The organism is Mesorhizobium sp. YC-39, assembly GCF_025753795.1.
In the GTDB taxonomy this organism is placed as follows: domain Bacteria; phylum Pseudomonadota; class Alphaproteobacteria; order Rhizobiales; family Rhizobiaceae; genus Mesorhizobium.
The window spans coordinates 1-115,343 of record NZ_JAOWPS010000007.1 but is presented as its reverse complement, the minus strand read 5'-3'; the positions used below and the strand labels follow the sequence as shown (position 1 = coordinate 115,343).

Below are 115,343 nucleotides of genomic sequence, written 5' to 3'. Positions count from 1 at the left end.
CATGAAGCGATGGCCGCAGACGGACACTCGGCGGCAGACGAGGCTTATATGGCCAGTGCAAGAGGTGTCCCCGTCATCAAGGACAAGACATGGTCGAAGCTGATTTCGGGACCGCCAATCGCTTCCGGCAGAATGCAGAGAACGTCGGCGCCCGGAACGATTCAGTTCGTGGCGGGACCCGAACTGCTGGCCGCCAAATCGCGCCCCTGGAGCAAATTCGGCTTATCGAAATCGCTGTCGCAGGCGGCTCCTTGCCCCCGGGTGGACGGCGGCGGCCTACGAACTTGGCCATGTCGACGGCAACCAAGTCTACGTCAAACTGTGGGACGCCTGAGCCGGTTGCCAGTTTGGGCCCATCACCATCAACGGCATGCGCCAGAGGCTCAATGAGGCGACCGGCCTCGCGCTTGGCGTCATTGCGGGTCAACTGAGGATCGCACCTATGAGGCCTATTTATCTCGACAACAACGCAACGACCCGGGTCGATCCTGAGGTCCTGCAAGCGATGCTGCCGTTTTTTACGGATCAATTCGGCAACCCTTCGTCGGCGCACGCTTTTGGCGCCTCAGTCGGCGCGGCGGTGAAAAAGGCGCGGCGGCAGTTGCAGGCGCTGATCGGCGCGGCGTTCGACGATGAGATCACCTTCACCTCGGGTGGGACAGAAAGCGACAATACCGCGATTCTTTCGGCGCTTGAGGCGATGCCCAACTCAACCGAGATCGTGACTTCCGCGGTCGAGCATCCCGCCGTGCTGACGCTGTGCGCGCATCTTGAGAAGACCCGCCGCGTCAAGGTGCACAGGATCCCGGTGGATCGCCTTGGCCGGCTCGACCTCGACGCCTATATAGCCGCCCTCACCCCCCACGTGGCGATCGTCTCGATAATGTGGGCGAACAACGAGACTGGTGTGACCTTCCCCGTGGCCAAGCTTGCTGAGTTGGCCAAGGAAGTCGGCGCCCTTTTCCATACCGACGCCGTGCAGGCGGTCGGCAAGCTCCCGATGGATATCAAGTCGACCGCAATCGACATGCTGTCGTTCTCCGGCCACAAGCTGCACGGCCCGAAAGGGATCGGCGCACTTTACGTAAAACGTGGTGTGCCCTTCCGCTCGCTGATCAAGGGTGGTCACCAAGAGCACGGCCGGCGTGCTGGCACCGAGAACACGCCCGGCATAGTCGGGCTCGGCAAGGCGACCGAACTCGCCATGAAATTCATGGACGACATGACCACACGGGTCAAGTCGCTCCGCGACCGCCTGGAAGGCGGGATTCTCCAGCGCATCCCAGATACCTGTGTCACTGGCGACCCGCTGGAGCGGCTGCCAAACACCGCAAACATCTCCTTCGAACATGTCGAAGGTGATGGAATCCCACTTCTTCTCAGCCGCGTGGGCATCGCCTGTTCCTCCGGATCCGCCTGCAGCTCCGGCTCGCTGGAACCGAGCCATGTGCTAAGTGCAATGAAAACGCCACACCAGGCGGTCCGCTTCTCCTTCGCACGCGACAACGGTGAAGCGGACGTCGACCGGGTGCTCGAGGTCATGCCGGCAATCTTGGCGAAACTGCGTAGCGCTCCCGGTAGCGCGCCCGGCAGGCGAAGTGCTGAAGACGTTCAATCCGATTCATGCCTGAGCCGCAGCAGAACAGGCTGCCATTCATGAACCGTCATGTCTTTCTCAACGATACCACCTTGCGCGACGGCGAGCAGGCGCCCGGCGTCGCCTTTACGAAGGCGGAAAAGCTGGAGCTCGCCGAGGCTCTTGCGGCAGCCGGCGTCCCAGAGATCGAGATCGGCACGCCGGTCATGGGCGCCGACGAGATCGAAACAATTCGCGCCGCGGTCGCGCGGCGTCTCCCGGTTCGGCTCACGGCCTGGTGCCGGATGACGTCGCAGGATCTCGACGCAGCGATCGAGAGCGGTATCGGCGCCGTCAATCTGTCGCTACCTGCATCGGACATCCAACTTGCCGCCAGGCTCGGCCTCGACCAAGCAAGAGCGCTGCAGATCATCGATCATATGGTTAAGCGTGCCGCCGCGGCCGGCTTCTTCGTCGCGGTGGGATGCGAGGATGCCTCGCGGGCCGATCGGGATCATCTGGCCCGCGTCATCGAGGCGGCTGCGCACGCCGGCGCAAGCCGTGTCAGACTGGCCGACACGGTCGGCGTTCTCGACCCTTTTTCGACCTTCGAACTTGTCGCCCAGCTCGTGGCGCAATCTCCAATCGACCTCGAGTTTCATGCGCACAACGATCTCGGTCTCGCTGCCGCCAACACGCTGGCCGCGATCCGCGCAGGCGCACGCCACGCCTCCGTCACCGTCCTCGGGCTCGGCGAGCGTGCGGGCAATGCCGCGCTGGAAGAAGTGGCCGCTGCGATGGCCGTCCTCGACGGCGCGGATACCGGCATTGAGCTGACCGCATTGCCCGACCTCGCCGCCCAGGTGGCCTGGGCCGCCGGCCGGCAGACCGCAGCCATTAAGCCAGTCGTCGGCGCCGATGTTTTCTCTCACGAATCCGGCATTCATGTCGCAGGGCTGCTGAAGGACTCGCGTACCTATCAAGGGCTCGATCCGGCTCTCGTCGGCCGCTGCCGTCGTATCGTCATCGGCAAGCATTCCGGCGCCACCGCGATTGCCCATGTGCTGAGCGAAAGCGGTCGTGATCTCGACCCGGATCTGGCAGCCGCGATGGTGGCCCGCGTCCGCCGCAAGGCGGCCGAGACCAAATCGACCGTCAGTGCAACTCAACTGGTCGAGCTCTACGATGCAATGTGCAACGGGCCATGCTTCGCCGATCTCGCGGGTCCAGGTCAGCCGTGCGGCGAACGCACCGACACCACAGTTTTCCGACCGGGGGAAATGCAATGAATTGTTCCGCTGACAGCTCTCCCATCGATGTCACCGACATCCTCGCGCGACTGAGAGGCCTGTCGGCTGCGGAGGAATTCTTCGCCATCCTTGGCGTCTCCTATGACCCGAAGGTGCTGGATGTCTCTCGCCTCCATATCATGAAGCGCGTGGGCCAATATCTTGCCGAAGAAGATCTGTCCGGCTTGCCCGATCAGGTGATCGCCGCGCGGGTGCGCGCCACACTCGAACGTGCCTACGAAGACTTCGCGATTTCCTCGCCGCTCTCACACCGGGTCTTCAAGGTGCTCAAAGACCACGACCCGAACAAACCTGCCACGCCGGGCCGAACCTTCGTCCCGTTCGACGCCGTGCTGAAGCGGTTCGAAGAAGAATGAACGCGACATGTTTGCGACGCGACAATGTCGAGAAGCCGACAAATCACGAATGCGCCCCTCGACAGGCCATCCGAATTTCCAGGGTTGGGAGCGTGCAAAGCAGTTGGCACGGATGATGCTTTCAAGGAGGTGAACTGCCAGGCCCGCATCGGGACAGAAGCCCAGAGAGACCGCCAATGCACATCGTGATCTGCATCAAGCAGGTGCCGGACTCGGCACAGATACGGGTCCATCCGGTGACGAACACGATTATGCGCCAGGGTGTCCCGACCATCATTAACCCTTACGACCTGTTCGCGCTCGAAGAGGCACTGCGACTGCGCGACGCTTATGATGGCGAGGTCACTGTGCTCACCATGGGCCCGCCCATGGCAGAGGACGCGCTGCGCAAGGCGCTCGGCTACGGCGCCGACCGCGCGGTACTCTTGACCGACCGCTATTTTGCAGGCTCCGACACGCTGGCGACGTCCTACGCGCTCTCCCAGGCAATCGCGAAGGTTGGCGAGACGTTCGGCACGCCAGACATCGTCTTCACTGGCAAGCAGACGATCGATGGCGATACCGCCCAGGTCGGGCCCGGCATCGCCAAGCGCCTCGATCTCCTGCAACTTACCTATGTCGCGAAGATCGCCTCCCTTGATCTTGATCAGCGCGAGATCAAGGTCGAGCGCCGCTCTGAAGGCGGCACGCAGATGCTGAAGAGCAGGCTACCTTGCCTCATCACCATGCTGGAAGGCACCAACGAGATCCGCCGGGGTTCGCTCGTGGACGCCCTGTGCGCCGCGCGCAGCCAGGTCTTGAAATGGAGCGCGGCCGACGCCGGCATTGATGACCTCACCAGATGCGGCCTGCGCGGCTCGCCCACGGTCGTCAAGCGCGTTTTCGCCCCTGCTACACGAGCGGAAAAGGCGGCGCAAATCGACACCACCGAAAAGGCGCTACGCGATATCGCTGACGAACTCATTGCCGCAATCTTCACCCGCCAGCCGGCGCTGGAACATGAGCTCGCCTTCAACGGCGGCGCGTGACGGCAAGGAGCAGACGATGTCGACCGTAAACCGAGAAACCCCTCGCCCTGCCGCCGGCCGTGCCGGCATAAAGAAGGAGCTGCCTGCTCATTTCAAGGACTACCGCCACGTTTGGGTCTTCATCGAACTCGAACGTGGCCAGGTCCATCCCGTATCATTCGAATTGCTCGGCGAAGGCCGAAAGCTCGCCGACAAGCTTGGCGTCGAGCTTGCCGGAGTCGTGATAGGACCGCCGGGAGAAGCCACCCGGCCTGCCGTAGCGGATGCCTTCGCTTATGGCGCCGACCTTGTCTACATCGTCGAGGCGCCGCTGCTTGCCGACTATCGCAACGAGCCGTTCACCAAGGCGATGACGGATCTGGTCGTTACCCACAAACCCGAGATCCTTCTTCTCGGCGCGACCACACTCGGCAGGGATCTCGCCGGCTCCGTGGCCACGACCTTGCTCACAGGGCTCACGGCCGATTGCACCGAACTCGATGTGGATACCGATGGATCGCTCGCCGCGACCCGTCCGACTTTCGGCGGCTCCTTGTTGTGCACGATCTATACGCTCAACTACCGGCCGCAGATGGCGACTGTGCGACCGAGGGTCATGCCCATGCCGCAGCGGACGGACAGGCCGGCCGGGCGTGTCATCCGGCACAAGCTGTCGGTCCCCGAGGACGAGATCGTGACCAAAGTCCTCGGCTTCCTGCCGGATAGCCAGTCGGCAAACGCAAACCTTGCCTATGCCGACGTCGTGGTTGCGGGAGGTCTCGGTCTAGGCTCGGCGGAGAACCTGCAGCTTGTGAAGAACCTCGCGCGAGCAATCGGGGCCGAGCACGGCTGTTCGCGCCCGTTGGTCCAGAAGGGCTGGATGTCGGCGGATCGGCAGATCGGCCAAACTGGCAAGACCATCCGGCCGAAACTTTATATAGCGGCCGGGATTTCCGGCGCCATCCAGCACCGGGTTGGCGTCGAGGGGGCGGATCTCATCGTGGCCATCAACACCGACCCCAGCGCGCCGATTTTCGATTTCGCCCACCTCGGGATCGTCACCGACGCGATCCGCTTCCTGCCCGCACTAACTGAAGCCTTCACCCGGCGGCTGTCGCCCCACAATCGCGATAAGCTTGCGAGCTAGCGAGATGGACATGATCGCGGAAAAATTCGACGCCATTGTTATTGGAGCCGGCATGTCCGGAAATGCTGCTGCGTACACCATGGCAAGCCACGGCCTGAAGGTGCTGCAGTTTGAGCGGGGTGAATATCCGGGCTCCAAGAATGTCCAGGGTGCCATCATGTACGCGAACATGCTGGAGAAGATCATCCCGGATTTCCGGGACGATGCGCCTCTCGAGCGGCATTTGGTTGAACAGCGGCTTTGGGTGATGGACGACACGTCCCACACCGGGATGCACTATCGGTCGGAGGACTTCAACGAGGCAAAGCCCAACCGCTATACGATCATTCGTGCCCAGTTCGACAAATGGTTTTCGCGTAAGGTGCGCGCGGCCGGCGCGACAGTCCTGTGCGAGACGACTGTGACGGAACTCGTCCGTGATGCCAAGGACAAGGTGGTCGGCGTCCGCACGGACCGGGCCGGCGGCGCGATCTTCGCGGACGTTGTCATTCTCGCAGAAGGTGTCTCGGGGCTGCTTGGCACGCGGGCCGGGCTTCGCGAGATGCCGAAGCCACAAAGCGTGGCGCTCGCCGTCAAGGAAATGCATTTCCTGCCCGAAGATGTCATTGAGCAGCGGTTTGGCCTCAAGGGCGGAGAAGGTTGCGTAATCGAGGCTGTCGGCACGATCTCCCGCGGCATGGCCGGGCTTGGCTTCCTTTACACCAACAAGGAGTCGATCTCACTGGGCATCGGCTGCCTCGTTTCGGATTTCGCCGCGACGATGCAGAGCCCATACGCCCTCCTCGATGCGCTGAAAGACCATCCTTCGATCCGGCCGCTGATCGCCGGCTCGGAGGTAAAAGAATATGCCGCGCATCTCATTCCCGAAGGTGGCTACAAGGCGATTCCGCAGCTCTTTGGCGACGGTTGGGTCGTGGTCGGCGATGCCGCGCAATTGAATAACGCCGTTCACCGCGAGGGTTCAAACCTCGCCATGACCTCCGGCCGCATCGCGGCTGAAGCAATCGTCCAGGTCAAGCGCCGCAATGGTCCAATGACCAAGCAGAACCTTGTCCTTTACAAGACCATGCTGAACAAGTCCTTCGTGGTCAAGGACCTGAAGAAATACAAGGATATGCCGGCCCTGCTCCACACCAATTCCCGAAATTTCTTCACGACCTACCCGCAGTTGATGTCGCAGGCGGCCCAGAACTTCATGCGGGTCGACGGCACCCCGAAAATCGAGAAGGAAAAGGCGACCGCTGCTGCCATGATCAAGGCGCGTTCGCGCTGGGGGTTGGTGAGCGACGCGGTCCGCCTGGCGCTCGCCTGGCGTTAAAGGAGGGACGAGAGATGACGGTCGCGGTGACGTTGCGCGTCGAGGAGAAGCTCTACCAGAACCGCTACCTGGTCGATTCGGGGCGCCCGCATATCAAAGTGCGACCGCACGAGCGGCCAAGCGCTAACCTGCTCGGGTTGACCCGCGTCTGCCCGGCCCAATGTTATGAGCTGAACGACCAGGGCCAAGTGGAGATCACCGCCGACGGCTGCATGGAGTGCGGCACCTGCCGGGTCCTGTGCGAGGCCAGTGGTGAGATCGAGTGGAATTATCCGCGCGGTGGCTTCGGTATCCTCTTCAAGTTCGGATGACCCACGCACGCACGCGCCATTTCGGGCGCGTGCCGATAGCCACCTGCGATTGCCGCGGCTCCAGCCTAACAAGCTTCTCGCAACCAGTTTGCAATTGCAATTCAACTGGGGGTCGTCAATACTGAATCGAAACACAAAAAGCCGCTTCGGGGAGAAGCACGCTGCACAACCCCTGAGGTGTCTCCATGACTCAAGTATTGCGCGATCGGGTGGATGAAATAGGCCTTCGGACGAGCCGGTCGCCTGGCAAAACCATGCACGAGGCGGATATTTCGCTCAAGGGAATCTACGCGATATCCAAGAGCCTGACCGCCCCTACCCGGCTGGAGATCACGCTCGCCAATGTGGTGAATATTCTCTCCTCGTTTGTGCACATGCGTCATGGTGCAATAGTCGTCCTGGGCGCTGAAGGAGAGGCGGAGATTACCGCAACTGCCAGCAACGACCACACACCTCAATCAGGCCTGTGCCGCGCCATACCTCAGGGCGTCGTAGACCAAATCGTCGCTGCGGGGACGCCGCTTGTCATACAGGATGTCAGCAAGTCCGAACTCTTTCAGGCTGACCTTAAAACATTTTCGAGCGGCGGCACCGTCCTGGTTAGCTTTATCGGAGTCCCGATTAAGGCTGAGGATAAAATCCTTGGGACATTGTCGATCGACCGTGTCGGGGACGGCACCACCAGCGTGCGCTGCGACGAAGACTTACGCTTCCTGATCATGGTCGCCAACCTTGTCGGCCGGACCATCCGCCTGCACCGCATCCTGAACCCAGATGGTCAGCGGCTTAAAGAGGAGCAACGCAGACCGGAAAAATCGCTCGGCGAGGAAAGGACCAACCCCGCCCGGCATTCGCATGTCAAAATCGGCGGGATCATCGGGGAAAGTCCAGCACTCAAGCAGGTGCTCGAAACCGTCTCGGTCGTCGCGACGACTAATTCCACCGTGCTTCTTCGAGGTGAAAGTGGCACCGGCAAGGAATTCTTTGCACAGGCCATCCATGAGCTTTCACCTCGCAGCAAGAAGGCTTTCGTCAAACTGAACTGCGCCGCACTGCCTGAAAGCGTTCTGGAATCGGAGTTGTTTGGGCATGAAAAGGGCGCCTTCACCGGGGCTATCTCGCAGCGCGCCGGCCGTTTCGAATTGGCGAATGGCGGAACCCTGCTGCTTGACGAAATCGGCGAGATTTCGCCTGCCTTTCAAGCCAAGCTGTTGCGCGTCTTGCAGGAAGGCGAACTGGAGCGAGTCGGCGGCACCAGGACGCTAACGGTCGATGTCCGGCTCATATGCGCCACCAATAAGGACCTCGAGGCGGCAGTCGTGAAGGGAGAGTTCAGGGCCGACCTTTACTACCGCATCAATGTGGTGCCAATCATGCTGCCTCCGCTGCGAGAGCGACCCGGCGATATTCGACGCCTTGCGAAAGCCTTCCTCCACCGCTTCAACAGGGAGAACCACCGCGACCTCGACTTCGCACCCTCGGCGCTCGACCTGATCTCGCAATGCTACTTCCCTGGTAACGTGCGTGAGTTGGAAAACTGTGTGCGAAGGACGGCCACGCTTGCGCGTTCAACGACGGTCGCCACGTCGGATTTCGCCTGCCAGAATAGCCAGTGCCTTTCTTCACGCCTCTGGAAAGGGGCAGACCTTCCGCCCGGCAGCAATGCCCGCGAAGAGCTCGCTCGGGGCAACCGCATGCCGGTCGCATTGCCGCCGTTGCCGTCCACGCGCATCGGCGGCGCCGAAGGCGAGGTACTGCCCGTCCAGGCCTGCGATCCGAACGATCCTGCTTACCCCGCAGCCGGCCCGCGTCTGGCGGACCGCGACCGGCTGATCGATGCGATGGAGAAGTCCGGCTGGGTTCAGGCCAAGGCGGCTCGTATCCTTGGCCTCACGCCGCGGCAGGTTGGCTATGCTCTGCGCCGGTACCGTATCGAGGTGAAGAAGTTCTAACGTGCCGATGACGTCAAACGTCAAGCTGGCGTTGTTGCCCCCTCTTCCGTGCGTGGGATGCGGTGCCGCGATCCAATTTGCCTGTCCATGTCGGAAGCCTGACAAAAATGTGTCGGAACAAACGGCCAGAATCGGAAACGAATACCTAACACATTGAACGAATCGCGCTTTTCAAGTTGGCGCAGCTCTTGCAGTTGAATGGGGACGTTCGCCCTGGCATGGAGCCGTTTGATGTCCGCACCGACGATTTCGCTTGAGGGCGTGGTCAGCACGAAATCCTTCGACCGTTTGCTGGCGACTGCGAAATCCGGTGGCTGCGCATCTTCATCTTGCGGCTTGTCCGCAAAGACGGACGACATAGACCCGGCTATCTGGGAGAAGATCAAGGACCATCCGTGCTATTCAGAAGAAGCCCACCATTATTTCGCGCGCATGCATGTGGCGGTCGCGCCGGCCTGCAATATCCAGTGCAACTACTGCAATCGCAAATATGACTGCGCCAATGAAAGCCGGCCTGGGGTCGTCTCGGAAAGGCTGACCCCAGACCAGGCGCTACGCAAGGTGATCGCGGTCGCCAACGAAGTGCCGCAGCTTTCCGTGCTCGGCATCGCCGGACCGGGCGATGCCTGCTACGACTGGAAGAAAACAAAGGCAACGTTCGAGCGAGTTGCCAGGGAAATCCCCGACATCAAACTATGTATCTCCACCAATGGGCTCGCGCTGCCGGACCATGTTGGCGAGCTTGCCGACATGAATGTCGATCATGTGACAATCACCATCAACATGATCGACCCAGAGGTCGGCGCAAAGATCTATCCCTGGATCTTTTACGACCACCGCCGGTACACCGGCGTCGAAGCTGCCCGGATCCTGCACCAGCGGCAGATGTTAGGCCTGGAGATGCTGACCGCGCGCGGCATCCTTACCAAGATCAATTCGGTGATGATTCCCACCGTCAACGACGAGCACCTGATCGAGGTCAATAGATGGGTCAAGGAGCGCGGCGCGTTCCTGCACAACGTCATGCCGCTGATTTCCGACCCGGCGCATGGCACGCACTTCGGTCTGACCGGGCAGCGCGGTCCAAAGGCGGTGGAATTGAAAGCGCTTCAGGATAGTCTAGGAGGTGGCGCCAAGCTGATGCGCCATTGCCGGCAGTGCCGGGCCGATGCGGTCGGCCTACTTGGCGAGGATCGTGGCCAGGAGTTCACGCTCGACAAGCTTCCCGGCGAAGTTATCTACGACGCCGGCAAGCGCGAGGCCTATCGAGAGGTGGTCGCGTGCGAGCGCGGCGATCATGTGGCAGCCAAGAGTCAAGCGGTCGCGATCGTCAAGGCAGCGGACACCGGCAAATCGCTCCTTGTCGCCGTGGCGACCAAGGGCGGCGGGCGCGTCAACGAACACTTCGGCCACTCGAAGGAATTCCAGGTTTATGAGGCCTCGCCGAGAGGGATCAGTTTCATCGGGCATCGCAAGGTCGAGCAATATTGCCTCGGCGGCCGGGGCGCGGACGCCACCCTCGATGGCGTTATCGCTGCGCTGGAACGCATCGACATCGTGCTGTGCGCCAAGATCGGAGATTGCCCCAAGGATCGGCTCGCGGAAGCTGGAATCCGGGCAACGGACGTTTATGGCTATGACTACATCGAGACCGCGATCAGCGCGCTTTACGCTGCCGAATTTGGGGTCGAACCAATGGCGGCGACGGCCTGAGCCGTCTCGTTCCAACCGAACCAGGAGTTGAGAAATGGCCTTCAAGATCCTCGCATCACAATGCACGCAATGCGGTGCCTGCGAGTTCGAATGTCCCTCGGGCGCGATCAAGTTCAAGGGCGAGGCCTACGTGATCGATCCTAAGGAATGCACCGAATGCAAGGAGGCCTTCGATACCCAGCAATGCGCCTCGGTATGCCCGGTACCGAAGACCTGCGTTCCCGCCTGACCTCCAATCGGGCTAGCGACACGGGTCGCGGTCACCTCCCGAGGAGGCCTCTACCTCTTTATTGACAACCTGCAGCCGCGACGAAGGAAAGGAACAGGCATGGGCCTTGGACGCGAACAGGAGGTCGAGATCCGCAAACCTCCGCGATTGATGCCGGGGGAGCGGGTCCGTGCCACACGCCACATAAGGAATGACGGCACCTATCCTGGTCGCCAGATCGGCGAAAACCTCGTGCGGAAGGGCGACGAAGGCTATGTGCGCGACATCGGCACCTTTCTCCAGCAGTTCTACATCTATGCGGTCGAATGGGTCGATCGCGGCACCGTCGTTGGCATGCGCGCCCACGAATTGATGAGCCTCGACCAATCCGGGAATCCTTGCGGTGCCGAATTCACTGCTGGCCCTAATAAAGGAACTGCCCGATGAAGGTAATGATCCGCAGGACCGGCGCCGGGCTGTCGGCGTATGTTCCCAAGAAGGATCTCGAAGAGCCCATCGTCAAGGTCGAGAATGAAGACTTGTGGGGCGGGTGCGTAACGCTCAGGAACGGCTGGCGGCTCGTCCTGCCCGAACTTCCGCGGGATACACGTCTGCCGATCACCGTCGAGGCAAGGAAGATCTCCGACAAGGACTGATGCTGCAGGCTGGCAACATGACAACGCCAACCGGAGACGAGCATGAACATGATCTCGGCCTTGAACCATCTCTTCATCATTCGCGACAGTCATGCCTCAAAGCAGCTTGATCTGCTGAAGAAGGCGCTATACGCCGATCAGATCATCCCCTATCTTGGTCCGGGTCTACTCCGGCTCAAGACCGTGGAACCATCCGTACCGCATACGCCGGAAACCGTCGCCGCAGCCCTCAACGCGCGAGCGCCAGCGCCTTCCAAGATCCGCACCAATATGTGGTCGGTCGCCCAATTCATCGAACAGCGCCGGCATCGCCGGACGCTTCAGGCTTGGATGGCTGAGATATTCGCAGGGCCGGTTGCGCCGACCGTTTTCCACGCCTGGCTTGCAACGCTGCCGCTCTCCCTCATCGTCGACAGCTGGTACGACGGCGCCATGCGCGCAGCCCTCGCAGAGACCGGCCGAACGGATGTCATCGAGATTCAAGGCGTCACGCGGGCGGACGCAATCACCGACATTTGGACAAGAACCTACGACTTGGCCGGGAGGGAACTCCAACCCGGATCAGCGGCAACGACGGTTCTCTATACGCCACACGGCAGCATCAGGCCCGCCGCGAATTTCCTCGTCGCAGATTCCGACTATGTCGAGACCCTAACCGAAATCGATATCCAGACGCCTATCCCACAAGTCATGAAGGAACGGCGCACCAACAGAGGTTTCCTCTTCTTCGGCTGTCGCTTCGACGATCAGATGCTGCGCACTTACGCCCGGCAAATCATGAAGCGCTCCCAAGGCCCGCACTTTGCGGTAATCGATTCGGCAACGCTGACCAAAAACGAACGCCGTTTCCTTGCAGCAAATGCAATCACGGTCATAGACATGCCGGCAGGCGAAGCCGCGGCTCGGCTTGCCGCAGCACGCGTCTAGAAGATGATGGCGGGCCATGTATCGCAACGGCCTTTGATCGTGGTCCGGCTCACCGCCCACCCCCGGCCGGACCTGAGTCCGAAATATACGCTTGAGCAGTGAGGCTAGTGGCGGCGTGATGAAGGGCCGGAATTCGCCCGGGCATGTAGAGGCGGCGGGTTGGGGCCGGGGCTTGAACACGATACTGCGCATTACGCGCATGAATTTGCGGCACCCGTGGCAGGTCGCCGTTGCAATTGGCTCGACACTCGTGGCGGTAACCCTCCAATTGCTCATCCCCCAGCTTATCGGCTGGGCCGTCGACCACACCCAGACAGCCATCGGTGGGGGTATTGCCGGCGCGGCAGCGGATGAGGCGCTCCGAACCTCAGCTCTCCTGCTGCTTGCCGTCAGTGTGCTGCGAGGCCTTTTCACACTGGCTCAGAACTATTTTGCCGAGGCGGTAGGACATCACATCGCGTACGAACTGCGGCTTGCCTACTACGAAAAGATCCAGCGCCTTAGCTTTTCCTTTCACGACCAGGCGCATTCAGGCGATCTGATTACCATCGGCATGCTCGATCTCGAAGGCGTGCGAATGTATTTTTCCACCGCTCTGGTTCGCGCCGTCCTGCTCATCATGCTGATCGGGATCGGCGCCTGCATGCTGATATCCACCGACCTGGCGCTTGGTCTCCTCACGCTGAGCTTCGTGCCGTTCGTCGGATGGCGCTCATCGGTCACTCAGCTCAAGCTGCGCCACACCTGGCTCGACCTGCAGGATCGGCTTTCGGTTCTGGGCCGCGTAATGGAAGAAAATCTTGGCGGCATTCGCGTCGTGCGCGCCTTTGCGGCGCAGCCTTACGAGATGCTGAAGTTCGACCACGCCTCGAAGAAAGCGCTTGGTCTCGCCCATGACCGTGTCGATATCCGCGTACGCAACACCTCGGCGATGACTTTCTCCTTCCTTTTTGCCATGGCTCTGGTCCTCTGGATTGGCGGCAACAAAGTTATCGCTGGCGAGACTAGCGTCGGGACGCTTACGATGTTCCTGACCTTCATGATGATCCTGCAAATGCCGGTCCGCCAGATCGGCTTCATGGTCAACGCCTTCGCCCACGCTTCGACTTGCGGTTCCCGCCTATTCGGGCTCCTCGACCTAGATATCGCGATCAAGGACGCACCGGGCGCGAGACCGCTTGAGGTCAGCCAAGGGACCTTACGCTTCGACAATGTTTCATTCGCGTATAACGGCATCGAGAACCGCCCAATTCTGAAGAATATAAGTTTCGAGGCCCGCAAGGGCCAGACGATCGCGATCGTTGGCCCCCCGGGCTCCGGCAAGTCGACGATGGCTCATTTGATCCCCCGTTTTTACGATGTCACTGGCGGCACCATCACGCTCGACAGCCAGGACGTCCGCGAGGTCACCCTTGCCACGCTTCGCAGGGCGGTCGCGGTCGTGCAGCAGGATGCCTTCCTGTTCAGCACGACGATCGAGAACAATGTTGCCTATGGCGATCCCTGGGCCGAGGAACAGCGGATCGAGCGCGCGAGCGAGTCTGCTCAGCTTCACAATTACATTCTCGGCCTGCCGACCAGCTACAAAACAGTCGTGGGCGAGCGCGGCGTCTCCCTTTCGGGCGGCCAGCGCCAGCGCCTGACGATCGCCCGCACGATGATGCTGCGCCCGTCCGTCATCGTTTTTGACGACTCGACGGCGGCAATCGATGCAGCCACCGAACAGCGCATTCGCAGCGCCATGCGACGCTTTGCCAAGGATCGCGTGACCATCATCATCGCCCACCGCCTGAGTTCGCTCATGCATGCCGACAACATCCTGTTTATCGAGAATGGAGAGATCGTCGAGCGTGGCACTCACCAAGAGCTTCTGGCGAAGGACGGACGCTACAAGGCCCTTTACGATCTTCAAGTGCCCCCGGGCGATGACATGCTGCCCAAACAAGAGGGAGGGAGTTGATGGCCCACGCCGGCGAAGTCGAGACGGAACGCAACGATATCCGCGACGACGGCCGGCGCCCTCCGCGTGCGGTCGTCGGGTCCCATCGCGTCGAAGAGGAGTTGTTCGGACGGGCCTTTGACAAAAACGTTGTCCGACGCATTTGGGCATTCGTCCGGCCCTACCGCACCAAGATGATGATCTCGCTAGCCGCAATGTTTGTCTTCACCGGGACGCAGCTTCTCATCCCGCTGATCATCCGCTATGCGATCGACAATGGGATGTCCCCGGGAAGTGGCGATCGCTCAGCCCTGCTTGCAGCCGCCTGCTTCTTCCTTCTTGCCATTTGGGTCAATTCCACGGCCAGCTACACGCAAGAGACGGTGATCGGCAAGATGGCCGAGAATGTTCTCTTCGATATACGCCGCGCCATGTTCGGCCATCTGCAGAAGGTCTCACTTTCCTTCATGGACAAGACGGAGGTCGGACGCCTGATGTCTCGTCTGCAGGGCGACATCAATTCCATGCAGGAATTCCTCGAAACGTCCTTGTTCTCGCTGGGCGACGTTGCCCTTCTCTTCGGCATCGTCTTGGTCATGCTGTGGCTCGACCTTCGGTTAGGCCTCCTTACGCTTTCGGTCCTGCCGGTTCTCTTCATAGTGCGCATCTTCTGGCTGCCGCGCGCCCGCGATGCCTTCATGGCCGCGCACGAGACCAACTCTGTCGCCAATGGCGCGCTGGCAGAGGCCATTCAGGGCGTGCGCGCAGTGCAGTCCATGGACCGCCAGCAGGTCAACTTCAGCCTCTACGATGATAAGGCCGATGCGAATCTCAAGACGCATCTGACGGCTGCCAAATATGCGCAGGTCATGGTGCCGATCGTCGATAGCCTGACGGGCGTTGCCATGGCCGTCGTCGTGATGGTCGGCGGTGCGATGGTCATGAGTGGCGGCATCGACGCGGGTGTGATGGTTGCCTTCCTCTTCTACATCCAGCGCTTCTTCGATCCGATCCGCTCGCTCACTCTGCAATATTCGATCATGCAGCGCGCGATGGCCTCCGGAAAGCGTCTGACCGACGTGCTCGACGTCAAGATTGACATCCAGGACAAGCGGAATGCCAAGGTGCTTTCGCCCGACATGGACGGCTCAGTGGAGTTCAGGAACGTTACTTTCGGCTACGACCGCAAGCATCCGGTATTGAAGAACGTGTCCTTTCGGGTCAATCCCGGCGAGACCGTCGCCCTCGTCGGCCCGACCGGTTCGGGCAAATCCAGCGCGATGGCGCTTGTCCACCGCTTCTATGAGGTCCAGCAGGGTCAAGTGCTGATCGGTGGACACGACGTGCGCGATCTCACCCAGGAATCGCTCGGCCGTCATATCGCCATGGTGCTTCAGGAGCCGTTCCTTTTCACCGGCACGGTCTTCGAGAACATCCGCTACCACAAGACCGACGCCAGGCGCGAAGAGGTGATCGAGGCCGCCAAAGCGGTCGGCGCGCACGACTTCATCGTGAACCTTCCTGGTGGATACGAGGCCGATGTAAGCGAACGCGGCGGCAATCTTTCGCTCGGCCAGCGCCAGCTTATCAGCTTTGCCCGCGCGCTCGTTGCAAACGCCAAGATCCTTATACTTGACGAGGCAACCGCTAATATCGACAGCTATACGGAGAAGCTCATCCAGAAGGCACTGATCAGGCTTCTCAAAGGCCGCACGGGCCTGGTCATCGCCCATCGGCTTGCCACAGTCCGAGGCGCCGACCGCCTCATCGTTCTCCAAAATGGCCAAGTCGTCGAGACCGGCAAGCACGACCGGTTGATCGCCATGGGCGGGCTCTATTCCAAACTCTACAACCTCAACCACGCCTCGTTCGACGACATCCCCGATGAGGAACTCGATACCTCAGCCCAAACCGGCGCAAAGACCTGATTTCTCACCAGCAATCGTCTGCGGCTTGCCGCTGCGAAATGGTTGGCTTGGCGGCTGGTTTGCGAGCTCAACGAGGTTTGTGCGATTGTTGGTAGCAAAATGGATCTTATTCGTGTTTTGGTTTGATGCAAATCAGCATCCGGCGCTGCCCTGGGACGGCATAGCATCTAACTGCCTGCTACCTGCAGACGAAAGCACACCTTTGTGCGGCCAATTTTCATTTCCAGGCCAATCAGCGATTTAACAGGCCGCGCTACTGCGACCTTCCCGGCGGGCGTCTGTATCGTTAGTTGGCCAGCTATGTCTCGGCAAGCTGATGGCCAGACAAGGCGGCTTCCAACTTTACGCGGTCCAATTCGCCCTCCCAGCGAGCGACGACGAGGGATGCCACCGCGTTGCCGACGATATTCGTGAGGGCCCGGCACTCGGACATGAAACGGTCGATGCCGAGGATCAGGGCCATACCGGCCACCGGCACGGAAGGTACGACGGAGAGCGTCGCGGCCAACGTGACGAAGCCGGCGCCTGTGACCCCTGCAGCGCCCTTCGAAGAGAGCATCGCCACAAGGAGCAGCAGGATCTGGTCGCCGATCGACAGATCCGTATTCGTCGCCTGCGCGATGAAGAGGGCTGCCAGCGTCATGTAGATGTTGGTGCCGTCCAGATTGAAGGAGTATCCGGTCGGAATGACGAGGCCCACGACCGAACGCGTGGCGCCGGCCTTCTCCATCTTCTCCATGAGCGAGGGTAGCGCGGCCTCCGAAGAGGACGTTGCGAGAACAAGCAGCAGCTCTTCCTTGATGTAGCCGATGAGAGCAACGATCGAGAACCCGTTGTAACGGCAGACCGCGCCGAGGATGACGAACACGAAGAGGAAGGCGGTGAAATAGAACGTCCCGACCAGCATCGCCAGGTTCACAACCGAGCCGATGCCATACTTGCCGATGGTGAAGGCCATCGCGCCGAAAGCGCCGATCGGGGCAGCCTTCATCAGAATGCCGACGAGCTTGAAGACGGGCGCGATGAGCGCCTGAAGGAAGGAAACGACAGGCTTGCCCGCCTCACCGGCCATCGCCAGCGCGATGCCGAAGAGAACCGAGAAGAACAGCACCTGCAGGATGTCGCCTTGCGCAAACGCGCCGACAATCGTCGACGGAATGATGTTCATCAGGAAGTCCGTCACGGACTGCTCGTGGGCCTTTGCGGCGTAACTGTTCACGGACTGGAGGTCGAGCGAGGCGGGATCGATATTGAGGCCGGCGCCGGGCTGAACGACATTGGCCACGATGAGGCCGACGATCAGCGCGAGCGTCGAGAAACTCAGGAAGTAGACCATGGTCTTGCCGGCGACACGGCCGACCTTGTGAAGATCGTTCATGCCGGCAATGCCGGTCGCAATTGTCAGGAAGATGACAGGCGCGATGATCATCTTGACGAGCTTGATGAAGGCATCGCCCAGCGGCTTCAGGCTCTCGCCGATCCCCGGACAGAAATAGCCAGTAGCGACGCCGAGGGCGATGGCGACAAGCACCTGCACGTAAAGCTGGGCGTAGAGAGGCTTGCGAGGCGCGCGATGCGCGCTGCGGACTGGTGGAGCTAGCATTTTTCTCTCCCTGACCGGATCTGGGCGGGTTTCGGACCGTCCCGGGCTTCTCCCAAGCAGCGCTCCGGCCGAACGCGGCTGCCACCTTGGCCGCAAGAGCCATGCCAGACCAAATGTTGCGGTTCTCAGGTGTCCAGTGCAGGCCGAACTAACGGCTTTCCTGGCGGAATCTCGCACCAGGCTTCGTCAACGGCCGGCCTGGAGAATACGGTGGCAGAAGATGGCATCGACGAGATCCAGCACGCCCCATGATGCTTCTCGCCAAATCGTCCGTCGGTCGATCTCTCTGGATTGCGATGCTCGGCCCTTTGGGCTTGTCTTCTTGCGACAAGGTTGCATGCGCGCGCCAGAAGCAAAGCAGGTCCTATGCGACCGTGTCGTTGCCGCGTCGCCGCCGATACTTTGAAAAGGTACGTCAAGAGACTGGTTCCGCCGGTCGCAGCAAGCGACGTGCGGTTCAACAGATATTTCGGAGTTCGGCCACTGCCAAGGAAGCCGCACTTGATGACACGCTTCGTGCCATCGGGAGCGACGCCCCGCTCTTCTGTTATCAAGCTAGAGAGCGCTGAGTGATCGAGATCGCGAAGCATCTCAACCTGACCCGGCGTCGCAACCCACCGCGGTTGGCTGCACGCCCAAAGGCCTCAGCCTCAGTCACGGCCCAGGGTGAAGCGCCGATTGGGTGCACGAAGCGGCCGCGCGTTCAGGGGGAAGAGCGAGGTAAATCGCTTGATGTCTACAGCGTCGACCTCGACCGGATCCATTGCCAACATCCACTCGACGTTCTCGGTGCAGGGCGTCGTCGTCAATGATCCCTCACAGGTCCAGTAGCCGAGCGAGGCCGGCAAAAGCCCATTGGGATCGACCTCGTCGAGCGCCATCTCATCGCCTGGCCGCGCAGTTCAAGTGAATAGATGCCAAGATCCCCTAGCTTGGTGTCGGCTGTAACATCGTGCCGGTGTCCGCGTAAGCTTTCAGCTTTGGGATGATCTCGGTTGCCGTCCGATCGCTCGCTGCCCTTGCCCGAAAGACGTCATCAACCTCAAAGAACCTCGCGTAAGGTCTGTTCGCGAAGTGAAGCCGCAGCTCATCAAAATTCTCTATCGTTTGATCCAGCGGTCGCGTCTCCTGACGCTGAAGGATGGCGCTGCCAGAAAGCTGAAGCGTTGGGACCCCCAGGAAATCCCAAATCGTTGCCAAGCATGCGGCAGGTTCGCGAAGACGGCTCTCATATTCGATCTCAAGCATGCTGGTCGGTGCAAAGGCGTGCGCCACCCGAGCGTGGAAACCGTCGGCAGTCTTGAAATAGGCCTGGCACTTGGCGATTGACAATCTGATGCGCGGCGGGGAAGCTGCTTGACTGTCCGAGCCGAACTTCAGCCACTGGCCGGATTGCCTCGCCTGCACCAGCGACCACAGCGATTCCAAGGTATTTGTGCGAACCACAAGGATGACCTTGAGGCCGGGCCAACGGACCAGTTCGGAAAAAAAGCCCGGGTGATCGTGAAACTGAGGTTCGTTGATCTTGCAACCAACATGCGTCACCTTCTTGTCGCTCCCTGCGGGAAAGCGCAGATAGGCGAGCTTGAGGAGTTCGCGATCGCTGCGTAGCATGCGAGCTTTGTCGAGCCAATTCGTATCACAAGTGTTGAGCAACTCACCGTTGCTCAACACGTTCGGATGCTCGTTCAGCAACGCTTCCAGATAGTGCGTGCCAGTCCTTGGCATCGCCATGCGTCATTGCGTGTTTCCAACTTGCGTGAATTGCAGGCGGTCCGGGTGGCGTCCCAGTACAAGATCCGCTGTCATCTGTGCGCCGGTCCGTTCAACAGTGTTAGGAACCGAAGCGCGGAAACAAACAAGACAGAACTATCAGCGTCTGATCACGCAGACCCGCGTGAGTACCTGTCTCTTCCCGCGTTGCTTTTGATTTTGGGTCTCGAATACGCGACACCAGATCGACGACACGATTTGACAAGAAAGCCAAAACCAATCATGGCACCGGCGTGCCATAGCGCTGGTAGATTGACTGAATGCCGTCGAGCATCTCGCGTGACAGGGTGACTTCCAAACTGGCGATGCTGTGCTGCAATTGCGGCACGGAGGTAGCGCCAACAAGAGTGCTTGCAACAAAAGGCCGGCTTCTAACGAATGACAACGCGCCGTGCACTGGATCGATGCCGTGTTCACGAAAGAGCGTTGTATATGCGAGTGCCGCATGCTGCGCCCATTCGCTGCTGTAGCGGAAGAACCGTCCGAACAAGTTCAGCCGCGAACCGGTTGGCCGCTGCCCCCCCAGGTACTTTCCAGTCAGCGTGCCCATCGCCAGCGGCGAATACGCGAGAAGCCCCACCTGTTCACGCAGAGCCATCTCCGCCAGGCCGTTCTCGAAGTCGAGGTTGAGTAGATTGTATGGATTCTGAATGCTTATCACACGGGCGAGCCCTAGTGTTTCCGCGTGATGCAGGAAGCGCGCCAAGCCCCAAGGTGTTTCATTGCAGAGCCCAATGTGGCGTACGCGACCGCTTTTAACGAGCGCGTCCAACGCCTCCAACGTTTCCAGGATTGGTACCGCATCGTCGTCGAGTTCATACTGGTAGTCGACCAATTCGAATATATTGGTGCTACGGTCGGGCCAGTGCAACTGGAATAGGTCGATATAGTCCGTCTGGAGCCTTTGGAGACTGGTTTCGACGGCCTCGAACAGGTTGGCGCGTGTGTAGCTGACACGGCCGTCGCGCGCATGCGGTAAGTTCGCGTTGCCTGGTCGAGCAGGACCGACGGCTTTGGTCGCAAGCACGATGTCTTGCCTGCGGCCGGTCTGCCGTAGCCAACTCCCGATATAACGCTCCGTAAGTCCATGTGTCTCGGCGCGGGGAGGCACAGGGTACATCTCCGCAGTATCGACGAAGTTTATGCCGGCATCCAGGGCTGCGTCTAACTGCGCATGCGCCTCGGCCTCCGTGTTCTGCTCTCCCCAACTCATAGTGCCCAGGCCGAGCACGCTCACCTTCAGGGCGCTGCGTCCCAGTTCATGATACTGCATTGTCTATCTCCTTCTCGAATTGTTCGTAAATAGCGTCATGGCATCAGGCGCCGACGGAACAGGGCCGTCGACACGAAAAAGGGCAATACTGCGTAGATGGAAAGCGCGCCGATATGCAGGCCAATGCTGTCGGCCGGACGGCCAAGCATCGCCGGGCGAATGAGGTCGATCGCTTGTGCCAGCGGCAAGAAGTGCGCGGCCTGTTGAAAACCCTCGGGCAATTGGGCGACTGGAAAGACCGCGCCGCACAGGAACAGCATGGGGGTGACAACAAGTGTCTGGTAAAACACGAAATAGTCGTAGCTGGGTGCAAGCGCCGTCACCACCATCGCCAGGCTTGCGAAGGCTAGCCCAGTGAGGGCGATGACTGGCAGCGCATAGAGGATGGAAGGCCACGCCGCATAGCCTAGCGTGCCGGCAACAATCGTAATCCCCGTACCGGCGAGAAAGGCCTTGGTGGCTGCCCACGCCAATTCACCGAGAACGATGTCACCGAGCGTAAGCTGGGTGTAGAGGATTGCTTCCCATGTGCGCTGAGCGTGCATGCGAGCGAAAGCCGCATAAATCGTCTCAAATGTCGCAGAGGTCATCGCGCTTGTCGCGACCATGCCGCCTGCCAGAAACGCGACATACGAAGTACCGTCAACGCGACCTACAACAATTCCCAGGCCGAAGCCAAGACCGAACAGGTAGATCAGAGGATCGGCCAGGTTCCCGAGAAGCGACGCAAGCGCGACCTTCTTCCATGCCATATAGTTGCGGCGCCATACCGCGATCCAGTTCCAAGCGTTGGTGGGCAGAGCCGTGGCACAACCTTCACCCATGTTCATTTCTCCATCTCGCGCCCGGTCAATCGCAAAAAGACATCCTCCATGTTCGGCGGACGCTCCAGAAGGCGTAAACCCGCACGGCCGCGCAACTGCAGGCGCACTTGCTCCGGATCGGGCGCGTAGCAAAAGAGTGTCTCGCCGCTCACCTCGATGCGCTGCGCATACGGCCTAATCAACGCATCCAGCTCATGCGGATTGCCGCCATAGATTTCGATCACCTGACATCCGATCTGTTCGTCAATCAGCGTGTGAGGACGGCCTTCGGCAATGTTGCGACCTCTTTCAAGCACGCACAGCCGATCGCACAACCGCTCAGCCTCTTCCATGAAGTGGGTTGTCAAAAGAATAGTCTTGCCCCGCGCGAGCAGCGACCGCAGGCGTTCCCATATCAGGTGTCGCGCGTGCGGATCTAAACCGGTGGTCGGCTCGTCCATTACAATCAGTTGCGGGTCGTTGATCAACGCACGCGCCAGCGTCAGGCGCCGCTTCATGCCGCCGGACAGTTCGGAAACGCGAGCATGCGCCTTGCTTTCGAGGCGGGCGAATTCCAGAAGCGACGGTATGACTGCTTCGATCTCGCGTGTGCTCATGCCGAAATAGCGCCCGAATACCAGCAGGTTCTCGCGCACCGTGAACTCAAGGTCCAGGTTGTCGAACTGCGGGACCACTCCGATGCGCCGGCGTGCCAAGCGAGCGCGTGCCGGAACTGGCACGCCGAGCACGGTGATCTTGCCCGCATCAGGCGAGGTCATGCCGAGGATCATACGCGCAATCGTGCTTTTGCCCGCGCCGTTCGGTCCCAAGAGCCCGAAGCATTCCCCCGCTGCTACGCGGAATGACAGCCTGTCGACAACGACCTTGTCATCATATGTCTTGCTTACGTCAGTAAGATCGATTGCTAGCATGGACATACGTTCATGTTACCGTGCAGGTCGTCTCAACTGGCGATTGCTCCGTTGCCTGCGTTTTCGTCAACAGCAGGCCGTCGCACCATACGCGTTCGATGCGTCCCCACTCGCAGGCTGCAGCAGCGTCCGGGAAGAAGCCACGTCCGTGGTGATTGGCACTCGTGTTGCAAAGCAGCGGAATGCCGGTGAGTTTTTCATATGCGACAAGTAGCTCGGCGACTTCGTGTTGCGATCTTCTCGAGATGGTTTGCAGTCGCGCAGATCCGTCGAGATGTACAACTGCGGGGATTTTGTCCCGCCACTCCGCCCGCGTCTGGTGATCGAACAACATGTAAGGGTCCGGCGTTCCAGGGCTGAAAATATCCGGCGCACGGTCCTCAAGGCATATCGGCGCAACTGGCCGAAAGTGCTCGCGAAGTTTAACGTCGTTGAGATAATCCTTCGTCCTCGGCGAAGTAGCGGCCGCGAGAATGCTTCTGCCTCCCAACGCTCGAGGTCCAAGTTCGGCACGCCCGGAAAGGAAAACCACGGGTTCGTTTCTGGCGAGAATAGTCGCAAGTTCCGGCATGCTGCACGGCGTGGCCTCCCATCCTGGCGGCACATCGCCACTTTGTAGGACCGGACCGCTGTAGACTGACCATTCCAGCGGGACGAATCCTTGCTGCGCCACCATTGCAGAGCAAGCGGCTCCGATTGCCGAGCCGCTGTCATTGGGAAAGGGCGGTACCCAGACATCGTCGAAAAGGCCGGTCTCGCGTAGTGCACTGTTCCATTTGATATTGAGCCCGCAGCCGCCGGCTATACACAAATATTGCGGTCCCGCAAACGAATGGCGCTGCAAGGCAATTGTCATTTCCTTGACGAGGAGACGCTCGAGGAACATATGAAAAGACGCAAGTACATCTTCGGGTGCCTCAGCTTCCAATCGGAGCGCGGCGGCGTCGAAGAACTCATGTACAGCCGCAAGCGTGGACTCTGCACTGACGATGTTCGCGCGGTAATGATGGGCGAGCTCCGCGTCGCCCGCAAAGCGCTCCTCGTATAGCTCCTGAAACACCGCCACGATGTCTTCATGCACCGACCCGAGCGCGATGTAGGCCATCAGCTTGCCGGCAACACCTAGATCCCAGCCGGCGCGGCCCGCTTGCTTATAAGGTCCGAAATGATGGCCCGCGGCAGCGTAGACATGACCTATCACCGGGAACAGACATTCCAGGAAGCGGGCACCTCGCTGTTCCACATGGTAGAGACGCGGAAAGATGCAGCCGTCCCACACCAAGCAGAACGCGGGTTGTCCGGCCCTGGCAAAGGGGCTGGTGCAGTAAGCGGAGGCCACATGGCCCGTCACGTGCGGGTAGCTTTTATACGGGAAAACCCGGCCGTCGAGCATCAGGCCGGAGCTGTTGAGCGAAGTTAGAAGGCCCTCGGCATCGCGTTCGATATAAGGCGCCCCTTTAAGGATGACAGGAGTTTCCCCACTGAGGACCTGAAACTGCGACTCCACCTCCCCGTCCCAGCCGTCGATAACAAACTGTTCAACGTCCCGCGCATCCATACCGTGCTCAGCCAATGCGGTTACAACAGTGTCGAGATTGTCGATGGCTTTGTATCGTCGGTTGTTGTCTCGCTTCTCCTGCTCAACGCAAAAGACGAGCCGTCCGTCTTCTATGAGGGCAACCGCCCCGTCATGCGTCAGATTGATGCCGCAGATGCGCATAGTATCTCCATATCTAAGGTCGGCAATTCGCTTAACTTGGAAGCCGAACCGGGTTCCTAAAGCGGGCGAGCAAGCAGTCTTCGTTGTCCGACTCACCGCGGCACTGCAGACGCTCGACCTCGACCAACGATTCATTCAGAATGGCCAAGACCGTCTCGGCCCCGGCAGCGTGACCCCAGCGCCGGCAAAGGGCATCGCGCGCCGATCCGAAAACCAGATGCCCGCCTGGCGCAAGCAGCCGCACCAGATTGCCGATGGCCGCGCGCATCTCGGCTATGCCCTCGACGTAGTAGAGAACTTCCGCCACGACGATCAGATCGAACAGCTCGTCAGTCGAAAACTGTTGAACGTCGGATACTATCCAGCTGATGTGCGGTAGCTTGTTCACCCGTTGGCGCGCTAGATCAATCGCTCGCGGCACGACATCGACCACGGTGAGCCGTTGGCAGTAGGGCGCGAGTTTTTCCGTGAATGCGCCTGCCGCGCACCCGACTTCGAGCGCATTCATGACAGGACCTTGGGAGAACGATAGCTGAAGCATTTGCATGTAACGCTCTTGCTCGAACGGATTGCCGTCGAGCCGCCACGGGTCGTCCGCGGCCAGCTCCTGCTTCAACAATTGATAGTTCTTGTCCTGCTTCAATTCATCCACCTCGATAACCATCATTCGTCACAGCAAACGCTGTCAGATGTCACCAACATCGCCGAATCCCGCGCTAACCTGCGAAGCGACGCCGCATTTCCCGTAAATTCTGTGGTGTTTGATCCAGTGATCGGGTTTCGGATGTGGACCTGTTTTTCGCCCATATCTGGTACGGCGGTAGCAGAACTGCGCGACAGCCAATCACTATTGCTCAATGTGCACAACGCATAGGCTTTCAAGGGAAGTAAGAGCAAGATGTTGATGAATGTATGCAGAGAAAAGCCAAGAAATCGAAGCTGACGAGTACGAATCGCTACAACGCTGCAGCGAATGATGGTCATGGATGCAATCATCAGGACTGTCCACCAAGGCACTGTGGCTGTCAGTGCGAACTGCGCGAGCCCGGTTAGCACCGATAGCGCGAGGAGTAGCGGACCGAGATTCTGTCCGATCACGTCCAATGTGAGAAAGCGATCGAGGCCGGGCAGCAGGCGCAACGCAAGCAACGTGTCCCGAAAAGTGCTACGTGCCCAGCGCAGTTGTTGGCGCAGATATGGCCCTAGCCTGTCAGGAACAACTGTCGACGCGATGGCGTCCGGGACGTACTCGGTTTGAAGGCCTGCTTTGAGCATGAGGATCGTGAGATGGCGATCCTCGCCGAAGTCGCTTGGCTTTCCCCGAAAAAATTGCGATTCGTACTTATCCAGCAGCAAAAGAAGCGCGGATCGGCGATACATGGCACATGGGCCGCAGCAGCACATCACGGCACCGAAGCGAGCCTGTGCCGCGCGCTCCTCGTTGCAAGCCAGCCAGTACTCCATATCGATCATCCGGGTCAGCCAGGTGTCGCTCCGGTTGCTAGCCGTCAACTGGCCCATGGCCGCGCCGATCGTTGGATTGCGCATCTTCAACGCAAGCTTTGCGATGACGTCGGACGCGAGTATCGTGTCAGAGTCAACGTTAAGCACCAAATCTCCAAATGAGCGGCGTATCGCCGCGATCTGCGCCTTGCGCTTCCCGACATTCTCGGGGAGCAGAATGATATTGAACATAGGGTTGCGGGCGTAGGCTTCGTGAACAGGTCCTACTGCAACGCGATTTCCAGAACCGTCATCAACCACATAGACCCGGAGTTTTCCGGCATATTCTTGGTTTGCAATGGAAGCCAGGCATTCCGAAAGCGTGCGCGGGTCCTCGTTAAAGCAGGGGACAATGACATCCACGCTCGGCATTTGGCCAGAGTCGGCCAGACCCTCCAACGCCGATGAAGTGTTATTCGGCCGAGCGTAAGCGATCTGCATGCTTCTATATGCAGTCGAAAGTATCGCATATGTCGAAATGGCGACGGTGCTGACTGTATCAAGAAGGTACATAGGGTATTGCCTTCAGCTTCATAGCAAATTTCTCTCAGTGATATTAAGGGAGCAAGCGGAGTACGAGCCCGCGACTATGCAAAGCAGGAATTATTTGGGATACTGCCATGATCGTCTGACGCCGGAGACTGACGTCTGCGCCCGCTGGCAACTCGTCGGGAGGACATCCGTCGTGCAAGAGTACAATTGCGCCCGGCTGGACAGAATCGAGCACTGCATCGACAATGGCGTCGACCCCAGGTTGCGACCAGTCTCGCGGGTCTATCGACCAGTGGACGGCGGCCAGTCCAGCGCTCACCGAAGCAGTGAGTACTTCTTCGGTCCAGTTTCCAAACGGCGCGCGCATGTGCCGCACAGCGGCCTGGGGGCAGGCCGTCATGATGGCCCGGTTCGCCTCAAACATTTCACGCTGAACTTCGCCGGGTCCGCATCTGGACAGATCCGGATGTGTCATTGTGTGGTTAGCGACCTGGTGCCCTTCTGCAACCATTCGTTGAATTAGTTCGGGCTGGTCTGCCGCGTACGCGCCGATGACGAAGAAAGTCGCCGGCACGCGGTGTTCTGCCAGGACATCGAGGATCTCCGGCGTGGCAAATGGATAAGGACCGTCGTCAAACGTCAAATAAACGCTCGGCTGGCCTGTGCCGTCAGCATCCTCACTGCGCACTTCGGACAAGCAATCGAAGTGGTTCATAGCTCTGGCCCATTCCGATCGATGAAATTACCGGTGGGCCAATCGCTCATCGACCGTGCAAGGGTTAAAACGATCACAAGTGCGTCCTCGATGCGAGTGGGCGGCTTGTCGAGACGCGCGTGTGGTAGGGTGGAGCGCACGCGAATCCCCGACAAAACGGTCAGTTGGCTGTGTCGGCCGAACCTTTCAATGTGTTTTTGCAGCGCGTGCCGAACGGTGCCAAAAGCGAATGGAACGCCTAGCTCCTGCAGCGTTGGAATCATGAAGCGGATCGAATGGGCGATCCCAAGGCCCTCAAGGTCCGGACGGACCCCGTACAGGCCTAGCTCGGCAACCAGAAGATCGACCCCGTCAACCTTGATGAAACGCCGCAGGCAGCCCATGTGAGCCGCCACACCGTTCGAGTCATAGGCGATTGCGCGGAGTTCGGGCCTGGCGCCAGCCCAGCTTCGACTACCTTCGAAGGGTTGTGCATTAAAGACTCCAGTCGGCCCGTAGGTCTTTCGAAAAAACTCCGTCAGTTCGACATGGTCGCCCAGTTGCAACTCATTTTCCCAGCACAGCTTCCACCGCACCTGCGAGCGCATGTAAAGACTTCCCTATTTTTGCTGTTTGTTTAAGACGCCTGATCACACGTTCGACGCAGCAGAGGCCGTCGTCAGCGATCGTGATGTCGGGCAATTGGGCGGATGGAACCCTTCAGGGCATTGCGTTCCAGATGTGGTGATGCTCTAATCAATGTCCGTCTTTGTTGTGCCGCCCAGGAAATGTACAGCTGGAGTACTTGGTTTCGCTCAGTTGACGATCTTCTAATGTATCACGCTCATGGATTTGTAAAATCGATTGTTTGGATAGACCGCATCCACGCTTTGGATGGATGCGGTCATGCGGCTGGAGGCCCTTACCCAGCTGTTCAGGATGGATGCCGCGAACTTCTCCCCCGTCCATCCAAGCCGTCATCCGATCCATAAGGTGCTGATTATCCCTTGAGATCGCGACGCCCTCCCAGCGCAAGTCCAAGCGATCCTTAAGGACGGCACCTCCACTTCCCGACCGCCTGCTCATGCACCGCAAACTCAGCCGCGACGATGGAAGGGCCGCCGGCATGGCCCGCGAAAGGATCGGCGATGGGCCAGGGCCTGGCGCCCGGAGCAGATTGCCGACGCTTGCTGATCGACTTCCCGGACGACAAGACGATGCGCATCAGCCACGAAGCCATCCATCAGGCCTTCTTCGTTCGGGGGGCTGCGGAGTGCTGCGCCGCTAGCTGACGGCCTGCTTGCGAACAGGACGTGTATTACGGGTCCGCAGGGCGCGCGTACGTAGGCGAGGCAAGGGCCTTATCTCGCCGGAAATCATGGTCAGTCAGCGTCCCCGCCGAAGCGGCCGATCGAGCGGTGCCGGGACATTGGGAGGGAGACCTCATCCTCGGTCTTGGCAGATCGCGACGGGCACGCTAGTCGAGCGACGCGCTTCACGATGCTAATGCATCTTCCCCGGCTTGCGGGGCATGACCCAGCACGATCGTCTGATGATCGATGCGGGTGTCTAGTTCTACTTCTGCGATCCGCAAGGCCATGGCAGCGCGGAACCAACGAGAACACCAATGGACTGCTGCGTCAGCACTTCCCGAAAGGCCCCGACCTGAGCATCCACCGCGCCGACGAGGATCGCCGCCGTGGCGGCCCTCAATGCCCGGCCGAGAAAGACCCTGAGTTGGAAAACGCCGGCAGAGGCGCTTGACGAGTTGCTAGTCCTCTACAGCCCATTGTCTCGCAAGGCATACAATAGCGTTGGACCGTCGAAACCGGCGGGAAGCGGTCCGGTAATGCCCGTCACTGGCAGCCCGTCCAGGCGATCGATATAGAGGAGCGCGTCCACGATTGTCCGCATCTCGGTCGTCCGTGGTCGTCCGGTCGCCTTCGCTCCAGGCATGAACGGCTCGATCAACGCCCATTCCCTGTCGGTCAATGCGTTTACTCCCGCTGGCCCGCGCAGCAATATTGCCTGCGTGTGGCCTCCGTCCAACCCATGTCGCGATCCCGCTCAAGTCTAGACAACTCAAGCGAATCGCAACGGACAGAGCCACTCAACCGCTTCCACGTCCAAGCCCGAGTTTCGGGTCAGGCTCTAACGAGCAGCCCTGATCAGCTTCTCAGCAAGTCTTGTCTGGCGAGCAATGATTTCTGATCCTTCATAGGAAAGATGCCCGCTGTCGCGATAAAGGAATTTGCCATCTATCTCGGTCTTGCATGTGGTCTCATCGCAGAGGAAGTCGCGGTAGGAAATAACCTCTACGTCAGCCTTCAAGGAAACTTGTTTCAATAGCTCAAGAGTTCTGGATCTTATCTGGAGGTAATCACTTACATATATTTTACAGTCACTGTAGGGCCCGATCATAAAACTTCCCAGCGACTTTCGCTCAAGGCAATCGCCGATATCGAAGCTTGCGACTGGCGGAGGGGCAACAACAACCACTCGCTTGCCCTGCGCTCGAACGGCTTCGATGAGAGCCTTGATACCATCGACTGCTACATCTAGAGAAGCGTCAACCTCCGTGAAAGTACCATTGCTCTTCTTAAGAAGCATGAAGTCCGTCGACACAGGCGTGGCAAATGGGCTTGAAATGGCAACGGTCGTGATCTCGGGCCGACGTTTCAAGACATCCAGAACACTGTCATTGAAGCGCATGCAGTCCTCGCCGAAGGCACGGGGATAATAAGGAGACTCTGTTGACGTCTTCGAGAAGGCAGCAATGCCAATGGCGGGGAAGCATGCACTCATCGTGAGCTGCGCCAGTCCGCCTTCGCCGACTGTCTTGGCCAAGCCGGGAACGAGTGCCATGGCAAATGAATCGCCCCAAACCAGCAATTGGGGCCTGCCTACCGTCTGGCAGTTCTTGGGGATTTCCCGAGGAAGCGATCCTGGCTTGAAAACACATGCTGGTCCCAAACCGCTATTGATCTGCCGGATCTTGGCAAAGTCAACATTGTTCTGGATTGCGGCGATGGCGACTGAAGGTGACAAGCCAAGAACAACGGATGCGGCAACAAGTCCTCGGGCCAGCCGTCGACGAGACGTGACGAACCCCCGCCGGAACGGCTCCTCCACGAAGCGGTAGAGAGCCCAGCCCGCAACAAATGAGAAAGCAACTGCCGCGTAGATCGCAAGGGCAGGAGCATCTGACAGCCAAACAGCCCGCACATAGACAAGCACAGGCCAGTGGACCAGATAAAGCGAGTACGATACATCCCCTATCCTTGCCATGCCTCGAATCGCCGCGTTATCCCTGCTGGGCGCGAGCAGGAGGATCAGGGTTGCCAAGCAAACCAAAGCGGCGTCCACGCCCGGGTGCTGGGAACCAACAGGGGTAATGGGAAGAAAGAGAAGAAGTACGAGCGCGGGGAGGCGCAGCTTCGAAAGCTTGGCAGTCACCCAAGGGCTGGCGGGAAGCAAGGCTCCGAATGAACCGAGGGCCATTTCCCAAAATCGGGTGGGTAGAAGATAGAATGCAGTGGATGGGTCATAAGAGGCCACGTATAGACATAGAGCTAGGCTGGCAACGAGGAGTGAACTGACTCCTATCAGCCACCATCTTCGGGGAGCCAAGGCCAAGAAGGCAGGCAGCAGCAGATAATACTGCTCTTCAACACCAAGCGACCAAACATGCAGTAGTGGCATCGTATCGGCGGCTCCGCCGAAATAGTCGCATTGGAACCAGAGAACGATATTGCCGGAGAATGTGAGCGCCCCGAGGACTTGATTTTGGAACTCCCTCAGGCTCACTTCGGACAGCAAGAAAGGCGCAGCGATCGTCGTGAGCGCAATGACGACATAGGCAGCGGGCAACAGACGCTTCGCACGTCGATAATAGAATTCCCAAAAACTGAATCGTGATTGCTCAAGCTGCGTCCTGATGAGGCCGGTGATCAGGAAGCCCGAAATCACGAAAAAAATATCAACGCCCAGGTAACCCGCGGCGAACGGCCCAAGGCGAGCATGGTAGAGGACAACCAGCAAAACAGCCAGACCCCGCAAGGCCTGGATATCAGATCGAAACTCTCGCGGCATGGGACTGCGTTCCAGATGTGGTGGGTGCTCTAACCAATGCCCGTCCTTCCTGCGCCGCCAAGAATGCACCGCTGTGGCACTTGATTTCGGGGGGTCGATGCTTCTAATGACGCATGCTCACTAATTCCTAAAATCGATTGTTTGGATGCCACGCATCCACCCTATGGATAAGACATGCGGTTCAAAGGCCTTGATCTAAATCTCCTGGTGGCACTCGACGCTCTGATGACCGAGCGCAACCTCACGGCGGCGGCGCGCAACATCAACCTCAGTCAGCCAGCGATGAGCGCTGCCGTCGCCCGGTTACGGGCCTATTTCAACGATGACCTGTTTACGATGCATGGTCGTGAACTTATCCCAACACCGCGTGCGGAAGCGCTTGCCATCACGGTGCGCGAGGCCCTGCTGCACATCCAGCTCTCCGTTATTTCCAAGGATCTGTTTATCCCAGCCAAATCGGGTCGCCGCTTCAGGATCATCCTTTCGGATTTCATCACACTGGTGTTTTTTAAGACGATCGTAGAGCGTACTGCGCGGGAAGCTCCCGAGGTCACCTTCGATTGTCTGCCTCTTGCCGACGACTACGATCAGCTTCTCCGGCGCGGCGACGTCGATTTTTTGATCATGCCGGAACTCTTCATGTCGAAGCAGCCTCGTGAAGCACTGTTCGAGGATATATTCGTATGCGTAGCCTGCGGCACGAATAAGCCGCTATCCGAGCCATTTACATTCGACCGATACATGTCGATGGGGCACGTCGCGGTCAAATTCGGGAACACCCTGAGGCCGTCCATCGAGGAGTGGTACTTGCTCGAGCACGGTATCAAGAGACGAATAGAGATCGTCGTACAGGGCTTTAGCATGATCCCGCCCGTTCTATCAGGCACCAACCGTATAGCGACGATACCCTTGCGACTGGCTCAGCATTTCGCAAAAACAATACCCCTGCAGATAATGGAGCTTCCGCTGCCACTTCCCTCATTGAAGGAGGCCATCCAATGGCCTGCGCTTCACAGCAGCGACCCCGCAAGCATTTGGATGCGGGAAATGATGTTAGATGAGGCATCTCGCATGGCTTCCTCACCTGAGAGACTGTTTGGAAATTCTACTCTGGCGGCCGTCTAGCGGTTTCCACGGACCCAAATGTCCGCTTCGTGTCAAGCGAAGTGAGGATTTGACCCCTAATACAAGAAGCTAGGCCTTTTGCGACAGCCGAGATTGCCCTGAAGCTGGGCCGGCGACCGGCGCACCAAGCCGTTCCAAGTGCCATTTCGCTTTCTCGACGAGTTCGGCATTGCTCTTCACGAGCTCAGTCAGCGACATCTGGGTCGTGTCCTCCATACCGATCCGGACATCGCCACCGAGCACATAGGACTGCATCAATCGCGAATCGGCGGGATGCTGGCAACACCCGAATCGTGCCACCTTGGCCCAGTCTGGCTATTCGGCTGGGAGAAGGGCGACAGACGCAGCACCATATATTGTGGCCACCTGAGGCGAACGGGATAAGCGGTCTGCACCAACAAACAGTGCCGTTCGCTCTGCCGACAGCTTCCCAATCATATTGCGTAGGTCATCAGGCGAAAGCCGGCAATGCTCGGTCGAAGGCCCGTACTATCTCGTCGATATCCGCGCCCTCCATGGCGGTGGAGAACGCCATCAATCCGTTGCCTGAAATGATCACGCCTTCGTCGAACAATACCTTAGCGAGCGCCAAAACCCGCGCGGCGCCATCCGCCGCTGCGAATGTGGAACGGTAGTCGCTCAACGGTGCGTGCGTCAGGTGGAAACGGCGTAGCGAGCCCAGCCCGGTAACTTGCCCCTTGATCCCGTGTCGAGCAAAACACGCACGAATACCCTGGTCGAAGCGATCACCGAGCGCCTCGAGCTTCTCGAATGCGGCGGGTGTCAATTCCTCCAGAGCGGCTATACCGGCCGACATCGACATGGGATTGGCACTGAACGTCCCGCCATGAGGAACAGCGGGTTTGCCCTTGCTCGGATCGAACACCGACATCACTTCCGCCAGCCCGCCGATGGCGCCGATTGCAAAGCCGCCGCCGATGATCTTGCCGAGCGTGGTAAGGTCCGGGTCGATGTCGAAACGGCCCTGAGCGCCATTGTAGCCAAGGCGAAACGTGATGACCTCATCGAGAATCAACAAGGCCCCGAGTTCGCGCGTGACCCGCCGCAGCATCGCCAGATAGTCGGACTTTGCCGGCACGAGGCCAGCGCGGTTTGGCATCACATCGACAAGCACGGCGGCGAGGCTGTTGCCGCTGGCACGCAGGATTGCCTCGGCGACCGGGGTGTTGTTGAAGGGAATGACGACGACATCGTCGAGCACCCCTTGGGGTGTCCCCTCGGCTGCCGGCACGGATCCCGGCCTATCGATATCCCCCCAGGTAGCTGGACTGGCGTCCAGACTTGTCTCGGCCGGGTCGTACGTTCCGTGATAGGCGCCCTCGCATTTTGCTATTTTCGGTCGGCCGGTATAGGCGCGCGCCGCCTTGATAGCGTTCATCACCGCTTCGGTGCCGGAATTTGTGTAGCGAAGCTGCTCGACGGACGGCAGACGATCGCACAGAATTTCAGACAGCCGGATTTCGCTCTCGGTAGGCATGCCGAAACACGTTCCGGCTTCAAGCTGCCGTGTAGCCGCCTCGAGGATTTGGCGATTGCCATAGCCATGGATCAGAGAGGTGGAGTTGCCCAAGGCATCGATCCGGACATGGCGGTCGATGTCGGTGATCCGGCAGCCATCGCCGCGCCTTGCATAGATTTGATGCGGTTTGCGATAGACGGTGGTGCGCGTGTTCCCGCCAGGCATGACCTCGCGGGCACGCGCATAGAGCTTTTCGGAATTTGGTGTCGCTGGTCCTGACATGATGTCGCTCATCACTTGGTTCTAGGGGGCAAGGTTGATCCGCGCGCGACGCACGCGGCGCCGTTGGGACAGCGCCGCGGCCTTCTATTCCGCCGCCCTAGTTACTCAAGTCGCGGCCACGGGTCTCTGGGAGCAGAAACGCCCCGATAACCGCGGTCAAACCGGCAAACGCGACGGTGTACCATAGGCCACCGAAAATATCGCCGGTCGCGATGACGACAGCTGTTGCCACAAAGGGCGCGAATCCACCAATCCAACCGTTGCCAAGTTGCAGGGCGACCGACACCCCGCTGTAGCGGATCCGGACAGGAAACAACTCGACCAACAATGCCCCGAGCGGTCCGTAGACCATCGTCGCAAGAAAGATCAAAGCGAACAGAACAGCGACCACCATGGGGCCGTTGGGCTGGGCGGGTGTATTTGCCGGCGGCATGCCCTTTTCGGTCAATGCCGCAAGGAGTGCGGCATCATCGAAGGTTTTGGGTGCGTCATCGTTGATCTGGATGCGAAGGGGTTCAGCGTCGGTGTTGATGGTGTAGGGGACGGCGTGCGCCGTTAGCAGCGCCTTCACCGTCTGGCAGTGTGTCGCTGCCTTCGGTCGGAAAAGCTGCCCGACGAACGACTGATCCTGGCGGCAGTCATTGCCAGTTAGCACCACTGACGTCTTCGAGCGGAACTGTGAGAGCGCAGGGTTCCCGTAGCTCGCAAGGCCCTGGAAGAGCGGTATGATCAGCAGGGCTGACAGCGCGCAACCCGTCACCACGATCCACTTGCGTCCGACCTTGTCGGACAGCCAACCGAAGAAGAGGAAGAACGGCGTTCCCAAAGCGAGTGCCGTTAGAAGGTAGAAGCTTGCCTGGTCCTGGCTCATCCTCAGCGTCGTGGTCATGAAATAAAGACTGTAGAAATGCCCCGTATACCAAATTACCGCCTGACCAGCGACGGCGCCGAAGATCGCAACGAGCACATGGCGCAGGTTTCGGCCGTCGGCAAATGTATCGGCGATCGGATTCTTCGAACCTTTGCCCTGTGCCTTCATCTCCTGGAAGATAGGTGATTCCTGCAGTTTGAGACGAATGTAGAGCGACAGCAACAGAAGGACGATCGAGCCGATGAATGGTATGCGCCAGCCCCAGTTTGCGAAGTCTTCCGCTGACATGGAAGCACGACACAAGACGATCACTATCAGCGACAGGAACAGGCCGAATGTCGCGGTGATCTGGATCCAGCTCGTCGTGAAGCCTCGCCTTTCCACATCGGCGTGCTCGGCGACGTAGGTGACGGCACCGCCGAACTCGCCGCCGACGGCCAGCCCCTGCAACAGCCGCAGACAGACCAGGAGTATCGGAGCGGCCCACCCGATGGACTCGAATGTCGGCAAAAAACCGACCGCTACCGTAGCAAAGCCCATGACCAGCATGGTCACGAGAAACGTTTTCTTGCGACCGACAAGATCACCCAGCCGGCCAAACACAACGGCTCCGAAGGGACGAAGGACGAAGCCCGCCCCGAAGGTCGCCAGTGCAGCGAGCAATGCAGCCGTTTCATTGCCTTTGGGGAAAAACAGGGTGCTGAACAATACGGCAAGGGAGCCGTAGATGAAGAAATCATACCATTCGAACACGGTTCCCAAGGCGGCGGCAAAGACGATCCGCTTGGTGTCGCGGTCGAGATCGTGCGATTGCGAAGCGGCAGTGATACTTTGAAAGGACATTTGAACCTCCCAATCAAACAGTTTGCTGAGAGAGGCCAGCGCCTCCCATCAGACGGGATCGGCTGATGTTCTCGACGAGGAATTCGTCGAGCACGCGGTTGAAAACCTCGGGCTGCTCAAGCATCGGGAAGTGGCCCGCCTCGGCGACGATCTCAAGCTGGCTATCGGGAATTCCTTCCGCCAAAATAACCGATTCACTCGGAGGCGTGATGACGTCCTCATTCCCGACGACGACCAGGGTCGGGACGCGGATCTCTCCGAGCCTGAGGCGACTGTCCGATGCATTGAGTGAGGCGATCGCCTGGCGCGCCACGAAGTCCGGAGTTTGCGCGACCTCTTCCTTGGCAAATGCCACGAGCTCAGCGCTTGCGGCCCGGCCGAAAGATTTTTGGATGACATTCTGGCTCGCCGTAACGACTCCCAGCTCATCGATTGCCGTCAGCACACTGTCGGCATTTACGTGCTCGCCTAGCCCATGTGATGTAGCCCCGACAAGCACAAGCGCTCGCACGCGTTCGGGGTGGGAAAGCGTAAAACTCTGAGCCACGGTCCCTCCCATCGAAAGGCCAACGAGAATAGCCTCGCCGATTTCCAGGGCGCGATACACTTCCAGGACATCCTCCGCAAAGGCCGGTACCGTGTAGTCGCGTCGCTTGCGGCGCGGGGATGCACCATGTCCGGGCAAATTGATCCTGATGACCCTGTATCGCGACGAGAACGCCTCGATTTGTTCTCGCCAGAATTCGGCTGTGGTCGTGAATCCATGGACAAAGACCAGTGGTGTTCCTGCTCCAGACACACGTACCACGGTGTCTCTTATTTCAAAGGTGTCGATGCGCGTCATCTCTTTCCTCCCTGCGCGTTTCCACACGGGGAACTTTGCAAGGCCCGGGCCAGTCCACGCTCGCGCGCCAACAACCCTCTTATCGAGTTGGTATCGTTGTAGAAAATCGTCGCCTTTGAAACTGTGAGCGATGTTTGACAGGCCGCAACCGGGATAGTAATGTCACCGAAGAGACACACTATCGTCTCGCTTGCGGGACACTCGGACATCATGAAGCCTCGCAAGCCTGCGCTTGGGGCTTGGCCAACACAGGTGCTTCAATGGCGCTTCCGGATTGGTTTGTCGGTTCATCCGAAGAGGCCGACTTTCTGAGGCTCATCCTCGATCATGTCTCGGACTGTCTGGTTGCCGTTGATACGTCCGGGACGATCGTGTTGATAAACGAGCCTTATTGCCGCCTGCTGGGAGGCGAGGCAGAGGAATTTCTAGGTCGACACATAACCGATGTGGTTGGGCAACAAACCCGGCTTCATCTTGTTGCTCGAGGCATAGGGACCCATGTCGGCTATCCCTTGGAAGTTCGTGGCCACAAATTGGTGACGAAGCAGGTTCCTGTACAGCGCGATGGTATTACTATCGGCGCGGTAGGGCTGGCCCTGTTCTCCGATTTCGATGCGCTAAAGAAAACATACAGCCGTATCTCGAAGGCGGAGCTCGCCATCCCTCAAAGCAACAAGCTCTGGCAATCAAAATTCAGCTTGGACGACATCCTTGGACAAGGCGAGCAGATGGATGCGTATCGCGGCGCCCTTCAGTCGGTCGCGGAATATGAACTGCCAGTGCTCATCTGCGGCGAAACCGGCTCGGGCAAGGAACTGGCCGCGCATGCAATTCATGCCCTATCAGACAGATCCCGCGGACCCTTCGTCTGGGTCAATTGCGCTTCGATTCCAAGCGAGCTCGTCGAAGCTGAGCTATTCGGTTACGAGGGTGGCGCCTTCACGGGTGCCCGCAATCGCGGCAAGCCGGGCAAGTTCGAACTTGCCGCAGGTGGCGCGCTGTTCCTGGACGAAATTGGCGATATGCCGCTTTCCCTTCAAGGCAGCTTGCTGCGCGTCCTTCAGGCCAACGAGATTGTGCGGGTAGGCGGCACCACTCCCGTGAGCGTCAGCGCGCGTGTTATCTGTGCTACCAACCGACCGCTCGCCAATATGGTCAAAGCTGGCCGCTTTCGCGAAGATCTCTACCACCGGCTGAATGTGCTTCCTATAATTGTACCTGCTTTACGTGAGCGCGACGATGTCGGTTTTCTCGCGGAGCAATTGCTCTCACGCATCACCGACCGTCTGGGCAAGCCAGCGCCCGCGTTGGCGGCGAAGGACCGTCAACTCCTGCTCCGGCATTCATGGCCCGGCAACGTGCGCGAACTGGAGAATGTTCTGACGCGACTGGTCATCACCGGCAAACTTTCTGCGTCTTTCCCAGAGTTTCCTTTGGAGCCGACATATGCGGGATCGAACCCTCCGCTCAAGCACCGAATTCAAGCCCAAACCGGAGCGGAGATTCGGGCCGCGTTGAAACAAGCTCAAGGGAACAAGCGTCGCGCCGCGGATTTGCTCGGCATAAGTCGCGCACATTTATACCGGCTCCTGAAGGCGCACAGTGCCCAAGGGCCTGTCAAAGGTGAAATGTCGCCGATGCAACCTTCAAGCCAGCGCAAGAATACTTCGTTTGGGGTTGGCGGCTGACCCCGGAAGGGCAACGCGACCGTTGCCACTTCGCAGGCGCGCCACGTCCGGTTGGCATCCGCGAATTGTCATATCCTGACGGCCAACTGCCCTGCGCATGCCACTCGATCGTCGCACCAGGACGATAGGGAGAACGTGACGCCCCCTCTTGCAAGGACGGGCACCTCAGACCGGCATCTATCATTGTCGTCCCGAGCCGCTTGGACCACCCCTTAACCGGATTGGAGAAGGAAGACCGCCGGAATGGCCAAAAGCAGCCCGATCCCTTGTGTAATCGAAGGCCGCTCTCGCAGAACGGCGATGGCCAACAGGATGGTGGCGACCGGATAAAGTGAGGCGACGGCGGCAGTCTCGGCCAACCCTCCCGTGGCAAATGCAAGCATCAGCAGCAGGTTTGCAGTTCCATCGAGAAGGCCGGCAACAGCAGCGACACCCAAGCTCCGCAACTGAAACACCTGTCTTCGGCTTCTCAGGGCCACGGCAGTAACCAGTACAAATGCTGTGGCACGAACAAGCGTGAGTCCCCAGATCCCTCCCCCTGCCGCGTCGACTCTATCAAGGCCGATGTAGAACAGGGCCAAGCCAAGCCCGGCACCGATAGCGACAATGATGACCGATCGGTTCCGGATGCTCTTGTACAAGCCACCACTCAAACCCGATAGAAGAGCAGCGCTGAGGCCGGCAGCCCCGAGCCCAAGCAACAGATGCCCTGTCAGCGCTTTGCCGGTCAGAATATCCACCAGAGCCGGAACGGCGATTGCAACGACGGCGGTGACCGGTGCGACCTGGGTCATCTGTCCCTCGGCGAGCGCGCGGTAGAGGAGCGACACACCGACCGCAAAACCTGCGCCAGCCGACAAACACCAGGTCAGCGGAAGCGTAGCGGGCGGGCTGCCCTTGAAGCATGCCGGGACGCCTAAGACCAGCAAGCCCGTTCCGAGCGCCACCAACACGACCCGGCGCCAATCCGAACCGCGGGACGCGACACCGCCAAGAAAATCGCCAGCGCCAAAAGCGGCGGCCGCCAAGCTTGCGGCCGTGACACTCATGCGCAGCACCCAGTGAACAGAACGGGTTTCAATGGTCGATGCATATCCGCCGCCGCCCTTATTGTCGGGGATGTATCTGACTTCAAAGCAATGGCTTTACGAGCGATCGGAAGGTACATCTTCATCAATCCTTGAACAAATGAGATGGCATGATTGAAGTTCGCGCACCGGTCATTATACTGACCGTAAGCGGCATATCTGGAGAAGTCAATATAATGACCAAGCACGCAGCAGCGGTGGCAACCGAGAGAGAACTGGGAACGCTGCTCTCGTCCAAGGTGCAGCATTTGCGGCAATTGCAGAATATGAGCCTTGATGCGCTAGCGAAGCGCGCGGGCCTTTCGAAGGGCACGGTTGTGGCCATCGAACAGGCAAAGGCAAATCCGAGCATTGGAGTCTTGTGCCGCCTGGCCGTCGCGTTCTCGCTGTCGGTCAACGACTTGCTAGGTCAAACTTCGGAAGAAATCACAGACGATCGTATCGAACGGACCAAACCAGCAACACTTTGGAAAACCCCGCAAGGCAGCGAGGCGAAACTGATGGCATCGACCTCAGGCCGAACGATGTTCGAGATGTGGTCCTGGACGATTGCGCCCGGTGATGTCCATTGGTCGGACGCTCACAGCCGCGGCACTCGTGAACTTGTTTCGGTCCTGCGAGGAAGTCTGAAGCTCACTGTCGGCTCCGAAACCATAATCTTGCAAGCCGGCGAAGCCGCGCGACTCCTCACCGATCAGCCGCACTCCTATGCGGCTGCCGACGATCATGCCGTTTCGTTTTCCATGGCTGTGCTGGAACGGGGCGTAGAAACGTGACCCCGCGGCAATATGGCGTTGGCTTGATGGAGTCTCGGGCGGCTACTCAAGCATGACACCCCCATCGTGCCGATAGCGCAAGACGTCCGCCGACCGCTTAGGGAAGCGCCTTCAGGTATCGGATCCTGCGGCCGGAACTGACTGCCTGGGCGGCATGCACGATGGCATTCGCATCGAGACCATGGTGGCGATAGAGATCTGCAATCGTGCCGGTCTGGCCAAAATGCTCGACCCCAAGCGCCTTGACGCGATGCCCGTTCACGCCGCCGAGCCACGCAAGCGTCGCCGGGTGACCATCAATTGCGGTAACGATTCCGCAATCGCGCGACAGCGGTGCCAACATCCGCTCGATGTGGCTAAGGGCGCCGGTCGTTCCGCGCTGGCGGGCACGCTCCGCTGCCTGCCAGCCCGCGTTCAGCCGGTCGGCTGACGTGATTGCCATCAGCCCGACGTCGCGCCGGTCCTCTGCCAGAAGCCCAGTCGCTGCAATCGCCTCTGGCGCGACAACGCCTTGATAAGCGATCACTACGCTGGCGTTCGGCCCGGGCGGTCGCAGCCAATAGGCGCCATTGACGATATCCCGTGCCAGGTCCGGCCTGATGTCGCGCAACGGCTGCTCGAGCGGCCGGGTGGACAAGCGCAGATAGACCGACCCTCCGGTCTGATCGCGCAGCCATGTCGTCTCGTCCGGATCTCCTTCGCCGTTGCGCTGCATGTAATCGAATGCGAAGCGCATGATCACAGACAACTCGTCGACGAAGGCCGGTTCGAAGGCGCAAAGCCCATCCTGCGCCATGCCGATGAGCGGGGTGCCGATCGATTGGTGCGCCCCGCCTTCCGACGCCAGCGTCACGCCGGAGGGCGTGGCGACCAGCATGAAACGTGCGTCCTGGTAGCAGGCATAGTTCAGTTGATCGGCGCAGCGATAGATGAACGGGTCGTAGACCGTCCCGATCGGCAGCAGACGCACGCCATTGATCGAATGCGATAGACCGAGCGCCCCGAGCATGATCATCAGGTTTGACTCTGCGATCCCGAGTTCCAGGTGCTGCCCCTTGGGTCCGAACTCCCAACTGTAGGTGGAGGGGATGCGTTCGGCCTTGAAGGTGTCGGCCATCGTCTCGCGCGCAAAAAGGCCACGCCGGTTGACCCACCCCCCAAGATTGGTCGAGACCGTCACATCGGGCGAGGTGGTGACAATGCGTTCGGCAAGTGGACTCTGCTCGCGCGCGATGTCGTTCAGGATCTGGCCGAAGCCCATCTGGGTCGAGAGCGGCTTGCCGCGCTGCCCCGATGACGGAAGGGTTTCGGGCACCGGCACTGACGGCGCCGACAGCCGGCGCCGCCCCTCACTGAAGAACGGCACCTTGGAGAAGAAGGCTTCAAGCTCCGGTTCCGGCAGGGTGGCCGCGGCCCATTTGCCCCACTCCTCACCCGGCTTGACGCCCATTTGCCGGCGGAACCCTTCCATCTGTGCAGGCGTCATCTGTCCCGCATGATTGTCCTTGTGCCCTGCAAGCGGCAGGCCGTAACCCTTGATGGTGTAACAGATGAAGCAGACAGGGCGGTCATGTCTGGATGCCGCTTCGAACGCTTCAAGGAGGCTCGGCATGTCATGCCCGCCAAGGTTCGTCATGAGCGCCTGCAACTCGTCGTCGGAGCGGCGTTCGATCAGAGCGGTGGCCGGACCCTGATCTCCGATCTCGTCGAGCAGCCGCTTGCGCCAGGCTGAGCCTCCCTGGAAGGTCAGCGCCGCATAGAGCTGGTTGGGACACCGCTCGATCCACTCACGCAGCTTCTCGCCCCCCGGCTCAGTGAAGGCGGCCTCTTGTAGGGCACCATGGCGCAGGATCACCACGTCCCAGCCGAAGTTACGGAAAATCTGCTCGAACCGCTGCCACAGGCCCTCGCGGATCACGGCGTCGAGCGACTGGCGGTTGTAGTCCACGATCCACCAGCAGTTCCGTAGCCCGTGCTTCCAGCCCTCGATCAGGGCTTCGTAGATGTTGCCCTCGTCCATTTCGGCATCGCCGATCAAGCTGACCATACGACCCTCGGGGCGGTCCTTGATCCAGCCATGGGCCGAGACATAGTCCTGCACCAGCGACGAAAACAGCGTCTGCGCGACGCCGAGCCCCACCGACCCGGTCGAGAAATCGACGTCGTCGATGTCTTTGGTCCGTGAAGGGTAGCTCTGGGCGCCCTTGTAGCCACGAAAGTTCATGAGCTTTTCACGGGTCTGGTTGCCCGCGAGATATTGGAGAGCGTGGAAGATCGGCGCCGCGTGAGGTTTGACCGCCACCCGGTCCTGTGGGCGCAGCACCGATCCGTAGAGTGCCGTCATGATCGTGCTCAGGGAGGCGGAAGAAGCCTGATGGCCGCCGACCTTGATCTCGTCGCTCTCGCGGACGTGGTTGGCGTGGTGGATCGTCCAGGCTGCGAGCCAGGAGACGCAGCGCTCGATCTCGTTCAAATGTGCAAGTTTCGTCGTCATTCACTTCCCCGAAAATCAGCGTCCGGATGGCTGCATCCCAGTGGACCGTCAAAGATCGAGCTTCAGCACGCCCGTCGCTCGTGACACGCAGGCGATGAAGCGGTGGCCGCGTGCGTCTTTCGACAGGATGGAATCCCGATGGATCGGCTGCCCACCAAGCATCCCGCATTCGCAGGTCCCGCAAACGCCGTTCTCGCATGAGGCCAGCAACGGCACCCCGGCTGCGCGCAGGGCCGCGAGCGCCGTGGTCTGCGCCGAAACCTCGACCACCCTGCCCTCACGCAGTTCTATGATGAATGGTTCCGGTGGCGCGCCGTCAAGCCCGGCAGGCTGGAAAGTTTCGAAATGAACAGTGCCCTCGGGCCAGTGTTCGGCCGCGCGCCCCACAGCCGCCATGAATCCGGGCGGCCCGCAATAGTAAGTCTGTGCGTCGGCCAAACGGTTGGCCAGGAGCGCGGCGATATCCTCCCGGGTCGCCGGCTCGTCATCGAAATGGAGCTGCACATTTCCGACAGGAAGATCGCTCTCGATCGCCGGCAGGAGTGGCGTGAGCGCCCGGCTGCGGGTGAAATAATGCAAGTGGAACGGCTTGGCCTGCCGGGTGAGCGCGCGCGCCATGGCCAGAATCGGGGTGATTCCGATCCCGCCTGCCAGCAGCAAGATCGGCCCCTCGCCGGGCTTGAGCGCAAAATGGTTGCGTGGCGCCGAGATGGGCAGTGTGGAGCCGGCCGCAACGGTTTCGTGAATCCACGCCGAGCCGCCACGGCCGTCACTCTCGCGTTTCACCGCGATGGTGTAGCGGCCGAGCTCGGTCGGGTCGCCGCAAAGCGAATACTGACGCACCTTCCCCTCAGGCAGATGGACATCGACGTGAGAACCTGCCTCGAACGGCGGCAGCAGAGGTTTGCGCGGGTGTTTCAGGTCGATGATCAGCACGTCACCGGGCTCCTTGCGGACGGCGGTCACGGTCAGCTTCATGATGATGCGGGGCGAGGCCATGGCGTTTCACTCGTCGATGGGCAAGATCAGATCACCGGGGCGGATCACGCCCCCGACCTCGATTGTGCAGTTCAGGCCCGAGCGGTTCAGAAGCCCCTCGTAGAGACCCGGAAGCCCCAGCAACTCCTCGATATACTTGCACGGCACATTCATCCGGGCAGCCCTGAGGATCGTTTCACCGACCCGGAAGCGTTTGCCGACAAGATGGCTAAGCGGAACGCCTCGTGTTGTGATATTGCGCCGGTGATCTTCGGGTGCGAGCTTGGCCTTGAAGCCCGGTATCCTGGGTTCGCCCTGCGCGATCGCGTCCAGAACTTCGGCTTCGATCAGTGTCACCTCGCGAACGTCAGGACGCGCGGAATAGGTCCCCGTCCCCAGGTAGTAGCGGTCTCCGACAATGCCTCGGCCGGCCACGAGCTGCGCCTGCGCCAGCTCCTCCATTTCATAAGAGGCAGCGGGCGCGATATGGATGTGCAGCAGCTTTCCTTGCCAGGTCATGCATCGCTCTCGGAAATCGTCTTCCACCAAAATCTGCCGCCAAACTGGCCTGATCAACAGCACCAGTTGCATGGCGTTTTCCCAGTCCAGTTGGCTTTGCCACGAAATGCGGGGGCCTTGGGGTCGCTTTCAGCGCCAGCTTTCGACGTCCCCTGTCTCAGTCACCCTGCCCCGGCAACGCGTCTTGCACTTGCTTGACAACCTCGCGCAGGACCTCAACGCCCTTCTCGATCTGCCGAATGCTCAAGGCGGCGTAGCCCATGACAAGCCCAACGCGATCGGTGCGGCCTTCCTCCGAGTGTCGTTCGTAAAGGGGCGATATCAGGTGTAGCCCCAACCCCGTGCGTCGGGCGGCTTCGACCAGTGCCGTTCCCCGCGATCGCTGCAGGTCGTTGAGCCAAACGACGACGTGCAGACCAGCCTCTGCTCCCTGGACAGCGATGCGATCTCCCAAGCAGCGCTGCAAGGCGCCCAACAATGTCTCCCGACGCTCGCCGTTCAGCCTGCGCACGCGGCGCACATGGCTTTCGTAGCCGCCGCTCTCGATGAGAGAGGCCAGAGCCTCCTGTTCAGCCACCGGCGAATGCCGGTCCGCGAATTGTTTGGCGGTTGCGAAGACCTCCTGCAATTCCGGCGGGACGACGAGGTAGCCGATACGCAGCATCGGCGAAAGCGTCTTGGAGATCGTGCCGAGGTAGATGACAGCCCCGTGGTCCTCGAGACTGTGCAGCGGAGGGACCGGATTGATGTCATAGCGATATTCGCTGTCGTAGTCGTCCTCGATCACGTAGGCGTTGTTGTGCCGCGCCCATTCCAGAAGCTGATGGCGGCGCGCGATCGGCATGACGCCGCCCAGCGGAAACTGATGCGATGGCGTGACATAGGCCAAGCGTGCCCCGATCCCCGCCAGCAACTCCGTCTTCATCCCATCCTCGTCGACGGTGACGGGGATGGGCGAGGCACCGGTACTGGCAAAGACCTGACGCGCCATCCTGTAGCACGGATTCTCGATGACGAAGTGGTCGGCGGGATCAAGAAGCAGGCGAGCGCACAGATCGAGGCCCTGCTGCGAGCCGTTCACAACTATGATCTGCTCGAGGTCGCAGCTCAAGGTTCGGGCGCGCCAGAGATAGCCCTGCAGCGCCTGGCGTAGCCTGCGCGAGCCGCGAGGATCGTCATAGGCAAGACGCAACGGGCGCTGCCCCATCGCCTCGTTCATCACACGTTTCCAGACCAATGCGGGGAAGTCTGCCGGCGCCAGGTCGCCATAGCGGAAATCGACCCTCAACCCGGTCGGCAAGTAATCTGGCCAGGGCGGCGTGACGCGCAGTCGTTCGCCATAGGCGGATATATGAACCGGGCCTAGCCGTTTCGGGGAAGTGCGGCTTGCCTCAGGACCGATTAACGAAGATGAAACGCGAGGTCGCGCGCCTTGACGGACTTCGATGAAACCTTCCGCAGCCAGTTGCTCGTAGGCGACCGTCACCGTCGTTCGCGAAACCCCGAGGTCATTTGCCAGGCCTCGGGAGGACGGCAACTGACTGCCGGTTTCATAGACGCCGCCCAGGATTTGCTCGCGAAGAGCCTCGTAGATCTCGCGTGCACCCATCGCGTGCGAGCGACCGGCAGCACCGGCACTTGAAGACTGGCCCATTTCATTCATCGCCAACTGGATATTTCGCATTGGCCAGTTTGCCGTCAATCTTTCGGAAACCCAAGAAAGATCTTCGAGGCCGAATGACCCGCACCTATCAATCCGCAACCGATGCTCCCGCGCGTTCGCTCAACGACACCGGCCCCGGTTTCGCCACCCGGGCGATCCATCATGGCTACGATCCGTCCGGCTTTTCCAATGCCGTTCAGCCACCAGTCTTCTTGACCTCGACCTATGGCTTCGAAAGCGTGGCAGCAAACGAGGCCGCCGCCGCGCTTGGCGGAAGGCTCTACGCGCGCGAATACAATCCCACGACAGAGATCCTCGAACAACGGCTCGCCAATCTGGAAGGAGCCGAGGCAGGTCTGGTCATTGCCTCGGGGATGGCGGCTTTCGGCACGCTGATCCTGTCGCTCCTCTCCCAAGGCGATGAACTCATTGTCCACAAGACGCTTTATGCGAACACGCTTGCCATGGTCGAGCAGGCGGTCCCCCGCTTCGGCATCAAGGTCGTGGCGGTCGATCTGTCCGATCCACAAAATCTCGAGGCCGCGATTACCGAGCGGACGCGGCTTGTTTTCTTCGAGACGCCGGTGAATCCGCTGAGCCGCATCCTCGACATCGCTGCCATTGCCGAGCGCGCCCATGCGCGCGGTGTCAAGGTTGCAGTCGACAGCACCTTCGCCTCGCCCGCGCTCCAGCGACCGCTTGAACACGGGGCCGACATCGTGCTCCACTCGCTGACCAAGTACATCAACGGTCATGGCGATGCCCTTGGCGGGGCGATTCTGGGCGACGCCCAAACACTCCGCACGCTGCACGAAACGGGCCTACGCTACATCACCGGCGCAGCGCTCTCGCCCATGTCAGCCTTCCTGATCCTGCGCGGTCTGAAGACGCTCACGCTTCGTATGGAACGGCACAGCGCCACAGCCCTTGCGGTGGCTCAGGCGCTCGAGGCGCACCCGGCGGTGGCATTTGTGAGTCATCCCTTCCTCGACTCGCACCCTGATCAGGTGACAGCGCGAAAGCAGATGTCCAACGGGTCGGGCATGTTGGCCTTTGGCCTGCGCGCTGGATACGAAGGCGCGCGCCGGATGATGGACCGGCTCAACCTGATCACTCGCGCCGTCAGCCTCGGCGATGCCGATAGCCTCATCTATCATCCGGCAAGTCTCACACGTGCTCGGCAGCCGATCCGCAAGGATGCCCATCTGGCCGACGGAGTCGGCGAGGACCTCATGCGTCTGTCGGTGGGTCTTGAAGACGCCGATGACCTGATCGCCGACCTGCGGCAGGCTCTGGACGCCTTGTGATGACCTGTCGTGCGCCCAGCCCTGCCCTCACGCACCAACCTGGAGCCTTGCCATGGCATTCCTGAGCGGTCTTTCCGCGTTCCCCATCACGCCTGCCGATCGTGACGGCCGCGTCGACACCGTTGCTCTGCGCAGGCTGATTGCTCGGCTTGGCGACGCTCAGGTCGATTCCATCGGTCTTCTCGGCAGCACCGGCACATACATCTTTCTGTCGCGCGAGGAACGGCGGCGGGCGCTCGCCGAGACCTTGGAGGAAACCGCAGGGCGAATGCCGGTCGTGGTGGGTGTAGGCGCGCTACGCACTGACGAAGCCGTGCGGCTCGCGCAGGACGCCAAGGCCCTTGGAGCTGCGGCGGGGTTGCTTGCCGCTGCCTCTTATACCCCGCTCACTGATGACGAGGTGTTCGAACATTTCTCCACAGTGGCGCGCGAAAGTGGCCTGCCGATCATCGTCTACGACAATCCGGGAACGACGCATTTCCATTTCACCCCAGCCCTCGTCAACCGCCTGGCAAAGGTTGGTGGGATCGTCGCTATCAAGAATCCGACCAACAAAAGCGATGCGATCAAGAGCCATCTGGCCGACCAGAGGCGAACGCTGCCGGAAGGGTTCTCGATCGGTTACAGCGGCGACTGGAATGCCGCCGAGGCCATGATCGCCGGCGCCGATACATGGTACAGCGTCCTCGCGGGCATCCTGCCCGAGGCATGCATGATGATCGTCAGGGCGGCGCAGCAGGGCGATGCGGCCGAAGCGCGACGGATCGATGCCACGCTTTCGCCGCTCTGGAGCCTCTTCCAGGAGTTCTCAAGTCTTCGCGTCGTCTATGCCCTTGCCGAATTGCTCGACATTTGCCGTGCCGACCCCCCGCGTCCCATCCTGCCTCTGCCTGCAGCAGCGAAGGACCGGGTCGCCGCCGCGTTGGAATGCCTGCCATCAGATGCCAGCCGGTGAACAGCGACCCGGCGGCCCGTGAAAGGAACTGTCATGTATGTACCCGCGCATTTCAATGAACCGAGCCGAGAAATCCTTTACCATCTGATCGAGAACAACGCCCTCGGCGTGCTGATTACCCATGGCCGGAGCGGGCTCGACGCCAATCACATCCCCTTCGAACTCGACGCGTCACATGGAGAAAACGGCACCCTTCGCTGCCACGTCGCCCGCAACAATCCAGTTTGGCAGGACGTGGCGACCGGCGATGAGGTGCTCGTGGTGTTCCGCGCCGGCGATGCCTATATTTCGCCCCAGTGGTATCCGAGCAAACAGGACTTTCACAAGCAGGTGCCGACTTGGAACTACATCGTCGCACATGCCTATGGACGGATCACAATCCACGACGACGAACGCTATGTCCGCCGCAATGTCGCCAAACTGACTCACAGGCACGAGTCGACCCAGCCTATCCCGTGGAAGATGGGGGACGCGCCCAGGGACTTTATCGACACAATGGTCAAGGCGATCGTCGGCATAGAGATCGAGATCACTCGCCTTGTCGGCAAGGCCAAGCTCAGTCAGAACAAAGAGCGGCGCGACATCCAAAACGCTGGCGAAATGGTCAACGCCCAGGGGGATCATCCGATCGGTCAGGCGATGCTGGCAGCCGCCGCCCGGAAAGTCTGAATGAATGTCGATGGAACATGATCCTTGAGCCACGCCGCGAAATCCATTCAATGCTTTGTCTTAGCTGTGCATGCACGGCCAACACGGCTATGTCGACAAGGGGGCCGATGGCTCAATCAAGGCCTGACTCATGCGCTAGCGTCACTTTCGTTAGCGAGCGCGTCGGCCTGACGGCTGAAACGATGACGAACATCGATACGTCAAGCACCCTGCCCTGCACTTGCCGTGGTTGTTAGGTCTTGCTCATGCTCCCCTAGGAGGACGGTAGTCGATCCATCCGTGCAAGAAAATACGGATTGGCGCGTCGCGCCTATTCATGTCTGATAACAACAGGATCGAGCAGGACCACCGGCGCATCAAGCGCCGTGTGCGGCCGATGCTGGGTTTCAAGTCGCCGGCCACCGCCAGCACCCTGTCGGAGATCGAAATGCTTCACATGATGCGCAAGCGACAGGCGAGGTACGCGTTCAATCCAAATCCCTCCCTGGCCGAGCAGTTCGCCATACTGGCGGCATGACAGCGGCCTGTCCCGACCAACCTTCATGACACAGAAAAAACTTTGCAATACAACCAACTCTTGTCGTCGTTTAGCCGCGCTTTTGAAAAGCCATCAACACGTCAGACTTCGCCCGAGCCGGACGACATCGGCGTCGTTTCGGTGACAAGGCTAATCAAAGACGAAGTCCACGATGCACTTCCTGGCTTGCCCGCATCCTCCGGCTGATTCTCGAAAAGTGGCTGCGGTGAACGCCCGAAAACTTTGATCGGTTATTCAACGGCCTCCAGCGTCATGGCTTGCAGACAGACGGACTGGCTCGGCCATCCAGTCGCGGTCGAACCAGCTGAGCTTGGGAGCCTCTAGCCCCAGACTCCTTGCGATGGAGATGGCGAAATCAGGTACGACCGGGTATGTCGCGACACAGAGTCCGACGAGCGCGAAGGTCACCGCGCGGGCCGCAGTCCGGGCAAGCGCCTCCTTCACCTTCGGCGCAGCCGGAACTTGCAGCACTGAACATGAATAGCGCTCAATTGCGTCGACGAACGCCTCGATTGCGCGTGTCAACTGACGTACGTCCGGGTAATCCGCTTCGAATCGCGCCCGCACTTCCGCGTTGAAGCGTGTGCAGTCCGCGAGGAACGCAATGTCGGTGGCTGACCACTGGCCAGGACACGGGAGCTCGTCTGTCGCGACCCGCCCGATGACCTCGTTAGCCTTCGCGACCGATCTCGACAGCCGTCCGTCCCAGAAGTCCCGTTTCCAGCTCTCGTAGGCACCCATGGAGAAGTCCTCGACAGAACCGTCCGGACGACACCGACACAAGTAGAAGCGAAGCGGCTCGGCAGTTTCTTCCGCAGCGATGTCGTTCACCCAGATTGCGTGATTTCGTGATGTTGAGAACTTCTTCCCCTCAAGCGTGAGCATCTGGTTGACGAAAATCCGTCGGGGGAGCATCTCATGGAGATCAAGCGCCGAAAGTACCCCGGGAATAACCAACAGACGTCCGAAGGCGTTGTCCGCCCCGAAGAGAATGTCCAGCTCCGGCATCTCGTCCCGTGGGATTTGGTACCAGAAGGCGGGGCATCCGCTCTTTTCTCTTATCGTTTCTAAGGCGAGCAAGTGCCGAGGCACGTGTTCCATGGTGATGGTAAACCGCTGGCACTCAAATCCTGGGATTGGAATCCGAATTCCCTCCCGGTTTGGGTTTGAGATGCAGACTGCCGGAAGCCCCCGGGACAGCCAGGACTCGACATAGAGCTTTGCGTAAATGGGCAGGAAGTTCCGCGAGGCGAAGGATTCGAGTGCGTCATGCAATGGAGCGAGGTTCAGGAAAAGGCGCTTCAGGGGACGACGTTCCAGCGAGCGCCCGTCGAGATCGACCGGATCCTGGAGTTCGGCATCGAGGACCAGCGCGCCGCAATCCTCGCATTCGTGGCCGGAGGAATAGCCGCCGCAATATGGACATTTGCCGTGGACGAAGGCGTCCACCTTGAAGCGCCCACTTTGGACGTCATACGGGACCAAATGCTCTCTTTCAGCGATCAGGCCCTTGCTGCAAAGTCGCTTAAAGACCTCGAGAACGACCGCCTTGCCGCGGCGGTCAGGCTTTGTCCCAAGGAAAATATCCGAAACTGCATTGAGCCGATGCAGAGCCTCCTGGAAAGAAGCCGTGTTTTTCTCGGCCAGCTGGTAGTATTCCAGTCCAGCAGCGTCGGCCGCAATTGCAATGTGCTCAAGGTGACCGTGCGTGCCCTGCAGCACGAAAACCTCTCGGCCGCCGGTCTCGGCAATTCGGCGCAACACATCCGCGTAGAGGAACGGTCCTGAGGCATGACCTATATGCATGTTCCCATTCGGGGTAAGCATTGCGGGCACCAGCAGCAGCGGTCTGCTCTTTCCTATCGCTTCGTTCGTGGAAGTCGCCTCTTCGAAGGCTGCGCGGCTGTGCCACCACACTGTCTGCATGACTGCACCGCTGTCCAAAGCCTCAATCCTGTGCCTGCTCAGCGGGTCCATCCGAATGCTCTCTCCGCCAAGCAGCAGGAACGTCTTTTCGTCTAGATGAATTCGAACGCCGCCAGAGATCACCGTCCAAAATTCGACTTCCGTATGGTTGTGACGGCAAGTGGTCGCGCCTGGACTGAGCTTCAATAGTCGGATGGAAACGTCGCCCCCTTCCGGGAAGGGATCATGCATGACGATGCCCCCTTCAATCGAGATGGGGACCGCGCGTGTTTCATTTTTGAGATCTATTACTTGCGAACACATCATTTCGTTTCCAGTCTCGAATTTCCGGTTGGCCGTGCCGCTGGCAAGGTCTCGGGGCGACCTTGAGCAGGTTGAAGCACGTGCCCGTCTTGCAGCGCCTTCGCCACCACCGCAGCCCGTTCGGCCAGACCGCCGAGTGTGTGCTCCGTTGGGCCCCGAAGGCCAAAAGAGTGGTTCAACAAGAAAACGCGAGGTCTCGGACCGGTGAAACACGATTCTGGCATCTGATCGAGTCCCACTTCGAAGGACTCATCGACAACGACGTCGCCATCTTCCATTCGCGGTTGCAGCAGTTGGAAAAATGATAGATGGCGACGGTTTGAAAAGCCCGTCGCGCATACCAGGAGGTCAATTTCAAGCGTCGTGGAGTCCGGCTTGCCTCCGATTCCGCGAAGGTCTAGACGAAGACCATTCTCGAGACGCTTTGCCGCCGTGATTTCAGTATACGGGAACAGCCTGAGCCTGTCGCGTCCGCACGCCTGGTCCTCGAATCGAAGATCGTAGATGCTTTTGAGGACGTCCTTGGTGACGGTGGAGAAGTTCGTGTTCCTAGTGTCGGAAAGAAAGCTCTTGCGATCTTCAAGTGGCAACTCCGCGAACTTCAGCGAGTGTGGATAAGTGTAGAAATCATTTACGAACGGGTTGTCATCCGTCTGTTCGAAGAGGTGGCGCCGACCAACGACGATAACTTCCGACACTTCCCGGTGTTGGAGCAGGAATCTGACTATCTCGCCGGCGCTTTGCCCGGACCCGACGACCGCAACGCGAGCGTTAGCGTTGATTATTCCCTCGTTCGCATGGGATAGGAAGAAGTTTGAATGCACCACGCGGCCGGAGTCGACGGCCAGTTCTTCGGGGATGTATGGCTCATGCCCAAGGCTGACGACCACGTCGTCTGCCTCGATTTCTGAAACATCTCCGCTCGAGACATCCCTGGTCGTGACGACAAGGGTTTGGGTTCCCGACGGCTTCTCGTGGAACCTGGCCGCCACCGCCTCCTTGCCGAAAGAAATCTTGTTCGCAAAGAACCGGCTTACCCAGACCAGATAGTCGGAAAACAGCTTCCTTGAAGGATACAGATTGTTCGTATGGATGAAGTGATAGAGAAGCTCCTTGTCACGCAGGAACGAGAAAAAAGTGAATGGGCTTGCCGGATTCCTCAGGAACGCCAGGTCCTTGAACAACGACACTTGGAGCATCGAATCCTCGAAGGCGATGCCCAGGTGCCATTCTGCGCTGTCGCGGCGCTCAAGGACTTCCAGCGAATCCAGAACTGAGGATCCCCGCTCCTTGAGGCAGGTCAGCAGTGCCAGGTTTGCTGGTCCGCTCCCCACGAGTAGTGTCTTTCGTCTTTGCATGACCAGCTCCCAAAATTGTGCTTGTTTCCAACAGCCCGGTCGCGCGCTCGGCTAAGACAGCGATCCGGCTTCTCCTCAGTTGCTCGAGGGCCATCGCGGCGACATCGGCGAGCGCGGCTTTGCTGGGGTGTATGGGACCCCGCAACTGTTGACGCGTGACGCATTCCACGGCTGCGGCCACCGGCACTGCGGTGGCGATCGCCATGCTTGAGATGCCTCGCTCCTGAAGCTCGGAGCGCAGGATGCACGTCCAACGGCCAACCCGCCCTTGGCGATCCTCAATGGCGATGTCAAGGACGACCTGGTCGCCATCGTCATTTGGGTTCCGGCGACTTAAAAGCGCCTCCGTGACCTCCTTGACCTGCAGGCGCGCGCTCCCGATTTCGATCTCCTCGTCGGACAGCAGCCCGAGGCGATGCAACATCCGAACGCCATCCGCAAAGCCAGGCCACCGCACAGTCAACTGTCGAAGCGTTGGAATGCTAGGATGAGCGTCTGCAGCCGTCGACGAAACCATTGCATCATCGTATGCTTCGAGAAGGCCGACACCATCCACGAACAGCTGAGATACGCTTTCGAATCGATTTCGCGTTACGGCTTGGCCGTCGATTCGAGCCAACGCGAGCCTCTGCTCTATGGGCAGCCGACGCCCAAAGGCGAGAGCATAGTTCAGCGGAGGTTCCGGAATTCTGGGTATCCCTCCGCAATGAGTTACTATGCTCTCTATGTCCCTTATTTCAGCCGCAACCAGCGAGACTAAAGATTCAACCAGTCCTGGTTCGAGACCCGCTCCCAAGACTACGGGCGGACCGTTAGGCGGTACCCGGAGAATGTCAGGATCCCCAGGGCTCGGCCTGCCGACGCAAATAATAGGGGTGTGTAGACCTGCCTCGTGCGTTTGGTGCAAAAGCTTGCCGACCAAAACTCGGGAATCTCTCCAAGACGTAGCCATGATCAGCGATCGGGCTTGAACCGAGAGAGCGGATGGACCCAACGACACGTCGAAGCGGACGTTTGCGAGATTGCCCAGAAGCCGTTGCGCCACGGCAAGCGCAGAATGGCTCCTGTCAATCACGACAACGAACGAGTCCGGCTGATCCGCAAGTTGCAGCGCCACTGCCCGACCGACCGGCCCGGCTCCGATGACGACGTGTGATCTCTCGTGCATAGTGCCCTGCTTCAGCCTTTACTGCCAACTACGGTCGGGGTCGGCTTGCGCCGGATCGTGCGATAGCCAAGGAGAGCGATAGCCGTTTGCAGTAGAGCCAAGCCGGCAATCAACAGCGTCAGCGTGTCGTATCCCAGATGGACTGAGACGAGCCCTGCGGCGAAGGGGAAGAAATACAGGCCAAGAAAATAGGAAAGGCTGAAGATGATCTGCACCAAAGTCCGGGACTGCGGCGCAGTCACGCGGATGGCTTCTGCCTGTATCAGGGGATAGGATAGCCCATAAGTTATGCCGGTCGCCAGCGATGCCATTGCGTAAATGACGGGGTGGCCCGGGGAGTAGTGAAAGCCGAGAAGCGAAACGACCATCCCGCCCAGAAGTAGCGGCAAGGTGCGGTCGGCCGCACTGCGGGTTACGCGCGGACCAATTGCAAATCTGGAGCCGACTGATCCTATGGCCCAAAAGCCAAAGAATATTTCGTACGGTAGACCTGAATTATTCGCAAATGTAACCTGGAAGTTTATCAAGCTAGTGTAAATGCTTGCGGACAACAGTACAAGAACAAAAAACAGAGCAGATTTGCTGAAGAGGAGATCAAAAAGGTCGCGCGCAATCGAGGCGTTATTCGGAATATCGGCTTCGCCGATGTTCGCCGCATGTCGCGCTGCCCACGATGACAACGCTGACCCTGCCGTCGCCGCGAGCATTGCCAGAATGAACATATCCAGCGTGCCCAAGCCGGCGTACCGGGTAAGGAGGCTGCTCAGCAGCGGTCCGCAGGTTAACCCTAAGGTGGAGAATGCAGAGTAGGCCATGAAGCTCGATGGCCGGTCTGCATCGCTTGAGAGGGCGGAAATGCATATCGAGCCGATAGTGAAGTGCAGCGCCCATCCGCCTGATTTCAGCATGTAGCTGAGGAAGTAGGGGAATGTCGCGCGCACCCCCGACAATTCGTTCAAGAGTACGGTCGCGCAGGCTGCTGCATAGAGAAGCCCGCCGATGGGTGCGAGCCTCCGCACACTAAACTGGCGTATCAGCGTAGGACTGATCAAAACTATTAATATAGCGACCGCCATGCCTGCTGCTGAGATCGAACCAAAAAAGATCTCGTCGCGCCCAACCGACAACAGGTAGACTGGAAACAGGGCAAAAACGCCCATCGCGAAGGAAATCAGATATCGTTCAGCAATGAACATGCGCCTGTACCACAAAAGGCGCGTATTATTGATCGAGATGCTGCGAGAGTTCATTTTGTTATACCATGAAACTGTACTTTGCGTCGGTTAGGACGAAGATAAGTTATGCATCCGAATATAATTCGCGGTTTTGATGTGACCATTGTCATGGTCGAAGGGATACGTTTCCTTAGATCGAGAGCCTGAAGCATTGCGGTCCTTCGCCTGTTCATCGTGGCTACCCGTGACACGAGTTATGGCCGGCAGCTGTTGCCCGCCCCGCAACGAAGGCTCTCAAGAGTCATGCCAGCTTGCTTGATTGAGCTGAGGAAGGAACTTTATGGTCGCTTTTCAGTCGATTAGCCCGAAGCAAAGCAAGAGATCGACTGAAAATGGCCATATCGCGAATTCGACAAACCCGACAAACCCGACAAACCCGACAAAAGATGTCGGATGGCGTTGTTGAGACTGCTCCGCTCTGACCTCGCCGGTGAGCCACGAACATCGTGCTGTGTCCAAATGGAGCCCGGAGTTGAGAGGGTTGTGTTGCAAAGTTTTTTCTGTGTCATGAAGGTTGGTCGGGACAGGCCGTCTGGGCACGAGTGTTGGCCGAGGCTGGACACGAAGTTCGCCTGATGCCGCCTGCCTATGTCAAACCATATGTGAAGCGCGGCAAGACAGATGCTGCCGATGCCGAAGCGATTTGCGAGGCCGTCACACGGCCGACCATGCGCTTCGTAGCGGTCAAATCGGAAGGCCAGCAGGCGGTTCTCATGCTTCATGAGGCGCGGGAACTCCTGGTGCGCCAGAAGACGATGCTCACCGATGCCATTCGCGCCCATCTTGCCGAGTTTGGCCTGGTCGCGGCGCAGGGACCGGGTGGATTGTCAGCCCTTCTGGCGGTGTTCGATGCTCATCGAGAGTAACTGCGACGACTCGCATGCACTGCGCTCGATGGTCTGATCGCGCAAGCTGATCATATCGCGACCGAGATCGCCGCGCTGGAGGCCCGCATTCTCGAATGGCATCTCGGACACGCCGCCAGCAAACGCCTCGCGACGATCCCAGGCGTCGGACCACTCACAGCAAGCGCGATCGCAGCGAGCGTCCCCAACGCTTCACTGTTTCGTTCAGGGCGACAGTTCGCCGCCTGGCTCGGCCTGACGCCGAGAGCTCATTCGAGCGGAGGCCATGAGCGTCTGATGGGCATCAGCAAACAGGGAGACGGCCATCTTCGCCGCCTGCTTGTCGTCGGCGCTACAGCCGTGCTGCGATACGCTCGTCAGTCGACAGGAGCGAAGGTTTCGGCAACGCAGCTTCTCGAGAGGAAGCGCCCGAAAGTCGTCGCGGTCGCGCTGGCCAACAAGATGGCGCGGATCGCGTGGGCGCTTCTGCGCCGCAACGAGACCTACGTGGCGCCGACGGCATAAAGCGCCGGAAATCGCGCCACAAGCAGACATGCATGGGTGCTGAGAGCAGATGACGAACCGGCCGTGCCGGGGATCGGGACACCCCTTGGGGTCAGAGCGCATCAAAAGCGCGCAAAATTGATTGGGAACCGATCCGCGGACTTCATCTTGGCCAGCGAGGCGAGCCTCGCATGAAACAGGCCGTAGACATGACTGCACCTGGCCGGTCCGTCACCCACAATCACCCTTGCGCAACGGGGGCCGTCCAGACATGAACCCCGATCGGCGTCCGAGGCCATCGACTAAAAGCGAGGGCCCGGCCAGCCGACCCCGCTCTGGACGGCCGCTGCGAGAAGGCGAGGCTCTCCACACCGGCAGAAACCCGGATCGGACGATCAGCAATGCAACCTGAGTTGGCTCTCCTCAGAGCCGATAGTGCTATTTTCGAATGACGGATGATAAAGCAAACGCCGTAAGGGTATCACGTACCCCTGGCAATTCGGAGATTTGCTGCCAGATTTGCCGAATACGGTCCGCGTCACCGGACTCCACCCGCACCAAAAGATCGAAGTCCCCGGTCATCACGTCGCACGAAATAACCTCCGGAATGCGCCGCAATGCGTGAATGACATCGCCACCCCTCATCCGATCATGTCTATAAACGAACATCATTGCGGTTGTGAGAGCTTCGTTGCTTAAACCTTCACCGGACACGATTGTGTAGCCCTTGATGAAGCCCTCCCGCTCAAGCCGTTCGATGCGCACGCGAACGGCGTTTCGCGACAAGTTGACTTTGCTGGACAATTCAGCGTGCGATATGCGCGCGTTGTTCTTCAATTCGTTCAGGATTTGTTCGTCCGTTCGATCAAGCAGGTATTTCATGGGCGTCCAAGCCAACCAGTCCTGATTGCGTTAACCCGATAGCCGATCGAAATGCGCTTACGGCAATATCGGGGAGATGCACGTTATCTCCCTTTCTCCCATAGCACCTGGCTGTCGCCGCCATGACAAAGGCGGGCAGCGCATCCCGCTCCGCGTCCGACAAACTTCTAACACTCTCGTATCCGGCCAGAAGTGCTTGAGCCCTGCCCTTATCCAGGTCTCCACTCGGCTTACCGGTCCAGTCAACAAGGACATCTGCAACTTCCGCAATGAGCGCATCATCATGGCGGAGTCGAAAATTTATGATACCGCTGACCTTGTCATCGAGAAAGAAAACATTCTGATGGACCAGTGCTCCGTGAACCGGTCCTGTCGGCAGCTCATACGAAGATCTATTCGGATGGGGCTGCAAAATGGAGTGAATCCTTGCCATGGTCTGCCCTAGGCTGTGACACTTGTGCGTTACGGGATCAAACGTTGACGATCCAGGCACGAAACTCACGATCGCTACGAGTTTGCCAGCTGCTCGAGAGGTGGCATTTCCGTCGAGGCTTCGAATTGGCTTCGGACAAGGGACTCCGTTATTGTGGAGCCTCTCCATGGTTTCAAATGCTCGTTCCAGATCTGACGGTTTGGCGCCATTTTCGAACAGGGTGACGATAAGGTCATTTTCTTTGGATCTGAAAAGATACGTCGTTTCTCTGTCACCATCAGCAATGCCGATGACAGACAGCAATGATTTTATCCCGTAAGCAGACGCAATAGCGTCACGATCCTCGTCAGAGAGCTCAGTGAATACAGCCATTACCCTTACCAGCCTCTTAGGGTTTAATCGGGCTCTCAGAAGAGCGATCCGCGCCCCCGAAGATCTGATGTATCTGGATGTGAGATAATATACCCTCGTCTTCAACGACCTGTCGTAGTCGCTTCTTTTCGGTCAAAGCCCTCTTTGAAAGAGCCGACGCTTTACTATAGCCAATCAGCGCCGCCAGGGGTGTGGCAAGGACGAGAGAGTGATCGCAATATGATTGGCATCGATCAACATCGACCTCGATACCTTCGACGCAACGCTGCTTCAGAATTTTGATTCCTTTTGTCAACAGCCGCATGGACTGGAGAATGTTCAAGACTATGACGGGCTCCATCGCGTTCAGCTGCAACTGGCCTGCGCTCGCCGCGAGCGTCACCGTCAAATCATTGCCTATCACCTGGAACCCAATCTGGTTCATCATCTCAGGGATGACCGGATTGATTTTTCCCGGCATTATGGACGAACCAGCCTGTACGGCCGGCAGTCGGATCTCTCCGAAACCCGTGCGAGGCCCGCTGCTCAACAGACGCAGGTCGTTGCATATCTTTGAAAGCTTTACCGCGATTCGCTTCAAAGCGCTGGAGAAGCTAACGAAGGCTCCGGTGTCGGAAGTGGCTTCAATAAGGTTGTGAGCAGGTACCAAATCGAAGCCAGAAATTTGATTGAGATGATTGCAGGCAAGGCTTGGAAAGCCAAGCGGGACATTGATGGAGGTACCGATCGCGGATCCACCCAGGTTAACTTCCCTCAGCAGCCTCGACGCCGACTGCAACTGTATTATGTCTTCTTCCATCAGTTCCGCAAAGGCCTCAAACTCCTGGCCAACCGTCATAGGCACGGCGTCCTGAAGCTGCGTGCGACCAACTTTTGCGACTTGATCATACTGAGCTGCCTTCACTCGGAAGGCGTCTCGAATATTTACCTGCGACGCGATTAGTGCATCGCAGGCCCGCAAGATGGTTAGGCGTATTGCCGTTGGGTAAACGTCATTGGTCGACTGCGACAAGTTGACGTCGTCATTGGGATGGAGTGTGACATAGTCTCCCACTGCCCGCCCAAGCTTCAGGAGAGCGAGGTTTGTTACGACCTCATTGACGTTCATGTTGGTGGAAGTCCCGGCACCACCTTGCATCATGTCGACTGGGAAATTCTGATCGATGCCCTGCCGTTCTATCAGATCTTCACAAGCCTCGGAAATTGCCATTGCTTTTGATCTTGATATCAGCCCGAGATCCATATTGGCCAGCGCCGCTGCTTTCTTCACCATGGCCATGGATTGTATGAGTTCGGGAAAGTCCTTCAGTTGTAGCCCTGAAACGTCAAAGTTCTCAGCTGCACGTGCGGTATGTACGCCATAGAGAACGTTACTGGGAATGAGGAGCGGGCCGATAAGATCGGATTCAATACGTCCTGGAAGCATGTCTTGCCTCTTATCCGAGGATTCCAGCATGCAGCATGGCACGCTTGATTTCATCCTGGACTGTCGGGCTGACAGCGACGAGCGGCAATCGAAGGTCTGCCTTCATCCGACCAAGAAGCTCCAACGCATATTTGGGACCAGCAGGATTCGTTTCGAGGAAGAGCGCTCTGTGGAGCGGCATCAGCTGATCCTGCAACTTGAGCGCTGCTGCAAAATTACCGTCCAGACAGGCCTGCTGGAATAGAGCACAAAGACGAGGTGCGACGTTTGCGCTCACCGAAATACATCCATGACCGCCGTGCGCCATATAGCCCAAGGCAGATCCGTCTTCACCCGACAATAAATTGAATTGCGGGCCGCACGCCATGCGCTCAAGCGAGGGACGCAATATGTTGCCCGTGGCGTCCTTAACCCCACAAACATTGCGACAGTTTTTGAATATTCGCGCCAGAGTGTCAACTTGGATGTCGACGACGCTGCGAGGCGGTATATTGTAAACTATGATCGGAAGTCTGCTGACAGCGTCAATCGCCTTGAAATGCTGGTAGATTCCCTCTTGAGTCGGCTTGTTGTAATAAGGAGAGACAATGAGCAGTGCATCGGCGCCTGCGTTTTGAGCATGGCGCACGAACTCCAGGGCTTCCTCTGTGCTATTGGAGCCGGCCCCTGCGATGACTGGTACACGACCGGCGGCGGCGTCTATGGTGATCTCCACCACCCTCTTGTGCTCGGCATGGGTAAGTGTTGGACTTTCTCCTGTCGTTCCACACGGTACCAGACCTGATGATCCTTCTGCAATTTGCCATTCAATAAAGTCGCCCAATGCAACGTCATCGACATGACCGTCGTTGAACGGTGTTACAAGCGCCGTGATAGAACCTTTGAACATCTACATCTTCCCTCGGGGCAAAAATTGCTAGCGGCAGCAAGCTGCAAGAACCCGCTATCGTTTCAGCCTGTTTATGCAAACGACCTTGGGCTGCGTCATTTCCTCATAGGCGAACCGAACGCCTTCTCGTCCCATGCTGCCATATTTAAAGCCGCCGAAGGGCATCGCATCGAAACGATAGTCCGACGAGTCGTTGATCATCACGCCAGCTGCATCAATTCCGCTGGCGGCATCGAGGGCGTGTTCCAGATCGTTCGTGAATATCCCTGCATGGAGACTGTACTCGGGTTCGTTAGCCATCCCGATGGCATCAATCAGTTCACCAAAAGGTTGCAGGATCACAATCGGCGCAAAAACCTCTTCAGACCAAACATCACATTGAGCCGAGACATTCTCCAAGACGGTCGGCGCGTAAAGATTCCCATGCCGATGATTGCCACAGAGCAAAGCGGCTCCCGCCGAGATTGCCTGATCGACCATGGCAGCAGCTCTCAAGACTGCCCGTTCCGAGATCATCGGGCCGATGTCGGTCGTTTCATCCAGAGGGTTTCCGGTCTTTAATTTTGCGGTGGCCTCGACGAACGTTGATCTGAACCGTTCATAGATGGTGTTCTGTATCAGAATTCTCTGCGTGCCGATGCAGTTTTGGCCAGCTGCCCAATAGGCCCCCGAAACACAAGCGGCGACGGCGGCATCGAAATTGCAATTTTCCATCACGATGACGGGAGCGTTGCCGCCAAGGTCCATTGCAAGCTTCTTGATGCCCGCGGTCCTTGTGATCGCCTCGCCGGTGTTGAACCCACCTGTGAAAGATATCATGCGCACGTCGCGCGCAGAAACAAGCGCCTTACCAAGCTCCGGCCCACCGACGGCAACGGTCACGATTTCCTTGGGCAAGCCGCTAGTGATCAGGGTGTCGACCAGCTTGAGGGCGGAAAGTGGCGTGAGTTCTGACGGCTTCAAGAGCACGGCATTGCCGCCGGCGATTGCGGGGCCAAGTTTATGGGCGACGAGGTTCAGCGGGTCGTTGTAGGGCGTAATGGCAGCAATAATGCCCAAAGGCTCCCGTGTATACCAGCCCTGGCGAGATTCCGACCCGAGGTAGGAGTCGAACGGTATTATCTCGCCCGCATTTCGTTTTGCTTCATCCGCCGAAAGTTTGAGAGTGTTGACGCACCGCGTTGCTTCCTTGCGGGCCTGCACGATGGTTTTCCCCGCCTCGCTCACGATGAGCAGCGAGAATTCTTCCAGGTTGGCCTGGATTGTCGCAGCTGCCCTTTCCAGGATAGCCGAGCGCTTGTATCGCGGCAGGGCTCTTGCGATCTCGGCTCCCCGCTTTGCCCGTTCCAAGAGCGAGCTCACGCTTGCAGCACTGGTCTCGGGAACTGTTCCCACGACCGTCCCGTCGAAGGGGCTTCTCACGATGATATCTTGAGTAAAGGTGGTTTCGCTCAGGGCTGCACTGCGCATTATGCAGCCTCCTTTGCGTCTTTCGACGGTTGAGCAGAGTGGATGGCAACAATATCAGACAGAAGGGCATACGCAGTCTCGACCCGTCCAGCGCCTGGTCCTGTTATCGTCACCGATCCAAGCAGCTCCGTGTTGAGTGAAACTGCGTTCGTTGCGCCTCCGACTCCTGCGAGCGGGTGCTCTAGAGCTAGTCTCTTGGGAGCAACACTGCCAACGACAATCCCATCTACACCACGAGCCGCGGATCCGATGAGCTTCCACCGGCAATTCTCCTTGGCAGCCGTTTCAATGTCGTGAGGAGACAATCTTGAGATGCCCTCGCAGGTGACATCCTCGGGCTTGAGGTTTGCCCCCAGCAACTCGTTTGCAAGGATCACGACTTTCAGTCGAACATCATGGCCCTCAACGTCCGCAGTTGGGTCGGCCTCGGCATATCCAAGGGCCTGCGCCTCTTTGACGGCAGAGGAGAAGTCCAACCCCCCCTCCATGCGTCCCAAGACGAAATTCGAGGTGCCGTTGAGAATGCCCTCAAAACCTTTCATTTCGGCGCCGGCCAGCGTTTTGTCCGCCAGTCGCATTACCGGAGTTCCGCTCATGACGGCGCCCTCATACTCGAAGCGCACGCCGCGAGATTTGGCCAGTGCCTTGAGCTCCTGGGCGGCAAGAGCTACCGGACCCTTGTTGGTCGTGACGACATGTTTGCCTGCTTGAAGCGCCCAACGGCAATGGCTGACGGCAGGCTCCCCATCTTTCGGGTTGGTGAACGTCGCTTCAACGACAATGTCTGCTGGCGCCAGCTTGATGACAATTTCATTGTCAGCCTCAGAACTGCCGCCGGAAAGCTGCCCAAAGCCACCTTTGGTGAAATTGGCCTCAGTGAGCATCCGCGGGTCAAGCCCGTTGGGTGATATCACCGAGCCCAGGTAGAGATCACTGACGGCGACGATGTTTAACTGGAAGCCAAGCTGGCGCTCCCACTGCGGATTTTTTGTCGCGATAAGTCCTGCCAAGGCCCGGTTCACACCGCCAAAGCCAATAAGCGCAATATTGTAAACTGTCATGACGATCCTCCAAAGAATTGTGCGGGCATCATGCGGGTGCGGACCGCACAGTGGAAACGCCGCAATAGGACCAAACAACCGAGCACTTTGCTCATTTTGCCGCTATTTTGTTGGCGTTGCGACCAATAGCCTTCCAGCCGCGGGAACCAATCGCCTCCGATTCGCCGGCGGGTGGTCGCCGGACCACCAAGGTCGGACCGCTGATGGCATATACTTGTGCCGGAGCCAGACGGCTCCCATGTTGGACCAGAGAGCAAGTCCGTGAAGACTCTGGCTCAGGAATGAGGTGGGGGCGCGGATGCTGCGGGATCATGAACAATTCACGGTGTGTTTTGCCCATTGATTTCGCCCGATCCATCAAGATCACCCGATCTGCTACCTGGCGGACAAACCGCACCTGGACACGGCTCGAAAGAGAAACAGCGTGGCGGATCCGATAGCGGTATTCCTCATGGCCCCTGCCCCGGATGGGACTGTTCGTGCTAACTCTGGACGTCGATATCCGCGCGCGCAATCATGGCGTCGCCAATCAAAATATCGCCCTGGGCTTTCAGGCCAAGGCCAGCGCCGCGCATATCTGGGGCACCGTCATCTTGGCCCAACTTGGACTTGCCGGTCAGCCTGGTAACCTCGATCTCTATGCCGACGATCGCCTTCACCAACGCGTCAATGTAATCCCTTGGAGCATGCGTCATCTTCCATGGCGTCTCGCGCGTTGCCTCGTGAATACGCGTCAGGCGCGCTACGATAGCGCGGACATAGCGTTCGTCATCGCGGATCCTGATTTGCCCATAGGCGTGAGCAACCATGTAGTTCCAGGTGGGGACCTGCCGCTGCGTCTCATGCTTGGTCGGATACCAGGTCGGCGTGATGTAGGCGTCTGCGGCGCGAAACACGACCAGCACTTCATCGCCGTTCGCAGCATTCTGCCAGACGGGATTGGCGCGGGCGACGTGGCAATGAAGCACGCCTAACGTGCCTTGTTTGGTGTCAAGGAGAAAGGGGATGTGATTTGCATCCATTTCACCTTTGCTATTGGTGAACAGGATGCCAAGGGGATTGCGCTCGATCAGGTCGTGAAGGACCTCAAGGCGCGACTCGTTGAAATGCGACGGCAAATACATGACCGCTCCTTTGATGCCTAGTGCTATCCCCAGCACCTTTTGCCTTGGCTCTGCGACAAATGTCTTGCCCTTCCCTGGGTCAGAACCGGCGAGTTGGCGAATTTCGCGCTGACATGCCAGAGACGTTCAGGGCACAAAATTCGCATCGGCTTGAAGATCGCCCAGGGCCAAGTAAATGCTCAAAGAGCAATTCACTTGGCAAGAAGGGCCACTCCCCTAGATTTTGTGGGATTTTCCGAACGTTTCGTCCAGTGCATTCTCGATGTCGGCGATGAGATCGCTTGGGTCTTCCAGGCCGATCGAAAGGCGCAGATGTCCATACTTTTGGAAGTTGGGCGGATATTTGTTCGAGCCGCCTCGTCCGCCGCCGCCAACGTGAACGATCAGGCTCTCGTCATGCCCGAGCGAGACCGCGGAGGTGATCACCTTCAAATTGCCCACGAAGCGGTTTTGCGTGTCCGGATCGCCTTCCACCGCGAAAGCCATCATCGCGCCGTAGCCTTTGCCACCGAACTGTTTTCGCGCCAGCTGATGCTGGTCATGGCTCTCAAGGCCGGGATAGGTGACGTAGGCAACCCGCTTGTCAGTCGCCAGATGCCGAGCGATCGTTTCTGCGGAAGTGAACTGCTGCTTGAGGCGAAGCGGCAAGGTGACCGAGCCACGCATGATCAGCCAGGCGTTGAAAGGCGAAATGGTTCCGCCGACATCCACCAGGGCGTCTGCCTTCACATGGTGGACGAGTTCCTTCGAGCCGATCACAACGCCGCCCATCGCATCGCCATGGCCGTTGATGTATTTGGTCAGCGAATGGATGACGAGGTCCGCCCCCAACGCAAGCGGTCGGAAGAAGGGCGGAGGGGTGAAGGTCGAGTCCACTGTTAGAAGCGCGCCGGCTTCCTTGGCAATCGATACCAGCGTGGCGATATCAGCCACCTTCGTGGTCGGGTTGGCGATCGTCTCGGTATGGATCAACCTGGTGTTCGGCCGGACGGCGGCTCTCACCGCATCCATGTCCCCCATGTCCACAAAAGTGGCTTCGATCTGATAGCGTTGCGGCAGGAGTTCGGCAAACAGCCGCCAAACCGCTTCATAGGTGACATCACCCACGACCACATGGTCGCCTGTTTTCAGGAAGGTGAAGAAGACGGCGTGAAGCGCAGCAACACCTGTTGCAAAAACTGCCGCATCCTCGCCTCCCTCGAGCGCCGCCAGCTTCCGCTGCAGGCCGATCTGGTTGTGCCCCGAATTGCGGGTATAGGAGGGCGTTTCTGTATCTGACCAATCCATGGTCGAAGGGTCTTCCGGGAGAAGATAGGAATTGGCCATGACGATCGGGGTTCGGATCGCGCCGGACGTCTTGTCGATCTCGTTGCCCCCATGAACCGACAGGGTGTTGAAGGATAGCGTGGAGAGCTGGTGTTTATCGGGTCTGGGCATTTGTGACTCTTCGTTGCTGGAGTTTGAAACAGTAATTGTGACGTTCAACGCCGGGATGGCACCGACTTTTCGAGTTTCTGAAAGACCTGCGTTATGGCGAAGGTCAGGCCGACGTAAAACACCGTCACAAGGATAAGCGGCTCATAGACCAGCAGGGTGTCCTGACGGATCTTGTAGGCCGCTCCGTAGAGATCCATGACGGTCACTGAGAATACAATCGGCGTGGCCTTCAACTGAAGCACGACCTCGCCGGCAAAGGTCGGCAAAGCGATGCGGATCGCACGTGGCAGCCATATGCGACGCAAGATTTTGCCAGGGGACATGCCAAAAGCACGCGCCGCCTCGAGTTCGCCTTTTGGAACCGACGCCATCGCGCCCCTCAGGATTTCGCCTTGGTAGGCTGCGAAGTTCAGCGTAAGCGCAAGCGCTGCGAAGAAGAACCCCTCGCGCAAAATGGGCCACAAAAAGCTTGCCCTTAGGCCGGGGATAAAAGGAAGGTACGACCCAAGGCCATAATAGAAGAGCCAAAGCTGTATCAGGAGCGGGGTGCCGCGAAAGAACGTGCAATACCCTCTGGACAACCAACGCAAAGGGAAGAAGGCCCCCACTTGTGCGACCGCAAGGAGAATTGCCAAAGCGAAACCGACCGAAACAGAAATTGACAGGAGAAGAAACGTTATTGCAGCTCCCCGCACCAGCAAATCCGCATAGGAGGCAACCCAAGAGAAGTCCATTTTGGCCTCCTACGCCAATTCTCTCTGCCCGCGACGGTAATAAGCTTCCAACGCGGTAAAAATTTGATTCGAAATTAGGGTTATTGTTAAATATATCGCTGCGGCCGCCAGGAAGAAGACCATGTATTGTTTTGTATTGCTTGCGGCCACTCGTGCAGCGAGAGCCAATTCCTGATAACCGACGACAGCTATGAGTGCGCTGTCCTTGACGACTCCCATCCATAGGTTGGCGAAACCCGGCAGGGCATTCGGAATCAGCGCGGGGAGGATCACCCTGCGGAATCGTAAGGCCGGGCGCATTCCAAACGCTTTCGCCGCTTCGAGCTGGCCGACCGGAATTGCCAGAATGGCGCCTCGCAACACCTCCGTCATGTAGGCTCCCTGGACGAAGCCGAGCACGATCACAGCTGCGAGCAGGCCGTTAACCTCCAGCGGACCAAGATCAACCAAGGCGAGAACACGGTTCAGGCCGTCGGTCCCAGCATAGTACAATGCTATGATCAAAATCAGTTCCGGAACTGCCCTGACCACAGTCGTGTAGAGTTGCAGAAGCCACTCAATTGATCGAAATCCGCTCAACTTTCCAAATGCGCCAAACAGCCCCAAGACCATGCCAAGGAAATAGGCGCCCATGGATATCAACAGCGTGGCGAGAGCCCCGGTGAGCAGAACGCCACCCCACCCCGGAGGGTTGATGGATAACAATTCCAGAATTGAGTTCACAGAATTCATAGTGGAATCTTTCGAAACAGAGCTAGCGGACTTGCCGCGAAGGATGCTCGTCAGCAAATCCGCTAGATAAATGCATCAGTAAGGATCGTAGTCGAAGTACTTCTTATTGAATTCCGCGTACTTCCCGTTGGCTCTTATCGCCTTGATGGCGCCGTTCAGTTTCTGCTTGAGCTCTTCGTCCCCCTTGCGAATTCCGCCGCCTACGCCTGCTCCAAGAATCTCGTCATCGGCAGCAACCGTCCCCTTGAATTCGCAACAGCCCTTTCCGAGGTCCGTTTTGAGGAATTCCTTCAGGGGCCCGGTGTCTGCAAACGCATAGTCGATCCGACCTGAAGCCAAGTCTTGCAGTGATTCATCAACAGTCGCGTAGCTTTTCTCAGTTGCTATATCTGCGAAATGTTTCTGGAAGTAAGCCGATTGCGTTGTGGAAACTGCGATCCCGATGGTCTTCCCCTTCATCTGCTCATCAGTGACCCCAGCAACTCCGTCCTTTGCTCCAATCATGCTTGCCGCTGCGGAGTAGTACTTGTCGGTGAAATCGATACGCTTCTTGCGCTCGTCCGTAATGGACATCGAAGACCAGATTACATCGATCTTCTTGCTTTCGAGAGCGGGAATGAGGCCATCCCAGGCAATATCGACGGTTGTGCACTGCTCGTGAAGCTGTTGGCAGACCGCGTCCATGAGATCGATCTCCCAACCGATCTCTTTGCCGGAGGCATCTTTCGTCGTGTAGGGAGGATAGGCCTCGTTCGCGATGCCAAACCGGATATCGGCATGAGCGTCTGCCGCGAAACAGAGAATGGTGAGAGTTAGAGCAATAGTCCGATATTTCATCTTAGTTCCCCTTTTTGAGAAGTTGGGTGGTGGTGACTAGTGCGAACCCGCTCCAACAAATTCCTTGCAGCGGCTGCTCATGGGTGCACCGAAGACCTGGTCGGGAGGGCCGTCTTCCTCCACTTGGCCTTGATGCAAAAACAGCACGCGAGTCGAGACATCGCGAGCGAACTTCATTTCGTGGGTGACCAACAACATGGTTCGGCCCTCTTCCGCTAAGCTGCGGATCACCTTGAGGACTTCACTGACCAGTTCCGGGTCCAGGGCCGACGTCGGTTCATCAAACAGCATGACGGAGGGGTCCATGCAGAGCGCGCGGGCGATCGATGCTCGCTGTTGCTGACCACCGGAAAGGAAAGCGGGATAGGCATCGCGCTTGTCGTAGAGACCCACTTTGGTGAGCAGCCCATGCGCTTTCTCGACAGCGACCTTTCGATCAACGCCAAGGACGTGAACAGGGGCTTCGATCACGTTCTCCACGATCGTCATGTGGGGCCAGAGATTGAAGCTCTGGAAAACCATCCCTAACCCTGTTCGGAGTCTCTCAATCTGGCGCCAGCTTGCTGGATGGCATTTCCCATCATGCCCAATCCGGAACTTGACGTCCTCTCCATTGACCTGGAAGGCTCCCTGGTCAGGGATTTCGAGGAAGTTGATGCAGCGCAGAAAGGTGCTCTTGCCAGAGCCTGACGAGCCGATGATCGAAACCACATCACCCTTTTGTGCCGTGAGCGAAATTCCCTTCAAAACTTCGTGGGCTCCATAACGCTTATGGACATCCCGTACGGCAAGCGCAGGTATCCCAGTGCCAGCATGCATTCTGATCTCCATCAGGCTCGTCATGGCTTTTCGGTGCTCATGCAGGCAACGCTCCGCAATCGCTGCGTTGCCGCAGCAAACGTCACCCTTGTGCAGTTAGTCGCAGGAGAGGAAGGCTACTCAAATCTGGCCGTTTGGCCGCGGCAGGGAGCCCGCGAACCGAGTGCCGTTATCTGGTCGCCACAGATTGTTGTTTAAGGAGGAGGAGTAATGGACAGCTTTTGTTTCAGGATCCCACACCCTGGCATGAGGCGCGACAAGCCGTCGGTCAGCATATCGCCTGCTTCTTCGAGCGCGTTTTCAGGCATGGTCTCCAAGCTTTCCAACAGAAACCACATGCGACCGGTCAAAGCGTCCAACCGGGTGCGAGAGCACTGTCGCCAATTCCATCTCCTGCAAGTGACGCCTGCATCATCTCGCCAGATGGCCTCTCCCGGTGCCGGGCATTCCTTTATCGCCTCTCCATTCACAACCGTTTCGAAGACTTCAGTTCCAGCGGCAATTGTTAACCGTGGCCGCCCAACATACGCGTCGTAGTTTTCACCGCCGACAGGAAGTGCGTACCGAAGGCTGACAGCGTTGTAGAGATCGACAACGGGGTTGATCGTGGGAACCTTGCCGTCTTTCTCCACCCGTTTTCTGAGAGCCTGGGCAGAGCAGGGAGTTCGGTTCGGCTTTGCACCGAACCGGAAGTACGTTTCCGACCAACTGGCCAAATGCGCGTCTGCCCATGGCGCACCTCCCGCCGACACAAAGTTGCAGGCCTCTGCCAGAAGATTTGTATCAACGCTTCCTGTTTCGGCATTCGTGGCATCGATATGGATGGATATGGCGCGAAAGCCAGGGGCAATGCTGGCAATTCGTTCGTCGACAACCGGGATTTCGAACACGGCCCACTAGCTCCCATTGACCATCTTGGTGTAATATACCGACCATGGAACAGAAAGTCAATATACTGACCGACGTGGGCGCCGAGGTCGAACACGTCAGTGCAATGGTCTCCCAGAACCTCAAGCTTTTCCGACGCCAGAACGGCCTCACACTTGACCAGCTCTCTCGAAAATCCGGGGTCAGCAAAGGGATGCTGGTGGAAATCGAGAAGGGCAGCGCTAACCCCAGCATCGCCACTCTTTGCAGGATGGCAGTCGCTCTGGGGGTTTCTGTCGCAGACTTCGTAGGCGTAGCATCAAGTGTGCCAGCACGGATCGTGCACCCGCAAGACACTTCCACATTGTGGCGAGGCCCTGGCGGAGGCAGTGCCACTCTCCTTGTGGGAACGCACGGTCCGGACGAGGTGGAGCTTTGGCGGTGGATTATGTTTCCAGGCGAAACATTCGAATCGCCAGGGCATTCTGCGGGAACGCTCGAACTGCTGAATGTGGAAACCGGCGAGCTAACTCTGAAATTGGCTGATACCGATCTCCTAGTTCAATCCGGTTCTTCGGTTTTGGCACGCACGGAAGACAAGCATGCCTATATGAATCGGGGCACTCAAGAGCTTCGGTTCATCATGGTGGTCGCAGAACTGCAGTACCCACGCGTGCAGCATGTTTAGGTACAATTCCCGTATCCCACGCTATATGCGCTTTTGGCTAAGTCGGACCGGCGGAACGATTTCCCGCAACCCCGATGCCTGTCTCTTAGACCAGCACTGAATGCTAGAGCCATGATTGACAATACGGGATTGAACGCGTCCTTCGTCGGATGCAGCGAGGGGCACACTGGACCTGTGCGCATGCGGCAATGCCTGCCTGATGCTCGTCTGCGGAAAGCCAGAAGACGGGCTTCCGTTCCCCACGTCGAAATGGCACGAGCCAACTTCCGTGCAGCTCGACAATCTCATGCCCCAGCAGGAAATCTCCCGCCGTGTAGGCCCTTCGGCGCCAGCGGTAGCGCGCCGCCTTCAAACGGCTTCGCTCCACCGGATAATCAAGAAGAAGGACATCTCTGTCGTAAACGAGAGGGCGATTGGGCGCCCCCTGACGGTTATCGCGGAGGTGACGACCGAAACAGGAAAGACTGGATCTGATCGACGAGATAAAAAAGCGTTTCGCGAGCTGTCCACAGGTGCAGCAGTGCTACTGCATCACTGGCGAGACGGACTTTGTGCTTATCATGAATGCCAGCGACTGGATGAGTAAACGGCACTGATGCGCCAATCGTTCTTCGAGGGCGGAAATGTGACGAGCTTCGAAGCTGCGTTGCAATGGAGAAAGCCGACGGCCGATCCCGCTTTTGTCTCACCTGCGCATCGGAATGGTTTCGTCTTGATATTCTAGACTAGATCCAAGCTTATATCCTTGAACGGAATTTCCAAAGGCTGTGCTCGCCACCGCTGTCCCGACTGAGCCGGTAGAGCTACGGTCAAAGTGCCTGTGGTAACGATGTCTCCCGATTTGAGGGGTTGACCGCCAAAGCGCTCCAGTTCTCGTACCAAATAGGCTAATGCGGCGAGAGGGCTACCCAGGACCTGCGACCCACCACCCACCGCCGCGGAACCGTTTTCACAAGCAAGCGTCACCGAAAAGCTATGCAGTTGCTTTCCCCATCGCTCGCGGTCACTTTTGATTGAGTGCCGGGAGCCGAGAAGTAGGGCAACATGAACACCCGTTGCCGCAGCATCTGCGACATTGAAACGCCATTCTGGAAAGATCGACGTGCAAACCTCGAAGCCGAGTGCTGCCCATTCCACACACGAGAGAAGATCGTGTTCGTCCATGCGAGGGTCCGGAGGTGCGCACAAGCCGAGCGCGACTTCAGCCTCCATTCTGACGTTCGGCCAATGCGCTACCGCAAGGCTCGTCTTCACGCCTAGATCGAACGTTGTTTGGTCGTAGAGGTAATTCCAGATTGGCCCGCTGATCCCGTAGCCGGCCCACGCGGCAGAGTTGGTAAAGCCAATCTTGCGGCCGACTATTCGCTCACCATTTGCCTCGCGTCTGCGTCTTATCTCTTCGACAACCCAGTATGCATCCGCCAGTCCAAAGTTTGGATAACGGGACGTAAAAGGTGAGACCTCTCGCAGGACATCGCGTGTATTCTGAACTTCATCCGCAATATCCGATAAGATATTCTTGGGAAGCTGCACTTAAACCTCCTACACGATGCGTCAAGGCTTCTCCGCCCCGTCGCCGGCACCGAGATAGATGCGGCCGACCTCCGGATTGCTGGCGATGGAAACAGCGATCCCGTCCAGCCTGTTGCGCCCTTCGGCGAGCACGTAACAGCGATCCGAGATAGCTAGCGCCTTGTGCGCATTCTGCTCGACCAGCACCACGCTAACGCCGCCCTCGGAGCTGATCGTACGGATGTGCCCGAAAACCTCGTCGGTTGCCTTAGGAGAGAGGCCGGCACTCGGCTCGTCAAGAAGTAGCACTTTGGGGGATGCCATCAGGGCGCGACCGAGGGCCACGATCTGTTGCTGACCTCCGCTCAGCCGGCCGGCGGTGGCGCTCCAATAATCGCCGAGCGTCGGCAGGATTTTGCGTACCGCATCCTGCCGCTCGCGAACGGGACCGGGCACCGCGACGAGGCCCATGCGGAGATTCTCCTCAGTCGTCATGGTCGCGAAGACGTTCCTGACCTGTGGCACATAGCCCAGCCCGGCACGCAGACGCTCGCGCGTCGCGGTGTTGGTGATATCGTGTCCGGCAAGGGAAATCTTGCCTGCAGTTGGGTGGATGACGCCGACCAGCGTCTTCAGGAGTGTCGACTTGCCGCAACCGTTCGGGCCAATGACGGTGACGATCTCGCCTGGCGCCACGCGTATGCTGATACCGTGCAGAATCTGCATTTCGCCGTAGCCGGCCACCAAGCCATCGGCGACGAGAATGTCGCTCCCGCTCATGCATCTACCCCGCCGAGATAAGCGTCAAGCACCTGCTTGTTCTGCTGGATTTCCGCCGGCGTACCGGCGGCAATGACGTGACCCCGGTCGAGCACGACCACCCGCTCGCAGAGTTCCATAATGACGTTCATGTTGTGCTCGATGATGAGCAGCGTGATGCCCGAGGCGTGCACCTTCTGCATGACTTTCATCAGGTGCCGGATTAGGGTCGGGTTAACGCCTGCTGTCGGCTCGTCGAGCAGCATCAGCCGCGGTCGGCTCATCAAGCAGCGGGCAAGCTCGAGCAACTTCTTCTGGCCGCCTGAGAGACGCGCCGCGGCAATGTCGGCCTTTTCGGCGAGCCCGACCGTCTCCAACACCTCACGGGCGGCTGCCTCGTTGACTTGCTCTTCCTGTCTGACCCGCGCGCCTGGCAGAAGGACGGAGAGGAGCCGGTCGCCGAATTGGCCTTCCGGCACCAGCATCAGGTTTTCCAGCACCGACATCTCCTTCAGTTCTCGCGGGATCTGGAAGGTACGGCGTAGCCCGCGCCGCGCGACCTCGTATGCGCCCCGGCCCTCGATGCGCCGCCCGCCAAACCGGATCTGGCCGGAATCGGGCTTGGTGAAGCCGCTGATGATGCTGAAGAGCGTGGTCTTGCCCGCACCGTTAGGGCCGATCAGGCCAGTGATCGATCCCTCTCGGACCGATAGCTCGCAACGGTCGACGGCCTGGAGGCCGCCGAAGCGTTTGTTCAACCCGGCAATCTCCAGAAGGTTGCTCACGCGCGCCTCCCGGGACCGTAGCGAACCGCCACGATTATCATTAGCGCCAGGCCAAGCGCCATCAGGCGAAGTGCGGCCAACTGCACACCGTCGACGACGGTGATGTAGTCCTTGAGAAGTCGCGTGCCTTCGAGAAGGACGGCAACGACCGCCGTTCCCGCGAGCGTGCCCAGGGTGGAACCTTGCCGGCCAAGCAGCACGGCCGCAAGCACATAGATCGAGACATTAGGGCCAAACATGTCAGGTGAGATGTAAGTGAGGTAGCTCGCGAACAACGCGCCACCTATGCCTGCGAGCGCAGCGCCGAGCACGAATGCGAGCGTCTTGTAAGTAAGGGTCGGCTTGCCGATGGATGCGACCACGGTCTCGTCCTCACGGATTGCGCGCAGCGTCCGGCCTATCGGGAAGTGTGCCAGCCTTTGACTAAACCAGAAAGCGACGGCGAGCAGCACGGCGGCAATCACCAGGAAGGAAGTTTCTGAATCGAGGCCTGGAATGGTGACGGGCCGCGGTATGCCGGCGATGCCGTCCGGGCCACCAGCGAGCCACTTTTCGTTGAGAAAGATCAGCCGCACGAATTCGGAGAACCCCAACGTGACAATGGCGAGATAGTCTTCGCGCAAGCGTGGCGTAAACAGCGCCACCGCACCGCCGAGCGAGCCGCTGACCAGCGCAGCCAGAACGAGAGCAGGCAGCAACGGCAACCCGGCCTGCGTGGTGAGTGCCGCGCAATAGGCGCCGACCGCGAAGAATGCGACCTGGCCGAGATTGATCAAACCAGTGAGGCCCCACTGGATGTTGAGGCCGAGCGCCACGAAGCCGTAGATCACGGCAAAGATGAGGATGGCAACAAGATAGGCTGTCATCGCTCAATTCCCCCCGTCCGGATGAGGCCCGTAGGTCTGACCAGCAGCACCAGCGCCAGCACCAGGAAGGCGAGCGCTGTCTTGTAGGTGACCGGCAGCAGCAACAGGCTGAATTCCGACACCGTCGCGAGAAGCAGAGCCGCAAGTGCGGCGCCGGTAGCGCTGCCCAGTCCACCCAAAATGGCGACGGCAAAGAGTGGGATCAACACCCGCCAGCCGAGAAGTGGGGTGAGCGAGGTCTCCGTGGCAAGCGCCACCCCGCCGATGGCCGCGAGGAAGCCGCTGGCAAAGATGATGCCGCCATAGACGACTTCCGGCCGGATGCCGGTGACAACCGCGAGCTCTGGATTGGTGGAAGTGGCGCGCACAGCGCGGCCGAAGGAGGTCCAGCGCAGCGCCGCGATCCCAAATACCAGGATGACCGCGACGGCGCCGATCATGGCCGCTTGCGTCGGCGTGACGATGAAGCCGGCGAACACGAAGGGACGCGCAAGCTCGATGGGATACTGATGCACGTCATTGCCCCAAATGAAGCGGACGCCGTTCTGCAGGAAGAGCATCAGGCCAAGCGAGAGGAGCACTGGCGGCAGCGTGCCCGCGGCGCGCACGAAACGAAAGATCGTCTGGTCGACTGCGAGCGCGATTAGCCCTGTTAGCACGGCCGCCAGAAGTGCCGAAAGCCACAGCGGCACGGAGAAGCCACACAGTAACAACGCCAGATAGGCGCCAAGCGTCATGAATTCGGGAATGGCGAAATTCGGGTAACGCAGAACTCCGTAGATCAACGATATCGCCGCCGCGGGCAGCGTCCAGATCGCGGCCGAGACCAGCGCCGAGACGAGATAGATTTGCAACTCATCCACAATAGCGTTTCCTAGCCTCCAGCTCCGCCTGCCGGCAGCGCCTCCGATGAAATCGCACGCGGGTACGGATTTAAAGCCCACCGCCGTTTGGTCGAGGTCAGGTGCTGCTTGTCATCCTTACCCCCTCCCCGCAAACGGGGAGAGGATTGTCAGCGTCTCGTCTAGAACACAACGTCCTTGACCGCGCCGATGGGCATGATCTTGCCGTCCTTCACTTGCGACACGCGGAAATTGGCCTTAGCGATATTGCCGTTCGCATCGAAGTCGATCGCCCCTGAGGCGCCTTCGTAGTTCACCTGCTCACCTGTGCGCAGCGCCTTGATGCCCTCTGCGAAAGAGGTCACTTTGGCGCCGTCGGGCCCGGAGACTTTTCTGACGGCGTCATTGAGCGCAGTGCCGTCGGTCGACTTGGCCGCCTCAATGGCAAGCGCGAGCAGGACCAGCTGGTCGTAGGCCTGCGCGCCGAAGGAATAGTAGCGGTCGCCGCCAAGCGCCTTGGCAAGGCGATCATAGGCGGGCGAACCCTCGGCCACGCCCTCTTCGACCAATAGCAGTCCTTCCGCGGCAGGCCCGGCATTCTTGATGAGCTCGGGGCTCACCGCAAAGCCGGGCACGATAAAGCGTCCGGAAAGACCGAGCTGGTAGGCAGCCTTTAGAATGGCGGTGATGTCGGGCTCGTAGCCGGAGATATGGATGAAGTCCGGCTGATCAACGAAGGCGCGCGTCACCTCGGAGCGGAACGTGGTCTGGTCCTCATTGTAGGTGGTGAAGCTCATCACCTTCCCTCCCCGCTCCTCGAAACGCTGGCGGAATGCCGCGACCGTCATCTGCGTGAAGGGCACATTGAGGCCAAGCACGGCGGCCTTCTTCCAGCCCTGGCTGTTGGCGTATTCGGCATAAGCTTTGCCAAACAGAAGGTCGTCTGGCTCCGTGCGGAACAGATGACCCTTCTTCTGTACTTCGGTGATGCGGCTGGCGCCGGAGGTCGAGAGCTGGATGAGCTTCTTCTCTTGCACGATCGGCGCCACCGCAAGCGTGACACTGCTCGCCCAGGTGCCGACGATCGCGGACACCTTGTCGACATCGACCAGCTTGCGCGCACCGCGCACGGCTGCTTCAGGGCTGGTCTCGTCGTTTTCCACCACGAGCACGATCTTGCGACCGAGCGGACCGCCGGCCGCATTGATCTCCTCGAGTGCCACCTTCGCCGAGGTGAGCATCTCCTGCCCAAAACTACCGCCGGCCCCCGACAACGGCATCAGAGCGCCGACTTTGATGTCGCCATCCTGAGCCCAAGCTGCGCTCAGACCCGGCAGGGCGGTTGCGGCTACCGCTCCGGCGCTGATGGCCAGCAGCGAGCGGCGACTGATGGAGCCGCCCAATGGACGGCGCTTCGTGAAGTCGCTTTTCATCGTTTTTACTCCCCTTTGTTACTAAACTCTACGCTGAGCCCGCGGCAGCCTTGGGAGGATGACGCCGGGGGATCGGCCGGATTCTGTTCTCAAAAGCCGATGTCGCGTGGGAAATCGGTGATGCAGCGGGACCCGGTTTCCGTGACGATCAGCACATCGGAGTGACGGAAGCCACCGAGGCCCGGAATGTAGACGCCCGGCTCGACCGAGTTCGCCATGTTGGGCAGGAGCTTGGTCTTGTTGTAAAGACGCAGTTCTCCCTTCTCCTCGCGGCTGGCGGAGCCGATCATGATGCCGTGGGCATGCCCGGTGCCGTGGCGGATATACTTGACCAGGTCGTATTTCTGCAGAATCCCGCGCGTCAGCATATCGATGTCCGACATGGCGACACCCGGCTTCAGGGCTTCCTTGCCCGCGTCGAACGCCTCGTTGACGGCATCGAGCGTCCTCCTGATCTCAGGTGTAGGCTCGCCATAGACGAAGGTGCGCTCCAGCTCCGCGCAATAGCCCCAGACGACCGGAAAGATGTTGAGCGATACGAGATCGCCGCGCTTCAGGCGGCGGCTGGTCGGGTGCAGATGCGGTACCATAGTGTGGTCAGCGAATTGGGCATAGGCGTAGGTGCTGGTTAGTCCGTTGTCGGACAGGGCGCCCATCGCCTTGTTCACCGCCGCGACCGCATGGGCGGCCACCGCAAGTTCGGTGACGTTGTCCTGCATGGCCTCTAGGAAGGCGTCGGCGCCGATCTTGGCGAGGTCCGCGCCCAATTCAAGCAGGCGGATCTCCTCGTCCGACTTGATCAGCCGCAACTCCTCCAGCCATGGGCCGACTTCGACGAGTTCTGCCTCGGGAAAGCGGGCCTGAAAGGCGCGGAACAGACCGACTGGCAGCAGAGCTTCCTCGATGCCCAGCCTTATCCTGGCGGAGCCGCGGCGCGCGATGAAGTCTGCGCAGAGCTTGAGGCTCGCCTGCACGACATTCTCATCATCGCCATAGGCCATCACCTCGTCGAAGGAGCTGTGCTCCTCCATGTTCTCAGTCTCGATAGCCGCACCGCAGACCGCGCTCGACCCCGATGCCGGCAGAATCGCCCACATCGGCCGTCCCCATTCCGACAGCAGCGGCACGCCGCTCATGTAGAAGACGCTGTCGGCGGTGTGCAGGAATGCGACATCGACGCGCTCCGCGGCGAGCTTTCTGCGGAGAGCATCGATACGACGTGTCATTTCCTGTTTCGAGAAGGCTGGCATTTCAAACTCCACTAGGGTTTGTTGTCTTGAGATTCATTGTTCGGTCCGTCTTCGAGACCGGCGACGCCGATCAGGCCGTCGGTCTTGATGTTCTGGAGGATCATCAGCGAGTTGGAATCCTTGATCCCGTCGACCGCAGCGAGCTCAACCAGGATGAAGTCGTAGAGATCGCGCAGCGTCTCGAAGCAGGCCTTGATGATCAAGTCGTAGGGACCTGTCGTCACGGCGACACTGTCGACGAACGAATATTGCTGCAGCACCTTCGCCACTTTGATGATGGCGTTACGCTCCACGTCAATGCCGATGAAGGCCGAGGCCTCGTAGCCGAGATCGACGGGATCGGCGGTGGCGCGAATGCGCACCCTACCCTCCTGAGTAAGCTGGCTCAGCTTCTTGCGCACAGTCGGCTCGCTGATGGACAACCGCCTAGCCATCTCGGCGGTCGGCATGCGGCCGTCCTCTTGCAAGAGACGGATGATGAGCCTTTCGGTTTGATCAAGCGGTTTTGGCTTCATGTTCTCAATTCAGGTAATTTATTCGTTCATATCTTCCATAATCCGAAACTTTTTGCAACGTATTATTTCGGCTTCCATATTTTTCGGCGCGCCAGACTCAAAATGGGCGCGAGCGGGGCGTCCAAACGCAATCCTGCTTACCGACCGATCTAACAGCGACAACCGACAAAGCGCTCTCATAGAGTCGACAGCGTTCACCCCTCCATTTGGCGGGGTGGAACTGCCGCTGCCTTCGGCCGATGATTGCCTTGCAGACAAATTGCGAGCAGGCGGCAAGCGTATGACAAGATTGAGAGTCGTGGCATTCAGCGGCAATTTTCGCCGGCCTTCCAAGACATTGGCGCTGACGAACGCGATCGTCAGTCAATTGGCGCAGAAGACCAGCGCTGAGATCGTCACCTATGATCTCCTGGACCTGGATGAATCTGTTTGCACTTTCGATCGCGCCGACCTGAGCCAGCAATCGGCCCGCATCATCGGCGAGCTCGAGAGCGCAGACGCCCTGATCGTGGCGACCCCCATCTACAAGGGTGCTTATTGCGGGCTGATGAAGCATATCTTCGACCTTCTTCCAGCCGATGCCCTTTGCGAAACGCCGGTACTGATCAGCGCCAACGGCGGGGGGCCGCGGCATGCCCTAGTGATCGAGCATCAGCTGCGGCCGCTGTTTGGCTTCTTCGAAGCAGATACGCTTCCGACATGCGTCTATTCCTGCGAAGCCGACTTCAAGGAAGACAAGATCGTCGATCCGGGAGTTCTAGCGCGGATCGACAAGGCGACCAATCAAATGGCGCATCGGCTCGACGAACTTGGCGAATTTTCGAGCGAAAGCTCCACTCTCGTTTCTGGGAAAAATCATGCCTATCCTGTCTGACACGAAATTCCTTGTCGCCCATTACATGCCCTACACCGACCTTCCTGATGAGTGCCTGGAACGGGACTCGCTTTGGGTCGACATCCCGAACGCCTACTACGATCCACACAAGGGTCATGCACTTTATGAACGCTACCTGGGCGAGGCGGTGCTGGCCGAGGAATTGGGCTTCGACGGGCTGTGCATAAACGAACATCACGCCACGCCAGCAAGCATGATGCCGGTGCCGTCCATAATCGCATCGGCGATCTTTGCCAGGACGGAGAAGTTGCGTGTCTGCATTATGGGCACGCCGCCCAATCTGGAGAACCCGCATCGCCTGGCCGAAGGCTATGCGATGCTTGACGTCATGTCAGGCGGTCGGCTCGAAGTCGCTATCCCGCTCGGCACCCCGATGGAATACTGGGTCAATCCCGTGGCGCCGGCGACGGCGCGAGACCGCCTGCATGAATCGATCGATATCATGCTGAAGTCCTGGGAGACGCAGACCGGCGAACCGAAGGGCTACGATGGCAAGTTCTATCATTACAAATATCTCAATGTGTGGCCCCGACCGATCCAGCAGCCGCATCCTCCCATCTTTCTCGTCGGCTCCGGGAGTCTCACAACGGTCGAGATGGCTGCACGGCTGGGTTTCGGATATGCCGCGACTTTCTCGCCGATTCCCAAGCAGATGAAGGCGCTGGAGATCTACCGACAGAAATCGGTCGAAGCCGGACATGACCCGGATCCCTCCAAATTCCCGCTTACCGCAATGGTCTACGTCGCGGACACCGACGAACAGGCGGTCGAAGAGATGACGCCTTGGGCCGATTTCTACTTTGGTCAGTTGCTCAAATCGGGCCGGTTTATCGAGTTGCCGGGATACATTCCCGTCGACGAATTCCGCCGGCGCGACGGGAAATTCATTCCCGAATCCCACGGTGTCTTCGACTGGAAGGCGATTGAGGCGGTCTACCGTGTCGTCGCAGGCTCACCAGAGACCGTCGCCAATCAACTGGAAAAATGGGCTGAAGAGACCGGGTCAAACCGGATCATCTGCGAAGTCCACATCGGAAACATGCCGCATGACAAAGTCGTCAGCAACATGACCAAGCTTGCCAAAGACGTGATCCCGATTCTTGAGGAGCGACGCGACGGAGCCCCAAAGGTCGAACAGTCACCGCAATCGGCTTACCTCGATCCCCCGGAAATGATGAGATTTAGAAAATGGACGGGCCGGTGAACAAGAAAATCGTGGATATGAGCGGGTTCGACCGCTCGGAGTATGTCGTGTCCGGCGTCAGGACGGCCGTTTATTCGATCGGCTCAGGACGGCCCGTCATTTACCTTCACGGAGGCGGCACCTTCCCGGGTTTCGATTTCGTGCGCGAGTGGGCCAGGGACCGCCGTGTCATCGTCCCTTATCATCCCGGTTTCGGCGAGAGCGACGACGATCCCCGCATCGACGACGTTAGCGACTACATCTTCCACTACATCGACCTGTTCAATCAGATGGGGCTGGATGAAGTCGACATCGTCGCCCACTCGCTGGGAGCCTGGATCGCGGCCGAATATGCCTCTGTTCAGGCGCCGCGCATCGGAAGGCTCGTACTCGTGGCGCCGAACGGCGTGGTGATCCCGGAGTTCCCCAACCCCGACAGCTTCAAGATCCCAAAGGAGCAGCTCCACGAATATCTCACGGCCGATCCCTCGGTCGCGCTTCGATATTTCCCTGATGGCCACGACATCGACTTCCTGACGCTTGGCTTCCGCGAGTTGACGGCCTTCAGCCGAGTCGGCTGGGAGTATCCGCAGGGCAATCCAAAACTGCGCCAGCGCATACACCTGATTACCTGCCCGACGCTGCTCCTGTGGGGTCAGCAGGATCGGTTTTTTCCGGTGGGCGGTGCCAAGACGTGGCAGGAGCTTTTGCCGAAATCGGAACTGAGGATCCTCCCGAAAACCGGGCACCTCGTCTTGGGCGAGAACCCTGATGCGCCGGGCATCGTGCACGAGTTCCTGACACGCTGATATCCATCCCTGAAGAGGAGAAGTTCACATGAAACCTGAACCCGCCGGCATCACGCGCATGAAGGATGCCTATGAAGGGCGCGTCTGGAACATCCTCGGACAAACCTACACACTCAAGCATGTGACCGAGACTTCGATGCTTTGGTATGCCGAATTCCCGCCGGGAACGTTCGTGCCGCCGCATATCCATCCCACCCAGGACGAGCTGGTCATCGTTCTCGAAGGCGAGATCCATGCCGTGCTCGACGGAGTAGAGCAGGTTGCAGGCTACGGAGATACGGTCCGATTGCCGATGGGCATTCCGCATGGGCTGTTCAACAAGTCCGATAAGAAGGCTGAAGCTCTTTTCGTGGTCTCGCCGACCGGCGCGCTGTTCTCTCTGTTTGACAAAATCCACAACGTCGGCGACCCGGCTGAGGTGGTCCGCTTGGCCGCGCAGCATGAGATCAACTTTCTCCCGCCGCCAGCCGGCTGAGCGTCGGGCGCCCGGCGATCACAAATGCCCGGTTAGTGTGCGTAAATGGGAGCACTTATGTCTTCGACCTGCAGCAATCACGCCAACAACAGCCAGATGTTTCGGCCGCCGATCGGCGATCTGTGGGACTATGCCGACATCTCGCGCGACAAGTGCATTGCGCCTGGATTGAAAGTACGCAACTGGATCCAGTACCAGGCGAGCGAGGAGTTCTACATCCAACGCCTGACAGATCGTGGCTATTTGGTCGGCGCCGCAGGTTACAACGCGGTTGCCGTGATCGGCGACAAGGGGGTGCTGCTGGTGAGCACCCAATCGGGCGTGGCGACCACCCACACGCTCAAGGGGTTGCGCACACTGACCGACCTGCCGGTCACGGACATCGTCTACACCCACTACCATATGGATCACATCGCCGGCACGCCCGAGATCGTAGCCGAGACCAAACAGCGCTTCGGTAGGGAAAGCCGGATCTGGGCGTCCTCGCTCACCGCGCGGCAGATCGACCGCTTTGGCCGTAAGGTACCGATGCCCACCAATGTCATCGAGGGCCATGACGGCGACTTCCTGTTCGAGGGCAAGCGGGTGCGCATCCGCACGCCTGAATACAACGGCCATTGCCTGGACAACGCGATCATCCATCTGCCGACCGAGGGCATCGTGCAGTTCGACGATATGGTCGAGCCGGAATGCATGCCCTTCCCCCATTTCGGCCCGCAGGAGAACTTGCGGAACTTCGAAGACAACATGATCGAACTGCAGGGGATGACCTGGGACTTCGTCAATGGTGGTCACGGCAATTTGGGCAGCCACGGCGACGTCAAATTCTACCTCGACTATTTCGACAAGATGCGCAACGCCACGGCGGCGCGCATGGAACGGCTCTCCACGACGGATTTTGTCGTGCCCACCTATTCGTACATGAGTGCCTGGGTGAATTATCTTGCTGCCGTCAGCGCCCTGGTCAAAGAGGACCTGCGCCCGGAATATGGCCTCTACTACGGATTCGAGGAAAGCGTCCCGACCCATGTCGAGATGATGATCAATCATCTTATCCTGTACTGAGGCATGAACGCGTCCATGACAGATCGCTTGCCGATTCCTCCTACCCTCGCCGGGAAGCGCGCTCTGGTGACCGGCGCCAGCCAGGGCTTGGGTCAGGATATGGCGGTGACCTTCGCCCAGGCAGGAGCCACGGTCGCAATTCACGGCCGAACACTTGGCGAGACAGAGGCAACGATCGAATTGGTCCGCAACCTCGGCGCAAACGCGCACGCGGTCGCAGCCGACTTCCTCGAGCCCGCAAGCATCAGGCCCATGGTCGAAGGGGCGATCAAGGCGATGGGCGGTCTGGACATCCTGGTGAACAATGCTGGGATCGGCGAGATTTCCACGCTGGAGGATATGGACGAGGCCCTCTGGGATCGCACCATTGCGATAAATCAGAAAGCGCCGTTCCTCGTCACCAAGGTAGCGGTGGAGACGATGCGGTCCAATGCCGATGGCGGACGCATCCTGTTCATCTCATCGACCGCGGCAAAAACCGCGGACGCCGGTTTTTCCGTCTATGCCACGGCAAAGGCCGGGCTCCTGGCCTTTGCTCGCTGCATTGCCCCTGAATTGGGTCCGCACGGGATCACGGTGAACGCCATCTGCCCGGGCTGGATCGACACCGCGTTGTCACGCGACCCGGTCAAAGCGATGGCAGAGGAGCTGAAAGTCCCCTTCGATCAGGTTTGGCAAATGACCATGGCGGACACCAACATGATGAAGGCTTTTCTCAAGCCGGCCGACATATCCCAGGCAGCGCTGTTCCTGGTGGGCCCCGGCGCCCGCCACATTACCGCGCAATCGCTGAATGTCTGTGCGGGATTGGCCTATTGGGGTTGAGACAGCGACGACCAAGAAGGTGGCGCGGAGAGTAGAATACGGAGCAGCAGTCCAGTTGCAAAAGCATGGTATGTCCTGCCGAGAATCGATCCATGGCGAAGCGTCCGATGGACATTTTCGGGGACGGGCAGAATAAAAAACAAAGAGGAATTACCTCAGAATGGGAGAGCAGACATGAAGACGTTGCAGCATTCGGTTCAACCGGGATTGCGGTTCGATCGGCGTGATTTCCTGAAGGCGTCCGGCGCGGCGGCACTTGGCCTCGCGGGCAGCGCAATGCTCGGCCGGTCCGCCTTTGCACAGAACATCGGTGGAACCCTGGACTATCTTGGGTGGCAGGGCGAGGAGATGCCCGGCGCGATGGGAGCCTTCGCCAAAGAACACGGCATCAAGATCAATCCAAGCTATATCGCCTCCATCGACGACGTCGACGCCCGTTATGCCGGTGGCGGCGGCAGCGGCTTCGACTTGCTGTCGACCACCACCTCAACAAGTGACCAATTGGAGAAGAATGGGCACGTACTGACGCCACTCGATCTCGAGCGGATACCGCGTCATGGAAATCTGGCGAACTACTTCACGCAGAATGCGCGTACGATCGGCATCGCCGACGCGGACGGCAAGTTGTTCGCGATACCACATTCGTTTGGGGTTTTCGGTATCACTTACGACAGCAAGGCCATCTCCGAGCCGAAGGCATGGACCGATCTGCTTGATCCGAAATTTAAGGGACGCATTACCATGCCGGGAGATCCCGGCGCCAACTTCACACTTGCCGCGCATATTCTCGGACACGATCCGTTCCGAACCCCGAAGGGCAAGATCGACGAGATTGCCGCGTTCATGAAGCAATTCATCGACCAGTCGAAGACCATCGCGCCGAGCTACGGCGACGTGGCGTCGCTTATCGGTTCGGGTGAAGTGGTCGCCTCCTTCCTCGGCTGGGCGGCGATCGATGTCTTTGCTGCTGCCGCCGGCAACAACAATGTGCGCACCAACATTACCCCGACGGACGGCACCTTTACCTTTGTCGAAGCTTATGTGATCCCGCAAGGGGCGGACAACGCCGAAACGGCCTATGCGTGGATCAACGAAGTGCTCGATCCAAAGGTCAACGCCGCCGCCGCGATGGAACTCGCCGCTGGTCCGACGGTAAAAGGTGCAGCCGCCTTCATCGATCGCGCCAAGAGCCTCTATCCGGTCGATGACGTCGATGCATTCCTGGCAAAACGCCCGGTTCTCCTGCAAGCCCCGATCGAATCCGACGAATTTATCACGCTGGGCGAATGGGTGGCGAAATTCCAAGAGCTTCTGGTCAAGTAAGTTAGCGAAGTGCAGATACCTCGTTTTGGAAGCTTTTGGCCCCGGTTCAGACTGACGGCAATGACCTTGCCGGCAGTCCTTGGCCTGTTGGTGTTTTTCGTCGTCCCCGTCCTTTTCCTGCTCGGCTACAGCTTTATGACGGCCGGGCGGTTCTCCGTTCATCTACCGCTGACGCTGGAGAACTTCAGGGCGGCGGTCACATCGTCAGCCAGCCTGCGGCTGGCGCGCAACTCACTCATTGTCGGCGGCTCCGTCGCGACACTTTGCGTCCTTATCGGCATTCCGGTCGCCGCTTACATCAGATATCGCGCCGGACGCTGGGAGTTTCCCGTTTTGCTGCTCTTCGTTATCGCGATGTTCGCAAGCTATCTTGTGCGCATATACGCCTGGCGGCTGATGTTGGGGGAACACGGCGCAGTCAATGCCACTTTGTTGGCACTTGGCGTGATCGATACGCCACTTAAGGCGCTGCTGTTCAGCAAACTCGCTATCGTACTGGCAATGGTCCACATCGGCATTCCCTGGGTCGTGCTTATCTTGTATTCGGCGATGCGCCCGCTCGAACCGCGCTATCTCGAGGCGGCGCAGGACCTCGGCGCGACGGCCACGCAGCGGTGGTGGAAGGTTATGTTTCCGCTGCTGGCGGCACCTATTGGATCCGCTTTCCTGCTGATCTTCATCCTCGCATCGAGTGACTACGTTGCGCCCCAGTTTCTTGGTAGCCCGGGCGATCAGCTCATCGGCATACAAATCCAGTCCGATTTCAGGGGGCTCGGCAACTGGGGCGTTGGCGCCGCGCGATCATTCCTCACTCTGCTGGTCTATGTATTTGCCTTCGGCCTGTTGACCTCCGTTCTCCGTTTCAAGCGCCTCAAAGAAATTCACTGGGAAAACTAAAGGGCAGGCAGCATGAAGAACGTGGTCCTCCTGGCAAGCACAGTGTTCGCCCTGCTCTACCTTTTCGTTCCACTGTTCATCGTGGTTCTATTTTCATTTCATGCGACGGGTGGATTGTCATTTCCCTTCGAGGGCTTCTCGTTGCGATGGTACGAGGAAGTCCTGTCTTCGCCGGATTTCCTGAACGCGACGAAGAACTCGTTCTATGTCGCTTCAGCCACCGCGGCCATCACGCTGGTTGTGTTCACGGCAGCGGCTTACGGCATGTCGCGATCGACGGCGCGCTGGCGAGATACCCTTTCTCCGCTCTTCCTGTTGCCAATCACCCTGCCTGGCATTTTCATCGGCGTGGCGCTTCTGCTGTTTTTTGCTCGCATTCAGCTGCCTCTGTCACTGATGACTGTCATCATAGCCCACATCGTCTTTGTCGCCCCGTTCTTCTATCTGATCACCAGCGTTGCGCTTGAGAGCCTTGACCCCTCTCTGGAAGAGGTGGCGCTTGATCTGGGGGCCAGCCGCTACCAGGCGTTCTTCAAGATCGTTCTCCCGCAGATCTGGCCGACGTTGGTGGGTGCAACTGTGTTGGCCTTCATGTTGTCGTTGGATGAGTTCATCATCACCTTCTTCGTCATCGGAAACGACGGCACCCTTCCGATGTATATTTTTTCCAAGCTTCGCCGCACCGTAGATCCGTCGATAAATGTCGTATCGGCCCTCCTCATCGGGGCAAGCTTGCTGCTGTGGATTGTGGGACTGATGATGATGTGGCTTCAACGTGAGCGGGCTGCGATCGGTGTAAATGGCAAGGAGAACATAACAACGTGAACCAGACTACCAATCCGCGCCTCGAAGTCCGATCCGTTAGCCATTCGTTCGGTGCATTCCAGGCTGTTAGGGACGTATCGCTGACATTGCATCAGGGCGAATTCCTGTCTTTTCTCGGTCCATCCGGGTGCGGCAAGTCGACAATGCTGCGCATCATCGCTGGCTTCCTGGTCCCGACTGAAGGCAAGGTGCTGCTGCACGGGCGCGATGTCACGGCCACGCCGCCGAACCGTCGCCCAGTTAATCTGGTCTTCCAGCGACCGACGCTATTTCCCCATTTGAACGTGTTTGAGAACGTCGCATTTGGGCTGCGCATCGCCAAGCTGTCGGAGCCCGAAATCAAACGACGCGTCATGAGCATGCTTGAGATCGTTGATCTTGGCGCGCTCGCGAGGCGGCGATCGCATGAATTGTCCGGCGGACAAATGCAGCGTGTCGCGGTCGCCAGGGCGCTCGTGAACGAACCGCAACTTCTCCTGTTGGACGAACCGTTCTCAGCACTCGACATCAAAATCCGCCTTCAGATGGAATGCGAATTGCGACGGATTCACCGCGACTACGGTGCCACGATCGTCTTCGTCACTCACGACCAGCGTGAGGCGATGGCGATGTCGGATCGGATCGCGCTGTTCCGCCAGGGCGGAATCGAACAGATCGCCCCTCCAGACGAGATCTATCGGGCACCAATCTCCGAATATGCGGCGCGATTTGTCGGAGATGCCAACATCTTGCGGGTCGACCTGCTACCGCAAGCGCCGGGATTGGCTCGGGTGGCCAGCCATGAGGTCAATGTCGGTAACCTTCATGACTGTACGTCCACGTCCGCTGTCATGATCCTGCGGCCCACCGCCATACACTTCGAGGCCATCACATCGGATGGACCGGGGTTGCCGGGGCTGGTCACCGATGTGGCCTACCGCGGCACCGGCTTTTCTTGCGAGGTGAAGGTTGACGGTCTTAGCGAACCGCTACGCGCGGAGGTCAGCGCGCTTGGTGGCTTCCGGATCGCTGTCGGAGATCGTGTCAAAGCGACTTGGTCCGGAGCGGAGGTGCGGATGATCGCGACGTGAATAGGCAGTATGCACCAATGGGAGCGGCGGGAGGACTGTTCAAGACGCCTTCATCAAGACGCCAACAAGCTCGGTCCTGTTTGAAACCGAAAACTTCTTGTACAGCGTCCCGAGATGTTCCTTCACTGTGTGGGCGGAAATTCCGAGCGAACGTGCGATTTCCTTGTTCGACCGGCCCTGGCAGATCAGCCTGGCAACCTGCCGTCCACGTGGTGGCAAGACCTCAACATTCTGGAATTCCGATCTATCATTCGCCGGTTCGGCAGGGGGTGGCGAAGGTGGTTCGGCCATTGGTGCTTTGATGTCGAGCGCCGCGTACGCATGACTGCTGGCACGGCAAACCAGATCCATCGCGGCGCGTGCCTCCAACGAGTACGACCCATAGATTTCCGATCGACCGATATAGATGACGGCCGCAATCTTTCCGTCCACCTTGATTGCGCCGGCCATGCAATGCCCAAACCCCCAGCGACGCAGAAAGGCCAAGTTGCCCTGGTCAATCCAGCCCGGCCGCCCCTTCATCATTTGATCATGCACCGGCATACCGCTGGTCGCGACGTATTCGAGCAGCAGGTCCTTCGTCTTGCTGTCACGATATTCAACGTGCAGCCCTTCGGGCACTTCTTTCGAAAACAGGAGCTTTGGCGTGGCCCCGTCCAGGGCATAGATAGATATAGCGAGGGATCCGACATAATCGGCGATAAACCTGCTTGCCTCTTCACCCAGCGTGTCGACCGTCTTGCTCTCGGCCACTCGCATGAGCGATTGGCCTAGGCGCAGGGAACAGTCCAATTCGTTCGGAGTCAGCGTCACGTTATCCTGGGTTCATATGAGTACAGCAATGGGTAGACAACCTACCGCATGAGAAGAAACAGTGCCACCGACATCGATAGTCGGCTGCCGCAACTGCGCTTCGGGGCGGTTGCGTCTGCGACACGGCCGCACCGTATCGCCAGGTCAATGGGGCGGCGGTTACTTCCTCGTAAGGGAGAGCAGCCTGGCTCTCAGGTCTACGACGTCCGCGGCTACGGCTCCATCATCACGCATGGCAAGGCCGAGCCACGCTCCGTCCGCCGCGAGACGGACGATCTCAAGGACGGGGTCACTGTCAGTTTCGCGATGCTGCCGCAGCCGTGCGTCGAGCCAATCAGCCCAGATGCGTCGCAGGCCCGGCTCGGCAATCATCGATACCGACAGGGCTGCCCATGGCCCCTTGAGACCGAACTCATGCCCGACGAACACAGTGTCGAGATAGGCGCGCGTGAAACTTCCCCAACGCTCAGGATCCCTCGCGATGGCCTGGTCGAGTTCCGCGTCCAGACGTTTGAGGATGTTTTCGAACATGCCTTCAACGAGGATCTGCTTCGACTGGAAATGATGCAACAGGCCGCCTTTCGTGACCCCCGCCGCCTCGGACACCGCTTGCAAAGTTATACCTGCAAGGCCCAAATCCACTGCGAACTTCTCGGCGCAGTCGAGAAGTTTCCTGCGAACCAGCTCCGGCTGCTTCTTGCGAAGATGACCTTGCGACATCGTCAGTGCACGGTCGTGCGGGAGAATACCTGCATCACGACCACGCCGCTCACAATCATGGCGATACCCACCAGTGCTGCCACGTCGATTGCCTGGCGGAAGACCGTCACACTGACGAAAGCTGTCAAAACGATACCGAGGCCGCCCCAGATGGCGTAAGCCACCCCGAGCGGTATGCCTTTGAGGGCTTGGGAGAGGAAGAAGAACGAAATCCCGTAAAGGATCGTCATCGCAAGGACAGGCCCGATACGGCTGAACTGTTCTGACTTTTGTAGAAAGGCTGAACCAGCGACCTCGCAGACGATAGCAGTGGCAAGCGAGCCGTAGGCAAGGAACGAGGGGGTCATGGGCGCACCGAAAAGACAAATATTGTAAGATACCATCCAGCCGGTATCTTATAAATCATGCCTCGTGCTCAATGGCAACCGGCGCCCTCACAAAAGAGCACTTTCGGCCGATCCTCACCTATTTCCTCGGCGTTCCTGTTCGGTAAGGTGACTCCCGAGAATTAACCACCATAGGGCCTGCATGCCGGCGTGCCGCAGCAACTGCTGTCTAGAAGTGGATGGCGTAGTGGCTGTTGCAGGCCGGATTGTCCAGATATAGGTCGGCTCATTCCACCAAAGTGCGGGTGAGCGGGTGGTTGCGGTCGACCAAACCGTCAATCACATCGAAATGATGCCGATCAGGCTCCTCGACGGCATCAGTAGCAGCACCCAGCCCCGCCCAGACATTGTTCAACAGTGCATTTTGGCGCCGGAACTCAGCGCGCTCCGCGCCGCCTACCCAACACGTCAGTCTTGCGCCTTCAATGGGCCGCAGCAATACGGGACTTTCGACGTTCGCCTCAGTCTCATCTATCCTCAGTTGCTTGTTCATGACGGTGCGCATCAACGGCCGAAGATCGTGGACACCTGAGATCGAGACTGTATTCACCACCCTGTCCTGCACCGATGGCGGCAAAAGGACGTCCGATGTGATCATGCGCGTAACAAGGTGGCCGCCGGCGGAATGGCCTGTAAGGCGCAGCGGTCCCTCCACCATGGCGGCCGCCGTGCCAATAGCCGCGGCAACTTCGCGAACGATGCCCGCGATGCGGATTTCGGGGCACAGCGTATAGGAAGGCATGGCCACTGCATGGCCATGTGCGAGTGGCCCGGTGGCAAGATGCGACCAGAAGCTCTTGTCCAGCCGTAACCAGAAGCCTCCATGAACAAAAACCACAAGACCTTTCGGAGTGCCTTCCGGAAGAAATAGATCGAAGAGATTGCGCGGCCTTTGGCCATAGCGTTGATCAAGTCTTGCACGCCCTTGAGCTTTCATACGCTCACGGAAACGCTCCGCCGGCTCGATCCACAGATCTGGCCATCTCTCGCCCCCTGCGATGTTGGGACCGTTGGCGTAGGCATTGTCCCAGTCCACTATTCTATGCAAAGGCACGCTTTTCGCCTCCAAATGAAAACTGACTTGTTGCCGTTTTGGCCCTTTGCTTCGAGCCGGCCAGAAAGCGCGCTATCGCGCGGTCGAGGGATGCTGCAACTGCTCGCAGAGTGTGCATTTCAGGTTCGTAAGCCTTCGAAAAGGAAAAAGCGCTGCCGGAAATTAGCAATGACCGGAGCCACCCGTGCGCGTCAATAGCCACGCAAAAAAACTTTAGGCTTGAAATAGTTTTCGGTTCGTGGGAGCCTTTGTCGGCGCCCGGTGCCCGCCTTGCACGGGCAATGAGGCAGAGGGGCCAACGGCCGCGAATTTGCCGATTGGCCGGCTCGCAAGTCGGGGGGAAATATGCTTGGGCCTTCAGCGCATATCGACACGTTCACGCGCGATCACCTGCCGCCGCCGGACCAATGGCCGGAGTTTCTGCTCGACGGCTTCCACTATCCCGACCACATAAACGCCGGTGTCGAATTGACCGACAGGCTGGTCGAAAAGGGCTTTGGCGACCACACCGCGCTGATCGGCAATGGCCGCCGCCGCACCTACAAGGAACTGTCCGACTGGACCAACAGGCTCGCCCATGCGCTGGTCGAGAATTACGGTGTCAAGCCGGGCAACCGGGTGCTGATCCGCTCGGCCAACAACCCGGCCATGGTCGCCTGCTGGCTTGCCGCCACCAAGGTTGGTGCGGTGGTCGTCAACACCATGCCGATGTTGCGTGCAGGCGAGCTCGCCAAGATTGTCGACAAGGCGGAAATCACAGTCGCACTTTGCGATACAAGGCTGATGGACGAGATGACCGCCTGTGCCAAGGGCAGTGCGTATCTCAAGCAGGTCATCGGCTTCGACGGCACCGCCAACCATGACGCGGAACTCGACCGCGCCGCCCTCGACAAGCCGGTCACCTTCACCGCTGTCAACACTGGTCGCGACGACGTCGCCCTGCTCGGCTTCACCTCCGGCACCACCGGTGTACCGAAGGCGACCATGCATTTCCACCGCGACCTGCTGATCATCGCCGATGCGTATGCCCGCGAAATCCTGGAGGTGACGCCGGACGATATCTTCGTCGGCTCGCCGCCCCTCGCCTTTACCTTCGGTCTTGGCGGGCTCGCCATCTTCCCCCTGCGCTTCGGTGCCGCGGCGACATTGCTGGAACAGGCGACGCCGCCCAACATGATCCACATCATCGAGACTTATAAAGCGACCATCTCCTTCACCGCGCCGACCGCCTATCGCGCCATGCTGAAGGCCATGGATGAAGGGGCCGACCTGTCATCCCTGCGCGTCGCCGTTTCGGCCGGCGAGACATTGCCGGCTCCGGTCTTCGAGGAGTGGACGAAAAAGACCGGCAAGCCGATCCTCGACGGCATCGGTGCCACCGAAATGCTGCACATCTTCATCTCCAACCGTTTTGGCGACATGAAGCCCGCGTCGACCGGCAAGCCGGTGGGCGGCTATGAGGCGCGCATCGTCGATGATGAGATGCGCGAGCTGCCGCGCGGCACGACCGGCAGGCTGGCGGTGCGCGGCCCGACCGGCTGCCGCTACATGGCCGATGACAGGCAGAAGGAATACGTTCGCGACGGCTGGAACCTCACCGGCGACACCTTCACGCAGGACGAAGACGGCTTCTTCCATTTCGCCGCGCGCTCCGACGACATGATCGTCAGCGCCGGCTACAACATCGCCGGCCCCGAGGTCGAGGCGGCACTGCTGTCGCATCCGGACGTCGCCGAATGCGCGGTCATCGGCGCGGACGATGCCGAGCGCGGCCAGATCGTCGAGGCGCATGTCGTACTGGTGCAGGGCGTGGCCCCTGACGCGTTGACCACCAAGCGTCTGCAGGACCACGTCAAGGCGACGATCGCCCCTTACAAATATCCGCGATCGGTGAAATTCATCGCCGCTCTGCCCAAGACGCAGACCGGTAAGATCCAGCGCTTCCGGCTGCGGGACGCCGCCTGCAACAAATAGAACCTCGGACGCGCCAAACCGGTGAAGGCCCTGTTCAAGACGGCAGGGCGAGCTTACAAGGCGCATCATGCGCTACCGCCGGATGCTGGAACGATTGCCGACGTGAACCACGACAATGTAGTCAAGACGATCTCGCCGGACTGGGTTGATGGCGAGACGAAAGTGATGGAATCCCCTGCCGACCATGGCCAGGATCTGCGCCTGTGGCTCAGGTTGCTGACCTGCTCGACGCTCATCGAAAGCGAGATCCGGCGCCGCCTTCGCGAGCAGTTCGACTGCACGCTGCCGCGGTTCGACCTGATGGCGCAGCTGGAGCGGGCCAAGGCCGGCATGGTCCTGGGCGAGCTCTCCAAGCGTATGATGGTGTCGCCTGGCAACATAACCGCGCTGGTCGAACGGCTTGTCGAAAGCGGCCACGTCACCCGCACCGTTTCAGCGGCCGACAGGCGGGTGCAGATTATCGCCCTGACGTCCTTCGGCCGCGCAGAATTCGAGAAGATGGCGACCGCGCACGCGGATTGGATCGCCAAGCTGTTCGACGTCATTACAGCGCGGGATGGCAAGATCCTGTTCGACAGGCTGGGCAAGCTCAAGCGCTCGGTCGTCACCGCCCTCGCCCGGGATTGACGGGTTTCCTTCAGCCGATCCGCAAGGGCCGAACCTGCCTTCACAGGCTTCTCGTCGCATCAGTTGCTACCGAAAATTATTTTAAGCTTGAAGTTTTTTCCGAGCCAGTTCATGGTGACGGGAAGAGCAGGGCGACTTGCGGTCGGTCGGCGAAACGCGTGGGAGGACAGTATGCGCATCGTCTGCATCGGCGGCGGCCCGGCCGGTCTTTACTTCGCGTTGCTGATGAAGAAACAGCACCCCCTGCACCGCATCACGGTGGTCGAGCGCAACCGGCCATTCGACACGTTCGGCTGGGGCGTGGTGTTCTCCGACGCCACCCTCGAATCGATGCGTCAGTGGGACCTGCAGACGGCCGCAACCATAGAAGATGCCTTCAACCACTGGGACGACATCGAGCTCGTCTTCAAGGGCCGCAGGATCAGAACCACCGGCCACGGTTTTGTGGGCATCGGCCGCAAGAATTTGCTCAGCATCTTGCAGGAACGCTGCCTTGAACTTGGTGTCGAATTCGTCTTCGAGCGAGAAGTGCTGGACGACGGAGAATTTCCCGACGCCGATCTCATCATCGCGTCGGACGGGGTGAACTCCCGCTTACGGCTGAAATATGCCGATGAATTCAAGCCCGACATGCAGATGCGACCGAACCGCTATATCTGGCTTGGCACCGACAAGCGCTTTGACGCCTTCACCTTTGATTTTCGTCGCACCGAGCATGGCTGGTTCCAGGCCCATATCTATCGGTTCGATGCGACCACCTCGACCTTCATCGTGGAAACGACGGACGAGGTTTTCCGCGCGCATGGCCTCGACAAGATGGATCAGGACCAGTCGATCGCCTTTTGCGAGAAGCTGTTCGCCGAGACGCTCGACGGCCACAGCTTGATGACCAATGCCCGCCATCTGCGCGGCTCCGCCTGGCTGAATTTCGGCCGCCTGATCTGCGAGAAATGGAGCCATTTCAATGGCACGAACCACGTCGTCCTGATGGGCGACAGCGCACACACGGCGCATTTCGCCATCGGCTCAGGCACCAAGCTCGCCATAGACGACGCCATCGAGCTGACCCGCCAGTTCGACATCGTCGGACATGATGCGAAGAACATTCCGGCCGTGCTGGAAGCCTATGAGGGTGTACGCCGGATCGATGTCGCGCGCATCCAGAATGCGGCTCGCAACGCCATGGAATGGTTCGAGGTGGTCGGTAGGCGCTATGCCGACCAGCTGGAGCCGGAACAGTTCATGTATTCCATGCTAACCCGCTCGCAGCGCATCAGCCATGAGAATCTGCGGGTGCGCGACAGGGAGTGGCTGGAAGGCTATGAGCGCTGGTTCGCCCAGCGCGCCGGCATCGAGGCCGGGCCGGACGGGCAGGTCCCTCCGCCCATGTTCACGCCCTATTCCGTTCGGGGGCTAGTGCTGCCCAACCGGATCGTCATGTCGCCGATGGCCATGTATTCGGCGAAGGAAGGGGTGCCTGACGATTTCCACCTCGTCCATCTCGGCGCACGCGCCATGGGCGGGGCGGCGCTCATCTTTCCGGAGATGACCTGCGTTTCGCCCGATGCACGCATCACGCCAGGCTGTCTTGGCCTTTGGAACGACCAGCAGGTGCAGGCCTTCAGGCGCATGGTCGATTTCGTCCATCGTGAGACTCCCGCGAAGATCGGGATCCAGCTCGGCCACGCCGGACGCAAGGGCGCGACTAAGGTGGCGTGGGAGGGTATAGACCAGCCCCTCGACGAAGGCAGCTGGCCGCTGATCTCGGCTTCGGCGATCCCTTATCTGCCGCACTCGCAGGTTCCGCGCGCCATGACGCGCAAGGATATGGATCGCGTTGTCGCCGACCATGTCGCCGTCACGAAACGCGCGGCAGAAATCGGCTTCGACATCCTGGAACTGCACGCTGCACATGGTTATCTCCTGTCGAGCTTCCTGTCGCCGCTCACTAACCGGCGCGACGACGAATACGGCGGCGACCATGAGGCTCGTGCTCGCTTTCCACTCGAAGTCTTCCGGGCCATCCGCCAAGCATGGCCTCACGGCCGACCGACATCCGTGCGCCTGTCCACCAATGACTGGCTCGCGGGGGGAAACAGTCCAGAGGATGCGGCGATCTTTGCGCGCATGTTCAAAGAGGCCGGGGCCGACCTCATCGACTGCTCCTCAGGCCAGGTGGTGAAGGAAGAGAAGCCGGTCTATGGCCGACTGTTTCAGACGCCCTTCTCCGACAAGATCCGCAACGAGATCGACGTGCCCACCATCGCTGTCGGAGCGATCTCGGAGGCCGACCATGCCAACTCCATCATCGCGGCCGGTCGGGCTGACCTGTGCGCGGTGGCGCGGCCGCATCTGGCCGACCCGGCCTTCGTCATCCACGAGGCGGCGAAAATCGGGTTCGCGGGACAGCAGTGGCCGAAGCAGTACCAGTCTGGCCGCTATCAGTATGAGGCCAATTTGGCGCGCGCGGCAGCGGCGGCTGGGGTCAAGTCGTGACTGCGCGGCACGCTTTGGTGACTGGCGAGGGCAGAGGCAGCGGCCTCGCTGTTGCGCTGGCGGGCGAAGGCCACGCGGCGATCCTCGGCCGCGCCAATGCCGGTATCGCCGCCTTTTCGAACTGATGGATTTGTTATGACCGCTACACCGAACGGCAAAGCCGCAGCGCCTGCCTCGCCCCATCGCAAACTACAACCCGATGGATGGGAACAGCCCATTGGCTATGCCAACGGAATCGAGGCGCGTGGCCGCACGATCTTCGTCGGCGGCCAGATCGGCTGGAACGAGCGCTGCCAATTCGAGACCGACGATTTCCTAGGTCAGGTGCGCCAGACGTTGATAAACATCGTGGCCGTCTTGAAATCCGGCGGCGCCGAACCGCACCACATGACCTCCATGACCTGGTATTTCATCGACAAGAAGGAATATGTCGACAATCTGGGCGGTATCGGCCAAGCCTATCGCGAGATCATCGGCCGGCATTTCCCTGCAATGGCGGCAATGCAGGTTGTGGCGCTGGTCGAGGATCGCGCCAGGATCGAAATCCAGGCGACCGCCGTCGTGCCGGAATAAGGCTCGGCGGATGAGCGTCACACGGTTTTCCCAGAGCGTATCCGGCAGCATCCGCGACGGTGTCCTTGTCGTCACGATCGACAATCCACCCGTCAATGCTCTGTCCACCGAAGTCAGGGAAGGCCTCTGCCGGGCCCTCGACCATACCGTGAGCCTGGGAGGTGCGGCAGGCGTCGTCATCACGGGAGCGGGAAGAGCGTTCGTGGCTGGCGCAGACATTCGTGAATTCGCAACACCCGCGGCGGCGCCCATTTTGCCGGATGTGACACAACGCATCGAGCAATCCGACAAGCCGGTCGTCGCAGCCATTAACGGCGCGGCACTCGGTGGCGGCGCCGAGATTGCACTCGCCTGTCATGGCCGGGTCGCAAGCGTGGCGGCGATCTTCGGCCTGCCGGAGATCAAGCTTGGCATTGTGCCTGGCGCTGGAGGCACGCAGCGGCTGCCGCGTCTCGTCGGGACAGCCCACGCAGTGGAGATGATCGGCAGCGGTCGCAGCGTCAAAGCCGACGAGGCGCAGAGCCTCGGTCTCATCGACGCCTTGGGCGACGACCCGGTCGCGGAAGCCGTCGCACTGGCGCATGGGATGGCGAAAGCGCCCCTGAGGCGTACTGGCGAGTTGGCCTGCGTGCCGGCAGACGAAGCGGAGACTGAGGCCGTGGCTAGGAAAGTACTGGCCAGGGCACGCGGCCAGGTCGCGCCGGCCGAAGCCGTCAGGCTGGTCAGGGTTGCTGCCCTCACCAGTCTTGAGAAAGGCCTCGCGGACGAACGCGCGACATTCCTGCGGCTGCGTGCTTCCGACGAGGCGGCCGCCTTGCGCCACGTCTTCTTCGCGGAACGGCAAGCCGGCAAGGTAGCGAAACTGGAGGGCATCAGTCCGCGCCCCGTCGTCACGGTCGGCATCGTCGGGCTCGGCCTGATGGGCTCGGGGATCGCCGTCTCGGCGCTTACGGCGGGCTATTGCGTGATCGGCGTCGAGCAGACGGACGATGACGCGCAAAAGGGCCGCACATGCATTGTCGGCCTTCTAGACAAGGCGGCGCAGTCGGGACGTCTCACGCCGGACGCGCGCGAGGCCTGCCTGCAACGGCTCGCCACCACCGCCAACTTGACGGCGCTCTCCGGGGTCGACTTGGCGATCGAGGCGGTGTTCGACAATCTTGCGATCAAGACCGACCTGCTCCGACGGCTCGACGGCATCGTCCGGCCCAACACGATTCTGGCCACCAACACCAGCTATCTAGACCCCAGCGAACTCGCCGCGGCGACCGTCCATCCCGAGCGGATCGTCGGGCTGCATTTCTTCTCGCCTGCAAATGTCATGCGCCTCGTCGAAGTGATCGATTGCGCGGCGACCCGGTTGGACGTGCTTGCCACAGCCCTCGCCTTCGCCAAGAGGCTCGGCAAGCTGCCTGTCGTCTGCGGCGCGGCAGAAGGCTTCATCGGCAATCGCATCTTTTCCGCCTATCGACGCGAAGCTGAATTCATGGTCGAGGACGGCGCCATGCCCGAAGAAATCGACGCCGCACTGGAAGGGTGGGGCTTTCCGATGGGCATCTTCGCCGTTAACGACATGGCCGGACTGGAGATCGCCTGGGCGCGGCGCAAGCGGCAGGCGGCGACGCGCAACCCGAACGAACGCTATGTCGAGATCGCCGACCAGCTGTGCGAGGCGGGCCGTCTCGGCCGTAAGACCGGCCGCGGCTGGTACGACTATTCGTCGGGCGAGAAGATGGTCGATCCGCAGGTCACGGCGCTCATCGAGGCGGCGCAGAAGGCGAAGGGGATCGTGCCGGGCCGCTTCTCCGCTGACGAGATCGTGGCACACTTGCTTCGCGCGATGGCGGCCGAAGGGAGCGTGTTGCTATCGGAGGGCATTGCCGGGAGTGCCGGCGACATCGACCTCGTCATGATCAACGGCTATGGCTTCCCCGCCCATAAGGGCGGCCCGATGTTCCAGGCCCGGCTCAAAGAGGACAGCCATGCCTGAAGCCTTCATCTGCGACTATGTCCGCACGCCGATCGGCCGGTTTGGTGGTATCTTGTCGGCAGTGCGCGCGGACGATCTTGCCGCGGTTCCGCTGAAGGCGCTGATACGGCGCAATGCCTCGATGGACTGGGCTGAGATCGACGACGTGATCTACGGCTGCGCCAACCAGGCGGGCGAGGACAACCGCAACGTCGCGCGCATGGCGCTGCTTCTGGCCGGACTTCCTGTCAAGGTGTCCGGGAGCACCATCAACCGGCTGTGCGGTTCGGGTATGGATGCCGTCATCGCCGCCGCCCGCGCAATCAAGGCCGGCGAGGCGCAACTGATGATCGCCGGCGGGGTGGAATCGATGAGCCGCGCGCCCTTCGTTATGCCGAAAGCCGATGCCGCCTTCTCACGCAAGGCCGAGATTTACGACACCACCATCGGGTGGCGTTTCGCAAACCCCCTTATGGAAAAACAATACGGGATCGAATCCATGCCGGAGACGGCCGAAAACGTCGCCGAAGACTTCAAGGTCTCCCGGCAAGACCAGGACGCCTTTGCCGCACGCAGCCAGGCAAGGGCCGTCATGGCTCAGGACAACGGCCGGCTGGCTAAGGAAATCGTGGCTGTGACGATCCCGCAGCGCAGGGGCGATCCCCTGGTTGTTGAGCGAGACGAGCACCCACGCGCCAGCTCGACTGTCGAAGCGCTGGCGAAGCTGCCGGCACCGTTCCGTCAGGGCGGCACGGTCACGGCCGGCAACGCCTCCGGCGTTAACGACGGCGCGGCCGCCCTGATCGTCGCTTCGGAAGCGGCGGCGAAAAGGCATGACCTGACGCCGATCGCCCGCGTGTTGGGTGCCGCAACCGCCGGCGTCGAGCCACGCGTCATGGGCATGGGGCCTGTGCCAGCGACGCGCAGACTTTGCGCACGGCTCGGCCTCGATCCGACTGATTTCGATGTGATCGAGCTCAACGAGGCTTTCGCCTCACAGGCGATTGCAGTGTTGCGCGAACTCGGCCTTGGTGACTCGTCCCGCGTCAATCCGAACGGTGGAGCGATCGCCCTGGGGCATCCGCTTGGAATGTCAGGCGCGCGCATCACCGGGACCGCCGCACTCGAACTGCGGGAGCGCGGCGCCAAGCGCGCGCTCGCGACCATGTGCGTCGGCGTAGGTCAAGGAATCGCGTTAGCGCTGGAACGTTTGTAGCAGCGGGCTGGCCGCTCGTTTGGCTCCGACAACGTGCCGGAGTGCTTGAGGCCCGGCGTCCGTATAAGGTGGACAGAGGGACTGCCAAGCGCGCAGATGAAGGAAAGGAAGAAGGCGCGCGTAGGAGCATCAGCCCTTTGCGACGGCCTTTTCAAGTCAGGCGGTGCCGAATGCAGCGGCTTCTCCCGCTGGTCTTTGGTCAAGAGATGCATACGGGCCTCCTACCGCTCGGGTCTTGCCAGTGCCGGCTATCCAGCCCCGAAAGCCGCTGGATGTCGAAACCATCGTCGAGGCGGCCAGGGTGCCGGGTCGCCTCGTCGTCGTCGCCGAGAACCATTCGGTCATCGGTGGCCTCGGCGAAGCGGTCGGCTCGGTGCTGCTGCGCAACGGCGTGACGCCGGCCTTCCGCCACATCGGCCTGCCGGACGCCTTCCTCGACGCCGGCGCCCTGCCGACGCTTCACGACCGTTACGGCATCTCGACATCCGCTATGGTGAACAGGGTCCGCGACTGGTTGAAATGAGGAAATGTGGCCACCGAACGACCCTCCCATAACATGAAGCGGCCAGCGCGGCATCGCACAGAGCTCAGGGAGGAATATCAGCGTGATTGCAGCTTCAATCACGCGCCGTGGCCTGATCGGGGGCGTGGCCGCTGCTTTCGGAGCCGGCCATCCTGTCACTTCCACGCTGGGCGCAGGCTACGACGACACTAACGCTCGCGCCACATACGCGATTACGTATATGATCTTTTTATACCACTTCGCGTATAGATTCGCGATATACGCGAACCCGTATATTGACGAAATATACCAACTCGCGTATATCAACCTCTGGAGACGCGTCATGACCGACCAGATCGCTCGCAACGAAAAGCAACTCGGTGCCATCCTTCGCCGAGCCCGCAGGCAGGCCGGCCTCACGCAAGCGGCGCTGGGCAGTCATATCCATCTGCGCCAGGGCACGGTATCCCGGCTTGAAGCCGGGGAACCTGCGGTTCAACTGCACACACTGATGGCCGCACTTTCCGCCCTTGGCCTTGAACTCGTCGTGAGGTCGCGCAGCAAAGGCAGCGCAACCGACATCGAGAATCTGTTCTAGTGGCGCGGCGCCCGGCCCATGTCCCGCTCAATGTCTTCCTGAACGGGCGGCTTGTCGGCGTGCTGCGCCGGGAATCGACGGGAGCCATCGACTTCCAGTACGCCCGTCAGTGGCTGGACTGGCGGAGCACCTTCCCCGTCTCGCTCTCGCTCCCGCTGCGCGAAGATCGCTATATAGGCGCGCCCGTCATCAACGTCTTCGACAACCTGCTCCCTGACAACGATGCCATCCGCAGGCGCATCGCCGAACGCGTCAATGCCGACGGCACGGACGCCTACAGTATGCTGTCTGTCCTCGGCCATGACTGCGTCGGCGCCCTACAATTCCTGTCCGACGGCATCGATCCCGGCCCCGTTGGCCTCAGCGATGGCAAACGTATCAGCGACGATGACGTGGCGGAGATGATCAACAACCTTGCAGCGGCCCCTCTCGGTCTCGGCGAAGATGAGGACTTCCGTATCTCCATCGCCGGCGCGCAAGAAAAGACCGCACTGCTGCGCAAGGACGGCCACTGGTTCAAGCCGATTGGAACTTCCGCGACCACACACATCCTGAAGCCACAGATCGGCCGGCTGCCCAACGGCATCGATCTTACGAACAGCGTCGAGAACGAATATCTGTGCCTCAAGCTGCTCGAGGCGTTTGGCATCCCTGCGGCAAAGTCGGAGATCGCCGATTTCGGAGAGCGGCGAACGCTGATCGTCGAACGCTTCGACCGCCTGTGGGCTCGCGATGGCCGCCTTCTGCGCCTGCCGCAGGAGGATTGCTGCCAAGCTCTGTCCATACCCCCGACAAGGAAATACCAGACGGGTGGCGGTCCCGGCCTGCGCGCGATTGTCGACCTGCTGAAAGGCAGCGACACGCCTAACGAAGACATAATGACCTTCATGCGGGCAAACATCATATTCTGGCTGATTGGCGCAACAGACGGTCACGCCAAGAACTTCAGCATCTTCCTGACGCCAGGCGGGCGTTACCGGCTGACGCCCCTTTACGATGTGCTCACCGCGCAGCCCAGCCTCGACACCGGTGAAGTCTCGCGCAAGAAATTCAAGCTGGCCATGTCTATCGGCAAGAGCCGGCATTATGCCATCCAGGACATCATGCCCCGCCATTTCATGCAGACAGCTGACCTTGCAGGCATCGGCAAGCCGATGATGAAAGCGCTATTTGAGGACCTCGCCATCGGCGTCGAACTCAGGATAGCTGCCTTAGCAGAATCCCTCCCTCGGGGATTTCCGCCAGCGCTCGTGGATTCTGTTACGGCCGCGCTTAGGCACCGCGCACGCTTCCTCGTTGAAGAGGGTGAAGCGACCTGATGCTGAGAGCTTTAAGGAACCTGTGGGATGAGGATATTGCCTTAGTGAAAGGGACAAAGGACGCAAACGTCGCAACGGCGGTTACGGGTTAGATTCGCCACCCTGCCTGGAAGAACAGTCAGCTTTTCAAAACGGGCTTCGCGGCGCGAAACTCGAAAGCCAACGTCCTAAGGTTTCTCTAGCCTGACACACTCTTGAGATAGGCGATGACATTTTTGATGTCGTCAGGGTTCTTGAGGCCCGGAAATCCCATCTTGTTGGCCGGCACTTTCTTCTTGGGGTTTTTTAGGTATTCCGCGAGATTCGTCTCGACCCAGACCAAGCCCGCGGCACCTGCACCCTTCATCGCTGATGAATAGACATAACCGGGCGCGGTCCCGGCTTTCCGGCCAACGACGCCCTTCAATGTGGGGCCGATCTTGTTCGCATCAGTTTCGGCGTTATGACAGGCAGCGCACTTTCTGAAGACGGCTTTCCCGGCCTCGATATCCTGGGCTCGGGTGACCGATGACGTTAGCGCCAGACCAATTGCGGCACTGACAAGCAAGCATTTCACGCGGGAAACTCTCCGATTGGTTTTGTTGCTATGGCTGATTTGGGACGCAACGAGGATTGTTCCGTTGCAGGTGAGGCGGCGAGATTGGCGATAGTAACGTCAACCCATTTTCGACGCGCTATTTCAAAGAGCTTGCGTAACACGCGTTTGCGAATCACCACGCATCCGCCGTGCCAAATGAGAAATCGTTTCGGAACAATATAGCTCGGACGCAGCTGTGTCGCATATCCGACATCGGTAGATGCTGTCATCCAATCACGCGCAAATGTCGCATCCGGCCTCGATCAGCGCGTCGACGAATGCCGGTATCTCACTCGGCTGCATCAGAGGCCGTCGCGAACCTTCCTCCCGTTGGCTCGGCTAGGAGTAGAAGGGGTGAGGGTGCGGCTGGCGCCGCACCCGTGGCCCGTAAATCCTGCCGACCTTGTTTTCAACTGGCGCAGAAAAGCGAGGATCCCTTTACAGACCGTCGATTTCATCCAGCTTTTCGATGGTCGCTTTCCACGTCTCGGCCTCCGGAAAATCCTGTCCCCAAAGGTGCGGCGCGCCCGCCGATGTCACCTTAACTTGAACTCGGGATATCGGAAGTCACCTACGTTGGTTATACCCGCTCATCCCTTGCTCCTCTCGGCCTTCGTGCTGGCAGATTCCGCCTTGCCTCGCGGGTCGGCGTACCGGGTATCGGCGGCTAGGTTGTCACAGAGCTTCACACCGAGCTGTTAACGGCTCGGCATGTCCGGTTGGGAACGGCTGATGGACCCCCCGCCTTCTTCAGCCAGTATTTCCTCCGGTGAAACAGAAACTCACGCGATTTGCAGGTCCCATGAAAGCCCGCTTTGCCAAGTTCACCCCGATCATTCGTTCATTTTCGCCGTCCTGCCGCGTCGTGGCTCATCGAGCACATCTCATGGCACTTTCGATGGCGGGAAGACAGCAACGATCCTATCTGCCACGCGACAAGTATGCCTTTTGCGCTCATGCGCTCTAAATCGTGCACGCCGTTCCAATGCCGCCCGCATGGAAGAGTCAATTGCAATGACGTGGAGCACCCCATCATTTCTTCTGTCGTGAAGCTCAGTCAAATGTTTTCAGGCAGGTAGATATCGAAAGGCAGGAACGTCTGTCCGGGTGCGTTGGCTGGTCCGTCTTTGATCGCAATCGCCATGAGATCAACCAGCTCTCGGCACAGCCTTTCCAGAGGTGTCGCGATCACCATGGTGGCGATGTTATCCGCCAGTGCAACGCGCGATTCTGGTGTGATTTGATCGCAGACGACAATCGGCGGATCCACCGGCTTGATCGCCCTCACTGCGGCGATGGCTCCTTCGATGGCGCCACCTACAATGTGACATCCGACAAGGTCGGGGTTCGTGTTGAGCAGGTCCGTCATGGCCTGATAATTCAATTCGCTTGTTTCGAGATTGACCAACGGCTCCAAGAGGGTGAAACTTGGGGCCCTCTCACGAAAATATGAACGCAGGCCTATCTCGCGCAATTCCTCACCCTGAAAGCGGTGGCTGCTCACGAACACCGCGACCTTGCCCGGCCGTCTCGCGCATTTGGCAATCATCCAGGCAGCGGTGCGCCCTGCTTTTCGATTGTTGAGGCCGATGTAGCCTTCGCGAACGCCGGCGGCGAAATCAGACAGCAGCGAGAACACGGGGATGCCGTGTGCCTTCAACGCCTCAACGGCGTCGGTGACCGCCGGATGATCCGGGCTGACAAGGGCAACCGCGTGCGTTTTGCCCGCCAAGCGGTTCAACTGCCCGACGATGTCTTCCGGCGACTGGCCCGCCCAGGAGTCAACAATCGGGACACATCGGAACCGCAGCGCCTGTGCAGCCGCACGCTCCAGTTCGCGTGCAAACTCCTGATAGAAATGCTGCCCGGGCTTCCGAAGAAGGAAACCCAGCCTGTATTCCGGGAGCTCTTGGTGCATTCGCTGCTTGATCAGCCTGGTGGCATGGTAGCCGATAGCGCTTGCGGCCTGGTTGACCCGTCTTGCGGTCTCCTCCCGAACTGGAAGCCTGCCGTTCAGCACGCGGTCGACGGTTGCGACGCTAACCCCCGAAGCCTCTGCAAGATCTGAAATTGTCGGTCTCTTGGCCAATGGTGCGCTCATCGGTTTTCTGGGAGTTTGCGGGGTGGTAGTCAATGATGGGGATTATTGCAAAACATTGAGTGGAACGAATGTGTTGGATATTTTCCAGCCAATGACCCTTAAGTTCCGGTGTCACCAGAGAGGCTAACGAGCGCGACGGCGGCGGCGATGACTAGCCGGCGAACGAAGAGAGATTACAAACTACGGGCTGTCGAGCGGCCTGTCGGCGGCCTGATGGAGCGGGACGTCGGTGCTGCCATCCGCAACATCGTTGCCTGGTTGGGGCGTCCTCATTTGAGCGGCGGGTGGCGCTTCGTTCTGGGGCAGCCGGTGGTGTGTCTTCCTGGTGAGGGCATCTCTATCGTTCCTGGCGTGCCACCTTAACTTAACGCGAAATAGCGGGACACGCCTTCTAAGCTCTGGTTCTATATCCTTGGCCTCATGTTTGGCACTGGTGCGGCCGGTCTCCTGCAGCGGGTCGCGGTCTGCCTTTCGGACTGATCTTAGGCCATGGCTCCCGCCCCGGCTTTTCACGCGGCGATCGCGTGGAGCAGTAGGTTACGCTAGAGCAGGCTGTGTGGCCGGCCTGACGGACGCCGCTTGCCCTGCGAAGCGCCGGACGGAGCGCCGTCGAAAAATCAGCGCAAAGGTTTCGACGACTCGGGTTTTGCGGTGTGAGGTCGCACGCCCCCATCGCCGACATCAGTGCGCCCAGTTGATCTTGGAGAGCCAAACGCGGACGCGGCCGAGGCAGAGCATGCCATCGCGCGACGGTGTGCCGAGGCAGGCAGCGGACCCGGAAGACCGAATTCCGCACCCTGCGTAAGACACTTCCGGCAGACGACAGGTCCGGGTCGTTGGGCCTGCCGGCAGCAGAGCCGGGAACTTGTCTTGCCTCCGAGCGGCCGCACCAAGCTCGAGGCAACCCTTCCGGCAGCCCGGCAGCGCTGTGGGGAGCATGGAATGATTTCTCCTCAGTCCGCGACGCTTGCGAATGACCGCGCATATTCCGTGCCAAAGGAGAAATCACTTCAAACAATACGCCGGCTCGAACGAAGCTGTGTCGCATGTCCGACATTGGCGGATGCTGCATCCAATCACGCGGTAAAATGCGCAAGTGTCGCATCCGGCCTTGCGCGCGTATCACCGGGCCCCGCGGCGCTCGAACTTAAGGAGCGTAGCGTCAGGCGCGCTCGCAACAATGTGCGTGCGTCGGTCAAGGGATCGCGCTGGCGCTCGAACACTTGTAGCAGCGGGCATGCTGCTCGCAATGTACTACAACGGTCTGTCCGCAACACCCACCCGGATGGTCGCCTCCGCCCCGCTCATCGATCGGGCAGCCCGCACCGACGACGACGGGCTATCGCGTCCACCCCCGTTCTGTCTCGGGGTCACATTGGCGATCGGATCGTCACCATCGGACTGATTGACTGGAGCAAGGTTAGGGTTCTCGATGGCCTCATTATCGGTGATCGGATCGTCATTTCTTAATGGTCAGCGATCGGAAGACGATAGCCAGACGGTAGACGTGACGGCGTGTCCGGCGACACAAGCTGCCGAACGCTTTGGCCGGAGCGAGGGCGCTACTGGGTCGAGCATCAGCCCGGAGTGATGAACAGTACGGATGAATTCGCACGTCCAATGAATATGGCGTCTCGGCCGGGGCCTTGGCGTGCCGCAAGTATCACATCTGACTGTCGAAATAAGTCATCCCTGAGTTCGCGATCAGCGACCCGCCATCCACGGCATACTCCGCACCGTTGACAAAGCCTGCGGCAGGCGACAGCAGGAAAGCAATGACTTCGGCCGCCTCCATTGCGGTACCCGCCCTTCGCTGCGGCACATGTTCACTGACCTTGCGATAGGCAGCTTCCAGACCATCACCAATCGAAAGAGCCCTCATCTCCTCATCACCCATCTCGGTGCGGATCCAACCCGGCGCCACTGCATTTGCCCTTACTCCGAAGCGGGCATTCTCGTAGGCGATACACTTCATGAGCTGGCTAATTCCAGCCTTAGCCGCCGCATATGCCCCAAGTCCCGGGCCAGTCTGCACAGCGCCGACCGAACTCACCGCAACGATAGCCCCTCGACTCTCAATGAGATGCGGTAGCGCCACCTGCGCCATCACGAAAGGCGCGGTCAGGTTGACGTCGATCTGGCGGTGCCAGTCATCCATCGCCATGTCGGCCACCGGCGCGGTGACGACTATGCCGGCATTCAGAACCAGGCCGTCCAGTCGACCATATCGAGCGACCACGTCCGCGACGAGTTTCCGCGCTGCACCGTAGTCAGTGACGTCAATCACAGCCGTATCTGCTTTCGTTTTCGCCGCCACTACATCGAGTGAGGCCTGGCAGCGGTCACAAACGACAACCCTGCTGGTTCCCATTAGCCGTTCCGCGACTGCGGCCCCGATTCCGCTGCCGCCCCCTGTCACAATCACGACGGAACCACCTGGCGGCGCGGGATCCACTTCTCGCGACATACGTAGAACCTCCTTTGTTTGACTCAAATGTATTTAATATTTTAGATTCAGGATTTTTCGATGAAACCACTTTCAGGTTATTTTCATGATCGGGATGGCGCACTCAACTCTTCTGCTTCCAAGGTGCAAAAGGCGGGACATCGAAATCGCGGATCCCGGCAAATCGTCGCCGTGCCAACCGCATATCGGCTCTTGATGGTCCCGGCCGCCAATTCCGGCATTGGCTGTTCACAGGTGCTATTAGGATGGGATTACGTCGGTTCTTGCCCATCCCCCCATGTGGCGGGGTGGACAGCGGCGACAGCCTAATATCGTCTTGCGAAATGCGAGCCGGGGCCTCACAACCGACTGAAAATCACGTCTCACGATGTTTCAGTCGTGCAGCCCTTCCGTGACAGCCCCGCGGGAGCGACCCAAATTGGCCATTTAAGGGCATGACGAATGCTCGGCACATGAGCCAAACCATGAAAAAGAAGACCAGGGTCACTCGCACCCAGCCCTAAGATACCCAAGAAGCGGGTCAGTTCGGCGAGATTGCCGGGTCAGTCCTCAGCAAAAAATCGACACTGCGGAGCGTTGCGTGCCAGAAACCGTATTCGACATGAGAAAATCGTCCGTCCCGCACTCGGGGGTGGATATAATAGTAATTGATGGAGTCTCACTGATAACAATGGCGTTAATCGTGCGACCATTGAGGTATGCAGCATCGACGACTCATCAAGCAACGCCCATCCGTACATTTGGATGGCCAAATAAGGTGGTCAGCTCTTGCGATGGGATTGAACTGACACTTGACGATACTTTTCAAAATTCGCGTTACGTTGCAGACGATATTGAGCCTCACACTGTAATTATCTGTGGCGGATGGCAAGGGAATTATCCCCCTGCGCTACTCGATTTTGTTAGGTGCATTTACGCCAATAACATAAGGATTTTTTCAGTGGGGCCAGCCACTTGGCTCTTGGCGGAGGCAGGCTTGGAGAAGCTCACCGATTGCGCCGTCCACTGGGCAGAAGCCGGACGGTTTCTCCGCGATTTTCCTAGCATCCGGGCTACAGAACAAATCGCGTCTTTCGGGCACCAACTGTGTAGCTCCCCAGGTGAACTTGCCACTCTCGAGCTCTCCATGCGTATTGTTGGAGACTTGTTTGACACTGCCACTTGCGAGGCCGTTTTGGATAAAATGCTCGTGGACCGGATTCGCCAGCCTTATTTTCAGCAGGTTCCCGTTGGCCCGCGAGACGCTAACGCAGACCCTTTTACCCAAGCGCTTAGCCTCATGGAATCCAACATCGCGAACCCGCAGCCGCTAGAGCGCATATTCGAGCTCTGTGGGCTTTCAAGGAGGCAATGTGAGAGATTGTTCAAGGATAAGCTTTCTCTGGCTCCCCATCAGGCTTATATAGAAATTAGGCTGAAGAGAGCAAAGTCGCTTCTTGAAGAAACAGACCTGCCAATTAAAGATATTCATACGGCATGCGGTTTTGCAACCCCAGCAACGTTCAACCGGTTGTTCATGCGCGCCTTCTCAAAACGACCTTCAGATGTACGTCGTCGTTTAGATACCGCAGACGCGGCGTAACAAAGGGCTGCGACATTCAACACAGAACAAAGGTGCGGCGCCATCCGCACCATGCCGAACGGATCACACTTCACGGACGGCACGTGGAAGGCGCCGTCGGCCATCCTACGCTTCGTCTCCTGCACAGTGATGCGCGCTACTCCCAAGACGACCGCAATGTCGCGGGAGTTTGTCGCGCTTCCGGCAAGCCGAAGCTTTGTCTCTACCGTCTCAGGGGTCAGCCTTCTCTTGCCCGCATCAAAATGTCCTCGTTCATGGCGAGGCCATTGATGCCAAAGTTGCTGACCCAGGAGCCGAGCTTTTCTGTGCCGAAAACAGGCCGGCCTTTGATCGCCGCCGGCATCACGTCGGAATCCGCACTCAGGGGCGCGCGCCCGGATGATCTGCGCTGCTCGTCGTCGGGAGAACCCAACGTCTATCCATTGCGTGCTTCAGCGCGGCTTCCAACTCGGCAGTGGTTTCATACGAGGGCATTTGCGCCTCGTTTATCCAGCCGAGGCCGAGGTGTCGGAAGTGATCCGCCGGCACCGTTACCCGGCTTTTGTCCAGTTCCTGCACGAAGTCAGCAGACCAATGGTGGATCGTATATGCTTCAAGTCTATCCATCATCATTCGCCAGCGCTGTATGCGCTCCTCGCGCGGCATGTTGGCCGCTCTGGAAATCGCAGTCGCGATCTCTTCAGGGCGGGTCGGATCCACGAGCAGCGCTTCGTTCTCTTTGAAGTCTTCGGCTGCACCCGCAAACTTCGATAGGACCAGAACGCCAGGATCGTTCGGATCTTGCGCAGCGACATATTCTTTGGCTACCAAATTCATGCCGTCACGCAAGGGTGTCACCACGCCAACGTGCGCGGCTCGATAAAGACTCGCGAGTTGTGCCTGGGTGAAAGAATTCTTCTCGTACAAAATCGGCCGCCACTCGTCCGTGCCGTGCTCGCCATTGACCCGGCTGACCAAGCTGTCGACATTACGCTCATACTCTCCATACGCTGCGATTTGAGTGCGTGAGGGTATGGCGATCTGCAAGAGCGAAATGCTCCGCGGCTCGGCTGCTACCACCTGATTGAAAGCTTCGATCCGGTTGTCGATACCCTTGGTGTAGTCGAGACGGTCGACGCCGATTGCAAGCTTCGCGCCATTGAGTTTGTTCTGCAAGGACGAGATAAAGTCGTTCTGTTCCGCAAGCGACACCGCAGCATTTTCTGCGAACTGCTTGGGATCGATACCGATCGGGAACTTTTGGCAGCGCGTCTGCCTGCCCTGCGAGATCACTATGCCGTTCTTGCTTTCCAGCCCGAGATGAGAATGGACGCAGGCAAGGAAGTTATTCCGGTCCCAGTTGGTCTGAAAGCCAAGCAGATCGTATTCGAGCATCGATTTCATGAGTTCACGATGATTGGGTACTCGCTCTATCAAGTCAGGCGCCGGCCAAGGCGTATGTAGGAAGAAGCCGATTGGCCGGTCGATGCCAAGTTTGTGCAGATCGGCGCCCAGCGGAAGGAAATGATAATCATGCACCCAGAATGCGTCCCGATCCCTCAGGTCGAACGCCGCGCGCCCCACGAAAGCATTGACCTCGCGATAGCTTTCATAGTGGTTTTCCGCACCTGACGAAACCCGGTCGAGCAGCGAGTGGAACGCTGGCCACAGCATAGAATTCGCAAAACCCTCGTAGTAACCAGGATAATGCGCGGCCGGCAGATCGAGCCTCGCCACGTGGCCCTCGCCACACTGCGCGAGGGCCACGGGCCGGTCATTGCCATCGCCCAAGTTGCCCGAGGACCCCATCCAGACGGCGCCGGAACGGCTCACAACGGGCTCGAGGGCAGCGGCAAGGCCGCCAGTCGGGGGCTGATCGGGGTTAAATGTCGCAACGCGGTTCGAAACGACGACAAGTTTCATATTTGGTTTCTGGGTTTCGGTATCGAGGCGGCCCTCCTGCTGGGGAGAGCCAACGGGACGGGAAGGAGCAGCACCTGCTTGTTGCATCGGCCTCTGTGGTGCCTCGCTCAAGCGCCGCTCAAAGGCCGCTTGGTCCATGAGCTGCTGTTGTTGCGTGGCGTGTGATGTTTCAGCGGAGCCTAGAGCGGCTGCGCAAACAAGGTTATTGATTATATCCATTCCAAATTCCCCATTATGTCTCCGCTTGATGCAGGCTCGCTGATCGCAGCAGCTAAGCAGCGGATTTCTGCACATAGGACGTCTACCTTTCGAGAGACTGACGGGCTCAGAGCTAATTATGGCGGCATCAATTGTCAGCCAAATGGGGTCGGACGTGATTAGCTGGACGGCCCCTGCACCAGCGAAGCTTGGCAAAGATGCGGGTCATATGTGGGCGTATAGGAAGGCAACCACCCAGAGGATCACGTTTCAGCGTAAATGCCGCGACCTGAAATCGCTTACTGGAAAACCTGCCGCGAATGCATCCATGCCAGGTGGTGCAAACATTATGTTTTTGCGACAGGGCGCAAGGTGAACGTCCTGAAGCTGACATCCGTCGGATGTTCGAACGTCGACATCGAGCCATTCCGCTTGCAGTGCGCGAAGCGGTTGGTTGCGCTTTCAAGGAAGCTTCGCATCAGCATCGACGTTCGTCGGCATGGTTCTTGCTTCCCGTTGCGCATGGTTGGTGAAGAACGAACGGCCAGACCGGCTGCTCGGCGCTACAATCAATCGTTACGGCTGGATGCAGCCCGGAAGTGGAGCTAGGAAATGACGTGCATTGTCGGTTTGATCAACGATGGATCAGTTCACATCGGGGGCGATAGTGCCGGGGTGGTCGGCTACTCGCTCACGGTGAGAGCCGATCGCAAGGTCTTCCGAAACAAGGACTTCGTCTTTGGCTTTACGAGCTCGTTTAGGATGGGTCAGCTGTTGGCGCATTCTTTCAAGCCGCCAAAGAGACACCCGGACATTGATGTCTATACCTTTATGGTGACGGAGTTCGTCAATGCGCTGCGCCAATGCCGGCTACGCCGAGCGGCATCACGAAGCCGAGCGCGGTGGCACCTTCCTCGTCGGCTATGCCGGACGACTCTTCAAAATCGCGGGCGACTATCAGGTTGGCGAGTCGGCAGATGATTTCGATGCCTGTGGGTGCGGCGAGCAAATAGCGTTGGGCGCGCTCTTAGCCTCTCCAAATTCTCCACCGCGCGAAAGGTTGACGATCGCGCTCCAGGCCGCCGAGCGGTTTTCGGCCGGCGTGCGCACCCCGTTTCACTTCGAGACTCTGGGGCCGCCCCACATTCAGGTCCCTTCCAATTAACGGAGACAGCGCGTCCAGATCCTTAGACTACACGCCGCCAGACCGAAATGCGCTTGTCGCCACAGGGCAGTCGTGGCGAGGCCCGAAAGATGGGCAGTCCAAAGGAAATACGCTTCGTCGTTGCCGGCATGTTCTGCGCGCTTCGATTCCATTTGGGGCCGCCGGCTAACAAACTTTCCTTCACGCAAAACGCGCCCTTACCGCACCGCTCAGCGCCGGCTATCCGGCGCGTCTCGCCGGTAACGTCCAATACGGTATCCTACTCTGACTTCCATGTTCGCGCGCTCCAATCTGAGCCCATACTGCCACGGCCAATTTGGTGACCATGTATTTCGCCGAAATCGAGGTTCGGGCTGACCGCAAGTCAGGCTTCCGTCAGATACCACGACTATGTTGAAGCCTGACAATTTCCAGAAGCGAATGACTGTGCGCGATTGCATTCTCGTTTGCAGCGGGGCGGACCATGACAGGCATCGGTCGACGTGGCAGTTCGTACCATTCGGACTTCAGAGCCGACGACGCCGAGGACATAGATGGGTCGCGCGGTCCAGCCTCTGGACAAGGCGGACAGCTGTTCAGTTCTGCGATAGAGCGGATGCGCCCCGAGCATGAAGATCCTGGGGGTGGTTCTGTTCGCACTGGGATGCGCGCCCGTAATGTCCTGCACGATACCTCTGCTGATCCCTGGGCTGGCGCGCCCGGTCGGGAAGAGAGCTCGTTGCGTTCAGGTGGCGAATCTTGGCGTCGCGATCGGGCCGCCGGAAGCTGGCAGCCAGGAGCGCTCCCGCCCCAGCGACAATTTCGTGGCGCGCCCAGTCGGGAAGAACGCTCGTCGCGTTCAGATGGCGAATCTTGGCGCGGCGATCAGGCCGAAAGCTGGCAATCAGGGGCGCTCCCGCCGGCCAGGCAATTCGCGAGCGACCTGGGTACTGGAAGAAAGCGGCGTAGAGACGACGAAGCCGCGCAGAGCGTCCACATCGGCTTTGAGCGGCGTCATCCACGCTGTTCGGACGAGTTTCATGCTGCACTAAGAGGGATTGGCAACGCGCGCGCCATCGGTGGATTCTCAAAGGAGGTGGTGAAGTACTCCAAGCGCCTGCGAATGCCGGATCAAGCAACGTTCCTGCAAGAGGCCGCCTCCAATTTTGAAAGAAAATTTGTCAAGCGCATGAAGGAAGACATCGGCGCGCGACAATCATGGGGGTATGCCACGACATGCAACGCGGTGAGCCGGGAGGCTGGCGGTCGGGACGGTATGGAAGCTTGCAGGGTCGTTGCAGCTCAGATTTCGCAGTTTGATCTCGCGCTAATGAAGAAGATCGAACCCAGAGCGCTTTCGCTCTTTGCATCATCATTCGGTCGGGACCCATTGTCGACGAGATGTCGCAATGGAACGATCAGAATCGCCCAAAGTTGTCACGATCGAAGCGGAGCACTTGAGCATCTGAGCGGTCAAGATCTATCCTTGCTGGCAAACGGTTTCAGCAAGTGGCCGCAAGAGGCCGATTGTCGCCAGGCCGCAGTTGCGGTCGCCGGTGAGGTTCGTCGCCGCGCCGATCGAGACGTCGGGCGCTCCGGCTTTGTTCCGCGGGATCTGTCGAGCTTCGCGAATGCATTCAGCAAGTGGCCGCAAGAGGCGAACTTTTGCGATGCCATAGTTGCGATCGCCGGTGAGGTTGTCCGCCGCGCCGACCGTCAGACCGCCCGGCTCCCTGGTTTTGATCCGCAGGAAATGGCGAACCTCGTGAACGGCTTCAGCAAATGGCCGCAAGAGGCGGCCTCCCGCGATGCTATAGTAGCGATCGCTGGCGATGTCAGTCGCCGCGCCGACCGTCACACCGCCCGGCTCCCTGGTTTTAATCCGCAGGAAATGGCGAACCTGGTAAACGGCTTCAGCAAGTGGCCGGAAGTGGCGGAGTGTCGCCACGCCACGGTCGCGATCGTCGGTGAGATACGTCATCGCCGGCTTTTAGATTTTACTCAGCAGGAACTGGCGAACCTGGTGAACGGTTTCAGCAAGTGGCCAGAAGCGGCAGAGTGTCGCCAGGCCACGGTCGCGATCGCAGGCCATGTGTTTCGCCGCGTCCACAAGCTGTCTGAATTTGCTCCGCAGGGACTGGCGAACCTGGTGAACGGCTTCGGCAAATGGCCGGAAGCGTCCGAGTGTCGCCAGGCTATAGTCGCGATCGCCGGTGAGATCCGTGGCCGCGCCGGCCGGCTCTCTGGCTTTACTCAGCAGCACCTGTCGAATCTGGTGAATGCGTTCAGCAAGTGGCCGGAAGCATCCAACTGTCGCGACGCCACGGTCGCAATCGCCAATGAGGTCCGTTGCCGCGCCGGTGGGCAATCTGATTTTACGCCGCAGGGACTGGCGAACCTGGTAAACGGCCTCAGCAAATGGCCGGAACGGGCGCAGTGCCGCCAAGCCGCGGTCGCGCTCGGCGTGGGGCTCCTTGGCCGTGCCGACCGCGCCGATGGGCTGTCTGGTTTTACTCAGCAGGAGCTGGCGAACCTGGCGAACGGTTTCAGCAAATGGTCTGACGGGACCGACTGTCGCGATGCCACGGTCGCAATCGCCGGTGAGGTGCTTAGCCGCGCCGATCGCGCCGACGGGCTGTCTGATTTTACTTCGCAGGGGCTGGCGAACCTGGTGAACGGCTTCAGCAAATGGCTCGACGGGACCCACTGTCGCGATGCCACGGTCGCGATCGCCGGTGAGATGCTTCGCCGCGCCGACCAACTCTCTGAATTTACTCCCCAGGACATGGCGAACCTGTCAAACGGGTTCAGCAGGTGGCCGGAAGAAGCGGCGTGCCACCAGGCGATAATGAACATTGCGCACAGACTGGGCTCTGGAGGCCTGCGCTTCGCAGCATTCACCACACCTGCGCTCAGCACGATCGCCAATGATCTGGCGCGGGAATGCAAGAGGGGAGAGGGCAGCGGAGAGATTACAGAGACCGCCCTGCTGAGGGATAGGCTGCATCAGCTGGCCCATCACCTCCACTATGCCACTGATCGGCTGGAGCGGGCCGACGCTCTGGGCATCACGAACATCTTCAGGGCGCTGGCCAAGGCCCGGCTTTTTGACGATCTCGGTTCGCTGGCACGGGCAGGGTTGGATCGGCTTCAGGAACTGCACCGCGCCCCTGGTTTTGCCACTGAGAACAACCTCGAAAGCATGGGTAATCTCTGCGCCGCTCTGCTGCCGCTGGCGCGCAGCCCGCACAAGCAGCTGCGCTGGCACCGCAGGCAGGCGCTCAACCTGCTGAAGGACATCCAGCCGGTCGTGAAGCACAAGATCGAGGCGCA

100 protein-coding genes and 7 pseudogenes (1 of these 107 running past the window's edge) are annotated in these 115,343 nt (G+C 59.3%); 50 read left to right on the top strand and 57 right to left on the bottom strand.

Annotated features, from left to right (window positions below):
- The 9 genes from OHD62_RS30890 to nifA form a co-directional block, all read left to right on the top strand.
- On the top strand, window positions 1-390 hold the 3' portion of the coding sequence (locus OHD62_RS30890; RefSeq protein WP_263790863.1) for a hypothetical protein. The gene continues 294 nt to the left of window position 1, outside the view; only the last 390 of its 684 coding nucleotides appear in the window; the start codon falls outside the window, past its left edge; its stop codon occupies window positions 388-390.
- Between the two features lie 52 nt (window positions 391-442).
- Window positions 443-1,660 (top strand): cysteine desulfurase NifS, encoded by a 1,218-nt coding sequence (nifS, locus tag OHD62_RS30885; RefSeq protein WP_263790862.1) that lies wholly within the window; start codon window positions 443-445, stop codon window positions 1,658-1,660.
- Window positions 1,657-2,865 (top strand): homocitrate synthase, encoded by a 1,209-nt coding sequence (gene nifV, locus OHD62_RS30880; protein WP_263790861.1) that lies wholly within the window; start codon window positions 1,657-1,659, stop codon window positions 2,863-2,865. The genes nifS and nifV overlap by 4 nt, the downstream gene beginning before the upstream one ends.
- Window positions 2,862-3,242: a nitrogenase stabilizing/protective protein NifW gene (gene nifW, locus OHD62_RS30875; RefSeq protein ID WP_006205096.1), complete on the top strand. Its 381-nt coding sequence runs from the start codon at window positions 2,862-2,864 to the stop codon at window positions 3,240-3,242. Before nifV ends, nifW begins: the two co-directional genes overlap by 4 nt.
- A gap of 176 nt (window positions 3,243-3,418) precedes the next feature.
- Entirely contained in the window at window positions 3,419-4,270 is an 852-nt protein-coding gene (locus OHD62_RS30870; RefSeq protein WP_263790860.1) for an electron transfer flavoprotein subunit beta/FixA family protein, read from the top strand.
- A 16-nt stretch (window positions 4,271-4,286) separates the two neighbouring features.
- Complete coding sequence (locus OHD62_RS30865) at window positions 4,287-5,396, top strand: electron transfer flavoprotein subunit alpha/FixB family protein (RefSeq protein ID WP_263790950.1); 1,110 nt, start codon at window positions 4,287-4,289, stop codon at window positions 5,394-5,396.
- A 10-nt stretch (window positions 5,397-5,406) separates the two neighbouring features.
- Entirely contained in the window at window positions 5,407-6,714 is a 1,308-nt protein-coding gene (locus OHD62_RS30860) for an FAD-dependent oxidoreductase (protein ID WP_263790858.1), read from the top strand.
- A 14-nt stretch (window positions 6,715-6,728) separates the two neighbouring features.
- Entirely contained in the window at window positions 6,729-7,025 is a 297-nt protein-coding gene (locus OHD62_RS30855; RefSeq protein ID WP_263790856.1) for a ferredoxin family protein, read from the top strand.
- A gap of 185 nt (window positions 7,026-7,210) precedes the next feature.
- Window positions 7,211-8,977, top strand: coding sequence for a nif-specific transcriptional activator NifA (gene nifA, locus OHD62_RS30850; protein WP_263790854.1), 1,767 nt, complete (start codon window positions 7,211-7,213; stop codon window positions 8,975-8,977).
- A gap of 20 nt (window positions 8,978-8,997) precedes the next feature.
- On the opposite strand, the gene OHD62_RS30845 is transcribed toward nifA, so the two are convergent.
- Entirely contained in the window at window positions 8,998-9,363 is a 366-nt protein-coding gene (locus OHD62_RS30845) for a hypothetical protein (RefSeq protein WP_263790956.1), read from the bottom strand.
- Between OHD62_RS30845 and nifB the strand changes: the two genes are divergently transcribed.
- From nifB to OHD62_RS30810, 7 genes are all read left to right on the top strand, one after another.
- On the top strand, window positions 9,266-10,690 hold the full coding sequence (gene nifB / locus OHD62_RS30840; RefSeq protein ID WP_263790949.1) for a nitrogenase cofactor biosynthesis protein NifB: 1,425 nt from the start codon (window positions 9,266-9,268) through the stop codon (window positions 10,688-10,690). The genes OHD62_RS30845 and nifB overlap by 98 nt on opposite strands.
- 34 nt (window positions 10,691-10,724) lie before the next feature.
- On the top strand, window positions 10,725-10,919 hold the full coding sequence (locus tag OHD62_RS30835) for a 4Fe-4S dicluster domain-containing protein (RefSeq protein WP_006205089.1): 195 nt from the start codon (window positions 10,725-10,727) through the stop codon (window positions 10,917-10,919).
- Window positions 10,920-11,018: 99 nt separating this feature from the next.
- Window positions 11,019-11,345: a nitrogen fixation protein NifZ gene (locus OHD62_RS30830; RefSeq protein ID WP_006205088.1), complete on the top strand. Its 327-nt coding sequence runs from the start codon at window positions 11,019-11,021 to the stop codon at window positions 11,343-11,345.
- Window positions 11,342-11,554: a putative nitrogen fixation protein NifT gene (gene nifT / locus OHD62_RS30825; protein ID WP_006205087.1), complete on the top strand. Its 213-nt coding sequence runs from the start codon at window positions 11,342-11,344 to the stop codon at window positions 11,552-11,554. Before OHD62_RS30830 ends, nifT begins: the two co-directional genes overlap by 4 nt.
- Before the next feature lie 42 nt (window positions 11,555-11,596).
- Window positions 11,597-12,481: an SIR2 family NAD-dependent protein deacylase gene (locus OHD62_RS30820; protein WP_263790850.1), complete on the top strand. Its 885-nt coding sequence runs from the start codon at window positions 11,597-11,599 to the stop codon at window positions 12,479-12,481.
- A 118-nt stretch (window positions 12,482-12,599) separates the two neighbouring features.
- Window positions 12,600-14,441 (top strand): ABC transporter ATP-binding protein, encoded by a 1,842-nt coding sequence (locus OHD62_RS30815; RefSeq protein ID WP_065518386.1) that lies wholly within the window; start codon window positions 12,600-12,602, stop codon window positions 14,439-14,441.
- Window positions 14,441-16,348 (top strand): ABC transporter ATP-binding protein, encoded by a 1,908-nt coding sequence (locus tag OHD62_RS30810; protein ID WP_006205084.1) that lies wholly within the window; start codon window positions 14,441-14,443, stop codon window positions 16,346-16,348. The genes OHD62_RS30815 and OHD62_RS30810 overlap by 1 nt, the downstream gene beginning before the upstream one ends.
- A 298-nt stretch (window positions 16,349-16,646) precedes the next feature.
- Here the strand turns inward: OHD62_RS30810 and OHD62_RS30805 are convergent, their stop codons facing one another.
- From OHD62_RS30805 to OHD62_RS30755, 11 genes and pseudogenes are all read right to left on the bottom strand, one after another.
- Window positions 16,647-17,951: a dicarboxylate/amino acid:cation symporter gene (locus tag OHD62_RS30805; RefSeq protein WP_263790845.1), complete on the bottom strand. Its 1,305-nt coding sequence runs from the start codon at window positions 17,949-17,951 to the stop codon at window positions 16,647-16,649.
- Window positions 17,952-18,601: 650 nt separating this feature from the next.
- Window positions 18,602-18,847 (bottom strand): annotated as a pseudogene (locus OHD62_RS30800) (carbonic anhydrase family protein); the annotation flags it as partial.
- A gap of 31 nt (window positions 18,848-18,878) precedes the next feature.
- The gene (locus tag OHD62_RS30795) at window positions 18,879-19,685 is read right to left on the bottom strand and encodes a sulfotransferase (protein WP_318528656.1); all 807 of its coding nucleotides are present in this window, start codon (window positions 19,683-19,685) and stop codon (window positions 18,879-18,881) included.
- 259 nt (window positions 19,686-19,944) lie between these two features.
- The gene (locus OHD62_RS30790) at window positions 19,945-20,997 is read right to left on the bottom strand and encodes an NADP(H)-dependent aldo-keto reductase (protein ID WP_263790843.1); all 1,053 of its coding nucleotides are present in this window, start codon (window positions 20,995-20,997) and stop codon (window positions 19,945-19,947) included.
- Window positions 20,998-21,032: 35 nt separating this feature from the next.
- Window positions 21,033-21,821, bottom strand: coding sequence for an ABC transporter permease (locus OHD62_RS30785; protein ID WP_006201685.1), 789 nt, complete (start codon window positions 21,819-21,821; stop codon window positions 21,033-21,035).
- Window positions 21,822-21,823: 2 nt separating this feature from the next.
- On the bottom strand, window positions 21,824-22,738 hold the full coding sequence (gene nodI / locus OHD62_RS30780) for a nodulation factor ABC transporter ATP-binding protein NodI (protein WP_006201686.1): 915 nt from the start codon (window positions 22,736-22,738) through the stop codon (window positions 21,824-21,826).
- 4 nt (window positions 22,739-22,742) lie between these two features.
- A complete protein-coding gene (gene nodU, locus OHD62_RS30775; RefSeq protein ID WP_263790841.1) occupies window positions 22,743-24,452 on the bottom strand; it encodes a nodulation protein NodU in 1,710 nt (569 codons plus the stop codon).
- 31 nt (window positions 24,453-24,483) lie between these two features.
- Window positions 24,484-25,116: a nodulation methyltransferase NodS gene (nodS, locus tag OHD62_RS30770; protein ID WP_263790945.1), complete on the bottom strand. Its 633-nt coding sequence runs from the start codon at window positions 25,114-25,116 to the stop codon at window positions 24,484-24,486.
- Window positions 25,116-26,468, bottom strand: coding sequence for a chitooligosaccharide synthase NodC (gene nodC / locus OHD62_RS30765; RefSeq protein ID WP_263790839.1), 1,353 nt, complete (start codon window positions 26,466-26,468; stop codon window positions 25,116-25,118). Before nodC ends, nodS begins: the two co-directional genes overlap by 1 nt.
- Window positions 26,469-26,511: 43 nt before the next feature.
- The gene (nodB, locus tag OHD62_RS30760) at window positions 26,512-27,162 is read right to left on the bottom strand and encodes a chitooligosaccharide deacetylase NodB (protein WP_263790838.1); all 651 of its coding nucleotides are present in this window, start codon (window positions 27,160-27,162) and stop codon (window positions 26,512-26,514) included.
- Window positions 27,159-27,749 carry a NodA family N-acyltransferase gene (locus tag OHD62_RS30755; RefSeq protein WP_263790836.1) on the bottom strand — a complete coding sequence of 197 codons (591 nt, stop codon included), beginning with the start codon at window positions 27,747-27,749 and terminating at the stop codon, window positions 27,159-27,161. The genes nodB and OHD62_RS30755 overlap by 4 nt, the downstream gene beginning before the upstream one ends.
- Before the next feature lie 502 nt (window positions 27,750-28,251).
- Between OHD62_RS30755 and OHD62_RS30750 the strand changes: the two are divergent.
- Window positions 28,252-28,915, top strand: a pseudogene (locus tag OHD62_RS30750) (transposase); the annotation flags it as partial.
- A gap of 85 nt (window positions 28,916-29,000) precedes the next feature.
- Here OHD62_RS30750 and OHD62_RS30745 read toward each other — a convergent pair.
- Window positions 29,001-29,195 (bottom strand): annotated as a pseudogene (locus OHD62_RS30745) (transposase); the annotation flags it as partial.
- A 97-nt stretch (window positions 29,196-29,292) separates the two neighbouring features.
- Entirely contained in the window at window positions 29,293-31,233 is a 1,941-nt protein-coding gene (locus OHD62_RS30740) for an acyltransferase family protein (protein WP_263790833.1), read from the bottom strand.
- Between the two features lie 174 nt (window positions 31,234-31,407).
- Between OHD62_RS30740 and OHD62_RS30735 the strand changes: the two genes are divergently transcribed.
- Complete coding sequence (locus tag OHD62_RS30735) at window positions 31,408-32,358, top strand: LysR family transcriptional regulator (RefSeq protein ID WP_006201697.1); 951 nt, start codon at window positions 31,408-31,410, stop codon at window positions 32,356-32,358.
- A gap of 69 nt (window positions 32,359-32,427) precedes the next feature.
- Here OHD62_RS30735 and OHD62_RS30730 read toward each other — a convergent pair whose 3' ends face one another.
- The 4 genes from OHD62_RS30730 to OHD62_RS30715 all read right to left on the bottom strand — a co-directional run bounded on the left by OHD62_RS30730 (window position 32,428) and on the right by OHD62_RS30715 (window position 36,678).
- Entirely contained in the window at window positions 32,428-32,613 is a 186-nt protein-coding gene (locus tag OHD62_RS30730; protein ID WP_006201698.1) for a 3-keto-5-aminohexanoate cleavage protein, read from the bottom strand.
- 196 nt (window positions 32,614-32,809) lie between these two features.
- Complete coding sequence (locus OHD62_RS30725) at window positions 32,810-34,132, bottom strand: aspartate aminotransferase family protein (protein ID WP_263790830.1); 1,323 nt, start codon at window positions 34,130-34,132, stop codon at window positions 32,810-32,812.
- A gap of 85 nt (window positions 34,133-34,217) precedes the next feature.
- Window positions 34,218-35,834, bottom strand: coding sequence for an MFS transporter (locus tag OHD62_RS30720; RefSeq protein ID WP_263790829.1), 1,617 nt, complete (start codon window positions 35,832-35,834; stop codon window positions 34,218-34,220).
- A 13-nt stretch (window positions 35,835-35,847) separates the two neighbouring features.
- Window positions 35,848-36,678 carry an alpha/beta fold hydrolase gene (locus tag OHD62_RS30715; RefSeq protein ID WP_263790826.1) on the bottom strand — a complete coding sequence of 277 codons (831 nt, stop codon included), beginning with the start codon at window positions 36,676-36,678 and terminating at the stop codon, window positions 35,848-35,850.
- A 260-nt stretch (window positions 36,679-36,938) separates the two neighbouring features.
- Between OHD62_RS30715 and OHD62_RS30710 the strand changes: the two genes are divergently transcribed.
- Window positions 36,939-38,366, top strand: coding sequence for a sigma-54 interaction domain-containing protein (locus OHD62_RS30710; RefSeq protein WP_263790824.1), 1,428 nt, complete (start codon window positions 36,939-36,941; stop codon window positions 38,364-38,366).
- A 212-nt stretch (window positions 38,367-38,578) separates the two neighbouring features.
- Here the strand turns inward: OHD62_RS30710 and OHD62_RS30705 are convergent, their stop codons facing one another.
- Complete coding sequence (locus OHD62_RS30705) at window positions 38,579-39,415, bottom strand: EamA family transporter (RefSeq protein WP_263790822.1); 837 nt, start codon at window positions 39,413-39,415, stop codon at window positions 38,579-38,581.
- Window positions 39,416-39,630: 215 nt separating this feature from the next.
- On the opposite strand from OHD62_RS30705, the gene OHD62_RS30700 reads away from it, so the two are divergent.
- Entirely contained in the window at window positions 39,631-40,230 is a 600-nt protein-coding gene (locus tag OHD62_RS30700) for a helix-turn-helix domain-containing protein (RefSeq protein WP_006201706.1), read from the top strand.
- Between the two features lie 97 nt (window positions 40,231-40,327).
- Here OHD62_RS30700 and OHD62_RS30695 read toward each other — a convergent pair whose 3' ends face one another.
- From OHD62_RS30695 to OHD62_RS30680, 4 genes are all read right to left on the bottom strand, one after another.
- Window positions 40,328-42,724 carry a transketolase gene (locus OHD62_RS30695; protein WP_263790818.1) on the bottom strand — a complete coding sequence of 799 codons (2,397 nt, stop codon included), beginning with the start codon at window positions 42,722-42,724 and terminating at the stop codon, window positions 40,328-40,330.
- A 48-nt stretch (window positions 42,725-42,772) separates the two neighbouring features.
- On the bottom strand, window positions 42,773-43,702 hold the full coding sequence (locus OHD62_RS30690) for a PDR/VanB family oxidoreductase (RefSeq protein WP_263790816.1): 930 nt from the start codon (window positions 43,700-43,702) through the stop codon (window positions 42,773-42,775).
- Window positions 43,703-43,729: 27 nt separating this feature from the next.
- Window positions 43,730-44,221: an MOSC domain-containing protein gene (locus tag OHD62_RS30685; protein ID WP_263790944.1), complete on the bottom strand. Its 492-nt coding sequence runs from the start codon at window positions 44,219-44,221 to the stop codon at window positions 43,730-43,732.
- Between the two features lie 157 nt (window positions 44,222-44,378).
- Complete coding sequence (locus OHD62_RS30680; protein WP_263790942.1) at window positions 44,379-45,875, bottom strand: PLP-dependent aminotransferase family protein; 1,497 nt, start codon at window positions 45,873-45,875, stop codon at window positions 44,379-44,381.
- Between the two features lie 83 nt (window positions 45,876-45,958).
- On the opposite strand from OHD62_RS30680, the gene OHD62_RS30675 reads away from it, so the two are divergent.
- The 4 genes and pseudogenes from OHD62_RS30675 to OHD62_RS30660 all read left to right on the top strand — a co-directional run.
- Window positions 45,959-47,191, top strand: coding sequence for a trans-sulfuration enzyme family protein (locus OHD62_RS30675; RefSeq protein ID WP_263790940.1), 1,233 nt, complete (start codon window positions 45,959-45,961; stop codon window positions 47,189-47,191).
- A 52-nt stretch (window positions 47,192-47,243) separates the two neighbouring features.
- Entirely contained in the window at window positions 47,244-48,146 is a 903-nt protein-coding gene (locus OHD62_RS30670; RefSeq protein WP_263790814.1) for a dihydrodipicolinate synthase family protein, read from the top strand.
- Between the two features lie 33 nt (window positions 48,147-48,179).
- A complete protein-coding gene (locus tag OHD62_RS30665) occupies window positions 48,180-48,815 on the top strand; it encodes an FMN-binding negative transcriptional regulator (RefSeq protein WP_263790812.1) in 636 nt (211 codons plus the stop codon).
- Between the two features lie 283 nt (window positions 48,816-49,098).
- Window positions 49,099-49,332 (top strand): annotated as a pseudogene (locus OHD62_RS30660) (DDE-type integrase/transposase/recombinase); the annotation flags it as partial.
- A 255-nt stretch (window positions 49,333-49,587) separates the two neighbouring features.
- Here the strand turns inward: OHD62_RS30660 and OHD62_RS30655 are convergent.
- The 4 genes from OHD62_RS30655 to OHD62_RS30640 form a co-directional block, all read right to left on the bottom strand.
- Window positions 49,588-51,510, bottom strand: coding sequence for a class I tRNA ligase family protein (locus tag OHD62_RS30655; protein WP_263790811.1), 1,923 nt, complete (start codon window positions 51,508-51,510; stop codon window positions 49,588-49,590).
- 71 nt (window positions 51,511-51,581) lie between these two features.
- Window positions 51,582-52,940, bottom strand: coding sequence for a lysine N(6)-hydroxylase/L-ornithine N(5)-oxygenase family protein (locus OHD62_RS30650; RefSeq protein WP_263790810.1), 1,359 nt, complete (start codon window positions 52,938-52,940; stop codon window positions 51,582-51,584).
- Window positions 52,831-53,892 (bottom strand): saccharopine dehydrogenase C-terminal domain-containing protein, encoded by a 1,062-nt coding sequence (locus tag OHD62_RS30645; protein WP_263790939.1) that lies wholly within the window; start codon window positions 53,890-53,892, stop codon window positions 52,831-52,833. The genes OHD62_RS30650 and OHD62_RS30645 overlap by 110 nt, the downstream gene beginning before the upstream one ends.
- A 227-nt stretch (window positions 53,893-54,119) precedes the next feature.
- Window positions 54,120-55,304 (bottom strand): MFS transporter, encoded by a 1,185-nt coding sequence (locus OHD62_RS30640; protein ID WP_263790808.1) that lies wholly within the window; start codon window positions 55,302-55,304, stop codon window positions 54,120-54,122.
- A gap of 572 nt (window positions 55,305-55,876) precedes the next feature.
- Between OHD62_RS30640 and OHD62_RS30635 the strand changes: the two are divergent.
- Window positions 55,877-56,713 (top strand): annotated as a pseudogene (locus tag OHD62_RS30635) (IS110 family transposase); the annotation flags it as partial.
- Window positions 56,714-57,130: 417 nt separating this feature from the next.
- Here the strand turns inward: OHD62_RS30635 and OHD62_RS30630 are convergent.
- The 13 genes from OHD62_RS30630 to OHD62_RS30570 all read right to left on the bottom strand — a co-directional run bounded on the left by OHD62_RS30630 (window position 57,131) and on the right by OHD62_RS30570 (window position 69,798).
- Window positions 57,131-57,574 carry an Lrp/AsnC family transcriptional regulator gene (locus tag OHD62_RS30630; protein WP_263790806.1) on the bottom strand — a complete coding sequence of 148 codons (444 nt, stop codon included), beginning with the start codon at window positions 57,572-57,574 and terminating at the stop codon, window positions 57,131-57,133.
- Window positions 57,558-58,379: a homoserine kinase gene (locus OHD62_RS30625; RefSeq protein ID WP_263790804.1), complete on the bottom strand. Its 822-nt coding sequence runs from the start codon at window positions 58,377-58,379 to the stop codon at window positions 57,558-57,560. Before OHD62_RS30625 ends, OHD62_RS30630 begins: the two co-directional genes overlap by 17 nt.
- Before the next feature lie 16 nt (window positions 58,380-58,395).
- Window positions 58,396-59,805, bottom strand: a complete 1,410-nt coding sequence (locus tag OHD62_RS30620; protein ID WP_263790802.1) for an aspartate ammonia-lyase — start codon at window positions 59,803-59,805, stop codon at window positions 58,396-58,398.
- Window positions 59,806-59,815: 10 nt separating this feature from the next.
- Entirely contained in the window at window positions 59,816-60,694 is an 879-nt protein-coding gene (dapA, locus tag OHD62_RS30615; RefSeq protein ID WP_263790800.1) for a 4-hydroxy-tetrahydrodipicolinate synthase, read from the bottom strand.
- A 54-nt stretch (window positions 60,695-60,748) separates the two neighbouring features.
- Window positions 60,749-62,164, bottom strand: a complete 1,416-nt coding sequence (locus tag OHD62_RS30610) for an aldehyde dehydrogenase family protein (protein ID WP_263790798.1) — start codon at window positions 62,162-62,164, stop codon at window positions 60,749-60,751.
- Window positions 62,164-63,225, bottom strand: a complete 1,062-nt coding sequence (locus OHD62_RS30605) for a homoserine dehydrogenase (protein ID WP_263790797.1) — start codon at window positions 63,223-63,225, stop codon at window positions 62,164-62,166. The genes OHD62_RS30610 and OHD62_RS30605 overlap by 1 nt, the downstream gene beginning before the upstream one ends.
- Before the next feature lie 482 nt (window positions 63,226-63,707).
- A complete protein-coding gene (locus tag OHD62_RS30600; RefSeq protein ID WP_263790794.1) occupies window positions 63,708-64,349 on the bottom strand; it encodes an FMN-binding negative transcriptional regulator in 642 nt (213 codons plus the stop codon).
- Between the two features lie 216 nt (window positions 64,350-64,565).
- On the bottom strand, window positions 64,566-65,834 hold the full coding sequence (locus OHD62_RS30595) for a trans-sulfuration enzyme family protein (RefSeq protein WP_263790792.1): 1,269 nt from the start codon (window positions 65,832-65,834) through the stop codon (window positions 64,566-64,568).
- On the bottom strand, window positions 65,831-66,520 hold the full coding sequence (locus OHD62_RS30590; RefSeq protein ID WP_263790790.1) for an ABC transporter permease: 690 nt from the start codon (window positions 66,518-66,520) through the stop codon (window positions 65,831-65,833). Before OHD62_RS30590 ends, OHD62_RS30595 begins: the two co-directional genes overlap by 4 nt.
- A 9-nt stretch (window positions 66,521-66,529) precedes the next feature.
- Window positions 66,530-67,252, bottom strand: coding sequence for an ABC transporter permease (locus OHD62_RS30585; protein ID WP_263790788.1), 723 nt, complete (start codon window positions 67,250-67,252; stop codon window positions 66,530-66,532).
- Window positions 67,253-67,327: 75 nt separating this feature from the next.
- Window positions 67,328-68,089: a transporter substrate-binding domain-containing protein gene (locus OHD62_RS30580; protein WP_006204322.1), complete on the bottom strand. Its 762-nt coding sequence runs from the start codon at window positions 68,087-68,089 to the stop codon at window positions 67,328-67,330.
- A 36-nt stretch (window positions 68,090-68,125) separates the two neighbouring features.
- On the bottom strand, window positions 68,126-68,932 hold the full coding sequence (locus OHD62_RS30575; protein ID WP_006204323.1) for an ABC transporter ATP-binding protein: 807 nt from the start codon (window positions 68,930-68,932) through the stop codon (window positions 68,126-68,128).
- A 170-nt stretch (window positions 68,933-69,102) separates the two neighbouring features.
- The gene (locus OHD62_RS30570) at window positions 69,103-69,798 is read right to left on the bottom strand and encodes a B3/4 domain-containing protein (protein WP_006204324.1); all 696 of its coding nucleotides are present in this window, start codon (window positions 69,796-69,798) and stop codon (window positions 69,103-69,105) included.
- Window positions 69,799-69,842: 44 nt separating this feature from the next.
- Here OHD62_RS30570 and OHD62_RS30565 point away from each other — a divergent pair, with 44 nt between their 5' ends.
- Together OHD62_RS30565 and OHD62_RS35635 are read left to right on the top strand one after the other, a co-directional pair.
- Window positions 69,843-70,463, top strand: a complete 621-nt coding sequence (locus OHD62_RS30565) for a helix-turn-helix domain-containing protein (RefSeq protein WP_006204325.1) — start codon at window positions 69,843-69,845, stop codon at window positions 70,461-70,463.
- Between the two features lie 512 nt (window positions 70,464-70,975).
- Window positions 70,976-71,059, top strand: a complete 84-nt coding sequence (locus tag OHD62_RS35635; protein ID WP_318528658.1) for a hypothetical protein — start codon at window positions 70,976-70,978, stop codon at window positions 71,057-71,059.
- 124 nt (window positions 71,060-71,183) lie between these two features.
- Here OHD62_RS35635 and OHD62_RS30560 read toward each other — a convergent pair whose 3' ends face one another.
- The 8 genes from OHD62_RS30560 to OHD62_RS30525 all read right to left on the bottom strand — a co-directional run bounded on the left by OHD62_RS30560 (window position 71,184) and on the right by OHD62_RS30525 (window position 78,425).
- Entirely contained in the window at window positions 71,184-71,996 is an 813-nt protein-coding gene (locus tag OHD62_RS30560; RefSeq protein WP_006204327.1) for a 2-keto-4-pentenoate hydratase, read from the bottom strand.
- A gap of 21 nt (window positions 71,997-72,017) precedes the next feature.
- Window positions 72,018-72,755, bottom strand: coding sequence for an ABC transporter ATP-binding protein (locus OHD62_RS30555; RefSeq protein WP_006204328.1), 738 nt, complete (start codon window positions 72,753-72,755; stop codon window positions 72,018-72,020).
- Window positions 72,752-73,519: an ABC transporter ATP-binding protein gene (locus OHD62_RS30550; RefSeq protein WP_263790783.1), complete on the bottom strand. Its 768-nt coding sequence runs from the start codon at window positions 73,517-73,519 to the stop codon at window positions 72,752-72,754. Before OHD62_RS30550 ends, OHD62_RS30555 begins: the two co-directional genes overlap by 4 nt.
- A complete protein-coding gene (locus OHD62_RS30545; RefSeq protein ID WP_006204330.1) occupies window positions 73,516-74,385 on the bottom strand; it encodes a branched-chain amino acid ABC transporter permease in 870 nt (289 codons plus the stop codon). Before OHD62_RS30545 ends, OHD62_RS30550 begins: the two co-directional genes overlap by 4 nt.
- On the bottom strand, window positions 74,382-75,248 hold the full coding sequence (locus OHD62_RS30540) for a branched-chain amino acid ABC transporter permease (protein WP_263790780.1): 867 nt from the start codon (window positions 75,246-75,248) through the stop codon (window positions 74,382-74,384). Before OHD62_RS30540 ends, OHD62_RS30545 begins: the two co-directional genes overlap by 4 nt.
- A gap of 161 nt (window positions 75,249-75,409) precedes the next feature.
- A complete protein-coding gene (locus tag OHD62_RS30535; RefSeq protein WP_006204332.1) occupies window positions 75,410-76,660 on the bottom strand; it encodes an ABC transporter substrate-binding protein in 1,251 nt (416 codons plus the stop codon).
- Between the two features lie 89 nt (window positions 76,661-76,749).
- Window positions 76,750-77,910 carry a M24 family metallopeptidase gene (locus tag OHD62_RS30530; protein WP_065518391.1) on the bottom strand — a complete coding sequence of 387 codons (1,161 nt, stop codon included), beginning with the start codon at window positions 77,908-77,910 and terminating at the stop codon, window positions 76,750-76,752.
- A gap of 11 nt (window positions 77,911-77,921) precedes the next feature.
- Complete coding sequence (locus OHD62_RS30525; protein ID WP_006204334.1) at window positions 77,922-78,425, bottom strand: Lrp/AsnC family transcriptional regulator; 504 nt, start codon at window positions 78,423-78,425, stop codon at window positions 77,922-77,924.
- Here OHD62_RS30525 and OHD62_RS30520 point away from each other — a divergent pair.
- The 10 genes from OHD62_RS30520 to OHD62_RS30475 all read left to right on the top strand — a co-directional run bounded on the left by OHD62_RS30520 (window position 78,424) and on the right by OHD62_RS30475 (window position 87,792).
- Window positions 78,424-79,299, top strand: coding sequence for an NAD(P)H-dependent oxidoreductase (locus tag OHD62_RS30520; protein ID WP_263790774.1), 876 nt, complete (start codon window positions 78,424-78,426; stop codon window positions 79,297-79,299). The genes OHD62_RS30525 and OHD62_RS30520 overlap by 2 nt on opposite strands.
- Window positions 79,283-80,524, top strand: a complete 1,242-nt coding sequence (locus tag OHD62_RS30515) for an LLM class flavin-dependent oxidoreductase (RefSeq protein ID WP_263790773.1) — start codon at window positions 79,283-79,285, stop codon at window positions 80,522-80,524. Before OHD62_RS30520 ends, OHD62_RS30515 begins: the two co-directional genes overlap by 17 nt.
- Window positions 80,521-81,312: an alpha/beta fold hydrolase gene (locus OHD62_RS30510; RefSeq protein ID WP_263790771.1), complete on the top strand. Its 792-nt coding sequence runs from the start codon at window positions 80,521-80,523 to the stop codon at window positions 81,310-81,312. The genes OHD62_RS30515 and OHD62_RS30510 overlap by 4 nt, the downstream gene beginning before the upstream one ends.
- Window positions 81,313-81,340: 28 nt before the next feature.
- Window positions 81,341-81,787: a cupin domain-containing protein gene (locus tag OHD62_RS30505; protein WP_006204338.1), complete on the top strand. Its 447-nt coding sequence runs from the start codon at window positions 81,341-81,343 to the stop codon at window positions 81,785-81,787.
- A gap of 57 nt (window positions 81,788-81,844) precedes the next feature.
- Window positions 81,845-82,852, top strand: a complete 1,008-nt coding sequence (locus OHD62_RS30500; protein ID WP_006204339.1) for an MBL fold metallo-hydrolase — start codon at window positions 81,845-81,847, stop codon at window positions 82,850-82,852.
- A 66-nt stretch (window positions 82,853-82,918) separates the two neighbouring features.
- On the top strand, window positions 82,919-83,677 hold the full coding sequence (locus tag OHD62_RS30495; RefSeq protein WP_006204340.1) for an SDR family NAD(P)-dependent oxidoreductase: 759 nt from the start codon (window positions 82,919-82,921) through the stop codon (window positions 83,675-83,677).
- 174 nt (window positions 83,678-83,851) lie between these two features.
- Window positions 83,852-85,000, top strand: a complete 1,149-nt coding sequence (locus tag OHD62_RS30490; protein WP_263790766.1) for an ABC transporter substrate-binding protein — start codon at window positions 83,852-83,854, stop codon at window positions 84,998-85,000.
- A gap of 60 nt (window positions 85,001-85,060) precedes the next feature.
- Window positions 85,061-85,897 carry an ABC transporter permease gene (locus tag OHD62_RS30485; protein ID WP_263790763.1) on the top strand — a complete coding sequence of 279 codons (837 nt, stop codon included), beginning with the start codon at window positions 85,061-85,063 and terminating at the stop codon, window positions 85,895-85,897.
- A 12-nt stretch (window positions 85,898-85,909) separates the two neighbouring features.
- Window positions 85,910-86,722: an ABC transporter permease gene (locus OHD62_RS30480; protein WP_006204343.1), complete on the top strand. Its 813-nt coding sequence runs from the start codon at window positions 85,910-85,912 to the stop codon at window positions 86,720-86,722.
- Window positions 86,719-87,792 (top strand): ABC transporter ATP-binding protein, encoded by a 1,074-nt coding sequence (locus tag OHD62_RS30475; RefSeq protein WP_006204344.1) that lies wholly within the window; start codon window positions 86,719-86,721, stop codon window positions 87,790-87,792. The genes OHD62_RS30480 and OHD62_RS30475 overlap by 4 nt, the downstream gene beginning before the upstream one ends.
- Window positions 87,793-87,831: 39 nt before the next feature.
- Here the strand turns inward: OHD62_RS30475 and OHD62_RS30470 are convergent, their stop codons facing one another.
- The 4 genes from OHD62_RS30470 to OHD62_RS30455 form a co-directional block, all read right to left on the bottom strand.
- On the bottom strand, window positions 87,832-88,551 hold the full coding sequence (locus OHD62_RS30470) for a response regulator transcription factor (protein WP_006204345.1): 720 nt from the start codon (window positions 88,549-88,551) through the stop codon (window positions 87,832-87,834).
- Window positions 88,552-88,764: 213 nt separating this feature from the next.
- Entirely contained in the window at window positions 88,765-89,325 is a 561-nt protein-coding gene (locus OHD62_RS30465) for a TetR/AcrR family transcriptional regulator (protein WP_263790760.1), read from the bottom strand.
- A 2-nt stretch (window positions 89,326-89,327) separates the two neighbouring features.
- Window positions 89,328-89,672 carry a DMT family transporter gene (locus tag OHD62_RS30460; protein ID WP_263790758.1) on the bottom strand — a complete coding sequence of 115 codons (345 nt, stop codon included), beginning with the start codon at window positions 89,670-89,672 and terminating at the stop codon, window positions 89,328-89,330.
- A 265-nt stretch (window positions 89,673-89,937) separates the two neighbouring features.
- The gene (locus tag OHD62_RS30455) at window positions 89,938-90,747 is read right to left on the bottom strand and encodes an alpha/beta hydrolase (RefSeq protein ID WP_006204348.1); all 810 of its coding nucleotides are present in this window, start codon (window positions 90,745-90,747) and stop codon (window positions 89,938-89,940) included.
- Between the two features lie 363 nt (window positions 90,748-91,110).
- Between OHD62_RS30455 and OHD62_RS30450 the strand changes: the two genes are divergently transcribed.
- From OHD62_RS30450 to OHD62_RS30405, 10 genes and pseudogenes are all read left to right on the top strand, one after another.
- Window positions 91,111-92,739 (top strand): AMP-binding protein, encoded by a 1,629-nt coding sequence (locus OHD62_RS30450; RefSeq protein WP_263790755.1) that lies wholly within the window; start codon window positions 91,111-91,113, stop codon window positions 92,737-92,739.
- A gap of 165 nt (window positions 92,740-92,904) precedes the next feature.
- Window positions 92,905-93,366, top strand: coding sequence for a MarR family winged helix-turn-helix transcriptional regulator (locus OHD62_RS30445; RefSeq protein ID WP_263790937.1), 462 nt, complete (start codon window positions 92,905-92,907; stop codon window positions 93,364-93,366).
- Window positions 93,367-93,537: 171 nt separating this feature from the next.
- Window positions 93,538-95,862 carry a bifunctional salicylyl-CoA 5-hydroxylase/oxidoreductase gene (locus tag OHD62_RS30440; RefSeq protein ID WP_263790753.1) on the top strand — a complete coding sequence of 775 codons (2,325 nt, stop codon included), beginning with the start codon at window positions 93,538-93,540 and terminating at the stop codon, window positions 95,860-95,862.
- Window positions 95,859-95,987, top strand: coding sequence for a hypothetical protein (locus OHD62_RS30435; protein WP_263790752.1), 129 nt, complete (start codon window positions 95,859-95,861; stop codon window positions 95,985-95,987). The genes OHD62_RS30440 and OHD62_RS30435 overlap by 4 nt, the downstream gene beginning before the upstream one ends.
- A gap of 10 nt (window positions 95,988-95,997) precedes the next feature.
- Entirely contained in the window at window positions 95,998-96,435 is a 438-nt protein-coding gene (locus OHD62_RS30430; RefSeq protein ID WP_006204354.1) for a RidA family protein, read from the top strand.
- Between the two features lie 10 nt (window positions 96,436-96,445).
- Window positions 96,446-98,425, top strand: coding sequence for a 3-hydroxyacyl-CoA dehydrogenase NAD-binding domain-containing protein (locus tag OHD62_RS30425; protein WP_263790748.1), 1,980 nt, complete (start codon window positions 96,446-96,448; stop codon window positions 98,423-98,425).
- Complete coding sequence (pcaF, locus tag OHD62_RS30420; RefSeq protein ID WP_263790746.1) at window positions 98,418-99,620, top strand: 3-oxoadipyl-CoA thiolase; 1,203 nt, start codon at window positions 98,418-98,420, stop codon at window positions 99,618-99,620. Before OHD62_RS30425 ends, pcaF begins: the two co-directional genes overlap by 8 nt.
- 223 nt (window positions 99,621-99,843) lie before the next feature.
- A pseudogene (locus tag OHD62_RS30415) lies at window positions 99,844-100,143 on the top strand (transketolase C-terminal domain-containing protein); the annotation flags it as partial.
- A 322-nt stretch (window positions 100,144-100,465) separates the two neighbouring features.
- Entirely contained in the window at window positions 100,466-100,720 is a 255-nt protein-coding gene (locus OHD62_RS30410) for a helix-turn-helix domain-containing protein (RefSeq protein WP_040583439.1), read from the top strand.
- Entirely contained in the window at window positions 100,720-102,039 is a 1,320-nt protein-coding gene (locus tag OHD62_RS30405) for a type II toxin-antitoxin system HipA family toxin (protein WP_263790743.1), read from the top strand. Before OHD62_RS30410 ends, OHD62_RS30405 begins: the two co-directional genes overlap by 1 nt.
- Before the next feature lie 178 nt (window positions 102,040-102,217).
- Here the strand turns inward: OHD62_RS30405 and OHD62_RS30400 are convergent, their stop codons facing one another.
- From OHD62_RS30400 to OHD62_RS30390, 3 genes are all read right to left on the bottom strand, one after another.
- Complete coding sequence (locus tag OHD62_RS30400; protein ID WP_085983169.1) at window positions 102,218-102,595, bottom strand: c-type cytochrome; 378 nt, start codon at window positions 102,593-102,595, stop codon at window positions 102,218-102,220.
- Between the two features lie 1,078 nt (window positions 102,596-103,673).
- Window positions 103,674-104,705 carry a LacI family DNA-binding transcriptional regulator gene (locus OHD62_RS30395; protein WP_263790741.1) on the bottom strand — a complete coding sequence of 344 codons (1,032 nt, stop codon included), beginning with the start codon at window positions 104,703-104,705 and terminating at the stop codon, window positions 103,674-103,676.
- 1,675 nt (window positions 104,706-106,380) lie between these two features.
- Window positions 106,381-107,184 carry an SDR family NAD(P)-dependent oxidoreductase gene (locus OHD62_RS30390; RefSeq protein ID WP_263790738.1) on the bottom strand — a complete coding sequence of 268 codons (804 nt, stop codon included), beginning with the start codon at window positions 107,182-107,184 and terminating at the stop codon, window positions 106,381-106,383.
- A gap of 976 nt (window positions 107,185-108,160) precedes the next feature.
- Between OHD62_RS30390 and OHD62_RS30385 the strand changes: the two genes are divergently transcribed.
- The gene (locus OHD62_RS30385; protein ID WP_006204364.1) at window positions 108,161-108,766 is read left to right on the top strand and encodes a helix-turn-helix domain-containing protein; all 606 of its coding nucleotides are present in this window, start codon (window positions 108,161-108,163) and stop codon (window positions 108,764-108,766) included.
- Window positions 108,767-108,983: 217 nt separating this feature from the next.
- Here the strand turns inward: OHD62_RS30385 and OHD62_RS30380 are convergent, their stop codons facing one another.
- Together OHD62_RS30380 and OHD62_RS30375 are read right to left on the bottom strand one after the other, a co-directional pair.
- On the bottom strand, window positions 108,984-109,109 hold the full coding sequence (locus OHD62_RS30380; protein WP_006204365.1) for a hypothetical protein: 126 nt from the start codon (window positions 109,107-109,109) through the stop codon (window positions 108,984-108,986).
- A gap of 17 nt (window positions 109,110-109,126) precedes the next feature.
- Window positions 109,127-110,887 carry an alpha,alpha-trehalose-phosphate synthase (UDP-forming) gene (locus tag OHD62_RS30375; RefSeq protein ID WP_006204366.1) on the bottom strand — a complete coding sequence of 587 codons (1,761 nt, stop codon included), beginning with the start codon at window positions 110,885-110,887 and terminating at the stop codon, window positions 109,127-109,129.
- 829 nt (window positions 110,888-111,716) lie between these two features.
- Here OHD62_RS30375 and OHD62_RS30370 point away from each other — a divergent pair.
- Together OHD62_RS30370 and OHD62_RS30365 are read left to right on the top strand one after the other, a co-directional pair.
- Window positions 111,717-112,031 (top strand): hypothetical protein, encoded by a 315-nt coding sequence (locus OHD62_RS30370; protein WP_263790730.1) that lies wholly within the window; start codon window positions 111,717-111,719, stop codon window positions 112,029-112,031.
- Window positions 112,032-113,109: 1,078 nt separating this feature from the next.
- Window positions 113,110-115,343 (top strand): annotated as a pseudogene (locus tag OHD62_RS30365) (hypothetical protein); the annotation flags it as partial.

Coding starts and splice junctions, on each gene's coding strand:
- nifS (WP_263790862.1), top strand. CDS start 443: ATGAGGCCTATTTATCTCGACAACAACGCAACGACCCGGGTCGATCCT.
- nifV (WP_263790861.1), top strand. CDS start 1,657: ATGAACCGTCATGTCTTTCTCAACGATACCACCTTGCGCGACGGCGAG.
- nifW (WP_006205096.1), top strand. CDS start 2,862: ATGAATTGTTCCGCTGACAGCTCTCCCATCGATGTCACCGACATCCTC.
- OHD62_RS30870 (WP_263790860.1), top strand. CDS start 3,419: ATGCACATCGTGATCTGCATCAAGCAGGTGCCGGACTCGGCACAGATA.
- OHD62_RS30865 (WP_263790950.1), top strand. CDS start 4,287: ATGTCGACCGTAAACCGAGAAACCCCTCGCCCTGCCGCCGGCCGTGCC.
- OHD62_RS30860 (WP_263790858.1), top strand. CDS start 5,407: ATGATCGCGGAAAAATTCGACGCCATTGTTATTGGAGCCGGCATGTCC.
- OHD62_RS30855 (WP_263790856.1), top strand. CDS start 6,729: ATGACGGTCGCGGTGACGTTGCGCGTCGAGGAGAAGCTCTACCAGAAC.
- nifA (WP_263790854.1), top strand. CDS start 7,211: ATGACTCAAGTATTGCGCGATCGGGTGGATGAAATAGGCCTTCGGACG.
- OHD62_RS30835 (WP_006205089.1), top strand. CDS start 10,725: ATGGCCTTCAAGATCCTCGCATCACAATGCACGCAATGCGGTGCCTGC.
- OHD62_RS30830 (WP_006205088.1), top strand. CDS start 11,019: ATGGGCCTTGGACGCGAACAGGAGGTCGAGATCCGCAAACCTCCGCGA.
- nifT (WP_006205087.1), top strand. CDS start 11,342: ATGAAGGTAATGATCCGCAGGACCGGCGCCGGGCTGTCGGCGTATGTT.
- OHD62_RS30820 (WP_263790850.1), top strand. CDS start 11,597: ATGAACATGATCTCGGCCTTGAACCATCTCTTCATCATTCGCGACAGT.
- OHD62_RS30815 (WP_065518386.1), top strand. CDS start 12,600: ATGAAGGGCCGGAATTCGCCCGGGCATGTAGAGGCGGCGGGTTGGGGC.
- OHD62_RS30810 (WP_006205084.1), top strand. CDS start 14,441: ATGGCCCACGCCGGCGAAGTCGAGACGGAACGCAACGATATCCGCGAC.
- OHD62_RS30805 (WP_263790845.1), bottom strand. CDS start 17,951: ATGCTAGCTCCACCAGTCCGCAGCGCGCATCGCGCGCCTCGCAAGCCT.
- OHD62_RS30795 (WP_318528656.1), bottom strand. CDS start 19,685: ATGGCGATGCCAAGGACTGGCACGCACTATCTGGAAGCGTTGCTGAAC.
- OHD62_RS30790 (WP_263790843.1), bottom strand. CDS start 20,997: ATGCAGTATCATGAACTGGGACGCAGCGCCCTGAAGGTGAGCGTGCTC.
- OHD62_RS30785 (WP_006201685.1), bottom strand. CDS start 21,821: ATGGGTGAAGGTTGTGCCACGGCTCTGCCCACCAACGCTTGGAACTGG.
- nodI (WP_006201686.1), bottom strand. CDS start 22,738: ATGTCCATGCTAGCAATCGATCTTACTGACGTAAGCAAGACATATGAT.
- nodU (WP_263790841.1), bottom strand. CDS start 24,452: ATGCGCATCTGCGGCATCAATCTGACGCATGACGGGGCGGTTGCCCTC.
- nodS (WP_263790945.1), bottom strand. CDS start 25,116: ATGGTTATCGAGGTGGATGAATTGAAGCAGGACAAGAACTATCAATTG.
- nodC (WP_263790839.1), bottom strand. CDS start 26,468: ATGTACCTTCTTGATACAGTCAGCACCGTCGCCATTTCGACATATGCG.
- nodB (WP_263790838.1), bottom strand. CDS start 27,162: ATGAACCACTTCGATTGCTTGTCCGAAGTGCGCAGTGAGGATGCTGAC.
- OHD62_RS30755 (WP_263790836.1), bottom strand. CDS start 27,749: ATGCGCTCGCAGGTGCGGTGGAAGCTGTGCTGGGAAAATGAGTTGCAA.
- OHD62_RS30740 (WP_263790833.1), bottom strand. CDS start 31,233: ATGCCGCGAGAGTTTCGATCTGATATCCAGGCCTTGCGGGGTCTGGCT.
- OHD62_RS30735 (WP_006201697.1), top strand. CDS start 31,408: ATGCGGTTCAAAGGCCTTGATCTAAATCTCCTGGTGGCACTCGACGCT.
- OHD62_RS30730 (WP_006201698.1), bottom strand. CDS start 32,613: ATGCAGTCCTATGTGCTCGGTGGCGATGTCCGGATCGGTATGGAGGAC.
- OHD62_RS30725 (WP_263790830.1), bottom strand. CDS start 34,132: ATGAGCGACATCATGTCAGGACCAGCGACACCAAATTCCGAAAAGCTC.
- OHD62_RS30720 (WP_263790829.1), bottom strand. CDS start 35,834: ATGTCCTTTCAAAGTATCACTGCCGCTTCGCAATCGCACGATCTCGAC.
- OHD62_RS30715 (WP_263790826.1), bottom strand. CDS start 36,678: ATGACGCGCATCGACACCTTTGAAATAAGAGACACCGTGGTACGTGTG.
- OHD62_RS30710 (WP_263790824.1), top strand. CDS start 36,939: ATGGCGCTTCCGGATTGGTTTGTCGGTTCATCCGAAGAGGCCGACTTT.
- OHD62_RS30705 (WP_263790822.1), bottom strand. CDS start 39,415: ATGAGTGTCACGGCCGCAAGCTTGGCGGCCGCCGCTTTTGGCGCTGGC.
- OHD62_RS30700 (WP_006201706.1), top strand. CDS start 39,631: ATGACCAAGCACGCAGCAGCGGTGGCAACCGAGAGAGAACTGGGAACG.
- OHD62_RS30695 (WP_263790818.1), bottom strand. CDS start 42,724: ATGACGACGAAACTTGCACATTTGAACGAGATCGAGCGCTGCGTCTCC.
- OHD62_RS30690 (WP_263790816.1), bottom strand. CDS start 43,702: ATGAAGCTGACCGTGACCGCCGTCCGCAAGGAGCCCGGTGACGTGCTG.
- OHD62_RS30685 (WP_263790944.1), bottom strand. CDS start 44,221: ATGACCTGGCAAGGAAAGCTGCTGCACATCCATATCGCGCCCGCTGCC.
- OHD62_RS30680 (WP_263790942.1), bottom strand. CDS start 45,875: ATGGGCCAGTCTTCAAGTGCCGGTGCTGCCGGTCGCTCGCACGCGATG.
- OHD62_RS30675 (WP_263790940.1), top strand. CDS start 45,959: ATGACCCGCACCTATCAATCCGCAACCGATGCTCCCGCGCGTTCGCTC.
- OHD62_RS30670 (WP_263790814.1), top strand. CDS start 47,244: ATGGCATTCCTGAGCGGTCTTTCCGCGTTCCCCATCACGCCTGCCGAT.
- OHD62_RS30665 (WP_263790812.1), top strand. CDS start 48,180: ATGTATGTACCCGCGCATTTCAATGAACCGAGCCGAGAAATCCTTTAC.
- OHD62_RS30655 (WP_263790811.1), bottom strand. CDS start 51,510: ATGCATGATCCCTTCCCGGAAGGGGGCGACGTTTCCATCCGACTATTG.
- OHD62_RS30650 (WP_263790810.1), bottom strand. CDS start 52,940: ATGCAAAGACGAAAGACACTACTCGTGGGGAGCGGACCAGCAAACCTG.
- OHD62_RS30645 (WP_263790939.1), bottom strand. CDS start 53,892: ATGGCTACGTCTTGGAGAGATTCCCGAGTTTTGGTCGGCAAGCTTTTG.
- OHD62_RS30640 (WP_263790808.1), bottom strand. CDS start 55,304: ATGTTCATTGCTGAACGATATCTGATTTCCTTCGCGATGGGCGTTTTT.
- OHD62_RS30630 (WP_263790806.1), bottom strand. CDS start 57,574: ATGAAATACCTGCTTGATCGAACGGACGAACAAATCCTGAACGAATTG.
- OHD62_RS30625 (WP_263790804.1), bottom strand. CDS start 58,379: ATGGCTGTATTCACTGAGCTCTCTGACGAGGATCGTGACGCTATTGCG.
- OHD62_RS30620 (WP_263790802.1), bottom strand. CDS start 59,805: ATGCTTCCAGGACGTATTGAATCCGATCTTATCGGCCCGCTCCTCATT.
- dapA (WP_263790800.1), bottom strand. CDS start 60,694: ATGTTCAAAGGTTCTATCACGGCGCTTGTAACACCGTTCAACGACGGT.
- OHD62_RS30610 (WP_263790798.1), bottom strand. CDS start 62,164: ATGCGCAGTGCAGCCCTGAGCGAAACCACCTTTACTCAAGATATCATC.
- OHD62_RS30605 (WP_263790797.1), bottom strand. CDS start 63,225: ATGACAGTTTACAATATTGCGCTTATTGGCTTTGGCGGTGTGAACCGG.
- OHD62_RS30600 (WP_263790794.1), bottom strand. CDS start 64,349: ATGTATTTGCCGTCGCATTTCAACGAGTCGCGCCTTGAGGTCCTTCAC.
- OHD62_RS30590 (WP_263790790.1), bottom strand. CDS start 66,520: ATGGACTTCTCTTGGGTTGCCTCCTATGCGGATTTGCTGGTGCGGGGA.
- OHD62_RS30585 (WP_263790788.1), bottom strand. CDS start 67,252: ATGAATTCTGTGAACTCAATTCTGGAATTGTTATCCATCAACCCTCCG.
- OHD62_RS30580 (WP_006204322.1), bottom strand. CDS start 68,089: ATGAAATATCGGACTATTGCTCTAACTCTCACCATTCTCTGTTTCGCG.
- OHD62_RS30575 (WP_006204323.1), bottom strand. CDS start 68,932: ATGACGAGCCTGATGGAGATCAGAATGCATGCTGGCACTGGGATACCT.
- OHD62_RS30565 (WP_006204325.1), top strand. CDS start 69,843: ATGGAACAGAAAGTCAATATACTGACCGACGTGGGCGCCGAGGTCGAA.
- OHD62_RS30555 (WP_006204328.1), bottom strand. CDS start 72,755: ATGAGCGGGAGCGACATTCTCGTCGCCGATGGCTTGGTGGCCGGCTAC.
- OHD62_RS30545 (WP_006204330.1), bottom strand. CDS start 74,385: ATGACAGCCTATCTTGTTGCCATCCTCATCTTTGCCGTGATCTACGGC.
- OHD62_RS30535 (WP_006204332.1), bottom strand. CDS start 76,660: ATGAAAAGCGACTTCACGAAGCGCCGTCCATTGGGCGGCTCCATCAGT.
- OHD62_RS30530 (WP_065518391.1), bottom strand. CDS start 77,910: ATGCCAGCCTTCTCGAAACAGGAAATGACACGTCGTATCGATGCTCTC.
- OHD62_RS30520 (WP_263790774.1), top strand. CDS start 78,424: ATGTTCTCAATTCAGGTAATTTATTCGTTCATATCTTCCATAATCCGA.
- OHD62_RS30525 (WP_006204334.1), bottom strand. CDS start 78,425: ATGAAGCCAAAACCGCTTGATCAAACCGAAAGGCTCATCATCCGTCTC.
- OHD62_RS30515 (WP_263790773.1), top strand. CDS start 79,283: ATGCCTATCCTGTCTGACACGAAATTCCTTGTCGCCCATTACATGCCC.
- OHD62_RS30505 (WP_006204338.1), top strand. CDS start 81,341: ATGAAACCTGAACCCGCCGGCATCACGCGCATGAAGGATGCCTATGAA.
- OHD62_RS30500 (WP_006204339.1), top strand. CDS start 81,845: ATGTCTTCGACCTGCAGCAATCACGCCAACAACAGCCAGATGTTTCGG.
- OHD62_RS30490 (WP_263790766.1), top strand. CDS start 83,852: ATGAAGACGTTGCAGCATTCGGTTCAACCGGGATTGCGGTTCGATCGG.
- OHD62_RS30485 (WP_263790763.1), top strand. CDS start 85,061: ATGACCTTGCCGGCAGTCCTTGGCCTGTTGGTGTTTTTCGTCGTCCCC.
- OHD62_RS30480 (WP_006204343.1), top strand. CDS start 85,910: ATGAAGAACGTGGTCCTCCTGGCAAGCACAGTGTTCGCCCTGCTCTAC.
- OHD62_RS30470 (WP_006204345.1), bottom strand. CDS start 88,551: ATGCGAGTGGCCGAGAGCAAGACGGTCGACACGCTGGGTGAAGAGGCA.
- OHD62_RS30465 (WP_263790760.1), bottom strand. CDS start 89,325: ATGTCGCAAGGTCATCTTCGCAAGAAGCAGCCGGAGCTGGTTCGCAGG.
- OHD62_RS30460 (WP_263790758.1), bottom strand. CDS start 89,672: ATGACCCCCTCGTTCCTTGCCTACGGCTCGCTTGCCACTGCTATCGTC.
- OHD62_RS30450 (WP_263790755.1), top strand. CDS start 91,111: ATGCTTGGGCCTTCAGCGCATATCGACACGTTCACGCGCGATCACCTG.
- OHD62_RS30445 (WP_263790937.1), top strand. CDS start 92,905: ATGGAATCCCCTGCCGACCATGGCCAGGATCTGCGCCTGTGGCTCAGG.
- OHD62_RS30440 (WP_263790753.1), top strand. CDS start 93,538: ATGCGCATCGTCTGCATCGGCGGCGGCCCGGCCGGTCTTTACTTCGCG.
- OHD62_RS30430 (WP_006204354.1), top strand. CDS start 95,998: ATGACCGCTACACCGAACGGCAAAGCCGCAGCGCCTGCCTCGCCCCAT.
- OHD62_RS30425 (WP_263790748.1), top strand. CDS start 96,446: ATGAGCGTCACACGGTTTTCCCAGAGCGTATCCGGCAGCATCCGCGAC.
- pcaF (WP_263790746.1), top strand. CDS start 98,418: ATGCCTGAAGCCTTCATCTGCGACTATGTCCGCACGCCGATCGGCCGG.
- OHD62_RS30410 (WP_040583439.1), top strand. CDS start 100,466: ATGACCGACCAGATCGCTCGCAACGAAAAGCAACTCGGTGCCATCCTT.
- OHD62_RS30390 (WP_263790738.1), bottom strand. CDS start 107,184: ATGTCGCGAGAAGTGGATCCCGCGCCGCCAGGTGGTTCCGTCGTGATT.
- OHD62_RS30380 (WP_006204365.1), bottom strand. CDS start 109,109: ATGCCGGCGGCGATCAAAGGCCGGCCTGTTTTCGGCACAGAAAAGCTC.
- OHD62_RS30375 (WP_006204366.1), bottom strand. CDS start 110,887: ATGGATATAATCAATAACCTTGTTTGCGCAGCCGCTCTAGGCTCCGCT.
- OHD62_RS30370 (WP_263790730.1), top strand. CDS start 111,717: ATGCGCTGCGCCAATGCCGGCTACGCCGAGCGGCATCACGAAGCCGAG.